Origin of the sequence: Pseudomonas sp. FDAARGOS_380 (assembly GCF_002591235.1) — a bacterium.
In the GTDB taxonomy this organism is placed as follows: domain Bacteria; phylum Pseudomonadota; class Gammaproteobacteria; order Pseudomonadales; family Pseudomonadaceae; genus Aquipseudomonas; species Aquipseudomonas salmasensis.
This window is the reverse complement of record NZ_CP023969.1, coordinates 5,028,749-5,144,091: the sequence shown is the minus strand read 5'-3', so window position 1 is coordinate 5,144,091 and position 115,343 is coordinate 5,028,749. Positions and strand designations below refer to the sequence as shown.

Here is a 115,343-nt window from a genome sequence, read left to right as displayed (position 1 = left end):
GATTTTTAGCGAGCTCACTATACCGCAATTCTACTTCTGTCTTCTGTTCATTGATTTCTATGACTTGACGCTCGCCAGCATTGTTCTGAAATAAGACCCAGACGCTGACTGCAACCAATGGATAGTATAAGCAGTCCACCCAAAGCCAAGAGCTAGGTTTGTGGAACCGGAGGCCAATACATGCTGCTAGCAACATTACAGAACATGCAAATACTGATAGTGGAAACAATTTTTTCTCGGCTTACAGAGGTTTATGGTGCAGGCATTATGCCATGATTTGCAGGGTTTGGAATACGTCGCGAACGGTTTATATCCGGATTTTAGAGGGTGCGAGATGAAATGAGACGTCGGAGTATACGGGGTGAACATTAGTTTTCAGATCTTGTTTTCAGTGTGACAAGAGTAGGTGTCGATTAATTAACCAAAAGGACATATAGTTAACTTTCGCTATGCGCCGGCAGGATCAATAAATACCAAAAAAGTTTAAGCTGGAAACGTTGGCGGTACTCTTGGGTGTTGGAGTGACATCAAAAGTCTAGACTTTGTCAGTTAAAGGCTATAAGGGTCCCCGCAACATTTGACTAGGCTCTAGTTCGATAGTTTTAGCCTGAAATAAACGAATTGCGCACCGGTTTTCCCCCATCAATATAGGGGGCGCGAGCGTTCGTGAATAGCGATTTCCTACGGGCTCCAATGTGACAGTGGCTCGAATAGGTGCGACTCGGTAGGCTGGATGAGCTATTAGTATTTGGTAAGTCCTAGGTTGTTCGGAAGAGGACATGAGTAATGAGTCGATATCCTTAAACGGAGTCGTCGATTCTGTCTCTTTAACAGATATCCTTACATTGATACGCGAGATACTCGTGCTCTGCATGATTTTGCCAGTGGGCATCGATCCTTGTCTCCATCGACAGCTGGAGCGTAATGCCGGGTGCTTGGTCACGGAAAACGCCTAACAAGCGATTGTCCAGTATTGAAGTGGTACTCAAACTTTCTGGTCTTGGGTCTCGATAGGCTGGTTGGACCCAGAGCCTCCCTCTTCAATTGGCCGACAAGTGGGTTGCCAACGAGGGCACTCTGGTTGAGATGCAGAGGGAGAGCCTTACCTGAATTTACAATTGTTCGTGACAAAGACGAATTTTAGCATTTAAATGTCGTGTTGAGATTGTTGGGTATAAGCGCAACGAATCATGCTTTGCCGTGCTTGGCTAATTGCTTGATTCCTAGTGCTAGTCAAATATTTATCTTGTGGTTTCCATAGAGCTTGCAGTCGTGATCTCGTCTAGCTCAATTAGTCTGTTATTCGGGACGGTTAGCTCAGTAACTGACGTCCATTTTTCATTTTCTACCAGTTTGGCAAGTGCGAATAATTTATCCTTGAACCCGACGAAAATTCTTCGTGTTTCTTCGTAAACCTCTATGAACAGATTTCGCTGGGTTTGGTCTGCTTCTGTTTTTATTGCAGTTGGTTCGGTTCGAATGCCGGTGAGTATTATCATTAGCTCGTCAATCCTTCCTTTGTCAGTAAGGCCGGAAGTGTCAATGACACCGTTCTCATAAACGTCATTGACGTTCTCTGTTTTAAAATTGAGGGTATTTTTCACATACCATTCAATCTCAGCGATCACTCCAGCGCATAGCACCATAATTCTATTCGTCAGATATTCTTCAACTGCTTGTGCTGAAACTAGCTTATTAGAAGGTTTTGGAAATACAGTTGCAGCACCTGCGGCCTTTCCGCGGTAGGTGTCAACGCAAACGCCTCCGATCTTGAATCCTACCTCTCGGGCCATCAGCCAGTGTCCTAGCTCATGATGAATGACTCGCCTCACGTCTTGTTGCTCGCTCAGCTTTGGCAGTGCCATAAACAGTCCTTAATTCATCGAATGTCGTATTACAGTCAGGATTCTTCGACTGTGAGGGCTTTGAGATCGTGTACCTTTGGGGGCATATAGTTGCTCCGCCGGATCAAATCTCCTTTGACTCGGCGAAAGCATTTGCCAGGCGCTACCAGCGCTGGGCGAGGGCAGGGCGAAGGTTCGACAAGGCAGATGGCAGCTCCTGATGACAGACCATACCGAGGTATGTCGCTGCCCGGGTGGCACCTACATACAGGAATCGCTCGAACAGAGTAGGTTTTGCTTCGACGAGCTCATCCAGCCCTATGAAGAACACGGCTTCGAATTCTAGCCCCTTGATGTGCTGGACATCAAACACCCGGATATCGGACTGGCTACCCAAAGACTGGCCATCGACACAAGGAACCGCGAGCAGACTCCTGCTCCCTAGTTTTTTGGTGAGCGCTTCGGCAACGGGTTTCACGTGCGCCTCGGATGCGACCAGGACGGCAATCGTAGGAACCGGCTCATTTTTGGAGCGGATCTGATCTTCGATCTCAAAGATCCTCTCGGCGATCCAGGTGACGACATCTTCACCCTGGAGGTTTTCCCCTAGCACCGGCGGTACGCCTTCGTGAGAGGAATGCTCCGGCAGGCTGCCTACTGCTTCAGTGTCTCCATCCATGTGTTCGAGCAGTTTGATGGCAAAGCTGTTCAATAGGCGACTCTGCCGATATACCGTGTTGATTCGCTGAGGCTTGAGGCGAGGGGAAATCCACCCAAGCTGATCGAGGTGTTTGAGGCCAACCCCTGTGATCCGTTGGTTGAAATCTCCGCAGGCGAAGAACGATTCAATAGCAGGGTCAGTCAGGCTCTCCATGCAAGCAAGCTGGAGGAGCGAGAAGTCCGTGGCTTCGTCTACTAGGACTTGCTGCAGGAATTGGCTCGAGATCCTGGCAAGCTCGGTGAAGCGAGGTTCGTCTATATGCCGCTTCACGAAATCTTGGCGGATGAGGTCGCGAGCGGATCGAAGCATGAGAAGGAGAATTGCGTCGAGTTCAGTCTCATCAATGTGAGAAGCGTGCTCTGGTCGCTGATAGCTATACCTATCAAGCGTCACGCTGTCGCGACGGAATGCTCTGTAGCTTGCAGGGACGTCAAGTACGTAGCGTCTCCATGCATTCCTGAAGCGCCTTAGTGCGTTTTGGAAGCACATCTCTCGCCCAAGCGTTTTAAGCCATTCATCGGAGGGGACTCGATCCCCAAGCCAGTCTCGTATTTGAGCTGCACGGCTTGCCTTACCTAGATTGCCATTGCGATAGCGAGTACGCGCATAGGTCTGGAGAAACGTTTGGTAAGCCGCGAATGCTTTGAGCTCTGCTGTGTGCGTGGGCGTGCCTGTTCCTTCCTCTCCGTTATCATCATCAAGCTCGGTACCATCTTCGTCTTCATCATCGTTTTGACCGAGGACTTCGAGAAAGGTGGCCATCTCCCCGAAGACAGCATTGTTCCGGTTATGGAGGAGGTTACCTTGCTGTTGTATCAGCTTATCTGAGGTTGCACGACTGGCTTTGAGCATAGGGTCAATCCGCGCCTCGAGATTGTTCCACTCGGCATAGGCGCTCTGCAGTCCTTCCGGCTGAAGTCCATCGACCGTGGCAAACAGCTTGTGCACAACTGCGTCTACTAGGTTAGGAGCCGAATCCCTCAGCAGAATTGCTCCTTCCTTCAGGGAGGAGAGGAGGCGGCTTTGGTGTAGTGACTTGAAATCGGCGAACCACTGGCGCGGATCATCGTTGATGTCCATCGGGGCGAATTGGTGATCCTCCTTGAGAATGCATGTGCCACCGTTGCCCGTCTTGAGGATGCCAAGTGTCGACCTTGCCAGCTCATGTCGGCGCTTGCTCCAGGTCTTGATGTGCTCGTCAGAAGCCGGGACATTCTCACGGTTGAAGGCCTCTTTGACGTAATGCTTTAAGAGGTCTGAAGGCGTGAACATCATCCAGCGCGAGCGCTTAGACTGAGGGCCCAGCAGGAGGCGTTCGTCCTGGCTAAGGGCTTCCCAATCCAGCTTCTGGCCGAGGCGTTTGATCAAGGTGGTTGTCTTGCCTGTCCCGGGAGGGCCCAGGATGATTAGTTGGTGGTCTACTGAGAGGCGAAAGATTTCGTCTTGGAATTTGTCGAGAATCGCTTGGTCTCGAAGGGCCATAGCATTTCGGATTTCGTGACGCACACCTTCCCGGATCTTCTCGGTTTCAGACTTGCCGCCAAGCATGGCGAAGAAGGCATTGCTGTCATCCGGCAGGATAACTTTACGAAGAGAAGGAATCGTCTGAGGTGCTAAACGTTCTTGTCGCCAAATGCTGTCGATTGAGTCCCAGAGCTCAGCACTCTTCTGAGGCTTCAGATCGAGTTTGCCCAAGACCCGATAGCTGACTTTTTTACCCGCGATTTCTAGATCAACGTCCTCACCAGCGCCATGAGCAGCCAAGCGACCGAACGGTGAGCGGTAGCCTGCTAGCTTGCCGTGATTAAGAACAAATCCTCCAGTCGTACGACAGATGTAGTAGGTCTCCACTTGGCCTTTGTCATTCTCAACTACTATACGTGAGACAGCTGGCTCTCGAACGAGGCTAGCAAGCGATTTGGTCACGTCGTCAGAGATGGATGCAATCTGCTCGACGGCCGCCGCGCCAGTGAAGGTATTAACGACTGCCAAGGCATCAAAGGCCTCGCGACTTCCAGTGGCGAGCTGCTTTGAAGCAATTTGTTCGATTTGGTGGAACGAATCTAATGCGTCGTTGGCAATTTCCAAGGCATCACTGGAACTCATTGAAGCTCTCCCTGTTTCGAATGGGCGTGACCTGAGCGGCAAGGCATGCGAGTGAGCAGCTTCCTATGCTCAAGATAACGATGTCTGTCGGTTAACTCATATCCTAAATCGTCGCGGCATTGGTTGCTAGCATATTGCCATGAATGGATGCATCCATGCAGTGAGAGTCATCCAATGAAGTGGTGGCAACTCTGCTGAGGTTGACTGCTTGGTATCATCGGTCGATGTGCTGTTGGAATGCGTGATGGTTGTGAAGCGGGGTAGCGGGGCTCTGAGCTCCCGAGCAGCATCTTTTTGCCTTTACAGTATGCGGCGCTAGTGGCTCGACCAGGTCTCTAAGTTGGTATTTGTTATGCGTCATCGTCATTGACGAGCACGCGGGCGAGGGATCGGTTCATTTTCGATCAGGCGGACAGAGCTCAACATAATCACAACGAGCCTTTCGAGGCCCGGAGTGCCGCAGAAAGCTGAATAACCAGCTTCTTGGCGTCGGTTGTCACGGGGCAGGCCATGGCTACTTCTACTGTTTCTTTCCAACGACCACTGTGGTTGTCGTTCCTGGACGGATTTTCAGGATTTCAGAGGCGCCAGAAGGACGCTTCAAATCTATAAACTGAAGTGATTTGATAGCGCTGGACAGCGGTTTGGGAGCAGCAGCGTTTAACTTTTTCGAGAAGGGGCGGATGGACCTCAGACTGGGGGATCCTTTTCAAACCATCCAAAACATACCCTCAGATATGCCCCCAATGTAGCGATCCTCTGGAAATGGATGGATCTCCATGCCTATGAAAAGCCAGGAATGATCAAATGATCAGCCTACCCGACGAAACCTAAAGACTATCCGGATCCCCAAAAAACATCTGAATCCGCGACCTCAACCACCGCTCCCCCGGATCATTATCCTGCGACCCCCGCCACGCCATATGCAGCTCAAACGAGCGCACCGGCAACGGCGGATCCTCGGCACGCAAACCACCCGCCGAGGTCAGCGCTTCCGCCGCATAATCCGGCACCGTTGCCAAAATGTCCGTACCCGCCAGCAATGTACCCAGGCCGTTGAACTGCGGCACCGCGAGTACAACGTGGCGCTTGCGGCCGAGTTTTTCCAGCTCTTCATCGATAAACCCGCTCAAGTCACCGGCAAAGGACACGAGCGCGTGGGGCCGTGAGCAGAAGTCGTCCAGGCTCAGCGAGCCCGGTACGCTGTCGGCGCGCAGCAGTTTGGGCAGGCTGCGGCGCAGTACCTTGCGTTTGGCGTTGGCGGGCAGGTCGGCGGTGTAGCTGACGCCGATGGAGATTTCTCCGGAGGCGAGCAGGCCGGGCATCAGGATGTAGTTGACGCGGCGTACCACCAGCACGATGCCGGGGGCTTCGGAGCGCAGGCGTTTGAGCAGTTGCGGGAGCAGGGCGAATTCCACGTCGTCGGACAGGCCAATGCGAAACACTGCGGTGCTGGTGGCCGGGTCGAATTCGGCGGCGCGGCTGACGGCGGTGGAGATCGAGTCCAGGGCCGGGGAGAGCAGGGCGAAGATTTCCACGGCGCGGGCCGAGGGTTCCATGCTGCGCCCGGTGCGCACGAACAGGGGGTCATCGAACAATCCGCGCAGGCGTGACAGTGCCGCGCTGATGGCCGGCTGGCCGAGGAACAATTTCTCGGCGGCGCGGGTCACACTGCGCTCATGCATCAAGGTTTCGAATACGATCAAGAGGTTAAGGTCGACACGACGCAGGTCGTTACGGTTCATCTTGTGTCCTGGAAGAGTCAGCAAACTTGATGTGAGCGGTCACGTAGCAACCCCTGAGGTTCGATTCAGAAGGATGACCGGCATGAATCTTACGGGGAAAGGCTGGTACTCTGCACCGGCTAATTGATTTTTCCTACGACAGTTGAGGGGTGTTCCTCCTTCGCGGAATCAATGACAGGCATGTCGACTATTAATGGTGACCGGTGGTCTTACCCCCAAAGCCCAGATAAAGTTCATGGCATTAGAGGTTACTTTGACGAGGTTTGCGATGTCCCGCACGATCCGTTTTCACAAGTTTGGTCCGGCCGAGGTGCTCAAATGCGAAGAGCATGCAGCCGCGCAGCCCGCACCGGGCGAAGTGCAGGTGCGTGTCGACGCGATCGGTATCAGCTGGTACGACATTCTGTGGCGCCAGAACCTGGCGTCTTCCCATGCACGCCTGCCTTCTGGCCTGGGCCATGAAATGGCCGGTGTCGTAGTTGCCCTCGGCGACGGCGTGGATGACTTGGCAGTGGGCGATAAGGTGGCCAGTTTTCCGGCCGAGAGCCCCAATGATTACCCGGTGTATGGCGAGCAGATCGTCTTGCCCCGTTCGGCCCTGACCCGCTACCCGGATGTCTTGAGCCCGATTGAAGCCAGCGTGCATTACACGCCGCTGCTGATTGCGTACTTTGCCTACATGGACCTGGCGCGGGTCAAACCCGGCCAGTTTGCCCTGGTGACGGACGCCAGCCACTGTGCCGGCCCTTCGTTTGTGCAGCTGGGCAAGGCCCTGGGTGTGCGGGTGATTGCCGCCACCAAAGACAGTGCTGAACGCGAATACCTGCTGTCTCTCGGGGCAGAAAAAGTCATTGTGACCGAAGAACAAGACCTGCTGATGCAGATCAACAAGTTCACCGACAACCGTGGCGTCGACGTGGTGTTCGATGGCCTGGGTGGCCCGCAGATGTCGCTGCTCGGTGACGTCCTGGCGCCGCGTGGCAGCCTGGTGCTGTATGGCCTGCAAGGTGGCAATCAGACGCCATTCCCGGCCTGTGCGGCGTTCCAGAAGAACATCCAGTTCTTTGTGCACTGTATCGGCAACTTCACCGGCAAGCCGGAGCTGGGCATTATCCAGGATCAGGTGGCGTTGCAGCGTGCGTTGCGCGATATCAACCAGCTGACGGCCGACCGGGTGCTTGTCCCACTGAAAACCACGGTATTTCCGTTCAGTCAGTTCGTCGAAGCGCACCGATACATGGATGAATGCCCGTGTCGCGAACGGGTGGCGTTGCAGGTTGAAGCTGTTTGAGCTGTAGGAGTATTCGCAAATGAATGCTCTGGCGCCTGAGCTGATGAGGCAAATGCGCCATTTGACAGGGCTTAACCCGCACCGGGGTTGAGCCGCCGCAGGGGCGTTGCGCCCCGCAAACAATACCGTTATTGCCGTGCGCCGCCCTGAAATCCAGTGCGGCGCTTGTGTGTGGGCGTCATTTAAGTTGGGCAGGCAGGTCATCTGAGCTGCTTTTTGACGCCGTTCTGTATCTGTTAATCATTATTTGAGTGCCGATAATTGAGTCTTCATTGTCATCTCAAGGATTGAGCCATGATTGATTACACGGCAGTTGCGTCACGCACCTTCAGAACTAACGAGGCTCGGATTGTTTCTCCCGCAAAGTGCAAAACGAATACCCTGTTGCCTTGCGCGCAGCGAAGGTGGGCAGGTGATTAATATTCGTCGGACGCTTCTCTAATTTCTTAGTTAAAACAGTGTAGGACGTTGTCGGAACATTCTTAAGGCTAACAGCTAGTTCGCTGGAGCCCGCGCAGGCGCTGGATTCTCCGGCGGGGCGGCCATGGGCGCCCTCAATGCTCTCACCTGCGCTTTTGTTGCAAGGTGCTAATGTTGACTCAAACTTGTGCTGCGCAATGGAAGACAAGCCTACAGATGTAATAGGTCGAGCAACGCTGTTTGGTAGTTGCTTGAAACTGATATTTCAACTCAGGTAGTAGAACGATGAGCACTATTCATGAACAAGCCATGAGCTATGTTTACCAGCAAGTTCTGCAACGTTTAATCGGGCACTTTACGCGCGCCGAACGAACGTCACTTCAATTGCTCGTTCACCGAATCGTGGTGGCCGCAGGCGGCATGGAACAAGTGGGCAATTACAAAGTACTGATCGCCCATGGTGGCGGCGAAGTGAGCAGCTACACCCTCGCGTTGCTGCGTGCGGCGCAACTGACCATTGCTGGCCGCTCGCCCAAGACGTTTCAGATACGGGTGGCAACATTGCGGCATGCCGGTATGACTCAGGCAACGCTCGACTCCCTGAATCAAGGCTACGCAGCGCTGTTCTTCCATGACGACCCACGGGTAGAGCTGTTGATGGTGGAAAACCATGAGGTGCTGCCGTTCAACCATCAGCGCCCGGCATCCAGTGCCGCTCGGGAAATCAGCCAGCGTAACAAGCTGATGATCGGGCACCTGACGTCCGGGGATATCCGCGCCGCCCTGTGCGACGACACGCTCCTGGCCCTGGGCGATTTCTATCAGCGGGTCGCTACCTGGAACGGCGGCGTGCATGCCCTGGTCAGCGGTGATTCAGCACGCAAGCAAAGCCAATACATCGCGTGGCTGAAAAAAAGCGCGCTGGCCACTGGCCTTACCTTTGCGCCCGCTAAGCCATCGTCGCTCAATGCATGGTTTGCACGCATGGAGGAGTGGAGTGTGGGTTGCTATCGCGACCTCTATGGCGAGCACTATGCGGGCAACGAAAGTCCGGGCCGGGGCGGGCATCGTCATTTGGCCTATATCGGCATCGCCGACCTGCTCAAAGACGCCGACGTCGGGCATGCGCCACTGCTCACTGGGTTTCTCGCCCACAAGCGGGACCCGTTTGAGTTCCATTTCAGCCATCCTGCCTATCCCAACCCATTGCTCATGGCGCATTTGCACGGCGTGCAGGCCCAGTGCCTGCGTGAGCTTTCCTACGAACATGGCGTCGCGGGGTTTGTTCGACGTGCGGCAGACTTCCTGCACCGCAGGCAAGTGCCGGTCGCGCTGATCAAAGAAGCGTCCGGGCGAGAAGGGCAGTTGCTGTCCACCGCCTACATCCAGGAGTTCTCGGGTCTGGACGACAACCAGCTGACCTGCCTGTTATTTGCACCCTTTGTTCAGCATGGCGAGCGGTTGGAGAGTTTCTTGCGTCAATGCCATCCCGGCATGCTGGTGGCGCTCCCCGAACTCCACAAGGCACTACAGGGCAAACCCGCAGCGGACATCCTGCACCAGTGGCTGGTGGATACCAGTGGGTTGCCGCTGCCGCTGTTGCAGCACCTGTATCGTAAGCGCCCGCTGTTGGAAGGACGCGGCACGCGGGCGCGCAAACGAGCTTTCGCGCGGCCCCAGGCGCGCGTCGCCCAAGTGTCGGGGCGTTAGCAACGTGTGTCCGCCAATGAGCGCCGGTGAGCAACGATGAACCTTCGGGGGGAGCGGCAAGTAGACTTTGCCTATCAGGCGGTGTACCGCTACATGATCAACCTGATCAACGAAGTCAGCCGAGAAACGCCGGTGAAACTGCCGTCCCTGCGGCAGTTATCGACGCGCATGAATGTGTCGATCTCGACGATTCAGTACGCCTATTCGTTGCTGGAAAAGGAAGGCCGAGTGTACTCGGTGGCCAAATCCGGCTACTTCGCCTGGCCCGTGGTTGCAAACGCGCCCCTTATGGCCGGTACTGATCTGCTCGAGCGTTTGTACACGGCTGCACGGCGCCCGGCGATGGTGGTACTCAGTGGTGATGAACCGGCGCTGTTGGGGTCGCTCGATGGCGCACTGCTGGCGCTGGAGCGCCAACTGGTACGCCGGTATCCCCATCACCTTCAACCCTCGCAACCCTGCGGTGTGTGGGAGTTGCGCGCCGCCTTGGCCGCCCGTTATACCTCGTCGCCCACCCGTTGCTGGCAAGCGGATGAAGTGTATGTGGGGGCCGACCTTCAAGGCGTACTGGACATCCTCATTGATGCCCTGGGCCTCAAAGGCACCGTGGTGGTGGTTGAATCGCCCTGCGATTACCTGGTGTTGCGCCTGCTACAGGCCGCTGGCGTGCGGGTTATTGAATGGCCCTGGCGTGCCGACGGCCGACCGGACCTGGCCGCATTGGAGCACTTGCTGCGCCATGAGCCGGTGCACCTTGTGCTGCTCTCATCCGTGGTCAGCATGCCCTCGGGTAACACCATGACCGAACCCGAGCGGCTGCACGTAGCGCGACTGCTCGACCAGCACGGCTGCTGGTTGCTGGAGAACGATACCTTCGGTGACCTGAGCTTTGCGCCGCCCGGGCCGGCCTTGCGCAGCCTGGTCAACCCAGAGCGGCTGATCGTGTTTTCTTCGTTCGAAAAGGTGTTGGGCCCGGAAGCCCCCTTTGGCTACTTGCTGGCGCGGCAGATGAGCAGTGAATTGCAGCGCCAATTCTTGCTGCGTTCATTTCGACTGTCCGCTATCCGACAACGCGCCATTGCCCGGCTTTATGAAAGTGGGCGGTTTGACCAGCACCTGCAGACGCTGCGTCAGCGCCTTCACGAGCAGGCCCACGCCATGAGTCACCGCTTGGATGTGCGTCTGCAAGGGCGGGTGCATTACCGCATGCCCGTGGCCGGGGCGAGTTTCTGGTTGCAGTCGACGGCGCCGGTGGACATGCGCCTGGTGTTTCAGCGCATGCTCGCCCAGCAGGTGGTGATTGCCCCGGGCGAGCTGTTCAGCCTCAGTGGTTTGCATCACCAGCATATGCGCTTGAGCCATACCTTTAGTGGCCATCCCAACCTCGACATCGCCCTGGATACGCTGGCACAGTCACTACGGCAGGCGCAGACTGGGTAGGAGCGAGCTTGCTCGCGAAAAACGTCAACGATAACGCGCGCTGCCTGAATAAACGCGGCGCCGGTGAGTTTTTCGCGAGCAAGCTCGCTCCTACAACTATCCAATGTGGGATATAGGTATCTACACAACTTTGTGGGCTGTAGCAGCAAACGGTAACCACGATGCGAAGCGAGTCGCTCTTGATCTGCTTGTGATCTTGATCTCAGGCGCCCCGTTAAACCACGCTGGCCGGAATTCGACAGGGATTTGGGGGGTAAACCGGCAGGGATGCCGGTTTAGCCGCCCCGCGCCATGGATGGCGCGTGGCGGCGGCCCCCCAAATCACTGGCGGATTACGGGCACACCGAGCCTAAGCGAGGTGCCGAGTGGTGGGGCAAGAGCGTTTTGCTTACTTTTGCGCTGTTCAAAAGTGAGCCGCCGTCAGGGCGGAACCCTAAGTGGCCGTTACCGCAGCAATGGATATATACACGGTCCAACTGTGTTGACTGTCAGGCCGTCTTCGCAGGCAAGCCAGCTCCCACATTTAGATCTCGGCGCGTCAGTTATATCAGCGCCGTCTGCAGGGCCGTCACGGGAGCAAGCTCCCTCGCCACAGGTCCAGCGTCGATACCTATGCTGCGATAGGGGCCTGACAGCCGATCAGGCTGTCAGGCCGAGTACATATCCTCACCTCAATTATCCGAAATTTCTCTTCAGGCTGTCGGATCGATACCGTCGCGCAGTAGTCCAAGTCCCAGTAAACTGTCATTTTTTCCGAATCCTTCTTTTCGAGGTTTATGCATGACTATCAGTCCTTTTGCGGGCAAACCGGCGCCAGCCCAGTTGCTGGTGGATATCCCGCGACTGGTCACGGCCTACTACACCGGCCAGCCTGATGCAGCGATCTCCACTCAGCGCGTGGCTTTTGGTACCTCCGGGCACCGTGGCAGTTCGTTCGAACTGAGTTTCAACGAGTGGCATGTGCTGGCTATCAGCCAGGCCATCTGCCTGTACCGCGAAGCGCAGGGCATTACTGGCCCATTGTTTGTCGGCCTGGATACCCATGCATTGTCGACGCCAGCCGGTGCCAGTGCGTTGGAAGTCCTGGCGGCCAACGGCGTGCACGTGATGCTGGCCGAGGGCGACGAGTACACGCCGACGCCGGCGATTTCCCACGCCATCATCTGCTACAACCGTGGCCGTACCAGCGGCCTGGCGGACGGCATTGTGATTACACCGTCCCACAACCCGCCGCAAAGTGGCGGCTACAAGTACAACCCGCCTAACGGTGGCCCGGCCGACACCCACGTCACCAAGTGGATCGAAGCCAAGGCTAACGAACTGCTCGCCAACAAGTTGGCCGGGGTCAAGCGCATCACTCACGCCCAGGCGCTCAAGGCAGACACCACCCATCGCCATGACTACCTCAACAGCTATGTGGCCGACCTGATCAATGTGATCGACATGGACGCGATCCGCAGCGCTGACCTGCGCTTGGGCGTGGATCCATTGGGCGGAGCAGGGGTGCGCTACTGGTCGGCGATTGCCGAGCATTACCGCTTGAACCTCGACGTGGTGAATACCGAGGTCGACGCAACCTTCCGCTTCATGAGCGTCGACTGGGATGGCCAGATTCGCATGGACCCGTCCTCCAGCTACGCCATGCAAAGCCTGATCGGGCTCAAGGAACGCTTCGACGTTGCCTTTGCCTGTGACCCGGACCACGACCGCCACGGCATCGTCACGCCTTCCGGTGGTTTGCTGGCGCCGAACAACTACCTGGCGGTGTCCATCGACTACCTGTTCCAGAACCGCCCGGACTGGCGTGCCGACGCGGCCGTGGGCAAGACTGTGGTCAGCAGCGGCCTGATCGACCGCGTCGCGGCGCGCATCGGTCGTCGCCTGTACGAAGTGCCGGTGGGCTTCAAGTGGTTTGCCGATGGCTTGTTCGAAGGTTCGTTGGGGTTCGGCGGCGAAGAAAGCGCCGGTGCCTCGTTCCTGCGCAAAGACGGCAGCGTGTGGAGCACCGACAAGGACGGCCTGATCCCGGCCTTGCTGGCCGCGGAAATGACCTCGCGCAAAGGCCAGGACCCGAGCCAGATCTACCGTGGCTTGACCGATGCCCTGGGTGAGCCGTTCGCCATTCGCGTGGATGCCAAGGCCACTCCAGCGCAAAAAGCCCTGCTGGGTAAACTGTCACCGGAGCAGGTCACGTCCACGCAATTGGCTGGGGAGAGCATCCAGCAGATCCTCAGCCATGCGCCGGGCAACAACCAGGCGATTGGCGGTTTGAAAGTCATGACCGAAAACGGCTGGTTTGCCGCACGGCCTTCGGGCACTGAGGACATCTACAAGATCTACGCCGAGAGCTTCATTGGCGAAGAACACCTCAAGCAACTGGTGGAAGAAGCGCAGGTGTTGGTAGACGGCGCGATCAGCCAATAACTGACACTGTATGTAGGAGCGAGCTTGCTCGCGAAAAACGTCAACGATAACGCGTGCTTCCTGAGTGAACGCGGTGCCGGTGAGTTCTTCGCGAGCAAGCTCGCTCCTACATGATCAGGCCAGATCCACCAGCACGATTTCGCTGTCCTCGATTGCGGTCACCCGCAACACTTGTTCATCCTCAACCGCCACACCGTCTCGTGCCTGTGCCCGCACACCATTGACGTCAATCACGCCCGTGGCTGGCACCAGGTAGGCACGGCGACCGCTGTCCAGCCGGTACTCCGCGCTTTCCCCGGCCTTCAGGTTCGCCGCCACCAAGCGTGCATCCGCACGAATCCGCAAGCTTTCACTGTCGCCAGCCTTGCCGCTGGCCAGCGTTACAAAGCCCTCGCGGTTGCCTTGCGGAAACGGTTTGGCGCCCCAGGACGGCGGCAAGCCCGCTTCATTGGGGATGATCCAGATCTGGAAGATCTTGGTCGGCGTGGCCTCCAGGTTGTACTCGCTGTGGGCAATGCCAGTGCCTGCACTCATTACCTGTACATCTCCGGCTTCAGTGCGGCCTCTGTTACCCAGGTTGTCGGCATGGCTGATGGCGCCTTCGCGCACATAGGTGATGATTTCCATGTCGCGGTGCGGGTGCTGGGGAAAGCCGCTGCCCGGGGCGATGATGTCGTCGTTCCACACCCGCAGGTTGCCCCAGTGCATGCGCTTGGGGTCGTGGTATTCGGCAAAGGAAAAGTGGTGATGAGCGTCAAGCCAGCCATGGTGGGCGCCGCCCAGGCTGGTGAAAGGTCGAAGTTCAAGCATGATCGTCTCCTGTTGATGGGCCCATCATCCAGCAGCGCATGATCGAGAAAAAGCGTAAAAACTGCCGAATTATTATCTATTTGTTCGATGGTTTACCCCGGTGTTCACTTTCACTTCATCGCCTAACTGCATGACAGCAAAGCATTTGGCTGGAACTGGGCGGCGTTTCCGGCGACCATGGTGGCCTGGTCAAAACAAGCTCACCGCAGGAGTCCGCGTGTCGCAACAACAGCCTGATCTACCCCCCGAACTGCGCCCCTTGGCTGAAATGCCGCTGTTGAAGCGGCTTGCCGCTCGCCTGTTCGGCCATGGGCTCACCCGTTTGCGTGCGCAGCATCGGTTTTCCTGGTTGCATGGCCAGGCCGACGGCTTTCGCAGTGGGCATGAGGCGGGCGTTGAATACGGTTATCGCGAGGGCAAGGCCGATGGCATTGAAGAGGGCCGCCAGGTCCTGCTGATTCGTGACTTTCGCCCCGATGAGCACCGTGCGCCAGGCGTAGATGACAGCCTGTTCGACGATTGGCGATTGCCGCTCACCGCAGAGGTGAAGAAACGCATGAAGGCCGATGTCGCGCGCCTGCTGCCAGCCCACGCGCAGCCAAGTGCGGCGCAATGGAAGATGATCTTCAGCGACACGCCCTCGACCTCGGTGATTGCGGGCGCAGGCGCCGGCAAGTCGACGTCCTTGGTGCTGCGCATCCTGCTGCTCTGCCATTACCTGGGCTTTGAGCTAAGTTCGATGACGGTGGTGACGTTCACTCGCGAGTCGCGCAAGGACTTCATCAGCAAGCTCATGGAGATTCTCAGCCTGTGGGGCCAACCCCTTGGCAGCAAAGAAGCCCAAGCGGTGGTGCGCACCTTTCATTCGCGCATCCTGCCGATGGTGCGCAGCCTGCCGGGCTTTGAGCGGCTGCAGGCCTTTGAGAACCTCAGTGGTGGTTTCGAAGACGCCGACACCAATGCCTTTGACCTGCGTATCAGTGACGCCCAGCGCCAGCAGATGAACGCCTGTTATCACCGCTTGTATGGCCGCCATCAGCGTTTTCGTGAGTTGATTGCGCCCTTGGCTCGCCATGGCCTGCAGCTCAAGGAGCTGGAGCGCGATCATCCGGACGTGCAAAAGCGCATGGCCGTGACTGAATTGGCGGCCAAGCGCGATGAAGAACTCTGTGATGTGATTGAAGACCTGTGGTTTCGCGCCGGCGCCTGGCCGATCAAAGGCATCGAACCCAGCCGTCAGACCTTTGAAATCAACGGCGCGCAATTTCATTGCCACGGCTATATCCCGGAGCTGGATGCCTGGGTGGTGCTGGGGTTCGATGGGCGCGAAAACCCGCAGATCAGTCGGCCGAATTCGAAACTCTCGGTGCGTGCAGAATGGGCGGTGAAGCGCACGTTGTTTCAAGCTTTCTGCAATAAGCCGCTGATATGGCTGGATAATTACGAATCTTCCAGGCGCCTTTTGAGCAGCCTGGGTGGCGATGCCACCGCCGGGCCGGGCTTTGATTACAAGGTCAAAGGCGAACTCGCTTCGGCGCCCCTGTTGGACAGTTTTGTCATGGCGGCCGGGTTTATCGAGAACCTCGGTTTGGATGTGCCTACGGCGGTTGGCCAGATGAGCTTTGCCAAGGACGACCCGGACCGGCTGTTCTTCGAGGCCTTGAGCATTTTCTGGAAGGCCCTGGAAGATCACCTGCTGGAACAGTCGCCGCCGATCATGACCTACAACCGGATGTTCTCGCTGTTTGGCGAAAACACCCCGGAGAACCTCAAGCTGCTGAGTGATCCGCTGTTGCGACCGATGTCGCACCTGATGATCGATGAATTCCAGGACGTGTCGCCGCAGATCGTGTCCTGGATCCGCGCCAGCCTGTGGGAAATCCGCAGCCGCGGGCCGGCCATGCATGTCGGGCGTGGGGCGCAACGCTCATCGTTGCTGTGCGTGGGGGATGACTGGCAATCGATCTATGGCTGGCGCGGCAGTTCGCCCAAGTACTTCATGGAGTTCAACAAGGAGTTTGTTTCGCCCAGCACTACCCGCGTGATGCTGGGGGAAAACTACCGCAGCCACCAGCACATCATCGACGCTGCTGAACATATCGTACGCAGTGCACCGGCCATTCCGGGCAAGAAGGCCAAGGCCAGTGGCGAGCCCAAGGCATTGGTGCCCGTCACGGTGTTGGAGCGTGACGACGCGGCACTGGGGCAGCGGTTGTTGGAGCATTATCAGCGGGGCGATTCGATCCTGATGCTTTATCGAAAAAGTAGCGATAAGTTATTGATTCAAGAGCATATTCAGTCTGTAGTTAATGTGGATTCTAGCTTGGCGCCTCAGGCGCGCAGGCTTAAACAGCTGACTTATCACAGTGCCAAGGGCTTGCAGGCGGATGCGGTGTTTTTGCTGGGTGATTGTCAGCATGTCACCAGTTCGCCGTACAAGAACCAGGTGTATCGCATGGCGGGTTTGGGCAAGGATGGGGACAGCGAGCCTTATGACAATGCGCAGAGAGACGAAGTGTTGCGCCTGGCCTACGTGGGGATTACCCGGGCGGTCAGCCATTGTTATTGGTATGTGGAGAAGCCGGAAGGCCAGGGTGTGAATGTGCCGAGGGCGTCTGAGCGGGTGGATGGCAGGAAGGTGTTTTTTGATGATCAGCGTTCAGTGAAGGGGGCTGGCTGACCTGCGATGGCGGCCTGCCAGCCGGAGTCCATCCACCTGACACCCCACGATCGAAAATGTGGGAGCTGGCTTGCCTGCGATGACGGCCTACCAGCCGATACCTATCTACCTGAAACCCCACGATCAAAAATGTGGGAGCGGGCTTGCTCGCGAAGGCGGCCTGGCAGTCAACACAGTGGATTGTGTGCATATCCATTGCTGCGGTAACGGCCACTTAGGGTTCCGCCCTGACGGCGGCTCACTTTTGAAAAGCGCAAAAGTAAGCAAAACGCTCTTGCCCCACCACTCGGCACCTCGCTTAGGCTCGGTGTGCCCGAACACAGTCTTGAATCCGTGGGCCGCCGCCACGCGCCATCCATGGCGCGGGGCGGCTAACCCGGCGTCCTGCCGGGTTACCCACGAATTCAAGCCTGCGTTCGGCCAGCGTGGTTTAACGGGGCGCCTGAGATCAAGATCACAAGCAGATCAAGATCAAGAGCGGCTCGCTTCGCATCGTGGTTACCGTTGGAGTGGGCCGCTACGGCCTGTTGCCCTGCCTCACGCCCGCAACGAAACCGGCGGCACAAAACTCTCCAATTCATCCTCCACGGCCTCGATGATGCGCTCCACATCAGCCGCGTTCATCACCGTGGCGCACGGGATCCCCGCGATGGCGATCAATGTCTCGCCGCTGGCCCGGTCGAACAGGCGGGCGATCATGCTGCCGGGGGCGTCCATGCTGCCCTCGAAGCCCATCGGGTGAAAATGCCAGCGCATCAGCTGGCAGGCGTTGGGGAATGTCACTTTGTTCATGTTGCCCACCTTGTTCATTGAGCGCTTCCTTTAGCTCGCGGCAGGGGCCAGGACCTTCACTGGTCATGACAGATAAGGGCTTAAAAATAGCATTCGTTCGCAACGGCAAGGTGACTTTTTTGGGCCCGTTCAGCGGTTGTTTCGCCTAATTTTGATATGGATCATGTCCTACAGAGGAATAGGCAAAAGGCCATTAGTCAGGCGCTCGATTTGACTCTTGAAGAGGCGGGTAAACTTCGGCAGTCTCAAGTATTTTTTCCGCGGTAGAGCCCGATATGCCCGACATCGCTCCAGACGATGAGTATCAGAATTCCCAAGCTACCGGCGCGCTGGTGCTGCGCCATCACTTGTGCTGGCGCCATCGCGATCTGGATGGAGTGATGGCCTACTATCACCCCGACATCCAGTACCACGATTTCTTCCAGAACCGTGTGATGGGCTATGCCCAGTTGCGCGAGTACTTGCAGGCCAGCATGCCCCGTGAGGCAGACGAGGCGATTGAACACACTGATCGCATCCGCGCCGATGGCGATACGGCGTTTATCCAGTACCGCATTACCTTGCGTGGCGGCCAGGGCCTGGTGTCGTTTCGCACCAGTGAGGCCATTACCGTGCGCGACGGGTTGATCTGGCGGGTGAATGAATATGCGTCCCTGGTGCATGAGCAACCGACCCAGGCGCTGCGCCCGACGGTCATCCGCCTGGGTCTGTCGCCCCAGCAGTTGGGTTATATGGCCAATGACCTGCAACAATATTTCGAGCGTCAGCAACCGTACCTGGACCCGGAGCTGGATCTGCAGCGGGTCGCCAAGGCCTGTGGCTACAGTCGCAACCAGATGTCCTACCTGCTGAACCAAGTGCTGGGGCAGAGCTTCTATCGCTACGTGAACCAGGCGCGACTCCAGCATTTGCTGGCCGCGCTGGACTGCGCCACACCGCCCATCAAGGTGGATGATCTGGCCTTTGCCGCCGGTTTCAATTCACTTTCGGCGTTCTACAGCGCTTTTCGCCAGCACACCGGGCAATCGCCCAAGGCGTACCTCAAACAAATTTCTCTGCGTGCACGCGCGCAAGACAGTCCCTGACGCGGCGCTCTAGGATCGACCCTATCGAACCGAGGTAGGGGAACCTGGCATGCCGGCATGGCGCAGTATCAGTTTATGGATGGACCAGCTGGACGACCCGCTGGTGGCGCGGCCGTCGCTGGAGCACGACCTGGACGTCAATGTGGCGATTATCGGCGCCGGCTACACCGGCCTGTGGACCGCCTATTACCTGAAGCGCCAGGCCCCCGAGTTGAAAATTGCAATCATCGAGGCGCAAACGGCCGGTTTCGGCGCATCCGGGCGCAATGGTGGCTGGTTGATGGGCAACCTCTTGGGGGAAGACCGTCTGCTGTCAGGGCTTGCCCCCCAGCAGCGGCGCGCTTCGTTTGACCTGCTGCACGGTATTCCCGATGAAGTGGCCCAGGTGCTGGCCCGTGAAGGCATTGACTGCGATTACCGCAAAGGTGGCGCCTTGTATTGCGCCGCACGTTACCCCGAGCAGGAAGGCAGCCTGCGCCGCTATCTGGACAAGCTGTACGCCCAGGGCCTCACCGAAGACGACTACCGCTGGCTCAGCCCGCAGCAATTGGCCGAGCAGGTCCGTATTGCCAAGCCTTATGGCGGCATCTATGCCCCTCACGTCGCGACCATCAACCCGGCGAAACTGGTGCGTGGCCTGGCGCGGGCCGTTGAGAACCTGGGTGTAGCCATCTACGAGAACAGCCCCGTCACCCATTGGCAGTCCGGCAGCCTGCGCACCGGCCAGGCCAGCGTGCGCGCCGCTTGGGTAGTGCCTGCGGTCGAGGGATACGCTAATACCTTGCCGCCTTTGGGCCGCTACCAGTTACCGGTGCAGAGTTTGATCGTCGCCACCGAACCGCTGCCGGCCAGCACCTGGGCAGACATCGGGCTCAGCCAGGGCCAGGCTTTTGGCGAGAGCAGCCGACAAGTCACCTACGGCCAGCGTACGGCCGACAATCGCCTGGTGTTCGGCGCCCGTGGCGGCTATCAATTTGCCGGAAAGTTACGGCACAACTTCGACCTGACGGACAGCGAAGTGGAGTTACGTCGTTACCTGTTTGGCGAGCTCTTCCCACAGCTGAAGAAGGCCAGGATCACCCACTCCTGGGGCGGCAACCTCGGCATGTCGCGCCGTTTTCGTCCGCACATGCTCTGTGACCCTGCCACTGGCATCGCACTGTCCGGCGGTTATGGCGGGGAGGGCGTGGGTGCCACCAACCTCGGCGGCCGCACCCTGGCCGATTTGATCCTGGGGCGCGACACCTTGCTGACTCAACAACCTTGGGTCATTCGCGAAGGCGGCCTCAAAGCACTCAAACCCTGGGAGCCGGAGCCGTGCCGCTGGCTGGGCTACAACGCGATCATTCGTAGTTTTGTCCACGAAGACCAAGTCTTGGCCAACCCCAATACCCCGCCCTGGCGCCGCAAGCTGGCAACCAGCATTGCCGGTTTCATGGAAGGTTTCATGCACTAACCCATTCCACCCACAGGGGAAGCCCCATGAGCATCACCCAATTCAAAGACACGCTGAACACCCCGCTGCCGGACTCATCACCGGTGGCGGCGCCCCTGGGCGAGCCCATCGCCGTGGCCTCCACACTGAGCGTGGAGCGCAACGACGGCGTCGAGACCGGCATTTGGGCGTGTACGCCGGGGCGCTGGCGTCGGCAGATCACGTCCCAGGAGTTCTGCCATTTCATCGAAGGGCGCTGCACCTTCACGCCCGACAACGGAGAAACCCTGCACATACAAGCCGGTGACGCACTGATGTTGCCAGCCAATAGCACCGGTATCTGGGATATCCAGGAAACCGTGCGCAAGACCTACGTCCTGATTCTGTAACGCTTTGATCCTTGATCGCCTGCCATAAAAACAGCCCTAAAACCGCCAGGAAATCGAACCATGAAAGCCATTGCCCTGTTGCCCTTGATGTTGGTGGCCTCTATCAGCCAGGCCGCCGAAACCGTGAAGATCTATAACTGGTCGGACTACATCGCGCCGGACACCACCCGGAATTTCCAGAAAGACACCGGCATCGGTTTCACCTACGACGTGTACGACAGCAACGAGACCCTCGACGGCAAGCTGATGACCGGTAAATCGGGCTACGACGTGGTGTTCCCCTCCAACCATTTCATGGCGCGGCAGATCCAGGGCGGGGCCCTGAAAAAGCTCGACAAGAGCCAGTTGCCCAACTGGAAAAACCTCAACCCGGTGCTGCTCAAGGCCTTGGAAAATAACGACCCTGGCAACGCCCACGGCTTCCCGTACCTGTGGGGCAGCACCGGCATTGGCTACAACATCGACAAGGTCAAGGCGGTGCTCGGCGACAACGCCCCGGTGGATTCCTGGGACTTGATCTTCAAACCGGAAAACATGGCCAAGCTGCAAAAATGCGGGGTCGCCATCCTCGACAACGGCCCGGAACTGCTGCCGGCCGCGCTGAATTACCTGGGCTTGCCGCACCACAGCAAAAAAGCTGAGGACTACAAAAAGGCCGAAGCCCTGCTGATGAAAGTGCGACCTTACGTGGCGTATTTCCATTCCTCGAAATACACCGCTGACCTGGCCAATGGTGATATCTGTGTCGCCGTCGGTTTCTCCGGCGACATCCTGCAGGCCGAAAGCCGCGCCAAGGAAGCCAAGAACGGCGTGAATATCGGCTACAACATTCCCAAGGAAGGCGCGGCGATCTGGTTCGACATGGTGGCTATGCCCGTCGACGCCCCCAATGAAAAAGCCGGCTATGCCTTCATGAACTACCTGCTGCGCCCCGACGTGATGGCGAGTATCACCAACTACGTGCACTACGCTAACGGCAACGCGGCGGCCGACAGCCTGGTAGACCCGGCAATCAAGGCCGATACCAAGGTGTATCCAAGCACGGAAATGATGGGCAAGTTATTTGCTCTGGAAGCCATGCCGTTGAACATCGACCGGGTGCGTACTCGGGTTTGGAACACCATTCGCACGGGGCGCTGAGTAAGAGGAAAACAGTGCTGACGTAAAGAGCGATAAGTCATCGTTACTGGGTGATATAAATAATCACGTCATAGTTACGACATTTGATGTCAATTATTTGGAGTGGAAAGTGTTATTGCCTGCGTGAGAGATTTCGACCCGCAACGCGTAACACTTTCACATACACTCACTCTCTGACAGGTGACTTATATGTCCTCAATAGAAAGCCTTCCCACCGGCGGCACGTGGACCCATCCGGAAAACAGCCCGCCGACCTTGCGCGGCACAGACCAGCGTGAGCGTCTGGAAGCCAAGCGCGGCGAGCCCTCGGTGCTCATCGGTGGTGGCGGTGCCGACCAACTGGTAGGCCGGCAAGGTGAAAATACATTCAAATATGAAAAAAGCACTGACTCCCTTAGCGATGACCCCGACACGATCCTGAACTTCAACCCCAAGGAGGATGAAATCGATGTATCCGGGGTATTAAAAGACCACAACATCTCAGCCATTAATATTCAATCTGGCCCGCCCGTGGACGTGGGGGATGTGCAACTGACCCATGAGTTTGGCGTGAGCACTTTGAATATCAAGGTCAACCCTGAAGGGCCGAACTTTTCTGTACGCGTTGATGGTGTAAATTTATTGCCGCAGCATATTAATTTCTTTCATTCGGATTAAGCCTATGGATTCTCCAGGTCATGGCCCAACGACTGAATGAACAGGGAAAACAACTCGGGCTGCGACGAGATGTCCAGCTTGGCGTACAAATGCCTGCGGTGCACTTTTACCGTGTCCGGCGAGATCTTCAGGCGTTCGGCCATGGCCTTGGAGGAGAACCCACGCAACACCAGCCGGGCGATTTCCAGCTCGCGGTCCGACAGCACACCGCTGCCGAAATGACTCAGCGCATCGCGAATCTGGCTGTCCATGGCCGGTGCCCGCTGCGTGCTTTGCTGCCAATGCTGCTGCATGAGCGGCAACACCCAGGCCGACAGCGTGTTCAACAGCCCGATTTCTTCAAAGCTGAAGCGTCGCTGCATACCCAGTGATAGCGACAGCGTGCCCGCGCCGGGCAATTGCAGGATCAATTGCACTTCGTCTTCCAGCACGTTGTCGTGGAAGTAATTGAGGAAGTACTCACTTTGGCGAAAATGGTCCGGCGCCACTTCCTCCAGGCGGTATACGCCGCTGGCATAGTGCTCGCGGCACGCCTGGTAAAACGGGTCGAGCAGGTACAGGCCGTTGAGGTACACCAGCATCGACGCCGGCTTGCTGCTGGGTTGGGCGTCGTACTCTTCCAGGGCCTGGGGTGGGCCATCCAGCGGGTAGAAAATCGCCAGGGCATTATCGAAGGGCAGGCACTGGTGCAACAACAGCACCAGTTGCTTCCAGAACCGCTCGGTGCCGATCTGAGACAAGGTGCGGCCCAACCCCGCATGCATACCCACTTCCCGGAACAGGCTCATCCAACCATCCCCACCCTAAAATGATCGGCCAAGGGTTAGGCTTCTGGCGAGTACCGTCAAGGGGAGTACGCCAATAGGGGAATTGGCCGACAGGCCCGTCAGCCGATAACGTCGCCACTACTCAACGGGAAGCATATCCCGAGCAAATATCATTTTTCGTTTCTGCCTCACACCAAAAACAACGACAGAGGATAACGATATGAGTGCTACCCCCGCGCCCGATGGCGTGCTCAAGCCCACCCTGAGCGTCTTTGATGTCGTGGCCATTACCGTTTCAGCGGTAACGCCGGCCAGTTCCGTCTTTGTAATCGCCCCGTTTGCCATCCAGCAGGCGGGCAGTGGCGTGTTCCTGGCGTTTGTGATGGCGGCGCTGCTCGCGTTGATGTTCGCCTTCTGTTACGCCGAACTCGGCCGAGCCCATAACAGCGCCGGTGGCGAGTACGTGTATGCCAAGCGTGTGTTTGGTGGCATGGCCGGTTACGCCACTTTCCTGACGGTGCTGGTGATGTTGCTGTTTATCCCCCCGGTGTTGGCCACCGGTGCGGCGACTTATCTGAATAACGCCCTGGGCACCCAGTTCGACGCGCAAACGGTCGCCCTGGTGATCGTGGTGTGCAGCTACGCCCTAGGCATCCTCAATATCAAGCTCAACGCCTGGATTACCGGCACTTGCCTGCTCTTGGAAGTGGCGGCGTTGCTGGTGATTGTGGTGATCGGCTTCGGTAACCCGGTGCAGCCGGCCAGTGTGTTGTTGCAGCCGCAGATCGTCGAAAACGGCGTGTTGCACCTGGCGCCCTGGGCTTTGGTGATCGGCGCCGTCGGCATCGGCCTGTTCTCGTTCAATGGCTACGGCCCGGCGGTGTTGCTGGCCGAAGACATGAAGTGCGGCGGCAAGGGCGTGCACAAGGCGGTACTGTGGTCGTTGGGGTTGGTGGTGGTGATCGAGTTGGTGCCTATCACTGCGCTGTTGATCGGCGCGCCGTCACTGAGCGAGATGATCAGCAGCCCCGACCCGATCGGCTACCTGTTGACCAGCCATGGCAATGAAACCTTGTCGCGGCTCGTGAGCGCCGGGATTTTCCTGTCGGTGTTCAATGCCATCGTCGCCATCGTGATCCAGATTGGCCGGGTGGTGTTCAGCAGCGGTCGCGATGCGCTGTGGACGCCGAGTATCAACAAGCTGTTCACACGTATTCACCCGCGCTGGGACTCGCCGTGGCTGGCGACGCTGTTTCTGGCGATACCCTCGGCGCTGTTGAGCTTCAGCTCCAACCTGGCCGACCTGACCTCGTTCAGCGTGTTGCTGATCATGCTGGTGTACTTGGTGGTGGCGCTGAGCGCGCTGATGAGCCGGGTGCTGTTGCGTGATCGCGAGCATCCCTATCGCATGCCGTTATGGCCGCTGCCGGCATTGCTGGCGGTGCTCGGTGCCGGTTACCTGCTGGTCACCTTGATCCTGGAGGCCTCGGTACGCGACATCATGATCATCATCGGCTTGCTGGCCCTGTCGGTTATTTTGTATTGCATCAGTGGCCGGTTGAGTCCGGCGTTTCAGAAATTGTAAGGAGTGGGTATGCGTGCACGTCAATTGGGCATCACGTTGGGGCTGGGCCTGCCCGGCGAATTGAATGCCATCACCGATGTTCCCGGGGTTCGCGTCGGCCATGCCACGCTCAAGGCGCAGGTCGACGGCAAGCAGGTGCGCACCGGTGTTACGCTGATCCAGCCGCGTGCCGGGGAAGCGCGGTATCAACCGTGTTTTGCTGGCTACCACGTGCTCAACGGCAATGGCGACGCCACGGGGCTTGAATGGATCAGCGAGGCGGGGCTGTTGACCACGCCGATGGCCATTACCAACACCCACAGTATCGGGGTGGTGCGCGACAGCCTGATCGCCTTGGAGCGCGAGCGCCTGGCGGACCCGGCGGTGTACTGGTGCATGCCGGTGGTCATGGAAACCTACGATGGCCTGCTCAACGATATCTGGGGCCAGCACGTGCGCCCGGAGCATGTGCGCCAGGCCCTGGAGCAGGCTGAAAGCGGGCCGGTGCAGGAAGGCGCGGTAGGCGGTGGCACCGGCATGATTTGTCATGAGTTCAAGGGCGGCATCGGCACCGCGTCACGGCGGTTGTCAGCGGAGCAGGGCGGCTGGACCGTCGGCGTACTGGTGCAGGCCAACCATGGCAAGCGCCAGGAGCTGCGGGTCGATGGCTACCCGGTGGGCCGTCACTTGATGGACATTGCTTCGCCCTTTGCCGAGCGAGGTACCCCCGGCATGGGCTCCATCGTGGTGATCATCGCCACGGACGCACCTTTGCTGCCCCACCAGTGCCAGCGCCTGGCGCAGCGCGCGTCCATCGGCATCGCGCGCACCGGTGGTGGCACCGAGGATTCCAGCGGTGACCTGTTCCTTGCGTTTGCCACCGGTAACCAGGATTTGCCACCAGCGGACTATGGGCGCAAGGACCTGCCGCTCAGCACCGGCTTGCAGATGGTCAACAATGATCATATTTCGCCGCTGTTCAGCGCGGCGGCAGAGGCGGTGGAGGAGGCGATCATCAACGCCATTCTGGCAGGTGAAGACATGACCACCCAGGACGGCGTCAAGGTACCGGGCCTGGCTGGCGAAACCCTCTTGGCGGCGTTGAAACAGTGTGGCTGGAGTGTCCCGGTAATGGGGGACAGCGCACTTTAATAGTGCCGATAGTGGCTCTTTAATGTTGCTAATGACACCGTGACAATATATTGGATCCATTAATCAAGTAGGCCGCTCACTTAGAGCGGCTTTACTTGTATTTAATATTTAAATAGTGCTGTGCGCCGATTCGGCCACACAAATGCAACGGCCCCCAATAAACACTGCGTGGGACTTCTGCAACTTGAACCTGCGTCACAGTTGTGCGATGGAAATAGATGTAGACGAAAGATTTCAAGTTGTGTCAGTTTTCTTACGCCTTCAAAAGAGGTGAGTGATAGGACTATCCTCGCCCGCGAGGTTCCTATCGAACAAAGACTGATGCACTTGCAAACAAGGAAGTACGTTTATGTCAAAAGTAAAAGACAAAGCTATTGTATCTGCCGCGCAAGCCAGCACTGCTTACTCGCAAATCGATAGCTTCAGCCATTTGTATGACCGTGGCGGCAACCTCACGGTCAATGGCAAACCGTCCTACACCGTGGACCAGGCAGCGACCCAGCTGCTGCGGGATGGTGCTGCGTACCGGGACTTTGATGGCAACGGCAAGATCGATCTGACCTACACCTTCCTCACCTCGGCTACCCAGAGCACCATGAACAAACATGGCATCTCGGGGTTCAGCCAATTCAACACCCAGCAGAAAGCACAGGCCGCACTGGCCATGCAATCCTGGGCGGATGTCGCCAACGTGACCTTTACCGAAAAGGCTTCCGGCGGTGACGGCCACATGACCTTCGGCAACTACAGCAGTGGCCAGGACGGCGCCGCGGCCTTCGCTTACCTGCCCGGTACCGGCGCAGGCTACGACGGCACTTCGTGGTACCTGACCAACAACAGCTACACGCCGAACAAGACCCCGGACCTGAACAACTATGGCCGGCAGACCCTGACCCACGAAATCGGCCACACCCTGGGCCTGGCTCACCCTGGCGACTACAACGCCGGGAACGGCAACCCGACCTATAACGACGCAACCTATGGACAGGACACGCGTGGTTATAGCCTCATGAGTTACTGGAGCGAGAGCAACACCAACCAGAACTTCAGCAAAGGCGGCGTCGAAGCTTACGCTTCTGGCCCGCTGATCGACGACATCGCCGCGATCCAGAAGCTCTACGGTGCCAACCTCAGCACCCGCGCCACGGACACCACCTACGGGTTCAACTCCAACACCGGGCGTGATTTCCTCAGCGCCACATCCAACGCCGACAAGCTGGTGTTCTCGGTATGGGACGGTGGCGGCAACGACACCCTGGACTTCTCCGGTTTCACCCAGAACCAGAAGATCAACCTCACGGCCACTTCGTTCTCTGATGTGGGCGGCCTGGTGGGCAACGTGTCCATCGCCAAGGGCGTCACCATCGAGAACGCGTTCGGCGGTGCGGGCAACGACCTGATCATTGGTAACCAAGTCGCCAACACCATCAAGGGCGGGGCCGGCAACGACCTCATCTACGGCGGCGGCGGTGCGGACCAGCTGTGGGGCGGCGCTGGCAGCGACACTTTCGTGTACGGTGCCAGTTCCGACTCCAAACCAGGGGCTGCGGACAAGATCTTCGACTTCACCTCCGGTTCGGACAAGATCGACCTGTCTGGCATTACCAAGGGTGCGGGCGTGACCTTCGTCAACGCCTTTACCGGGCATGCCGGCGATGCTGTACTGAGCTATGCCTCAGGTACCAACCTGGGCACTTTGGCCGTGGACTTCTCCGGGCACGGCGTGGCGGATTTCCTCGTCACCACCGTTGGCCAAGCCGCTGCCAGTGACATCGTAGCCTGATGTAAAACGCGCGGTGCTTCGGCGCCGCGCTCCAGGCTGGAGTTGGATATGCCACGTTTTTCCCCTTTGATCGCCTGTGTTGTGCAGGTGTTGTTCGTGTCGGCAGGAGCCCACGCAATGGCTAGCAGTCTTGTATTACCCACCGCCGCGCAGCTTGCCGGGCAATGGGAGTTGAAGCAGCAGGATCAGGTGTGCGCGCTGAAGTTAGTGGAGCAAGCCAATGCTCTGGAAGGCGATATCGCCTGTGCCGAGCAATGGCTGGGCGACAAGCCGCTGACGTGGTCGCCCACGCCGGATGGCATCTGGTTGTTTAACGCTGAAGGCTCAGGGATCACCCATTTGAATCGCCAGAAAGAGGGCGACTATCAAGCCCGCACTAAAGCTGGCGAAGTTGTAACGTTGCAACGAAAACCTTAATTAAAAGTTATAAGCATATAACTCGATTTGTTAGGCGGCCGTACCCTACTTGGTAGGGGTGACCCTTTTGCGTAATTCGCTGCAAGGAAAAACAATTAATATGGCGAAGTCCCATGGGGTTGCGCCCTTATTCAGGGCGCTGGGTGAGTACAAGAGTATTTTGATCAGCGTTGGCTGTTTCACGGCATTGATTAACCTATTAATGCTGGTGCCCTCGATTTACATGCTGCAAGTGTATGACCGTGTGCTGTCCTCCCAGAATGAAACCACTCTGGTGATGTTGACGCTGATGGTCGTGGGCTTCTTTGCGTTTATCGGCCTGCTGGAAGTGGTGCGCAGCTTTATCGTGATCCGCATCGGCAGCCAATTGGAACGAAGTTTCAACTTGCGCGTGTACAAAGCCGCGTTCGAGCGCAACCTGCAGCGCGGCCAGGGGCATGCCGGGCAATCCTTGGGCGACCTGACCGCTCTGCGCCAATTCATCACGGGGCCGGCGCTGTTCGCGTTTTTCGATGCGCCGTGGTTCCCCATCTACCTGTTCGTGATTTTCCTCTTCAACGTGTGGCTCGGCGTACTGGCCACTGCGGGCGCGGTGTTGTTGATTGGCCTGGCGTGCCTTAACGAATACCTGACCAAAAAGCCATTGGGTGAGGCCAGCGGTTATTCGCAGCAGTCCACCCAACTGGCCACCAGCCATTTGCACAACGCCGAAACCATCCAGGCCATGGGCATGCTCGGCGCGCTGCGCCAACGCTGGTTTGGCGTGCATTCGAAGTTCCTGGGCTTGCAGAACCAGGCCAGCGACACCGGTTCGATCATCACCTCCTTAAGCAAATCCCTGCGCCTGTGCCTGCAATCCTTGGTGCTGGGCCTGGGCGCCTACCTGGTGATCAAGGGCGACATGACCGCCGGCATGATGATCGCAGGCTCCATCTTGATGGGCCGGGTACTCAGCCCCATCGACCAATTGATTGCGGTGTGGAAACAATGGAGCTCGGCCAAGCTGGCCTACCAGCGCCTCGACGAACTGCTGCGTGAATTCCCGCCAGAGGCCGAGCACATGGCTTTGCCTGCGCCCAACGGCCAGGTCAGTTTCGAACAGGTCAGCGCCGGCCCACCGGGGCGGCGCATGGCGACCCTGCACCAGGTCAGCTTCAACCTGGCGGCCGGTGAGGTGCTGGGCGTGCTCGGCGCGTCGGGTTCCGGCAAGTCCACCCTGGCTCGCGTTCTGGTGGGTGTGTGGCCGACCCTGGCCGGTACCGTACGCCTGGACGGCGCGGATATTCACCGCTGGAACCGCGACGACCTCGGCCCGCATATCGGTTATTTGCCCCAGGACATCGAGCTGTTCAGCGGCAGCATTGCCGACAACATCGCGCGCTTTCGCGAAGCCGACCCGGAACGGGTGGTCAAGGCCGCGCAACAGGCCGGCGTGCATGAACTGATCCTGCGCCTGCCCCAAGGCTACGACACGTTGCTGGGCGACAACGGTGGTGGTTTGTCCGGTGGGCAGAAACAACGCGTGGCCCTGGCCCGCGCCCTGTACGGCGGGCCGCGTCTGATCGTGCTGGACGAACCCAACTCCAACCTCGACACCGTCGGCGAAGCAGCGTTGGCCAGTGCCATCGTGCAGATGAAAGCCCAGGGCAGCAGTGTGGTGCTGGTCACCCACCGTTCTTCGGCGTTGGCCCAGGCCGACAAGCTGTTGGTACTCAACGACGGGCATCTGCAAGCCTTCGGGCCCAGCCAAGACGTGCTGCGCGCGTTGTCCGGCCAGCAGGAAGCGCCGAAGGAGAAACCCGGCGTGAGTTTCAGTCGTCAGTATCAAGCCGGAAGGAATCCAGGCGCATGAGCAGCCTTACTGTTGAACCTCGTAGCAAAGAACGTGATGCCGGCTTTTTCGTAAAAATGGGCTGGGTGATGACCATTGTCGGTGCCGGTGGTTTTTTCCTCTGGGCCAGCCTCGCACCGTTGGACCAGGGCATCCCGGTCCAAGGCACCGTGGTGGTGTCTGGCAAGCGCAAGGCCGTACAAACCTTCAGCCCCGGCGTGGTCAGCCGGATCCTGGTGAAGGAGGGCGAACTGGTCAAACAAGGCCAGCCGCTGTTTCGTCTCGACCAGACCCAGAACCAGGCCGATGTGCAATCGCTGCAAGCCCAGTACCGCATGGCCTGGGCCAGCGTGGCGCGTTGGCAGAGCGAACGTGACAACCTTTCCAGCATCACCTTTCCCGCTGAGCTGAGCGCCAATCCCGACCCAGCCCTGATGCTGGTGCTCGAAGGCCAGCGCCAACTGTTCAGCAGCCGCCGCGACGCGTTTGCCCGTGAACAAGCCGGGATTCGCGCCAGCATCGAAGGCGCCACGTCACAGTTGAGCGGCATGCGCCGTGCGCGCAGTGACCTGACCGCCCAGGCCCAATCCCTGCGCGCGCAACTGAGCAACCTGCAACCCTTGGCCGACAACGGCTACATCCCGCGCAACCGGCTGATGGACTACCAGCGCCAGTTGTCTCAGGTGCAGCAGGGCCTGGCGCAAAACGCCGGTGAAAGCGGCCGGATAGAGCAGGGCATTGTCGAGTCGCGGCTCAAATTGCAGCAGCACAGCGAGGAATATCAAAAAGAGGTGCGCAGCCAATTGGCCGACGCGCAACTGCGCAGCCTGACCCTGGAGCAGCAACTGACCTCCGCCGGCTTCAACCTGCAACACAGCGAGATCAACGCGCCGGCCGATGGCATCGCCGTTAACCTGAGCGTGCACACCGAAGGCGCCGTGGTGCGCGCCGGTGAAACCTTGCTGGAGATCGTGCCCCAGGGCACACGCCTGGAAGTGGAAGGGCACCTGCCGGTGCATTTGGTGGACAAGGTCGGCACGCACTTGCCGGTCGACATCCTCTTCACCGCCTTCAACCAAAGCCGCACGCCACGGGTACCGGGCGAAGTCAGCCTGATCTCCGCCGACCAGATGCTCGATGAAAAGACCGGTGCGCCGTATTACGTGCTGCGCACCAGCGTCAGCGAGGCGGCGATGGAAAAACTCAACGGCCTGGTGATCAAACCCGGCATGCCCGCCGAGATGTTCGTGCGCACCGGCGAGCGTTCCTTGCTCAACTACCTGTTCAAGCCGCTGCTGGACCGCGCCGGCTCCGCGTTGACCGAGGAATGAGCATGAAGCCAGTGTTCATTTCGCTGTTGTTGGTGTGTGGCAGTGCCCAGGCAGCCATGGGGCCCTTTGATGTGTACGAGCAGGCGCTGCGCAACGACCCGGTGTTCCTTGGCGCCATCAAGGAGCGCGACGCCGGCCTGGAAAACCGCACCATTGGCCGCGCCGGCTTGCTGCCGCGGCTGTCCTACAACTACAACAAGGGCCGCAATAATTCCGAAGCGCACCTGCCTGACGGACGCGGTGGCAGCTATCGCGACGACCGCAACTACAACAGCTACGGTTCGACCTTCAGCCTGCAACAGCCACTGTTCGACTACGAAGCCTATGCCAACTACCGCAAGGGCGTGGCCCAGGCGCTGTTCGCCGATGAAAGCTTTCGCGACAAGAGCCAGGCGTTGCTGGTGCGGGTGTTGAGCTATTACACCCAGGCACTGTTTGCCCAGGACCAGATCGACATCGCCAGGGCCAAGAAGAAGGCCTTCGAACAACAATTCCAGCAGAACCGCCATCTGTTCGAGCAAGGCGAGGGCACCCGCACCGATATCCTTGAAGCCGAGTCGCGCTACGAGTTGGCCACCGCCGAAGAGATCCAGGCCCTGGATGAGCAGGACGCCTCGCTTCGGGAACTGGGCGCGTTGATCGGCGTGCAAAGCGTCAACATCAACGACCTGGCACCGCTGAACCAGAGCTTTGCCGCGTTCACCCTGACCCCAGCCAACTACGACACCTGGCATGAATTGGCGCTGACCAACAACCCGGTGCTGGCTTCGCAACGCCAGTCCCTGGAAGTGGCGCGCTATGAAGTGGAACGCAACCGCGCCGGGCATCTGCCGCGCATCACCGCGTATGCCACCTCGCGCAAGCAGGAGTCCGACAGCGGCAACACCTATAACCAGCGCTATGACACCAACACCATCGGCGTCGAAGTGAGCATGCCGCTGTATGCCGGTGGCGGTATCTCGGCCTCCACCCGCCAGGCCAGCCGCGCCATGGAGCAGGCGGAGTACGAGCTGGAAGGCAAGACCCGCGAAACCCTGATCGAACTGCGTCGCCAGTTCAGTGCGTGCCTGTCAGGCGTGAGCAAGTTGCGCGCCTATCAGAAAGCCCTGGCATCCGCCGAGGCGCTGGTGGTGTCGACCAAGCAAAGCATTCTCGGCGGCGAGCGCGTCAACCTCGACGCGCTGAACGCCGAACAGCAGCTGTACAGCACCCGCCGCGACCTGGCCCAGGCGCGTTATGACTACTTGATGGCCTGGACCAAATTGCACTACTACGCGGGCAACTTGCGCGACACCGACTTGGCCAAAGTGGACGAAGCCTTCGGCCCGGATGGAAAACTGTAGGAGCGAGCTTGCTCGCGAAAAACGTCAACGATAACGCGGGCAACCTGGATGCACGCGGAGTCTGTGAGTGCTTCGCGAGCAAGCTCGCTCCTACAGGGGGAATAACAATAATAGGGAGTGTGCACATGATCACCGATTCACCGCGTTTCAAACCCTTCACCGCTGGTTCCTTGCTGCTGCTGTCCGTTGCGGCACAGGCGCAATACACCGAGACCGGCCAGCCGGGTAACCCTGCCAGCTGGCGCTCGGCCGAGTACCAGAGCGACTGGGGCCTGGGCCGCATGAAAGCCGATGAAGCCTACGCAGCCGGGATCAGCGGCCAAGGCGTGAAAATCGGCGCACTGGACTCAGGGTTCGATGCCAATCACCCCGAAGCCGCCAAAGACCGTTTCCACCCGGTCACCGCCACTGGCACCTATGTCGATGGCAGCGCCTTCAGTACCACGGGCGCGCTCAACCCGAACAATGACTCCCACGGCACCCACGTCACCGGCACCATGGGCGCCGCTCGCGACGGCGTGGGCATGCATGGGGTTGCGTACAACGCGCAAGTCTATGTGGGCAACACCAACGCCAACGACAGCTTCCTGTTCGGCCCCACGCCAGACCCCAAATACTTCAAGACCGTGTACACCGCCCTGGTGGACTCCGGCGTGCGCGCCATCAACAACAGCTGGGGCAGCCAGCCCAAGGACGTCAGCTACCAGACCCTGGACAACATGCATGCGGCGTACGCCCAGCATTACAACCGGGGCACCTGGCTGGACGCGGCTGCGGACGTGGCCAAGGCCGGTGTGATCAACGTGTTCAGCGCCGGCAACAGCGGCTATGCCAACGCCAGCGTGCGCTCGGCCTTGCCGTATTTCCAGCCGGAACTGGAAGGCCACTGGCTGGCCGTATCCGGGCTGGATAAAGCCAATAACCAGAAATACAACAAGTGCGGCGTCGCCAAGTACTGGTGTATTTCTACCCCCGGCGCGCTGATCAACAGCACCATTCCCGACGGCGGGTATGGGGTGAAGTCCGGCACCTCGATGTCGGCGCCCCATGCCACTGGCGCGTTGGCGCTGGTGATGGAACGTTATCCCTACATGACCAACGAGCAAGCCTTGCAGGTGCTGCTGACCACCGCCACCCAGCTCGACGGCTCGATCACCCAGGCGCCTAACGCCATCGTCGGCTGGGGCGTGCCTGACCTGGGCCGGGCGATGCACGGCCCAGGGCAATTGCTCGGGCCCATAGAGGTCAACCTGGCCGCCGGTCAGGGTGACGTGTGGAGCAACGGCATCTCCGACCAGGCGCTACTTCAGCGCCAGGCCGAGGACCGCGCCGAGCACACGGCCTGGCAGCAAACCCTGATCGACAAGGGCTGGCAAAACGGCGTGGGCGCCACTGCCAGCCAGCAGGACCAGACCGATTACGCCATCGGCAACGCCCGCGACCAGGCCGCCGCCAACCGCGTGTACGAAGGCAGCCTGATCAAGGCCGGTGCCGGCAGCCTGGTGCTCAGCGGCGACAGCACCTATCGCGGCGCAACCCTGGTCAACGGCGGTCTGTTGGCCGTCAATGGCTCGCTGACGTCGGCAGTGACGGTCAATGACAGCGGCACCCTGGGTGGTTCCGGACGTATCGCCGCGTTGTCGGTAAACAGTGGCGGCCGTGTGGCGCCGGGCAATTCGGTGGGTACCTTGCAAGTGGCGGGGGATGTAAACCTCGGCGCCGGCTCGACCTATGCCGTGGAACTGACGCCAACCAGCAGCGACCGCATTGTCGCCGGTGGCCAGGCGATTCTGGGCGGCGGCACCGTCACGCTGGCGCTGGAAAACAGCCCCACCTTGCTCAGCCAGAGCGAGGCCCAAAGTCTGATCGGCCGGCAGTACTCGATTCTCGAGGCGGCGGGCGGCATTCAGGGCCAGTTCGGGCAAGTGCTGCCCAACTACCTGTTCCTCGGTGGCACCCTCGACTACGCCGCCAATGCCGTGCAACTGAACGTGGGGCGCAACGACGCCAGCTTCGCCAGCGTCGGCGCCACCCGCAACCAGCGCAACGTCGCAGCCGCCGCCGAGCAATTGGGCGCCGGCAACCCGGTGTATGAAAGCCTGCTGCAGTCGCAATCGGTTGCCGTGGCCCAGCAGGGCTTGCAGCAACTGTCCGGGGAAATCTACCCGGCTGTGGGTGCGATGCTGATCAACGACAGCCTGCAACTGCGCAATGCCGTGGGCGAGCGCCTGCGCCATGTGCCAGTGACCGGTGAAAGCAACCTGTGGTTCAAGGCGCTGGGCGCCTGGGGCAAGACCGATAGCCGCACTGAAACGGCGGGTTCCACCACCTCCATCGGTGGCCTGTTGGCGGGCGTGGATGGCGCGCTGGATGAGCAGACCCGCGTGGGTGTGGTTGCCGGCTACAGCGACAGCTCCTTGAACATGGGCAGCGGTACCCATTCATCGGCGTCCATCGACAGCTACCACTTTGGCGCGTACGCCGGGCGCGAGCTGGGTGACTGGCGCCTGAGCGTCGGCGGTGCCTACAGCTGGCATCGCGGCGATGTGAAGCGCGACCTGCAATGGGGTGATGTCAGCGGCAAGCAAAAAACCAAGCTGGACGCGACCACGGCGCAAGTCTTCACCGAAGCCGCGTACCGCATCCGCCTGCAAGCGGTAGCCCTGGAGCCGTTCGCCAATCTTGCTTACGTGCATCTGAACAGCGAGTCCTTCCGCGAGAAAGGCGATGCCGCGGCCCTGGAGCGCGGCAGCGACCGGCGTGATGCGGTGCTCAGCACCCTTGGCGTACGGGCCTTGAAAACCCTGGCTCTCAATGACCACCAGCAACTGGACCTGTCCGGTTCGTTGGGCTGGCAACACAGCCTGACGGCGGTGGAGTCCGAAGAGCACCTGGCGTTTGTTGCAGGCGGGCCTTCATTTGCGGTGCGCAGTGCGCCATTGCTGCGCGATGCCGCGTTGGTGGGCGTGCAGGCCAGCCTGGCGCTGAATGCATCGACGCGGGTCAACCTGGATTACAACGGCCAACTGGGTGGGCGCGCGAAAACCCAGGGCGTGGGTTTGAGCCTGAACTGGCAGTTCTGAAGACACTGCGAACCTGATCGTTCCCACGCTCCGCGTGGTAACGCCTCTTGTGACGCTCCGCGTCACGCTTTGGGACGCAGAGCGTCCGGGACCGCATTCCCACGCGGAGCGTGGGAACGATCAGCGGCGGTGTTCTGGAGAAAGTGATTTACACACGTGCAATAAGAAAACTAAGGAAGGTCACCGTGAAAAAACGCAAGTCAGGGTTAACTACCGCCATCCACACAGGCCCGGGCTATCCGCTCAAGGCGCTGAGCTGCGTGCCATACGGCGCGTTGCTGTGTTGCCTGGCAAGCCTGGGGACTGCCCAGGCCGCACCCTATGTGGAAACCGGCAAACTGGGCGACGCCGCCAGCTGGCGCAGCAATGAGTTCAAGGCCGACTGGGGCCTGGGCGCCGTGCACGCCGACACCGCCTATGCGGCCGGCTACACCGGCAAGGGCGTCAAGCTGGGGATCTTCGACCAGCCGGTGTACGCCCAGCACCCGGAGTTCGCCAGCCCTAACAAAGTGGTGACGATTGTCACCGAGGGCATTCGCCAATACACCGACCCGTATATCCCGGTGAAGGCCGGCGACGCGTTCCGCTACGACGGCACGCCGTCCAAGGACTCCAACGGCAAGCTGGGTAACCACGGCACCCACGTCGGCGGCATTGCGGCCGGTAACCGCGATGGCGGGCCGATGCATGGCGTGGCGTTCAACGCACAGCTCCTCACCGCCGAAAACGGTGACCCGGGGCCGGAAGACGGGATTATCCTTGGCAACGACGGCGCCGTGTACAAGGCCGGTTGGGATGGGTTGGTCGCCAGTGGCGCGCGCATCATCAACAACAGCTGGGGTATCGGCATCGGTGATCAGTACGCCAAGGGCGGTCGTGATCCGGCGTTCCCCAACTTCACCGTCAACGAGGCCCAGGCGCAGTTCAATACCATCCGGCCGATCCTCGGCACCCTCGCAGGTGGCGCGTACCAAGGCGCCATCGACGCGGCCCGCAGCGGCGTGCTGACCATCTTTGCCGCAGGCAATGACTACAACCTCAACAACCCGGATGCGATTTCCGGCCTTGCGTATTTTGTGCCAGAGATCGCGCCTAACTGGCTGTCCGTCGCGGCCCTCCAGCAGAACCCGAATACCGCCAGCCCCGATCCTTACGTGATCAGTACCTTCTCCTCGCGTTGTGGCTATGCGGCGAGCTTTTGCGTGTCGGCACCCGGCACCAAGATCTACAGTTCGATCATCAACGGCAACAGCCTGGAAAACCTTACTACCGACTGGGCCAACAAAAATGGCACCTCCATGGCCGCACCTCACGTGGCGGGCGCCGCAGCGGTGCTGATGGAGCGCTTCCAATACATGAGCGGCGACCAGATCTCCACCGTGCTCAAGACCACCGCCACCGACCTCGGCGCGCCGGGCATCGACTCGCTGTACGGCTGGGGCATGATCAACCTGGGCAAGGCGGTTAACGGCCCCGGGATGTTTATCACCGCCGAGGATATTCCAGCCGAGTTCCGTATCGACGGTGCCTACGGCAGCGGCCAGTTCGTCGCGGATTTGCCGGGTGTCGGCGCGGTGGTGGATGCCGGCAAACCCACCCAGCGTGTGTGCGACGACCTGCACTGCGGCCGGGATGTGTGGAGCAACGACATCTCGGGCCACGGCGGCTTGACCAAGCAGGGCATCGGTACCTTGGTGCTCACCGGCACCAACACCTACAGCGGGCCGACGCGGGTCAACCAGGGTTTGCTGGCGATCAACGGTTCGGTCACCTCCGACGTTACCGTGAGCCAGAGCGGCGTGGTCGGTGGTTCGGGGCGTATCGGTTCGCTGAGGGCGAACGGCGGCGGCACCGTGGCGCCGGGCAATTCCATCGGCACCTTGAACGTGGCGGGCAACGTCAACTTTGAACCGGGCTCGACCTACGCGGTAGAACTGTCGCCCACCAGCAGCGATCGCATCGTCGCCGGCGGCACCGCCACCCTCAACGGCGGCACTGTGACGCTGGCCCTGGAAAACAGCCCGACCTTGTTGAGCGCGACCCAGGCCCAAAGCCTGATCGGCCGTCAGTACAACATCCTGCAAGCGGCAGGCGGCGTCACCGGCAGCTTCGCGGCAGTGGTGCCCAACTACCTGTTTGTCGGCGGCACCTTGAACTACGCCGCCAACGGTGTGCAGTTGGATGTGGCACGCACCAACAGCTTCGCCAGCGTGGCCGCCACGCCGAACCAGCGCGCCGTGGCCGCCGCCGCCGAGCAATTGGGCGCGGGCAATGGCGTGTATGAAAGCTTGCTGCTGGCACCCACGGCCGCCTCGGCCCAGGGCGCGTTCCAGCAACTGAGCGGCGAGGTTTACCCGGCGCTGGAAACCGCGCTGGTCAATGACAGCCGCTACGTGCGCGAAGCCGTGGGCGAGCGCCTGCGCAACGGTGAAATGGGCGCTGCCAGCCAAGCCATCGACAGCCGTGGCAACGTGTGGGTCAAGGCACTCGGCGCATGGGGCAAGACCGACAGCCGCAACGACACGGCGGGCTACACCACCTCCATCGGCGGCATGCTCGCCGGTGTGGACGGTGCCCTCGATGACGCCACGCGCATTGGCCTGGTGGCCGGCTACAGCGACACGTCGCTGAACATGGGCAGCGGCACCCACAGCCGCGCTTCGGTCGACAGCTACCATTTCGGCGCCTATGCCGGGCATGAAATCGGCGCCTGGCGCCTGAGTGGCGGCGCGACCTACAGCTGGCACCGCGCCGATGTCAAACGCGACCTGCAATACGGCGACGTCAGCGGCAAGCAAAAGGCCAAGGTCGATGCCCACAGCACCCAGGTGTTCACGGAAGCTGCGTACCGCATCAACCTGCAACCGCTGGCCCTGGAGCCGTTCGCCAACCTGGCCTACGTGCACCTGGCAACTGACAGCTTCAAAGAGAAGGGCGACGCCGCCGCGCTGAGAAGTGGCGACGACAGCCGTGACCTGGTGCTCAGCACCCTGGGTATGCGCGCCTTGAAGACCTTCAATATCAACGACCATCAGCAACTGGAAGTCTCCGGCACCCTGGGCTGGCAGCACAACCTGAGCAGCACCGATTCGGAGCAGCACCTGGCGTTTGCCTCGGGCGGCCCTTCGTTCACCGTAGAAAGTGCGCCGATGGTGCGCGATGCCGCGTTGGTCGGGGCCCGGGTCAGCCTGGCATTGAGCAAGGATGCGCGGGTGAACTTCGACTACAACGGCCTGCTGGCCAGTAAAGAGAAGGTGCACGGCGTTGGCTTGAGCCTGGATTGGGCGTTCTAAAGCTTTAAAAATCACTGTAGGAGCGAGCTTGCTCGCGAAGATCATCAACGATGACGCGTTCCACCTGAAGGAACGCGGCGCACTTGAGTTTTTCGCGAGCAAGCTCGCTCCTACAGGGGGGTAACGGATAACAGGTGTTTTGGCTTTCTCTACAAATCCAACAACAGAGAGGCACTACCAATGGGTATCTTTGACTATAAAAACCTCGGTACCGAGGACTCCAAGGCGCTGTTCGCCGATGCGATGGCGATCACGCTGTATTCCTACCACAACCTGGATAACGGCTTTGCCGTCGGCTACCAGAACAACGGCCTCGGCCTGGGCTTGCCCGCCACCCTGGTCAGCGCGCTGATTGGCGGCAGCAACGCCCAAGGGGTCATCCCTGGCATCCCCTGGAACCCCGACTCGGAAAAGGCCGCCCTTGAGGCGGTGCAAGCAGCCGGCTGGACGCCTATCAGCGCCAGTACCTTAGGCTATAACGGCAAGGTCGATGCGCGCGGCACCTTCTTTGGCGAAAAATTCGGCTACGGCACGGCGCAGGCCGAGGTGTTGGGCAAGTACGATGACGCCGGCAAGCTGCTGGAACTCGGCATCAGTTTTCGCGGCACTTCGGGGCCTCGGGAAAGCGTGATCACCGACTCCATCGGCGATGTGATCAGCGACCTGCTCGCCGCCTTCGGGCCCAAGGATTACGCCAAGAACTACGCAGGGGAAGCCTTTGGCGGCTTGCTCAAGAACGTGGCGGATTACGCCACTGCCCAGGGCCTGGGCGGCAACGACGTCGTGGTCAGCGGCCACAGCCTGGGAGGCCTGGCGGTCAACAGCATGGCCGACTTGAGCGACAGCACCTGGTCGGGGTTTTATAAGAACTCCAACTACGTGGCCTACGCGTCGCCTACCCAGAGCGCCGGCGACAAGGTGCTTAACGTCGGCTATGAAAACGACCCGGTGTTCCGTGCCCTGGATGGCTCGTCATTCAACCTGTCGTCTCTGGGCGTGCACGATAAACCCCACGAATCGAGCACCGACAACATCGTCAGCTTCAACGACCACTACGCCTCATCCCTGTGGAACGTGCTGCCGTTTTCCATCCTCAACCTGCCCACCTGGGTTTCGCACTTGCCCACCGGTTACGGCGACGGCATGACCCGCATCCTCGACTCGGGCTTCTACGAACAGATGACCCGCGACTCCACGGTGATCGTCGCCAACCTGTCCGACCCGGCACGGGCCACCACCTGGGTGCAAGACCTCAACCGCAATGCCGAGGCGCACAAGGGCAATACCTTCATCATCGGCAGTGACGGTGACGACCTGATCAAGGGCGGCAGGGGCGTTGACTTTATCGAAGGCGGCAAGGGCAATGACACGATCCGCGACAGCAGCGGGCACAACACGTTTTTGTTCAGCGGGCAGTTTGGCAATGACCGGGTGATTGGCTACCAGGCGACGGACAAGCTGGTGTTCAACGACGTGGCGGGCAGCACCGATTACCGCGATCACGCCAAGGTGGTGGGCGGGGATACCGTCATTAGCTTTGGTACGGATTCGGTGACGCTGGTGGGTGTGAGCAGTCTGTCGGGGGAGGGGATAGTGATCAGCTGATGCATTCGGTGTGGGAGCAGGCAAGCCAGCTCCCACATTTGATGGGTTTTGCTAGATGATCATTTTTCCTTACGCACCGTGGCCACATCATCGGCCTTGATACGAATACGCTTGCCGGCAATATCGGTGAACTCGTAGAAGCCGTCGGCCGTCTTGGCGTTGGGCGTGTCCTTGGTCAAATATTGCGTGCCATTTTGCAAGGTCACTACGGTTTGCGTGGAGCAACCGGCCAATACCAGAAAAGTGAGTGCAACCAGTGGCAGACCCAAATTCTTCATGTTCATAACCCTTACCTTTAACCCTGAAAAGTCCCGCAGCGTCTGGCTGCACGGCCATAAATATTACTTGATCAACCCCCTCATCAGATTGTTTTTTTGCAAAAAGTTGCAGGCGCCATTTATCTATTACTGATTGCAACAACCGCTTTGCCCCGGCACTCTGTATGCATAACCAGTATTTGATTGCTCTGCGCCATGGCCAACCCCCTCGAAGACCCCTTGTATTACCTGCATAACTTCCGCCAAGTGCTGGTGTGGTTGGGGCAACGCTATGCCGATTTGCTCGATGCGCACGAACAGCATTTCATTCAGCAATTTGACAGGTTGCCCCAGGCGTCCCAGGCGTTGTTGGTGCGGATGGTAATGCGCAAGGGCGTGCATTTTCGTGCCGCCAAGCTCCATTACCTGGAAATCGGTTGCCCTCATGCGGCGGCGGGGCCTTTGCGTGAGTTGGGATGGGTGGAGGATCAAAGCCCGCTGCCGTTTGCCACGCTGTTTGCGCTGCTGCAAAAAAGTGAACTGCTCGGCGCCTTCAGGCCCTGGATCGATCAACCCAAGGGCAACAAGGCCGATTGGCTTGAACCCTTGGCCGCACAATTTACCGAACCGCGCAGCTTTGCCCAGTGGTGTCCCGACGTGGACGATGTGCTCTATAGCCTGACGGTGATGGAGTTGTGTGATCGCCTGCGCCTGATGTTCTTCGGCAACCTGCACCAGGACTGGTCGGAGTTCGTGCTGGCGGACCTGGGCATCTACACCTATGAAAAAGTCGAGTTCTGCGCCGAGTCTCGCGGTTTACGCAGCCGTGACGACGTGCACGGGTTTGTGTTCCTGCACCAGTGCCAGCAAGCCTTTGAAGCCGGTGAGGCAGTGGATACGGTGTTGGCGCAGGTCGCCACGCTGTGTACCGACAACCCCTGGCTGGAAAAGCGCCGCGCCAAGCTGCTGTTCCAGATCGGCCAGTATTGTGAACGTTGCGCCGAGCTGGCACTGGCCGAACAGATCTACCGCACTTGCACCCATCCCGGAGCGCGGGCGCGGCTGATCCGCGTACTGGAGCGCCAGGAGGATTATGCCCAAGCCATGGCCTTGGCGAGCGAGGCGCAACAGGCCCCGCACAACGCAGCGGAACAACAACACCTGCTGCGCGTCGTGCCGCGCCTGCGGCGCAAACTTGGCGGGCCGGCGCTGCCCAGGGCCAAGCCCCAAGCGATTGCGCGCCTGGACCTGGCGTTGGTGCAGGAGCCGCTGCTGTCGGTGGAGTCCTGTGTGCTGGCGCACCTGAGTGAACCGGATGCGCCGGTGCATTACGTCGAGAATGGCCTGATCAATTCGCTGTTTGGCTTGTTGTGCTGGGAGGCGATTTTTGCGCCGCTGCCGGGGGCGTTCTTCCACCCGTTCCAGCGCGGGCCGGCGGACTTGCACAGCGAGGACTTTTATCAGCGTCGTGAAGCCTTGTTTGCCGCGTGTTTTGCACAACTGGAGGACGGTCGCTACAAGGCCAGCATCCGCCACCGCTACGTGGAAAAATGGGGCATTCAGTCGCCGTTCGTGTTCTGGAACCTGCTCAGCGACGAGTTGCTGGAGCAAGCCCTGGCCTGCCTGCCCGCCGAGCACTTGCGTCATTGGTTTACGCGCCTGTTGCAGGATATCCGTGCCAACCGGGCCGGGATGCCGGACCTCATCCAGTTCTGGCCGGCGCAAAACACCTATCGCATGATCGAGGTCAAGGGCCCCGGCGATCGCCTGCAAGACAACCAGTTGCGCTGGCTGGCGTTCTGCGGTGAATACCAGATGCCGGTCACCGTTTGCTACGTGCGCTGGGCGGAGCAACCCGCTTGAGTTACAGCGTGGCCGTACGGGCGCTGTGTGAGTTCACCGCCAAGGTCGGCGACCTCGACCTGCGCTTTACGCCGTCGCCCAGCGCCCAGGAAGGCATTGTCGGCCATCGTACGGTGGCGTCCCGGCGCAGCGCGCATTATCAGCATGAGGTTGCCCTGGAGGGCGACTACCAGCAGCTCAAGGTGCGGGGCAGGGCGGACGGCTACGACCCGGACGCCAACCGCCTGGAAGAAGTCAAAACCTACCGTGGCGATCTCGCTGCTCAGCCCGCCAACCACCGGCAACTGCACTGGGCCCAGGTCAAGATGTATGGCTGGCTGATGTGCCAGAAGCTCGGGCTCGATCATATCGACCTTGCGCTGGTGTACTTCGATATCGTCGGCGAAGGCGAAACCGTGCTGAACCAGCGATTCGATGCGCCAGACCTCGAGCAGTTCTTCAATCAACAATGCGCGCTGTTCCTGGACTGGGCCCGGCAAGAGATGCAGCATCGCGACGCACGCAACGCCGCTGCGCAGAGCCTGGCGTTTCCCCATGCCGACTTCCGTACCGGGCAGCGCGACCTGGCCGAGTCGGTCTACAAAGCGGTGACTACGGGCCGGTGCCTGATGGCCCAGGCGCCCACTGGCATTGGCAAGACCATCGGCACTATTTTCCCGCTGCTCAAGGCCCTGGCGCCGCAGCAACTGGACAAGCTGTTCTTCCTTACCGCCAAGACGCCCGGGCGCAAGCTGGCCCTGGATGCCGCGCAGGTGCTGTACGACAGCAGCCCCGAGCTGTCACTGCGCGTGCTTGAACTGGTGGCTCGGGACAAGGCCTGCGAACACCTGGACAAAGCCTGCCACGGTGATTCCTGCCCGTTGGCCAAGGGCTTTTACGATCGCCTGCCTGCCGCCCGCCAGGCCGCGGCCCAAGTGCGCCTGCTCGATCAACGCAGCCTGCGCAACGTGGCGCTGGCCCATCAGGTCTGCCCGTACTACCTGAGCCAGGAAATGGCGCGCTGGAGCGACCTGATCGTCGCCGACTACAACTATTATTTCGACTTTGGCGCCATGCTGTTCGGCCTGGCCCAGCTCAACCAATGGCGCGTCGCAGTGCTGGTGGACGAGGCGCACAACCTGGTCGAACGGGCGCGCTCGATGTACAGCGCCAGCCTGGACCAGTACAGCCTCAAGACCTTGCGCGATAGCGCGCCCGAGATACTGAAGAAACCCTTGCAGCGCTTGAACCGCGAGTGGAATGCGTTGCACAAGGACCAACTCGCGCCGTATCAGGCATACGCGGCAAAACCGGAGAAACTGCTCCAGGCTCTGAGCCTGTGCACCAGCGCCATGGGCGACTACTTCAACGACCACCCCGAAGCCCTCAGTGGCGACCTGCAAGCCTTCTACTTCGACGCGCTGCAATGGGCCAAAGTGGCCGAGCTGTTCAACCAGCACTTTATCTTCGATATCACTAAACGCCAGTTCAGCGCCAAGCGCAGCAGCTCGACCCTGAGCCTGCGCAATGTGGTGCCGGCCGAGTTCATCCGGCCCAGGTTGACCGCCGCACGCAGCAGCGTGCTGTTTTCCGCGACCCTGAGCCCGCGCCATTATTACGCCGACTTGCTGGGCCTACCGGCGGATACTGCCTGGGTTGATGTGGCGTCACCGTTCAAGGCCGAGCAATTGCAGGTCAGCATCGTTGACCGCATCTCTACGCGGTTTGTGCATCGCCAGGCGTCGCTGGAACCCATTGTGGAACTGCTCGCCCGGCAATTCGCCGTGCAACCGGGTAACTACCTGGCGTTTTTCTCAAGCTTCGATTACTTGCAACAGGTGGCTCAGTTAATGGCCGAACGGCACCCGCAGATTGAGTTGTGGTTGCAGGCGCGGGGCATGGCCGAGGCCGAGCGCCAAGCTTTTTTGGACCAGTTCACCCACCACAGCCAAGGCATTGGCTTTGCGGTGTTGGGCGGTGCGTTTGGGGAAGGTATCGACCTGCCCGGTGCGCGCCTGATCGGTGCCTTTATCGCCACCCTGGGCTTGCCGCAGCTCAACCCGGTGAATGAACAGATCAAGGCACGTATGGGCGCTGTCTTCGGCGCGGGGTATGACTACACCTACCTGTATCCCGGCATTCAGAAAGTTGTGCAGGCAGCGGGGAGGGTGATCCGCAGCCAGCAGGATCGCGGGGTGGTGATGCTGATCGACGACCGCTTCGGCGAGTCGCGGGTACGCCAGTTGCTCCCCCGTTGGTGGGCGATCAACCCCCTGTAGGAGCGAGCTTGCTCGCGAAAAACGTCAACGATAACGCAGCTTTCTGAATAAACGCGGCGCCGGTGAGTTTTCGCGAGCAAGCTCGCTCCTACAGGTGTGTGTTAGACCACTTCCAGGTAGGAGCTTTGTATCTCCCGCGCCAGCTCACGCACGGTGTCGATGAATTCTGTCAGCCGAGTGTGCAGCCCATCTTCCAGAATCTCATCAATCCCCGTGTACCGCAGCCGCGCCTCGAACTCCGCCGCCAGGCGTTGCGCCGTGCGCCCATAACTGCCGGGCAGGTCCGCCAGAATATGGCTCAATTCCTCGATACAGGCATGCAGCGAACGTGGTACATCGCTGCGCAACAGCAACAATTCGGATACCGAGCGTGCATTCAAGGCATTCGGATACAGCTCGGTATACGCCTCGAACGACGACAACGCGCGCAGCAGGGCGCTCCACTGGTAATAACCGCGTGCCGACAGGTCGCTGACTTCTTCGGACTCTTCGCCGAACATTTCATAGCGTGCATCCAGCAGGCGCAGGGTGTTATCGGCGCGCTCGACAAAGGTGCCCAGGCGAATGAAGCGGTAGGCGTCATTGCGCATGATGGTGCCCGAGGTTGCGCCACGAAACAGGTGTGAGCGTTGTTTGACCCAATCACAGAAGTGGCTGATGCCATGCCGTGCCAGGCCACCGGCGGCGATGCTGCGCATTTCCAGCCAGGTGGCGTTGAGGTTTTCCCACATATCGGCGGTAATGCGCCCGCGTACCGCATGGGCATTGCCTCGGGCGGCGCGCAGGCAGTTGTAGATGCTCGCGGGGTTTTCCGCGTCGAGGGCAAAGAAGTGCAACATGCGCTCGGCATCCAGGGTCTGGTGACGTTCCAGGTAGTTGTCCAGGGTGCCGCTGCTGAGCAACGACATCGCCAATTCGTCCAAGCCATCGCTGCGCCCGGCTTGGGGCATCAACGATAGCGAATAGCTGACTTCCAGCATGCGTGCCAGGTTCTCGGCGCGCTCCAGGTAGCGCGACATCCAATACAGATCTGCAGCCGTTCTACTCAGCATACTCAGCCCTCCACCACCCAGGTGTCCTTGGTTCCGCCGCCTTGCGACGAGTTGACGACCAGCGAACCTTCCTTCAGCGCCACGCGGGTCAAGCCACCGGGCACCAGGCGGGTTTCCTTGCCCGAGAGCACGAAGGGCCGCAGGTCGATGTGCCGGGGCGCGATGCCGTTTTCGACAAAGGTCGGGCAGGTGGACAGGCTCAGGGTCGGTTGGGCGATATACGCATGGGGACGCGCCTTGATGCGCTGGCGGAAGTCTTCGATCTCGGCGGCCGTCGACGCCGGGCCCACCAGCATGCCGTAGCCGCCGGAGCCCTGGGTTTCCTTGACCACCAACTGCTCGAGGTTGGCCAGCACATGGGAGAGTTCATCGGGCTTGCGGCATTGGAAGGTCGGCACGTTTTGCAGGATCGGTTCCTCGTCCAGGTAGAAGCGGATCATCGCCGGTACGTAGGGGTAGATAGACTTGTCGTCAGCCACCCCGGTGCCGATAGCGTTGGCCAGCACCACATTGCCGGCGCAGTAAGCCGCCACCAGCCCGGGCACGCCGAGCATCGACTCGGGGTTGAACGCCAGGGGGTCGAGGAAAGCGTCGTCGATGCGCCGGTAGATCACGTCCACGGCCTTGGGGCCGTCGGTGGTGCGCATGAACACCTTGAGGTCCTGCACGAACAGGTCGGCGCCTTCCACCAGTTCCACGCCCATTTCCCGGGCAAGGAACGCGTGTTCGAAGAAGGCGCTGTTGAAGCGCCCAGGGGTCAGGACGACCACGTTGGGATTGTCCAGGCGGCTGGAACTCTTCAAGGTCTTGAGCAGCAGGTTAGGGTAATGATCCACCGGCGCAATGCGCTGCTTGGCGAACACTTCCGGGAACAGGCGCATCATCATCTTGCGGTCTTCGAGCATGTAGCTCACGCCGCTGGGGGTGCGCAGGTTGTCTTCCAGCACGTAGTAGGTACCGTCGCCGTCTCGCACCAGGTCCACGCCGGAGATGTGCGAATAGATGCCGCGGTGCAGGTCAAGACCGACCATGGCCTTCTGATAGCCCTCATTGCCCAGCACCTGGTCAGCGGGAATGATCCCGGCCTTGATAATGCGCTGGTCGTGGTAGATGTCGGCGAGGAACATGTTAAGTGCATTGACCCGCTGGATGCAGCCGCGCTCGATCAGGCTCCATTCACTGGCGGGGATGCTGCGGGGAATGATGTCGAAGGGAATCAAGCGTTCGGTGTCTTGCTCGTCGCCATACAGGGTGAAGGTGATCCCGGCGCGATGGAACAGTAAGTCTGCTTCACGGCGACGCTGGGCCAGCAGTTCCGGCGGCGTATTGGCCAGCCAGCGAGAGAAGTCCTGATAGTGCGCACGGCATACGCCGTTTGCGTCATTCATTTCATCAAAGAAAGATCGAGCCATTCCAGTACCTTGTCAGTGCCCAGTGTGGCTTTGGGTGGCACTGCCGCTTAAAAAAACGCATGTTTTTATGAGCCCGTGGCTGAAGGTGCCAACAGACCTGGTCCTTACTTTCTTATGGGGGCGGCTCTGGGTCGGGGGGTAACGCATGCTCCTGTTTTCGGGGTGGTGAATGGATAAAGCAATGCCTGTGCCGGAATGCCAATAATTCTCTGTAGGAGGGAGCTTGCTCGCGAAAAACTCACCGGCGCCGCGTTTATTCAGAAAACCCGCGTTATCGTTGACGTTTTTCGCGAGCAAGCTCGCTCCTACAGAGGGCGGTGGTTGCACTGAATTGGTGCGCGAACCTACTTGAACTTCACCAGGCCCCGATTCTTCTAAGGAGTTTCGTCACCTTGTGGAGCACCGTCGTGTCCAGAATCATCTCCCCCCACACTCCGGAAGCGGCCCTGAACGACCACAGCGAACACAACGCAAAGATTTTCGGCTCGCCCAAGGACCGCCTCGACTTTTACCGGCGCGAGATCCAGTACGAAACCAGCATCCTGGCCAACCGCACCGACGCCTACTTGACGGCGCAATCCTTCCTGGTGATTGCCTTTGTTTCCGGCATGGGTAACCTCAACCCGGAATGGGGCAAATTATTCACGCTGGTGGTGCCGATCTTCCTGGTTTCGCTGGGCATTCTCAGTTCGCTGAATGCCTGGCCCGGTATCCGTGCTGCCTATGAAATCATCGACCACTGGCACTACAAGCAAAGCGAATTGCTGCGCAGCGAGCCGGTGATGGGCATGGCCTACGATGAATCGCCGCTGTTTTCCGAGGTGGAGTCGAGCCACAAGGGCTATCGCAAATCGTTGTTGTTTTCCATGCGTGCGCCATGGCTGTTCATGGTGTTCTGGCTGGTGTTGGGCATCTATGCGTTTTATATCCAGGTGGACAACCCACTGCGCTGAGCAAGCGAACGGAACTTCAGCCGTGGCCATGACGCCTTACCTCTATGCAGTACAGATTTTTCACCGGCCTGCCAAGAGGTGCCTCATGACCCAACCTAACGATCCCCAGACTAGCAATCGCAACGACCCTGCGATCGACGGCGGCGAGCCCGCCCCTCGCACCGCCGCCGATGCGCCCAAGGACCCGACGCCTGCGAGCGACCCAAAGGCCAAGGAAAACGACTACAGTCCAGACTTCAAGCCTGAACGCGAGCACAAGCCTGAAACCGATGCCGATATCGATACCCAAGGCGGTTAGAGGAGACGCACATGTCAAAAGAACTGGAAGAAGAACCCAACGACCCGGGCAACGAAGACCCGGGTTCGCTGATGGACGATGCCCAAGTGCCGCTGAGCGACCCGGATGAAGAAGTGGCAGACGTCGGCAACACTGAAAATCAGGACTGATCCGGCGGCGGGCCCGAGGGGTTACTGAGCTTGAAGTAGACGTCTTCCTCGGCCCCGCCGTCCAGCGACACCTCCTGGCCCACCACGCGGTTATCGATCAGCGTCTGCGCCTGATCGCGGCTGATATTGACCACCGTGCTGCGCTTGCCGGTAATCACATACACCACATCCACCCCATGCTCGGCCAAGGCTGCCAGGTAGTCGGCATGGGGCAGGTCTTCGCCCAGTTCATATTGACGTTGCTCGCGTGTGGTCACGCCGCCTGCCTGTGCCAGGTATTGCTGCGAATATCCCAGGCGTTGGCGTTCCTCAAGCAAGCGTTGGGCGATCTTTTTCATTGGCTGACTCGTACTGTGGGTCCTGACTGTTTGAAACCCCGGCGCGGGGCAGGATTCAATTTTTTTGCGCAGCCTGACGCTCATACCACGCCAGCATCGGCTGAGTACTCAGGCCATGGACCAGGATGCTCAACGCGATGACCGACAGCGTCAGGTTGACCGCCACCTCGCTGCTGGTGCCCACCAGCCCATGGTTGAGCGCATAGAACAGGTAGTAAATGCTGCCGATACCACGAATGCCGAACCAACTGACCAGGCTGCGTTGCCGCCGGTCAAGCAGGCGGCCCCACGGCATGGCGAACACGCTGGCGGGGCGAATCACACAGAATAGCAGCGGCGCTACCGCCAACGCGCGCCACTCCCAGTGGCTGACCAGCACGATGCCCAAAACTGTTACCAGGAACACCTCCATGGCCCGCTCCACCAGGCTGCCGAAGGCCAGCATATCGCCCATCATCACGCCTGCTGCGATCTGGGTGTCTTTCAGGTGGCTGACGTCGCCATGCAAGGCTTGTTCGGGCTCGATTTCAAGGTGGCCCACCACCGGTTGCGCCAGGTGCTCGGCGGGTGTCTGGGCGTTGCCGGTGGACTTCACTTCGGCCTGACGCAACCCCAGGCCCGCCGCGAATACCGACAGGAAGCCATAGCCGCCCACGGCTTCGGCGCTCACATAGGCGAGGGCGATCAAGGCCAGTGTCAGGTAATCATTGGGCGAGAGGGTGCTGTCGGCATTGATCAGGCGCAGGCGCAGCGTTACACGGCCGATACCTCGGCCCATCCAGTAGCCGATCAATAGCCCGACCGGCACCGCCCGCACCAGGTTTTTCAGCACCCAACCGCCGACCCAGTCGCCATCAAAACCGCCGTGTTGCATGAACAGCAGGCCGAAGATCACAAACGGAAAGGCGCTGCCGTCGTTCAGGCCTGCTTCGCCCGACAAGCCGAAACGCAGCGCATCGTAGTCCTGGGCATTGTTGACCTGAACCAGGCCCGCCAGCACCGGGTCGGTCGGCGCCAAAATCGCGCCCACCAGCAATGACACGCCCCACGACAGATCCAGCAGGTAATGCAGCAACAGCCCGGTGCCGAGGATGGTCAGCAGCATGACGGGGCCGGCCAGGCCGAAGGCGATGCGCCAGGTGCGATGCCTGAGCGGCAGGCGCAGTTTCAAACCGCTGACAAACAGCGAAAACAGCACCGCCACTTCGGTCAGGTGCTCCATCCAGCGCGCCGAGCCCTTGATGTCCAGGTGCAGCAGGTCCACGCCCAACGGGCCGATGGCGATACCCAGTAACAGACACACCGCCGAGGTGGTGACTGGCATCCAGCGCAGGTAGGAGGAGGTGAGGGCGAGAGTCAGCAGCACCGCGCCCAATACGGCCAACCATAGAATGAAAGTCATTGTGCGTGCACCCGGCCGTGGTTCATTCAGGTTGGAGGGCCGTGGCCAAGTGCGGGTTCAAACAATCAACGGCTTGAAGTGGCTTCTGTGGGAGCGGGCTTGCTCGCGAATGCGGCGTGTCAGTCACTGAATATTCAACTGAACCACCGCTATCGCAGGCAAGCCAGCTCCCACACTGGTTATGTATTGCCCACAGAATCAGCGCCCGGCGCAGATCCCCTGTGGGAGCGGACTTGCCCGCGAATGCGTTATACCCGTCAACATAGTCGGTGACTGACACCCTGTATTCGCGAGCAAGCCCGCTCCCACATAGGACTGTGTTTGGCCATGACACGCCCTTGGCATGGCCCCTCAGCGATCCGCCAGCGGCGGCAAGCGCCGTTTCACCGGGGTTTTCTTCACAATCGCCGTGTTGGTTTCGGCATAGCCATTGATCCGGTCCAGCAGGCTGTCCAACTGGTCCATGGTGCGCACATGCAGGCGGGCGATGAAGCAGTCCTCGCCAGTGACCTTGTCGCATTCGGTGAACTCGGGGATCGCCTGGATCTGGCGCTCCACTTCCTGCAATTTGCCGGGCAGGGGGCGGATGCGCACGATGGCTTGCAACAGGTAGCCGAAGTGCTTGGGGTCGATGTCGACGGTGTAGTGGGTCAGCACGCCGCGTTCCTCCAGGCGGCGCAGGCGTTCGCTGACGCTGGGCGAGGACAGCCCGGTGATGCCTGCCAGGGCTTTGAGGGACAGCCGCGAGTCGTCCATCAAGGCGGCGATGAGTTGCTGGTCGATGGTGTCGATCATGGCCTGTGCCTAATAAGAAAAGGTGAATTCGGGGTTTTGCCTTTTTTAGACGCTGTAGCCGTCGCGGACAGATTGCCATACTGGTGCTTCACTTGAGGAGCTTCAATCATGGATTCATCCATCCGTCGCGGGTCGTGGGAAATGGTCGCCGCCATGCTGATCTCGGGCAGCATTGGCTGGTTTGTGCTGGTGTCTGGCGTGTCGGTGATCGAGGTGGTGTTCTGGCGCTGCGTGATCGGCGCGCTGACACTGTTACTGGTGTGCGCCTGGCTGGGTTACCTGCGTGTAGACATGCTCAGTTGGGCAAAACTGGGGCTGGCCGTGCTCAGCGGCGTGGCCATTGTCGGCAACTGGCTGCTGCTGTTCGAATCCTATTCCCGGGCATCCATCGCTATCAGCACCGCGGTGTACAACGTGCAGCCGTTTATGTTGGTGGTGCTGGCGGCGGTGTTTCTTGGTGAAAAAATCACCGTGCAGAAACTGGCGTGGTTGAGCGTGGCGTTCCTGGGCATGTTGGCGATTGTCACCGCCCATGGCGAGCAAACCGGTGGCGGTGATTATCTGGTAGGCATCGCGCTGGCCCTGGGGGCGGCATTTTTGTATGCGATCGCTGCGCTGATCATCAAGCGCCTCAAGGAAATACCGCCACATTTGATGGCATTGATTCAGGTGGCCACTGGCGCTGTATTGTTGGCGCCGCTGGTGCCGTGGGATGGCCTGCCTGCGTCCACAAATGCCTGGGCTGCGCTGCTGACCTTGGGGGTGGTGCACACGGGTTTGATGTATGTGCTGCTGTATGGCGCGATCCAGAAATTGCCGACGGCCATTACCGGCGCACTGTCGTTCATCTACCCGATTGCGGCGATCTTTGTGGATTGGATTGCGTTCGGGCATCGCCTGGGGTGGCTGCAATGGCTGGGTGTGGCGGCGATTCTGCTGGCAGCGGCGGGGTTGCAGCGGGGCTGGTGGTGGCCCCGCAACCTCGGTAGGAGCGAGCTTGCTCGCGAAGAAGGTTAACGATGACGCAGCGCATCGGGGTGAAACGCGGCGTCAGATGAGGGTCAGTGCGTGCCTTGGTAGATAAGGTTTTCCGGGTTGAAATGCTCCACCGCACTGCCAGGCTGCGGCAGGCCGAGGATATGCCCCTTGATCTTGCCCACCACGTGCATTTCGCAGGGTTTGCAGTCGAACTTCAGGGTCAGCACTTCGTCGCCGTGGATCAACTGCATCGGCGCCACCTTAGTCTTCACCCCGGTCACCCCCTTGGCCTGTTTAGGGCACAGGTTGAACGAGAAACGCAGGCAGTGCTTGGTGATCATCACCGGCACTTCGCCGGTTTCTTCGTGGGCTTCGAAGGCCGCGTCGATCAGCTTTACGCCGTGACGATGGTAGAAGTCCCGGGCCTTCTGGTTGTAGACGTTGGCCAGGAACGACAGGTGCGCCTCGGGGTAAACCGGCGGCGGCGAGGTTTCAGCCTTGCGCCCGCCCCGAGGGTGCGCGGCGACGCGTGCGGCAGTCAGCGCTTCGATCACTTCACGGCGCAAGGCCTTGAGCTGCGAGTTGGGGATGAAGAACGCCTGCGGCGCATCCAGCTCGATGCGGGTGGCATGGTATTCGGTGGTGCCGAGTTGGCCGAGCAGGTCGCGCAGGGTGTCCAGCGCCTGTTCCGGCTTGTTGGCCACGCCAAACGGGCCGGGCAGGGTGACACTGGCGCTGATGCCTTCTTCGCTGGTCGCGGTGATTTGCAGCTGCTCTTCACGCAGGCGCGCGACCCATGACAAGCCGATACGGCGCTCGGCCGAGGTCTTGAGCAGGGCCTGTTGCCAGTTGTGGTCCAGGTTGCGATTGAGCGGGTGATGGGGGCGCAGTTGATGCAGGCCGGCCGGCATTTCGTTGGGCTCGACGCGGTAGCGGTAGCGCTTCTCACCGTCTTCCTCGAACTCACCCTTGGGCTCGGCGATATTGGCACGAAAGCCCACCACTTCACGCTTGATCAGCACATTCAGGCCGTCGCCGTTGGACAGCGGCTCATGGGTGACCACCTGCAAGTCGCGCTTGCCGGCTTTTTCCACGGTGCCCACGGGCAGGCCGGTGAAGGTCGGGGTGTCAAAGGCGCCGATGTCGATCTTGCGGTCGCTGACAAAGTAATCGGTGCTGCCACGGTGGAAGGTTTTTTCCGGGTCGGGCAGGAAGAAGTGCGCGGTACGGCCGCTGGAAGCGCGTGCCAGGTCCGGGCGGTCTTCGAGGATCTCGTCGAGGCGCTGGCGGTAGTAGGCGGTGATGTTCTTCACATAACCCATGTCCTTGTAGCGGCCTTCGATCTTGAACGAGCGCACGCCTGCTTCGACCAGGGCGCGCAGGTTGGCGCTCTGGTTGTTGTCTTTCATCGACAGCAGGTGCTTTTCAAAGGCTACAACGCGGCCTTGGTCATCTTTCAAGGTGTACGGCAGGCGGCAGGCCTGGGAGCAGTCGCCACGGTTGGCGCTGCGGCCATTTTGCGCGTGGGAGATATTGCACTGGCCGGAGAACGCTACACATAGGGCGCCGTGGATAAAGAACTCGATGGCGGCATCGGTCTCGTCGGCAATGGCGCGGATCTCTTGCAGGTTCAACTCGCGGGCCAATACCAACTGCGAGAACCCGGCCTGGTCGAGAAACCTGGCCCGGCCCAGGGTGCGGATGTCGGTCTGGGTGCTGGCGTGCAGCTCGATCGGTGGAATATCCAGCTCCATCACGCCCAGGTCTTGCACGATCAGCGCATCGACACCGGCATCGTAGAGCTGATGGATCAGCTTGCGTGCGGGCTCCAGCTCGTTGTCATGCAAGATGGTGTTGATGGTGGTGAAGACGCGCGCGTGGTAACGGCGGGCGAATTCCACCAGTTGAGCGATATCGCTCACCTCGTTACACGCATTATGGCGGGCGCCGAAGCTCGGCCCGCCGATATAAACGGCGTCGGCGCCGTGCAAGATAGCCTCGCGCGCAATGGCGACATCGCGGGCAGGGCTGAGCAATTCCAGGTGATGCTTGGGCAAGGACATAGTTTTTTTAGTCAGGCTTGTCACGGTTGAGGCGCGCATTGTAGCCGTGAAATGCCTGGGCGGCATCTACCGCAGGGCTGTCGGGCCACAGCGGCGATCCAAATGTGGGAGCTGGCTTGCCTGCGACGGCCATAGGTATCTACACAACGGTGCAGTTCGCCGCAGCCGCCGGTAACCACGATGCGAAGCGAGTCGCTCTTGATCTTGATCTGCTTTTGATCTCAGGCGCCCCGTTAAACCACGCTGGCCGGAATTCGACAGGGATTTGGGGGGTAAACCGGCAGGGATGCCGGTTTAGCCGCCCCGCGCCATGGATGGCGCGTGGCGGCGGCCCCCCAAATCACTGGCGGATTACGGGCACACCGAGCCTAAGCGAGGTGCCGAGTGGTGGGGCAAGAGCGTTTTGCTTACTTTTGCGCTTTTCAAAAGTGAGCCGCCGTCAGGGCGGAACCCTAAGTGGCCGTTACCTAAATAACGGATATGTACGCGCTCTGATCTAATATCCCAGTTGACTGCCAGGCCGTCTTCGCAGGCAAGCCAGCTCCCACATTTGGACTGCGGTGCGTCAGGTAGATAAGCATCGGCTCTCAGACCGTCGCGGGAGCAAGCTCCCTCACCACAGGTCCAGCGTCGCCAACGTTGTGTAGATACCTATGCTGCGTTGGCGATGGAACATTCACCACCGCTACCGCAGGCAAGCCCACCTTTTTGACCGCGTTCGACATTCCGATCAGATCGGCGCTAACGGCGCCACAGATTCAAGCCTTGGCAGCCATCGCCGTCACTTCCACGCGCATACCTTCCACCGCTAAGGCGGCAACGCCCACTGCTGCCCGCACTGGCCAGGGCTTGGCGAAAAAGCGCTTGTAGACCTCGTTGAACGCGGCACGGTCGGCCATGTCGGTGAGGTAAATAGTCAAGTGCATAACCCGGTCCATGGAGCTGCCGGCTTTTTCCAGCGCGACTTTCAGCGCTTGCAGGGTGCACTCGCTTTGCTGGGTGATATCGCCCAGCTCCAGGCTGCCATCGGCGCGGGTGGGAATCTGGGTGGAGACCAGGATGCCGTTGAAGCCGATCACGTCAGAGGAGATGGAATCGGCGTCCGGATCAGGGGTATAGGACAGGTCGTGGTTGGCCATGGGCACCTCGTGTTGGCAGGAACAGAAAGGTGCCATGGTCGGTGAAATTCACCCCTGGGGCAAACCCTGGCTCATCTCCAGCGTCGGAACAGCACGCTGGCGTTCACGCCGCCAAAGCCGAAGCCATTGGACAGCGCATATTCAATCGCCATGGGCCGCGCCTCACCACGCACCATGTCCAGGCCGTCGGCGAGGGTGTCCGGGTTTTCCAGGTTGAGTGTTATTGGCGCGATCTGGTCACGCAGGGCAAGCACGGTGAAAACCGCTTCGATGCCCCCCGCAGCACCGAGCAAGTGGCCGGTGGCGGATTTCGTCGAGCTGATCGCCGGGCTGCCGCCGGTACCAAATACCGTCTTGATCGCCGCCAGCTCGCCTTTGTCGCCCACAGGTGTGGAGGTTGCGTGGGCATTCAGGTACTGCACCTGCGACGCCTCGATACCCGCCTGGCGCAACGCTTGGGTCATTGCCCGGCGCGCACCGTCGCCGTCTTCAGGCCCTGCGGTCATGTGATAGGCGTCTGCGCTGGTGCCATAGCCCACCAGTTCAGCAATCGGCTGTGCGCCCCGCGCCAGGGCATGCTCCAGTTCTTCAATTACCAGAATGCCGGCGCCTTCGCCCATCACAAAGCCGTCGCGCGCCTGATCGAAGGGCCGCGAAGCACGCTGCGGGCTGTCATTGAAATCGCTGGACAACGCTCGCGCCGCGGCGAAGCCGGCCAGGCTGACGCGATGAATCGCCGCTTCGGCACCGCCGCATACCGCCACGTCGACTTCGCCGGCGCGGATCATTCGCGCTGCGTCGCCGATGGCCTGAACCCCGGCCGCACAGGCGGTCACCGGCGCGCCCAGAGGGCCTTTCAAGCCATAGTTGATCGACACATGCCCGGCAGCCATGTTGCTCAGAAACGATGGAATGGTGAAGGGCGACAAACGACGCGGGCCCTTGCTGTCGGTGGTGCGCACCGCATCGGCAATGGCCGGGAAACCACCGACACCGGAAGCGATGATGGTCGCCGTGCGTTCCTGCTCATCGAGCGTTTTGGGGTCCCACTTGGCCTGTTTCAGAGCTTCATCTGCTGCCGCTAGGGCGAACAGGATAAAGCGGTCCATTTTGCGCTGTTCCTTGGCGGCCAGCAGTCGATCAGGATCAAACCCGGCTTCGGGGTCTTGCAGCACGCTTTGCACCTGGCCGCCGATGCTGACCGCCAGATCACCGATCAATTCTTGCGGCAAACGACGGATGCCCGACTGCCCGTCCAGCAAGCGCTGCCAAGTGGATTCCACGCTCGACCCCAGCGGCGTCAGCGCGCCCATGCCTGTCACGACGATACGTTTACTCATGCTCAATCGACTCCTGTTGCTTGAAGGATACACAGCGTATGGACGTCACTATCATCATGAAAGTAACATGGCATCCTTCAAGTTTGTACTCGCACCCAGGAATACTTATGCAGCGCAAATCCCTCATCAGTGCCGAATGCCCCATCGCCCGTAGCCTTGAACGGGTAGGGGAGTGGTGGAGCATGTTGATCATGCGCGACGCCTTGCACGGCTTGCGCCGTTTTGACGAGTTCTCGCGCAGCCTGGGCATCGCGCCCAACATGCTGACGCGCCGCCTTAATGGCTTGGTGGACGCGGGAATGCTGGAGCGCTGCGCCTACAGCGAGCGACCGCCACGGTACGAATACGTGCCGACGGCCAGGGGCGAAGATTTTCGAATGGTGCTGATGGCTTTGGTGGCGTGGGGCAACCGGCATTACGCCGAGGAGGGCATCAGTGTCGAGGTGGTGGAACGCGAGACGGGCCGCCCGGTGCAGCCGATGATGGCGACGGCGCAAGGTGCGTGGGTGGCGATGGATCAGTGCGTGGTACAGCCCGGCCCGGCCGCCAGCGCAGGGATGCGCCAACGGCTGAACCGTGAGTGAGTGATTACTCTTTTACATCCATGAACTCTTCAGCCCACGCCACATAGCTCTCCGGCAAGGTGTAGGTGTGGGTCAATTCGGTTGCGCTGAGGTTCGAAGTGCTGTGGGTCAGCTGACGCTGGGCACGCAGGCTGTCGTAGGTGGCCTTGATCGCGGCGAAGTAGGCGCCATGGCCGGCCACCACGATGCGTACGCCCAGGCTGGCCAGGCGCTCGCTGTCGTGCAGTTGCGGGTTGCCGTAGGTCACCAGCATCAGGGGAACACTGAGGTTCTCTGCGATCTGCTCCAGGTGGTCGAAGTCCTTGACGCCGACCATGCAGATGCCGTCAGCACCGGCCTTTTCATAGGCCTTGGTACGCGCAATCACGTCGCTGGTGGGCAGCACGCCGGCGTTGGTGCGGGCAATGATCGACAGCGCCGGGTCGACACGTGCTTCCAGGGCAGCCTTGACCTTGCCGATGCCTTCTTCCACGGAAATCAGGTCGGTGGATTTACGCCCGAATTGCGCGGGCAAGAGCGTGTCTTCGATGGTCAGCGCCGCGACGCCGGCGCGTTCCAGTTCTTCGACGGTGCGCATCACGTTCAGGGCGTTGCCGTAGCCGTGGTCGGCGTCGGCAATGAACGGCAACTGGGCCACACGGCCGATACGGGTGGCTTGCTCGACGAACTCACTCAGGGTAATCAACGCAAAATCGGGGGCCGCCAGCACCTGCAGGGAGGCGACCGAGCCGCCCAGGATTCCCACTTCAAACCCCAGGTCGGCCGCGATGCGGGCAGACATGGGGTCGAATACGGAGGCGGTTTCAACGCAGATGGGCGTTGCCAGCAGGTCACGGAAGTTACGGCGTAGCGCTGAGTGAGAAATCTTGGGCATGGTCTTTCCTGGCTTTGGTCATCGTCAAGTGACGATCAATGTCTATTCGTGGTGCCGGGAGATTACCACGCAGATGCCCCTGTGATTATGACGTTTGAGCGGGGCAGGCTAACGAGCGACGACGCTGTATGTCTGGCCCAGGTCGCGGGCCCAGCCGTCGAGCACCGCCTTGACGTTGTCGACGGTCACCACTTGCCGGTCGTTGTCCAGGGGCGTGCCGGTGCCTTTGCGGACTATGGCGGCCACGACATCACCGGTCGAACCGTCTTCCAGGGACAGCTCCGTGGCGATCTCACTGTCCTGGTCGCGGATGCCGGCGGCGGTGCTCACGCCTGCTGCGACCAGGGTGATCGGCAGCCATTCATAGAACCGCAGGCCTTGGGTGCTGGTGGCAATGCGGGTGATGGCGGGCCGTACCGTCAGGGTGTCGGGGCCTGGCTTTGCGGCCAGGTACACGACTTTGCCCAGTTCCGAGCGCAGTACCAGGTCGTAGTAACCCGTCACGTGGGCGAGGGTGCTTTGGGGGATGCGAGCGCTGGGGGCAACGGCCGGGTAGAACTGGCTGGGCGCCAGGTAGACCTGCTTGTAGCGACCGCGCTTCAAGGCCGGGCTGATCCAACTCAAGATGGCCTCGCCCGAAGGGCTTTGTTGTGCTTGGAGCAGGCTGTAATCGTGTAGAAACCCGGTGTATCGCTCCGGTTCCACCGTTTTGCTGCTGCAGGCCGTGAGGCCCAGGGCGGCCGCCATCAAGAGCGACAGTGAGCACATGCGGGTCATCAATGGGTGGCCTGTTCGTTCAAGGTGTCGTGGGAAGACTCGATGTGCAACTGGCCATGGGTCATGATCCAGTGGACAAGCTCGGCGACGGGAATGGAATGGGCGTACTCGACCCAGCGCCCGGCGTCCGGGCTGTAGTGTTCGAAGTAGCGACGCAGCACGATACGGTCCAGGTCCGCGTTCAGCCCCAGGCACGACTCCTGAAACAACATCGGGCTATCCTGAGCGGGGGACGAGGTGCGCTGGCTCAGTACCAGTGGCCGTACGTCGCCCGCGGCCTGCTCGGTGTACCTGCTGCTCGAAACTTTCATAGGCATCTCCTTGAATGGAAGGCGTGCAGAATGCCGGACAGGTTTTGCCCAAAGATGTCCGGGTTGTGTCCGTGGCGAAGGAATGTTGCTCGATTGAAATAAATGACCAAGGCGCCGGAATGGTTTTAGATGTCTTTCTTTTTTTGGCTTGGGAACCTGTGAACGTGAGCAGACTGCTGATCGTCGATGACGACGTGGAAGTGCTGGCATTGCTGAAGAAGTTTTTCGTCCAGCACGCCTATGAAGCCGACGTGGCCGCCGACGGCGAGGCCATGTGGGCGGCCATCGCGCAGCAGCGGCCAGACACGATCATCCTCGACCTCATGTTGCCCGGCGAAGGCGGCCTCAGCCTCTGCCAGAAGGTACGGGCGCAGTTCGGCATTCCTATCATCATGCTCACGGCCATGGGCGAGCTGAGCGACCGCATTGTTGGCCTGGAACTGGGCGCTGACGACTACCTGACCAAACCCTTCGCCCCGCGCGAATTGCTGGCCCGCCTGCGTGCCGTGCAACGGCGTGCGGGGCAGGCAGTCAGTGCGGCCGACGAGCGTTCACGCCCGGTGATTGCCTTTGCCGGTTGGCACCTGGATATCACCTGTCGCGAACTGCGTTCGCCCGAGGGCGTCATGATCCCGCTGTCCGGTGGCGAGTTCGACCTGCTGGTCGTGTTTCTCGAGCACCCCCAGCGCATCCTCACCCGCGACCAATTGATCGACCTGACCCACGGCCAGGGCCACGACGCCTTTGACCGCAGTATCGATGTGCAGGTCAGCCGGCTGCGCCGCAAGATCGAGCCCGATTGCAAGCGCCCGGACCTGATCCGCACCGTGCGCAATGGCGGCTATCTGTTTACCGCCCCGGTGACCCGCTCATGATCCGCCGCCTGTTGCGCCGCGACACCCTGAATCGGCGGATCGCCCTGACCATTCTCGCCGCGATGCTCGCCTCACTGGCCCTCAACGCCTTGTTCGTGCAGGTGGCCGGGGTGTGGGCGCGTCCGCCCATCGACCGTACGGGGTTGCTTGAGCAGATGGCCGCGACACTGAAAGTGATCGAGGCCGCGCCTGCGCCGTTGCGCTCGCAGCTGGCGACAGCGGCCAGCGATACCCGCCTGCATGTGGCATGGCATACCGACCCTGCTGATTTCGGCCTGCCCAGCGGCGGCAACGTGCTACAAGCCGGCGAAGTCCCCGGGATACAGGCGTTGTTTGGCACCGGGCGCACCATTCAGGTGTACAGCCCGGACGATTGGCCGCGTGGCAGCCCCGACGCGCATTATGTGGCGCTGGTGCAGCTACTTGATGGCAGCTGGTTGTCCTTCATCCCGCCCGAACGCAGTTGGGGCCTGAGCGCCCCCACGCGGATTGCGGTGATCATCATCCTGGGGTTGATCGCCACCTTGCTGGTCGCCTGGGTCGCCACCCGGCAATTGGCTAAGCCGTTGCAGCGTTTCGCCAGCGCTGCCCGACGCTTCGGTGGCGATCTGCGCGCCCCGCCCATCGACATCGAAGGCCCCGACGAGATACGCCAGGCCACCATCGCCTTCAACGCCATGCAGGCGCAGATCCAGCACTTCATCGGCGAGCGCACCCATATGCTGGCGGCCATTTCCCATGACTTGCGCGCGCCTTTGACGCGGATGCGCCTGCGCTGCGAGTTCATGGAAGACCTGGACCATCAACACAAGCTGATTCGCGATGTCGAGGAAATGCAGTCGATGATCAACGCTGCGCTGGCGTTCTTCCGCGACGATACGGTGCTAGAGCACAGCACGGCATTCGATCTGTCTGAACTGCTGCAAACCATCATCGACGACTATCGCGACCAGCAACTGGTGGTCGACTTCCGAGGGCCGCCCCATCTGGTCTATCACGGCCGGCCACTGGGGCTTAAACGGGTGGTGGTCAACCTGCTGGAAAATGCTGCCAAGTACGCCCGGCACCCCAGCATTGCACTGAGTATTAATGACCAGAGCGTGTGCATCGAGGTCTGCGACGAGGGCCCGGGGATTCCCGAAGCGGACCTGGAGCGTGTATTCGACCCGTTCTTTCGCCTTGAGACCTCACGCAACCGCAATACCGGTGGGGTGGGGCTTGGGCTCTCGGCGGCACGGGCGATTGTGCGCGAGCAGGGCGGTGAACTGAGCCTGAGCAATCGACGTGGTTCGGGGTTGGTGGCCCGGGTTGAATTGCCGTGCTAGCGTGATGCGATATGCGCATTATTATTGAATTAGGTTATGCGTTATAAGTATTTTACATCCCGCCTTCAACACCGCAAAAATACCCCACACAACAAATGACCTTATAAAACCGAGACCGTGCGCGCGGATCGACTTGAATGCCCCACACGGCATCTGGAGACGAACGTGCGTTACCTCAAAACCCTGGCGGCCGGGTTGGCCGCCTCTTTGCTGTGCCTGACGGCGCAGGCGCAAACCCTGGTGGTCGGCGACCAGAGCTACAACGCCCAGGCCGTGATGGAAGCGGCGGGGGTGCTCGATGACCTGCCCTACACGCTGGACTGGAAGCAGTTCACGGCCGGGTCGCCGGTGGCCGAAGCGCTCAACGTCGGCAGCCTGGACCTGGGCCTGCTCGGGGATGCCCCGGTGCTGTTTTTGGGCGCTTTGGGCGCACCGATCAAGGTGATTGCCGTCAGCCGGCAAAATCTCGACGGCGTGGCCATCCTGGTGAAAAAGGACTCGTCGATCCACAGCCTGGCCGACCTTGCGGGCAAGCGCGCCGCGATCTGGAAGGGTTCTTGGAGCCAGCAACTGTTGCTGACCGCACTGGACAAGGCCGGGGTGGCGCGGGATTCGCTGCAATGGCGCTACCTCAGCGCCCTGGATGCCTCCCACGCGCTGGAAGGCGGTGCGGTTGACGTGATCGCCACCTGGGAGCCCTACGTCACGCAACAGGAACGCCAAGGTGCGCGGGTGCTGGCAACCGCTGAAGACTTGATCCCGGCCCAGAGTTTCATTGCCGCCAACGCCAGTGCTGTGGAGGCCAAGCGTGAACCCATCAGCGACTTTCTCCAGCGCCTGAAAAAAGCCCGCGACTGGGCCCGCCAAAGCCCGGCCAACGCCAACGCGTATGCCGATGCCTGGGCCAAGCGCACCCGCGCGGATGCCGACATTGCCCGCGTCTGGTTTGCCCGCGCGCGCACCTCCGTCGAGCCGCTGACGCCCCAGGCGCCCATCGAGGCGCAAAAGACCGTGGACTTTTTTGCCGGCCTGGGCCTGGTCAAGTCTTACTCGGCCGCCACGTTGTTCGACCCTTCATTCGCGGCCGCCTTGCAGCCCGCCGTCGCCACCACCCAGCCCTGAACGCTTGAAGGACTACTGCGCAATGACTAAACGACAGCTCAAACTTGGCGCCCTGACCATGGGCTGCGGTGGGCCGGGCCGCCATAACCTGTGGCTTGACCCGCAATTGCCGGCCGATGCCAGCGTCAACGTCGACTGGTACATCCAGATAGCACGCCAGGCCGAGGCGGCATGGTTCGACCTGATGTTTATCGTCGACAGCCAGTTCATCACCGAAGGTTCGCCGTCCCATTACCTCAATCGCCTGGAGCCGCTGACCTTGCTGTCGGCACTGGCCGTGAGCACGCGGCATATCGGCCTGGTCGGTACACTGACCACCTCGTATAACTCGCCGTATAACGTCGCCCGGCGCCTGGCCTCCCTGGACCTGATCAGCAAAGGCCGCGCCGGCTGGAACGTGGTGACCAGTGGCGATGCCGGTACCGCTGGCAATTACAGCCGCGACGAACATTACGACTACGCCACCCGCTATGGTCGCGCCGCCGAACACGTTCAGGTGGTACAGGGGTTGTGGAACTCCTACGAAGACGATGCGTTTGTGCGCAACCGTGCCACTGGGCAGTTTCTCGACCCGAGCAAGCTGCACAGCCTGAATCACCAGGGCGAACATTTCTCGGTGGTGGGCCCGCTGAATATCCAGCGCTCGCCCCAAGGCCAGCCGGTGATTTTCCAGGCCGGTGACTCCGAACAAGGCCGCGAGCTGGGCGCCGCCACCGCCGATGTGATCTTCACCCACGCGGCCAGTCTCGAGCAGGGCCAGGCGTTTTACCGGGATATCAAGGGCAGGGCGGTACAACGGGGGCGTGATCCTGAGCAGTTACTGATCATGCCCGGTGCGGAAATCTATGTGGGCGACACCGATGCCCATGCCCGGGAAATCGAACAGCACTACCATCAGGTGGACCATAGTTTTGCGTTGGCACTCAAGGAGTTCGGGCGCAATTTTGGCTGGCATGATTTCAGCCAATACGACCTGGACGCGCCGTTCCCGCAAGAGAGCCTGGAGGCCGCGCGCAGCAGTTTTTTCACCGCAGCCAAACGCATCGCCGACCAGGCCCGGGAAAAGGGCTTTACCCTACGCCAGGCCGTCGAATTTGGCCGGCAATTGCGCCCAGGCGCGTTCGTCGGCAGCGCCGCCACGGTGGCGCAGAAGATGGCGGATTGGTTCGAGGCCCGGGCCGTGGATGGGTTCAATATCTACATCGGGCACCCTGGGCAATTTGATCGTTTTACTCAGGAGGTGATTCCGCTGCTGCAAGAGCGCGGTGTTTATCGTACGGCCTACGAGGGCTCGACCTTGCGTGAAAGCCTGGGCTTGGCGATTCCGAGGTTCCAGCGCTACCCCTCATAGTAAGGGCTGGTTTTGCGGGGTTGCGTTAACTGCCCCATTTCGCATAACTGCTGTGCCGTCACAGGCATTAATCGGCCAGCGCGCAATGCCTATAGTCCACTCACCACATACCGCGCGTTCATACGCGCTGCGCGATCCAGCCCAAGACTGAGGTGAGCCTGATGAACCGTGAATTCGACCCCGCACTGACGGATATCAACCAAGTCGACGCCGAGTACTTCGAGTACAGCAAGGCGGCGAACCCCATCAGTGCCAATCTGATTTCCCGCATTCCCTACCACAGCTTTCCCGCCTCGCTGTATGACAGTGGCCCCTCGCGCGTGGTACCGCTGGACCTCAGCGAGGCCTTGGGCTGCGAAGGCCCTGCGACAGGTCCCGGGTTATGCGCGAACTTCATGCGCCTTAACCGTGGCGACACGCTGACGCAGCAACCCAACGCCACCTCCCAGGTGTTCTACGTGATCGCCGGGGAGGGCAGCGTGATTCAGGGCGAGTATGAGATTCAATGGTCCAAGGGCTGCTTTATTGCCCTGCCGGGGTTACAGCAGGCGCACTTCAGTGCCCGCGAGGATGCGCGTCTTTACTATGTGCACGATGAGCCGTTGCTGCGTTACCTGGGGGTGACACCCAGTGCCGACCGCTTTGCACCAACCCTGTACCCGGCAGCACTGGCCAACGCGAAGTTGCGTGAAGCAGCCGATGACCCCAGGGCCCAGGACCGCAGCCGCATCAGTATCCTGTTGGGTAACCGCCACTTTCCGCAGACGCGCACGGTGACCCACGTATTGTGGGCCATGTACGGGATTCTGCCGGCAGGATCGGTGCAGAAACCCCATCGGCATCAGTCGATTGCACTGGACTTCATTATCGATTGCCCCAAGGGCTGTTATTCCTTGGTGGGCACTGAGCTTGAGGCGGACGGGCAAATCCGTAACCCGCAACGGGTCGACTGGTCACCCGGCCTGGCGTTTGTCACGCCACCGGGTTATTGGCATGCGCATTTTAATGAATCAGATAGCGAGGCGTTCCTGATCCCGATTCAGGATGCCGGGCTGCAAACTTACTTGCGCGCGTTGGATATTCGCTTCAGTTGAGTCACTTCCAGTCCGGTGTCTCGCCCAGTCGTTCAACGATAAAGTCGATAAAACATCGGACCTTGGACGACACAATGCGCTTGGGGGGGTAGACAAACCACACCGCAAACGCCCGCTCCACGCCTTGGATGTGCCACTCCGGTAGCCACACTACCAAGTCGCCGGCCTCGACACTTCGCGCCACCAGCCAGTCGGGCAACAGCGCAAAGCCCAGGCCTTGGCGCACGGCGATCAGTTGCGCGTCCAGGTCATTGATTCGAATAACGCTGTCATGCAGCAGCGGGAACGCGCGGCCGGCGGATACAAAACTGATATCGCCCGTAATAGCCGTGCCCAACACCGCAGGCACACCGGCCAGGTCCGTGGGCGTGGACGGAGGAGGGTGCTGCATGCCAAACGCCGGGCTGACCACCAAGCGGTAATGGCCGTCGCTGAGCTTGCGTGCCTTGAGCGTCGAATCGGCCAGCTCGCCAATGCGGATGGCTAAATCGACGCCGGCATGAATCAAGTTGACCTGGGTGTTATCCAGCACCAGTTCCACGCTGATTTGCGGGTAACGCACCAGAAAGTCATTCAACGCCGGCAGGATGTGATGGCGAGCAAACGCCGGTGGCAGGTTGAGTTTCAGCACGCCCCGAGGATGCTGGTTCAGCGCAGACGTGGCGGCCTTGGCGTGTTCCAGTTCATCCAGCACCCTGCGTGCGTGTATCAGGAAGGTCTGGCCGCCTTCGGTCAGATGCAGCGTGCGTGTGGAGCGGTTGAACAGCGCGATGCCCAAGTCCTGCTCAAGGTCCTTCACGTAGCGCGAGACCGTTGAGGCCTTGATGCCCAAGCGCTCGGCGGCGCGGGAGAAGTTGTTGCCTTCGGCGGCTTCGATAAAGGCGGTGAGGGCGGTGAAGTAGTCCAAGGGCAGCCTCAGGGCAGGGCGGTGAGAGGTGCAGGTTGTTGAGTTTTGGCGGGGGCTGTCAACTCGAACAGGCAGCGCGCTTTGCTGACACAAGATTGATCTCGATCAGGTGACCCCGCTGGCCCGCTCTATAACCTTGGGCGCTTATCGATGGCCAGGGACGGCTCAACGAGCAGCTCTGGTCGCACATTCTCAAGGAAGAGTCAGCCATGCGATCACTGAAGATCCTGTTGTTATCATCGGCATTCAACGGTTTAACCCAACGGGCCTGGCTGGATCTGCGCCAAGCGGGTCACGACCCCAGCGTTGTGGTGTTCACCGATCAAGCCACCGTGTGCCAGCAGGTGGAGGCGTCCGGCGCCGACCTGGTGATCTGCCCGTTTCTGAAGGACCGTGTGCCGCACCAACTGTGGAGCCACCCCCAGCGCCCGGTGGTGATCATCCATCCGGGCATCGTCGGTGACCGTGGCGCCAGTGCGCTGGATTGGGCCATCACCCAGCAGGCCAGCCGTTGGGGCGTCACCGCCTTGCAAGCGGTGGAGGAAATGGACGCAGGGCCGATATGGTCCACGTGTGAATTCGACATGCCCGACCAGGTGCGCAAATCCGAGCTGTACAACGGCCTGGTGAGCGACGCCGCGATGGTTTGCATCCGTGACGTCGTGGCGAAATTCGCCAAGGGCTTCGTGCCGACACCGCTCGATTACACCCAACCCAGTGTCATCGGACGCTTGCAGCCGAACATGACCCAGGCTGACCGCACCTTCAGTTGGTTCGATTGCGCAGCCTTTATCAAGCGCAGCATCGACGCTGCCGATGGCCAGCCCGGCGTGCTGGCGAGCCTGTTGGGCGGTCAGTATTACGTCTACGACGCGCACTTGGACGCCCGCCAGGGCACCCCGGGAGAAATCCTCGCGGTACAGGACGACGCCGTGTTGGTGGCGGCTGGAGATCACAGCCTGTGGATCGGCTCGCTCAAGCCCAAAGGCCCAGAGACCTTCAAGCTGCCAGCACGGCATGTTCTGGCGCAACGGCTGGCCGGCGTTCCAGTGCTGGACAGTTCAATCGCCCGCCAGGCGTTCAACGAGCGGGTCTATCAACCGATTCGCTACCAAGAGTTCGGCCACATCGGCGAACTGACGTTCGAGTTCTACAACGGCGCCATGAGCACCGAACAATGCCAGCGGCTGGTGGCTGCGTTACGCTGGGCCAAGGCGCGAGACACCCACGTGTTGCTGATCAAGGGCGGGCGCGGCAGCTTTTCCAATGGCGTTCACCTCAACGTCATCCAGGCCGCCGACGTGCCGGGGCTGGAAGCCTGGGCCAACATTCAAGCCATCGACGATGTATGCCTGGAGCTGCTCACCGCCAGGCAACTGGTGATCAGCGGCCTGACCGGCAGCGCAGGCGCAGGCGGCGTCATGCTGGCGCTGGCCGCCGACATTGTAATGGCCCGCGAAGGTGTGGTGCTCAACCCGCACTACAAAACCATGGGGCTCTACGGTTCCGAATACTGGACCTATAGCCTGCCACGGGCCGTGGGCAGTGAAATCGCGCATAAACTCACTGAAGAATGCTTGCCCATCAGTGCCATTCAGGCCCAGCAATACGGCATGGTCCAGGCCATCGGCCCGCGTTGCCCACAGGCATTTGGCTTGTGGCTTTTGCAACAGGCCGACAGTGCATTGACCGATGATAAGTACCTTTACGCACGCACACGCAAAGCCACGCTGGAGACTCAGCAAGTTGAACGCTGTCGCGAGCAGGAACTGGCACAGATGCGTTTGGATATGGTGGACAACCGCCAGCAGTTTGCCGAGAAGTGTCGCAACTTCGTGTTTAAACGCAAAACCTGCCAGACCCCGCAGCGGTTGATTGCGCCGTGGGCGTTGAAGTACGAGGCTGGCGTGCCGCAAAGCCGGATGCTGAATGACTGACTGTCAACGCGGGGAGGGCGCGGCGGCCAGCCCAGCCTCGCATTGGGCAATAGGGTTGCCCATAATGGAGGCCCACTCGCCCAACCGCACAGACCCCGAGGCCCCATGGAACTGCACAACCTGAACGATAACGCAGCGCTCGTATGACTCGGGCGCTGTTTATTTCGTTGGATGGGCCCAAGGGCACCGGCAAAACCACGCTGTTGGAGGCCGTTACGACAGCATTGAGGGCCGACAATAAAAAGGTCGTCCGACTGTGCGAGCGCAAGAGCGATCCCTATCGAGCGCAAACGATGGCGCTGGTTAACAAATTCGCCAGAGACCCCAGTCGGGATCTGGAACTTGAGGTGTGTGAGCGCTTCGCTGACAGCCGCAGCTGGATTACCCAGCACGTACTGGCCGCACAGCCACCTGACAGCATCATCCTGATGGATCGCTGGTACCCGTCTGATGCCGCGTTTCGTCGATTGATACCCTTTGCAGAGATTCTTGAGCTGAACATTGATCGACAGGTGCAAGTGCCGGATCTTCATGTGGGGGTTGTCACCGCGGCACAAATATCCTGGGCGCGGGCGGCAGCACGACGGCGCGGGCTGAGCAGTACGGTGATGTCTAAGCTGGCGGAGCAAGTTGTGTGTACTGAGGCGTTTGAGCGAGCGGCTTTGGGGCAGGGGTGGGTGATGTGTCGCAATGAAGGGACGATTGAAGAGGCGATGAGACGGGTGGTTTCGCAGATATATAAAGTCCTTTGATCTACTTTGATCTGGACCAAGTGAGGTTCATCAATTTGAACTAATCACTAAGCCTGTCCACCTAACGCTTTGCACGTTGCCTCAAGCCCAGGTTTTCCTGGGCTACCCAATGACACACGAAGGTTTGGTTAATCATGAAGAGCGAACAGGTAGAAGGCGTTGTTGAAAAGGTTGCTGGCAAAGCGCAGAGCGCAGTCGGGAAGCTTTTTGGTGATTCGAAGTTGGAAGCTGAGGGCGCTGGACGCCAGGCTGCCGGTCAGCTGACGCAAACTTATGGCGACGCACTGGACAGCGTTTCTACATTCGTTAAAGAGAAGCCGGTTGCTGCACTGGCAATCGGAGCGGTTGCTCTATTGGTGCTGAAGAAATTGCTTAGTCGCTGAACATCAGTAGCTTCTATAAGATTTGCCTCGTACTCCTTGGAGTTCCGCGCCGGGAGGTACGAGGGGGGTAAGCCGTAACCCTTAAACCAAAGCCCTTATATTTTTCATGTCCCAGAAAAGCCAATGCCTCGACAAGTCGGGGCATTGGCTTTTTTATGAGCGAGTGCTCGGTTTGTATCGTTTTGTATCTGCGCTTTGGGTAGATACACAGCGATTCCTTTAAGTCGGTTGATGACACATACGGGATACCTGCGGGGCTTTAAATGAACCCATCGAGAAGGCGCAAACCTTCTCCAATGGATGACTCATTTAACTCGCGGCTTTCCCTGCGCGTTTCGCGACGTTGTCGACCAATGACTTATAGGAAATTCAAAATGCCTGCAGCTACGTTCGGTTTCACCTGGCGCCATTGTCTGGCTTCTTCCGTAAGAATGGGCGTTTTGGGGTTGGCCCTGATAGGCGGCAGCGGTGGTGCCTGGGCTGCTGGCCCGGCCGCCGATGCGTCAGTTGCCAGCTCGGCCTCGACCCATCCCGAATCGATTAGACCTTATCGAATTCACGTCGATGAAGCTCAATTGACCGATCTGAAAAAGCGCATTGCGGCGACCCGCTGGCCGGACAAAGAAACCGTCAATGACGTGTCCCAAGGCGTGCAGTTGGCCCAGGTCCAGGCGCTGGTGAAGTATTGGGGCAGCGGCTATGACTGGCGCAAGGCCGAAGCGAAGCTCAATGCGCTGCCTGAATTCATCACGACAATTGACGGCGTCGATATTCAATTCATCCATGTTCGCTCGCCAAACCCCAACGCGATGCCGCTGCTTCTGACACACGGATGGCCTGGCTCACAGTTTGAGTTCCTGAAGACGATCGGCCCGCTGACGGATCCCGTTGCTTACGGCGGTAAGGTTGAAGATTCGTTCGACGTGATCATTCCATCGATTCCGGGACACGGCTTTTCCGGTAAGCCAACTGAATTGGGTTGGGGGCCGGATCGAGTCGCGAAGGCTTGGGATGTGCTCATCAAGCGTCTGGGTTATACCCACTATGTTTCCCAGGGCGGAGATCACGGTTCGGTCATATCGGATGCATTGGGCCGCCTGAATCCGCCGGGGCTGTTGGGCATTCACTTGAACATGCCGGCCACCATCCCGCCCGAATTGGTCAAGCCGATCAATAGTGGTGATCCGGCCCCTGACGAGCTCACTGAGCCTGAACGCAAGGCGTTTGATTCCTTGAGCACCTTCTTCGGCCGCAATGCAGCATACGGCGCGATGATGGTGACGCGCCCGCAGACTATCGGTTACCTGCTGGCCGATTCGCCTACCGGAACTGCGGCGTGGATGTACGAAAAAATCGCAGCGTGGACGGACAGTGATGGCCAGCCTGAACGGGTATTGACCCGTGACGAGATGCTGGACGATATCAGCCTGTACTGGCTGACGAACGCAGGCGCATCGTCATCGCGTTTCTACTGGGAAAACAACAACAACAATTTCAGCGCTGCCGCGCAGAACACCGCAAGCATCAAGGTGCCGGTGGCGATCACGGTCTTCCCGCACGAGATCTATCAGGCGCCAAAAAGCTGGGCGCAGCGCGCTTACCCATCACTTTCCTACTACAGCCAGGTTAACAAGGGCGGCCACTTCGCCTCCTGGGAGCAACCTCAATTGTTCAGCGAAGAATTGCGGGAGGCCTTCCGGCCGCTGCGCGCCAAGCTGAGCGTAACCAAGACAGCCCAGTAGCTCACACGCAGTCCAGTCAACACACCGGGCCGCTATTCGGCGGCTCGCTACGGAGAAACACCATGGAGATGACCTTGCTGAACAATCAAAATAAATCCAGCCGCCTGCGGGGTCTTGCCCCATCGCTGTTGGCAGCAGCGGTGCTGCAATTCGCAGCGGTGGCTGTCGGTTTTTCCCAAGCCAGCGCGGCTGATGTACCCGCGTCCACCATTGGGGCTATCACCCCGGGAGCTCACACCTCTTTCGGTGCTCTTAAGCATGTGAAAGCGGGGCTGCTGGACGTTTCTTACGCGGAACTCGGCCCAGCCGATGGCCCTGTGGTCATTTTGTTGCACGGCTGGCCCTACGATATCAACGCATACGCTGATGTTGCTCCTGCTTTGGCGGACAAGGGATATCGAGTGTTGATCCCTTCTGCGCGTGGTTATGGCGATACGCATTTTCTCTCGGCCAAGACAGTTCGCAATGGTCAACCTGCTGCGCTGGCGACCGACCTGATCGACTTCATGGACGCGCTGAAAATCAAGACGGCGGTGCTGGGTGGGTTTGACTGGGGCGCCCGCACTGCAGATATCGTTGCCGCACTGTGGCCGGAAAGAGTGAAAGCCCTGGTCGCTGTGAGCGGTTACCTGATAGGCAGCCAAGAGGCGGGCAAGGCGCCATTGCCGCCAGCCGCCGAACTGCAGTGGTGGTACCAGTTCTACTTCGCGACCGAGCGCGGGCGCCTGGGCTACGAGAAAAACACCCATGACTTCGCCAAGCTCATCTGGAAGCTGGCGTCGCCACAGTGGAATTTCGACGACGCCACTTATGAGCGCAGCGCGGCGTCCTTGCAAAACCCTGATCATGTGGCCGTGTCGATTTTCAACTATCGCTGGCGCCTGGGGTTGGTCAAGGGCGAGGCCAGATACGACGCGCTGGAGAAGAAACTCGCGGCATTTCCATCCATCAGCGTGCCCACCATCACCCTGGAAGGTGATGCCAACGGCGCACCGCACCCACCTGCCGAAGCGTACGCCAAGCGCTTCACTGGCAAGTATGAGTACCGATTGATCACCGGTGGTGTAGGTCACAACTTGCCGCAGGAAGCGCCGAAAGCCTTCGCCCAGGCGGTGATCGACGCCGACCATCTTTGAAAACCGGCTGAGAGGATGGCGATGATGAAGCTGAAATTTCTGGCCGCGATGTCGGCTGCCATTGCAATCGCAGCGTTGGCCGCTACCGGTGTCGCCTCGGGCGACGCCAATACTGGCAACGCCTCACCGATCTATGGCGTGAAATTGCCGGAAAACTACCGTCTATGGCCGCTGATTGCGCCTGCGCAGGAAGCGGCCCCCCTGAACGAACTGCGAGCCGTGCTGGGCAATGACTTGGCCATCAAGGCTTATCAGGATTCAACGCTGCCATTCCCCGACGGCACGGTGCTGGTAAAGCTGGCCTGGAAACATGTGCAGTCCCCGGAATTCGAGCCGGCGTCCATCCCGGGGCCGGCCACGACCGTGCAGGTGATGGTCAAAGACTCGAAAAAATATGCAGCAACCGGTGGTTGGGGATTCGGGCGGTTTATCAACGGTAAACCGGCCGATGAAGCCCAACACGCAACCTGCTTCGCCTGTCACCAGGCGCGAGTGCGTAATCACGACTTTGTCTTCACGCGCTTCGCTCCCTGATTCCCTTCAAACCTGGAGTTAACAATGAAAAAAGTATTAACCGCACTGGCCGTCACCGTCAGCCTGAGCATGGCGACACACGCCTGGTCGCAAACTGAAAAACCCACGATTGTGCTCGTACATGGCGCCTTTGCCGATGCGTCGAGTTGGAATGGCGTGGTGAAGATTCTCGAGAAGGACGGTTACCCGGTGGTTGCCGCTGCCAACCCATTGCGCGGTGTAAAAAGCGATGGTTCGGCAATCTCGGCATTGCTGACGAGCATTCATTCGCCGGTGGTGTTGGTCGGCCATTCCTATGGCGGCAACGTTATCAGTGATGCGGCCAACGATCATGCAAACGTCAAAGCCCTGGTTTACGTCAGTGCGTTTGCACCTGAGGCCGGGGAAACCGTCGCCGGGCTGGCCGGCAAATTCCCGGGCAGCACGCTGGGCCCAACGCTGGCTGCGCCTGTACCGCTGGCCGATGGGGGCAAGGACTTGTACATCCAGCAGGACAAGTTTCACAACCAGTTCGCCGCTGACGTCCCCGCGAAAGAGGCGGCATTGATGGCCGCCACCCAACGCCCGGTAACGGAAGCGGCGCTCAATGAAGCGTCCGGCAGCCCTGCCTGGAAGCATATTCCGTCCTGGTACATCTACGGCGACAAGGACAAGAACATTCCCCCGCAAGCCATGGCATTCATGGCCAAGCGCGCCGCTGCCAAAGCCGTGGAAGTGGTCAAGGGCGCTTCCCATGTCGTGATGGTTTCGAACCCGGAACCGGTTGCCCGCCTCATCGAAAAAGCCGCCACGGCGAAATGACACGCCAAGGGCGAAGCGGCGTTTTCAGCGCTCTACGCCGGCTCGGTGTTGATCAACAGAATTTCGCCAGAGCTGCTGGCGCCGTTCGGCGGGGTAAAACAGTCCGGTGTCGGCGGGAGAGGGTGGTCGCGCAACCCAGGCTGCAGGAATAAAAGCTAATGGCCCACAGCGCGCTGCCTGTGGGCCATTGATTTTCAAAGGTTACGCGGCTGGGGCTTTCGCCTCCTGCAGCAGTTGCTGAATCATCTTTTCCTGAGTCTCGTAGCGACCTTCTCCAAAGTGGGTGAAACGCACTTGCCCTTTAGCGTCGATCAGGTAGTGCGCGGGCCAGTACTGGTTATCGAAGTTGCGCCAGATCGCGTAGTTGTTATCGATGGCTACCGGGTAAGTGATGCCGAGCTTTTTCACCTCATCCCTGACATTGCTGATGATGCGTTCAAAACCGTATTCCGGGGTGTGGACGCCGATTACCACCAAGCCATCCTTCTCGTACTTCTGCGCCCAGTCCTTCACGTACGGCAGGGTGTGCTGGCAATTGATGCAGTCGTAGGTCCAGAAATCGACGAGCACCACTTTGCCTCTGAGCGACTCACTGGTCAGTGCGGGCGAATTGAGCCATTCCACCGCGCCGGACAGCGACGGCATCGGGCCTTGGGCGTTGTCGAGGGTGGGTTCGGCCTTGGCCTTGCTTACCAGGTACTCGACGACTTTGGGGACGCTTTGCAGCACGCCTTTTTCCAGCACGCTGACGCCTTCGGACGACGCCCCGGCCAACAGCGTCTTGTCGGCACCGGTAGAAATCATCAGCGCTGCGGCCAGGACCGCAAAACCGGTGCCGCGCCGCAGCCAACCAGTGACCGGAATCGAGGCCTTCAGGCGATTGACTAAACCATGTCCGGCGAAAATCAGCGTACCCAACGACAGTGCACTGCCCAGGCCGTAGGCCACCAGCAGCAGGCTGGTTTGCGCATTGGCGCCTTGCAGCATGGCGCCGGTAAGGATCACCCCGAGGATAGGCCCGGCGCACGGCGCCCAGAGCAGGCCGGTGGCGACGCCGATCATCAGCGAACCCAACGGCCCGGACATTTTGCGCGTTTGGGGGTCGAGGCGATTGCCCAATAACACGAACGGGCTGGCCAGCCAGCCACTGATTCGCGCCGAGATCAGCGACAAGGCAAACAGCGCCATCACCACCAGTGCCACATGACGCCCGGCGTTGTTGGCCTGAATCACCCATTCACTGCTGACCACGGCCAGGCTGGAAATCAGCGCGAAGGTCAGGACCATGCCGCCAAGGGTGAGCAGGATCGAGGAGCGTGTGCGGTCGATACCGGCGAACAGAAATGGCACGACCGGCAGGATACAAGGGCTGAGGACGGTCAATAAGCCGCCCAGGAATGCGATGAGGAACATAAGGGTCTCCTGATGAAATGTGGGCGGGGCTCAGTTATCGCTATGGCACTCGGCAAATTTGCGGTAGTTCAGGATCTCGGTCTTGCCCTGCGAATTCAGGTAGGTCAGTTGGGCATCGACAATGCCGCAGGCAGCCCCGGCATCCTGTGTCAATGCCACCACTTTCTGGATGTCCAGGTGCGTGCCGTAGGTGTAGGCCTGCGGCGTGACGTCGGCTTCGGCGCGGGCCGAGAAGGTGCAGATATTCAGGACGGCAAACAGGCAAGTGGCATAGAGGGTATTGGTGTTCATGGTCGTTTCCTCAAGGCTTCAATGGTTGGGTCGTTCAGTTGAGCCGAGGCGCTTGGGTTGGCCTCGATGTGGCTCATTAGAAGCGCGCGAGGTATCTCGTCTGTGTCAAAAACAGGCGCGGATAAATCGGTTCGTATCAGGACTCCGTCCCGATACACAGCCATACAAAACCCCGGAAATTGTTGTTTTTGCCTCTGCATGTATCCTTCGCCACAGCAGATACACTGCAATACAAACCGCCGCGGGCGAACGGGCTCAGCCTCTATAGACTGAGCCGCAATTCCCATTGACAGAGGCTTGGCCCATGGAACACGTTGATCACATCCTCATCGTGGACGATGACCGTGAGATTCGAGAGATGGTAGGCAACTACCTGAAGAAGAACGGCCTGCGCACCACCGTGGTTGCGGATGGCCGCCAGATGCGCTCGTTTCTCGAGGCCACGCCGGTAGACCTGATCGTGCTGGACATCATGATGCCCGGCGACGATGGCCTGGTGCTCTGCCGCGACATTCGCGCCGGCAAACACAAGGCCACGCCGGTGCTGATGCTGACCGCCCGCAACGACGAAACCGATCGCATCATCGGCTTGGAAATGGGCGCCGACGATTACCTGGTCAAGCCGTTCGCCGCCCGTGAATTGCTGGCGCGCATCAACGCTGTGCTGCGCCGTACGCGCATGCTGCCGCCCAACCTGGTCGTTACCGAAACCGGGAGGTTGCTGGGGTTCGGGCGCTGGCGCCTGGACACCTCCGCCCGCCATCTGCTTGATGAAGACGGCACCATGGTCGCCCTCAGCGGCGCTGAATATCGCCTGCTGCGGGTGTTCCTCGACCATCCGCAACGGGTACTCAATCGCGACCAGTTGCTCAACCTGACCCAGGGCCGTGACGCCGACCTGTTCGACCGTTCCATTGATCTGCTGGTCAGCCGCCTGCGCCAACGCCTGCTTGACGATGCCCGCGAGCCGGCTTACATCAAAACCGTACGCAGCGAGGGGTATGTCTTCTCGCTGCCGGTGCAAGTGCTTGGAGCACCGGCATGAAGCCTTCGCTGCATTGGCCTCGTACCCTCATCTCCCGGCTGTCGCTGATCTTTCTGGTAGGGCTGACCCTGGCGCAGGCCTTGTCTTTCGGCGTGCAGTATTACGAGCGTTACGAAACCGCGAAAAACACCATGCTCGGTAACCTGCAAACCGATGTGTCGACGTCCATTGCCATCCTTGACCGCTTGCCCGCCGAGGAGCGCATGAGCTGGTTGAAACGGCTGGATCGACGCAATTACCGCTATTTGCTCGACGAAGGCTCGCCAGGCGTCGCTCTGCGTGACACGCCGATTGCAGTGACCTCGATCAAGGAGGCCATCGGCAAGGATTACCCGATGACCGTGACAGACATTCCCGGGCCTATCAAACATTTCCAGGTCCATCTGAAACTGGCCGACGGCAGCCCGGTGACCATCGACGTGCGCCCCTCGATGGTGCCGTTGTCGCCGTGGCTGCCGGTGGTTTTGCTGGGCCAGTTGGCCTTGATGATTCTATGCGCGTGGCTGGCCGTGCGCATTGCCATACGCCCGCTGACTCGCCTGGCCCAGGCCGTGGAAAACCTCGATCCCAATACTCACCCGGTGCATCTGGATGAACAAGGCCCGACCGAAGTCGCACACGCGGCCATCGCCTTCAATGCCATGCAGGCGCGCATTGCGGCCTATCTGAAAGAACGCATGCAACTGTTGGCGGCGATTTCCCACGACCTGCAAACCCCAATCACGCGCATGAAGCTGCGTGCCGAATTGATGGACGACTGCGGCGACAAAGACAAATTGTGGAATGACCTCGGCGAGATGGAACACCTGGTGCGTGAAGGCGTTGCCTATGCCCGCAGCGTGCATGGCGCCACCGAGGAAAGCCGCCGTACCGATCTTGATTCATTCCTCGACAGCCTCGTGTTCGACTACCAGGACATGGGCAAGGACGTGCAGCTGAGCGGCAAAAGCAACGCAGTGATTCACACGCGGCCCCACGCGCTGCGCCGAGTGCTGGTAAACCTCACGGATAACGCGCTCAAATTTGCCGGTGCAGCGCAGCTGCGGGTCGAGCCGAAGGAGGGCGACAGCCTCTCGGTGACCGTGATGGATCGTGGCCCCGGCATCGCCGAAGAGGAGCTGGCCCGGGTGATTGAGCCATTTTACCGCGTGGAAAATTCGCGCAACCGCAGCAGCGGCGGCACAGGCCTGGGCCTGGCTATCGCCCAGCAACTGGCACAAGCCCTCGGCGGCACCCTGACCTTGAGAAATCGCGAAGGCGGCGGACTGTGTGCTGAACTTAGATTACCGACGCGCTTATCGTAGGAGGAGCGAATCACGCAGGAGTGGGTCAGTGCAGCAGCGGTCGCGCCGCTGCGCTGAGCTTTTGCCGGTCCTCTTCGAGTACAAGCGTCGTGTTTGCGTGCTTGAGCAGCCGTTCTGCGTGCCGGGTACAGACGCCCCTGAACATCGCCGGGTTTATCTGTGCCAGGCTTACAAGGGCCTTCATCATGCGCAGGTCGACTTCCACTAGACCCGCGCCATCTCTGGCAATCGGTGCGAAGAAGTCATCGAACAGGTCATCTACTGTCAAGCCGCGCAGGTAAACGTGCTGGCAATCAGCGTCGGTTTTCGCGGTGGGTTCTTTGGGTGTACCCCAGCATGTCAAGCTTCTGACGCCGCGCCCAATCACGTCAATGGCGGTGCCGGGGTCATTGACGGCCGGCGATAAGGCGCGGGAGGCGATCTCTGACAACACTGACAAGCCGAACCGGGGGTCGTGTTCGAACGTTCGACGCACTCCCATAGCCAGGGTTGCGATGATTTTTTCGTTGCTCGACGCCAGTTCCTCACCGCGTGCGTTGCTCAAGCTGACGGTTCTTGCGAGCGGCATGCCTACATGCACGAAGCTTCCCGGCAGAACATCCATAAATATCTGTATCTCATCGGCTTTGGCGATCGCGCCTAACGCCTGAACGTCAATGTGCTGGACGTACCCCGTGTGCTGGCTTGTGATGATCAGCGCCGAACTGGGGATGACTGACTCGCAAGGGTAGGGGGATGCCCCCAAATGCGGCCATTGGACTCGATGGTTAATGGCATCAATGGCTGCCTGCTCGACACGGTCAATGGTTTCTCCCACCCGCCCAAGCTTGGACAAATGATCGATCCAGCGCAGCAGCGTGTAGACAATCAAAATGACCACCGCGATGGTTACCGCAAATAGCAAAACCCTCCCTTGTGTACCGTAGGCGCCGGTACTCAAAGCAATGATCCCAACCAGGCTGAACAGAAATGAGCCGATAAAGGTGGCCAGGGCATTTTGTGTCGTGGTGTCTTCCATCACCAGGGTTGTGGCACGGGGCGTCACGCCGCTGCTCGCCGCACCGTAGGCGCTGACCATGGTGCTTAAAGAAAAGGTCGTCACCGCGAGCATGCTTGAGGCAATGATGCCCAATATCTTATCGACGGCGTCGGCACCGATGCGCGCGGGCAACGACTCGGGAATGTAGTCCTTGAAGACAACGGCGAGTAACGCGGTCGCAATACCCAGCAAGGAAAACAGACTCGCCCTGAACCACAGCCGTTTGGTCAATTGGTGTAGCACCCAGCGCCAGCGTGCGAGCATTTTTTATACCTTCTGCAAATAACACGACGGAACCCACCGCAAGGATTCAGGGAAACGAAGGCGGTGAGTAGATTATCCTTAATGGAGTCTTTGGTCTGGCCGAGGGTTCATCCAGCGTCTTTGGTTACCGCACACGGAATGACTTGCTTGAACATATCTGACATAGCACATGATTTAACATAATATACATTATGCGTACCTCCATATACGGAGCTGGGGGGCTCTGGAGGCTGCTTTTCACCAAGTGATCAGCGTTAAGGTGTTGCTACTAGCAACACCCGTTCAGGACGATGACTCCTGGGCTTGGCCATCTGCCTCGATACGAATCTTGGCGCGTGCAACAACGGCCATCGCTTCGGCAATGAAAGCCGCGTCACCGGTGTCGTGTACATCAGCCAAAAATACAGATATGGCCTCTGAATCAACCAGCGCGTCTGCTGGGTCATAATCATGAATGGGCTCTGTCATCTGATCACCTGGAGAAAATAATGAACCCGAAACCCAAGGCTAATGGGACTGGCGATTTAATCATACCGCTGACTGACGATCTCCTGTCGGTCGTCAAGTTGGCCAACGGCGACAAACTCGACCTGGAAGTGAAACCTAACGGCACGATAATCCTGACGCCAGTTCGCGCGTAAGATCTATTCAGCCATCCACGCGCTTGATGGTTGAAGCCCATAAACGACGTAACTTGTTGCCGATTACACGTGATTTTACAGGGTGCTAATTTCTCATCCTTGAGAGATAGCGTTCACATTTGGAAGATAACGAGCAAGGAGTTGAGCTACCCTCCTCTTTTTTAATAACCAGTGCGCATAACTATACTAAATGACTATTTAGTATAGTTATATGCGGGCTGCTTATCGCCTCTACTGGAACCCGGGCCTGGTTCTTCTTAGGCTCCTACATCTTAAACCGATCAACCGACTGCGACAGCTGCCCTGCCAGGCTGGATAGCTCATCGGTGGTCGACGCTGTGCCCGCAATCACCCGACTGTTACTTTCCGACATCCCCGCAATCCTCTCCACCTGATGGGCTATCTCATTACTGGCCAGGCTCTGCTCGCTAATAGTGCGGGAAATATCATTGACCAATTCAGTGGTACTCAGCGTAGCCTGGAGGATCTCGCGAATGGCGCGTTCCACTTCGGCAGTCACTGCCATGCCCTTGTCCACTTGAGCAACGCCCTCCTCCATGCTGATCACCGCTGCTCGGGTGTTCTGCTGGATACTCCCCACCATGCTGGCGATTTCCTGGGTGGAGGCGCTGGTGCGTCCGGCCAGGCTGCGCACTTCGTCGGCCACGACCGCAAAGCCGCGGCCTTGTTCACCGGCGCGGGCGGCTTCGATGGCGGCGTTCAGGGCCAGCAGGTTGGTCTGGTCGGCAATCCCCTTGATCACCTGGATGATGCTGTAGATCGCTTCGGACTCCTTGTCCAGCGTGCGAATCACTTGGGCTGACTGTTGGGCTGAACGGGCGATGCCGTCCATGTCGCTGACCACCTGGTGAATGACGCGGCCGCCGTCCTTGGCCAGGGTTTCAGCCTGGCTGGCCATGTCCAGGGCACGCTGGGCGTGACGGGTGATTTCTTCAATGCTGGCGGTCATTTCGCTTGCGGCGGCGGCCATGGTGCTGGCGGCGACGCTTTGTTGCTGGCTGCTGCCTGCCACTTCATGGCAGCCCTGGCTGAGGCGTTCGCTCATGCCATTCACGCCATGGGCATTGCTGCGAACCACTTCGATCATGCCGCGCAAATCCCGCTGCATCGTCGCCAGGCTGCGAATCAGCGCACTGGCTTCGTCCTGGTTCTTGGGTTCGACAATCGGCTCGCTCAGGTTGCCATGAGCAATGCTCTGGGCAATACGGCTGGCGGTGCGCAACGGCCCCATGATGCTCAGGGTCACCCAACGTCCTTGTGCCAGCAGCAATAGCAGGCTGGCGCCCAATACGATGGCCAAGGTCAAGTTGGCGTTACTGATGGTTTGCCGGGTACCGGTGCTGGTGAGTTGGGTATTGTTTTCGATCAGTTCGCTCAACGCCGCCATTTGTTCTTCCAACTGGCTGAACGCGGCATTGAAGGTCTGCAGTTCCCCACGAGCGGCCTCTGGATTGTCCAGGGCCAGTGCGACGATGCGCTCGCCGGCACTGATGTAGGTGTCCAGGCTGGGTTTGATTTTTTCCAGGCTGGCCTTGATCGAGGCGTCCAGCGGCAGCTTGAGGTTTTCCGCCAGCACCTCGCGGAAGTGCTCGGCATGCTCCTTGATCGAGCTGTTGACCTCGGCCGGCGTACTGGTGCTTTTGCCCAGCCCGACCAACATGGCAGACAGCACATCCGCACGCAGGGCGTCGTGCATCATGTCGGCTTCCATGTGGTTGCGCAGTACCGTCATGCTGACGTCGTTGTCCTGCACGGCATCGGCCATCCGGGTATTACCCAGGTAACCGGCCAGGCTCATGATCAAGGCGGTGAGCAACCCCGTCGCAATCAACAGCACCAAGCGTAATTTGATCGTCATAGTGGTACCCCGTGCCAGGCCTGCCGGTTGGGAACCCAACCGTTTGAGTGTCGCTGCTAGCTGTATCGGCAGCTGTTGCTTGTTAGTGAAGCCTAAGTTTGCGGATCTGCGCGGTTCCCTTAAGCTGAGCGTCCGTTGCTCTACCTGGATCTGCCAAATGCCTCAACGTATCGCCCGTCTGGCCTTGTTGCTGGGCTTGATCACCGCCGTCGGCCCCTTTGCCATCGACATCTATCTGCCTGCATTGCCCACCCTGGGCGCTAGCCTCCAGGCCTCGCCGGCGGCGGTGCAGATGAGTTTGACGGTGTTCTTCATGATTATCGGTGTGTGCCAGTTGTTCTACGGCCCCCTCAGCGATGTGTTCGGGCGTAAACCACCGATTTACGCGGGTCTGGTGATCTTTGCCATTGGCAGCGTCGGCTGTGCGCTGGCCCCGACTATCGAAGTGTTGATCGGCTTTCGTGCGGTGCAGGCGTTCGGTGCCTGTGCGGGGATGGTGATCCCCCGGGCGATCGTCCGCGACCTGTACACCGGCCATGAAGCGGCGCGTCTTATGGCTTTGTTGATGCTGGTGATGAGTGTTTCACCGATCCTCGCGCCACTGGCTGGCAGCCTGGTGATTTCGATCTGGAGCTGGCGCGAAGTGTTTGCCGTGTTGGCGGTGGTGGCCGTGCTGTGTCTTCTGATGACCGCCGTACAACTGCCAGAAACCCACCCGGCCGAGCGCCGCCTGGGCAAGACCCTGGGCCAGGCGTTCGGCAGTTATGGCGCCCTGCTCCGCGACCCGGTTTTCACGGGCTTGTCGGTGGTGTGCGGGTTTGGCCTGGCTACCTTCTTTGTGTTCATCGGTAGCGCGCCTTTCGTGTACATCGAGTTTTTTGGCCTGACACCAACCCAGTTCAGCCTGTGCTTTGCCCTCAACGCAGCTTCGTTTTTCGCCATGAGCCAACTGACCGCACGCCTCAGCGCCCGCTTTGGCCTGGCGCCGTTGATTCGCTGGTCGGTGGTGGGCGTGGCGGCGGTCATGAGCTTGCTGGCGGCGACTACGCTGTGGGGCGACAGCCTGGCCCTGATGATGGGGCTGTTGTTTATTGGTTTTGGCTTTCTTGGCCTGCTATTGCCGGCGGCCGGGGTGTTGTCGTTAGAGGATCACGGTGCAGTGGCCGGTTCTGCGTCTGCACTGCTGGGCGCGATCCAGATGGTCACGGCGGCTGTGGCGATGACCTTGGTGGGCGTGTTTGCCGATCATACCCCGGCGCCAATGTTGATCGGTATCGCGCTATGTGCGCTCGCCGCGATGCTGACCACCTGGTGGACGCTGCGGCGCTTACCGGCTCATTTGGCTTCAAGCGCCCCGCCCTCCTCCTGAGTATGGTTGTAGCAGCCAACGGTAACCACGATGCGAAGCGAGTCGCTCTTGATCTTGCCGTTGCTCTGCTTTTGATCTTGATCTCAGGCGCCCCGTTAAACCACGCTGGCCGAACGCAGGCTTGAATTCGTGGGTAACCCGGCAGGACGCCGGGTTAGCCGTCCTGGGCCAAGGATGGCCCATGACGGCGGCCCACGGATTCAAGCCGGAGTGAGGGCACACCGAGCCCAGGCGAGGTGCCGAGTGGTGGGGCAAGAGCGTTTTGCTTACTTTTGCGCTTTTCAAAAGTGAGCCGCCGTCAGGGCGGAACCCTAAGTAGCCGTTACCGCAGCAATGGATATATACCCAATCCAACTGTGTCGCCTGCCAGGCCGCCTTCGCGAGCAAGCCCGCTCCCACAGTTGGATCGCGGGGTGTCAGATAGGCGTCGGCTGGCAGGCCGTCATCGCAGGCAAGCCAGCTCCCACATGTCCCCGCCGCCTACAAATCAAACCGATCCACCGCCCGCCGCCGCTCATTGTCGTCACGCACGTCATAGCTGGCAGTGGTCTGGATATTGGTGTGGTGCGCCAGTTTCTGCGCAATCGACAAATCATGCTCCTCGATCACCCGCGTGATAAACGAACGACGGAAATCATGGGGCATGATCTTGACCCCCACCTGATCACCACGCTGGCGCGCGATGTAGTAAATCGCATGCTTGGTAATGCGTTCCCGGGTGATATGACTGCCACGCCGAATGCGGTTGAACAGGAAGCTATCGTCCTGCTCACCTTCCTTGAGCTGCTCGCGACGAAACGCCAGCCAGGCCTGAAGTTTGTCAAACGCCCAGTCCGGCGCGTACTTGACGAGTTCTTTGTTGCCCTTGCCGATCACGCGCAAGCTGCGCTCGTCAAAGTTGATCTGCGCCAAGTCCAGGTTGACCGACTCCGACTTGCGCATGCCCGAGCCATATAACAGGCCGATCACTGCGGCATCCCGCAGGCCCTGGGGCCGAGGGTCGGCGGCGCAGACGTCGAGCATCTCGCGGATCAAGGTGCGGCGCAGGTTGCGGCCCTGACCCAGGCGCGTACCGGGTGTGGCCTTGACCGAGCGCATCTTCAACAGGTGGTCCTGGCTGATCAAGCTCATGCGCCACGCTTCATTCATCACCCCGCGCACCGCATTCACATACAGCGACGAGGTGTTCGGCGCAAAGCCGTCCTCGCGCAAGGCAGCCACCAGTGCGATAACGTGTTCGGGCTGCAGCAGGTGCCAGTCAATCTCTTCGAGGTTGAGGTCTTCGAAACCCAGGCGGTCGGCGGCATCCTGCAACACGTAGCGCATGGTCAGTTGGCTGGAAGGCGCCAGGCGGGTGAGATAAAGGGTCAGCGGGTTGCAAATGGACTCGGTCAAGGTAGATCAGCCTTTGGATTAAATACATCGACCAACTATTTGATTAATCGATGTATTTAGTGGATTGGCGAAGGCCGAGTCTAACCCAGGAGCGGCCCTGGCACAAAATCACGGGGCTGTATCGTCGTCCTCGCTGGCTGCCTGGGGCTGGGCCTGGGACTGGCTCCAGTCGGCGTCCTGTTGCTGCATCAGCGCGAACCACTGCTGGCGCATAAAGGCGAGGTAACTGTCCGGCGCCTTGGCAAAGTCCTTCTCGTCGCCGTAGCAACCCGGCAGTGGCAGTTCGGTGCCCTGCTCCTTGTACTGGCTGACCAACGCTTGCTGCGCCACGACGCTGCAGTCAGTGGGCAGTGGCATGCCACGCAAGGCGCCCGCGTCCTCGTCCCACCAACTGGCGCCCACGCGGTCGAGGCCACGCAGACGATACTTCTCGGACTTGCCGACATGCATGATCAGCTTGAATTCGTTGGGGCTGACGTCACTGGTGCAAGCGCGTGAATAGCCGACGGTAGCCTGGGTATTGCCGTCGCCCAGCAGGTCGGTGACCTTGGTGGCGGCTCGGTCAAAGCGCAGCCCGGCGTCGAATTCGCAGTGCTGCACATCGTCGTACAGCATCCACACGCGCTTGGGGCGCTCGCCACTCAGCACGTACTGCGCCGCGTAGACAAAGGCCGATTGGGTACCATCGTCATCGCGCTCACCGACTTGCTCGGCAAGTACCAGCAGGTTTTTGCCCTGGCGGTCATCCCAGGTATACGCGGCGACTTGCTTGCCGCGCACTTCCACCCCTTCCGGCACCTGCGCCAGAGGCGTCAGCGCAACGCCCTGCTCGGCCCGCACGCTGGTGACACAGGCCACCGTCATCAACAATCCCATCAGCACGGGCCGCAATGGGCCGCGCAAAAGCTGCACGCTATTCATCCGAGTACCCTGGCAAGAGAGGGCTTACTTTACCGGCACTTGAGCGCCAATGCAGAGAAGATTGTTGAAGGGCGCGCATTGGCCTGATCGCCTCGCTCAAATTGAACCAAGCGCCCTGCACGAAGCTCCGATATCGCCCTGTGAGGCTTACCTGTAACGCCTTGATTACTTAGCTGAACCCTAGCTGTCTGCCTGTCAAATAAACGAGTTTTTCATCCGCCTTTCATATTCGTTGCACATTTTTGCGCTTAACCTTGTAGGCAACACTTAAGAGCAATCCGTGGATTATCGACTAACCTTTTGAAAACGCATCATCTTTGGCCCAGTTTTGTAACTTGCGGGCTGTAGTTTTGCCCAATGAACGCTGCTGTTTTCACGCTTGAAGTCGCTTTAGCCCGAGGTCATGAATCTTTGAAACCCTACCCTATTCATTGCGTGTCGATCGTTATCCCGGTCTACAACGAACAAGAAAGCCTGCCTGAGTTGCTGCGTCGCACCACGGCAGCCTGCAAACAACTGGCTTACGAATACGAAATCATCCTGGTGGATGACGGTAGCCGCGACAATTCGGCCCAACTGCTCGAAGACGCCGCCGCCGAAGACGGTAGCAACGTGGTGGCGGTGATCCTTAACCGCAACTACGGCCAGCACGCGGCGATCATGGCCGGCTTCGAACAGTGCCGTGGCGAAGTGGTGATTACCCTCGACGCCGACCTGCAAAACCCGCCGGAAGAAATCCCGCGCCTGGTCGAGCAAGCCGCCCTGGGTTACGACGTGGTCGCCACCGTGCGCAATAACCGCCAAGACTCGGCCTTCCGCCGCTGGCCGTCGCGCTTGATCAACCTCGCCGTGCAGCGCTCTACCGGCGTGGCCATGACCGACTACGGCTGCATGTTGCGCGCCTACCGCCGCACCATCGTCGACGCCATGCTCGCCTGCCGTGAGCGCAGCACGTTCATTCCTATCCTGGCCAACGGCTTTGCCCGCCACACCACGGAAATCCTGGTGCACCACGCCGAACGTGAGCACGGCGAATCCAAATACAGCGCCATGCGCCTGATCAGCCTGATGTTCGACCTGCTGACGTGCATGACCACCACGCCCTTGCGCCTGCTGTCCATCGTCGGTTTCAGCCTCGCGGCGCTCGGCGTGCTGTTTGCCTTTGCCCTGATTGTCATGCGCCTGGCGTTCGGCGCCGACTGGGCCGGTGATGGCCTGTTCGTGCTGTTTGCGGTGCTGTTTGTGTTCACCGGTGGCCAGTTCATCGGCATGGGCCTGCTGGGCGAATACCTTGGCCGCATGTACAGCGATGTACGCGCCCGCCCACGCTTCTTTATTGAAAAAGTGCTGCGCAACCAACCGGCAGCACCGGCTCCAGTCGTCGTGGTTGACGGCCTGGTGTCTTCCCATACTTCTACTTCTTCGGATCAGGTCCAGTCATGAGTTCAAAAGCTGTTGTATTCGCCTACCACGATATTGGCTGCGCAGGCATTGAAGCGCTGCTCAGCGCCGGTTACGACATTGCCGCCGTGTTCACCCATGCCGATGACCCCAAGGAAAACAACTTCTACGGTTCCGTCGCCCAACTCTGCGCACGCAACGGCATCCCGGTACATGCTCCGGAAGACGCCAACCACCCGCTGTGGATCGAACGCATTGCCAAGCTGAACCCGGAGTACATCTTCTCGTTCTACTACCGCAACCTGCTGAGCGAACCGCTGTTGGCCACCGCTCGCAAAGGCGCGTTCAACCTGCACGGCTCGTTGCTGCCTAAATACCGTGGCCGCGCCCCGGCCAACTGGGTGCTGGTCAACGGCGAAACCGAAACCGGCGTGACCCTGCATCGCATGGTCAAGCGTGCCGATGCCGGCGCCATCCTCGCCCAGCAAAAAGTCACCATCGAGCGCAGCGATACCGGCCTGAGCCTGCACGCCAAGCTGCGTGATGCAGCCGCTGTCCTGCTGCGCGATGCCCTGCCACAGCTGGCCCAGGGCAAGCTGAGCGAAACCGCCCAGGACGAGAGTAAAGCCACCTACTTCGGTCGTCGCACCGCCGCCGATGGCAAGCTGGACTGGAAACAGCCCGCCGAGCAACTGTTCAACCTGGTGCGCGCAGTGACCCAGCCGTATCCGGGCGCCTTCTGCGCCGTGGGCGAGCACAAGCTGATCGTGTGGCAAGCCGATGTGGTCAAGGGCAACGAAGGTCTGGCGCCTGGCCGTGTAATCAGCGTCAACCCGCTGCGCATTGCCTGTGGTGAAGATTCCCTGGTGGTCAAGTTCGGCCAGCGCAACGAAAACGGCCTGTACCTGGCGGGCCCGTCCCTGGCCGATGAACTGGGCCTGGTGGATGGCTCCGTACTGCGCGGCGCCGAGTCAGGCCGCAAGCCACGCCGCACTCGCGTGCTGATTCTGGGCGTCAACGGTTTTATCGGTAACCACCTGTCCGAGCGCCTGCTGCGTGACGACCGCTACGAAGTCTATGGCCTGGACATCGGCTCCGACGCCATCGAGCGCCTGCGCAGCCACCCGAACTTCCATTATGTGGAAGGCGACATCAGCATCCACACCGAGTGGATCGAATACCACATCAAGAAATGCGACGTGGTGCTGCCGCTGGTGGCCATCGCCACGCCGATCGAATACACCCGTAACCCGCTGCGTGTGTTCGAACTGGATTTTGAAGAAAACCTCAAGCTGGTGCGCTACTGCGTCAAGTACAACAAGCGCGTGATTTTCCCGTCGACCTCCGAAGTCTATGGCATGTGCCAAGACCAGTACTTCGACGAAGACACCTCCAACCTGGTGGTGGGCCCGGTCAACAAGCAGCGCTGGATCTACTCCGTCTCCAAGCAACTGCTGGACCGCGTGATCTGGGCCTACGGCGACAAGGGCCTGAAGTTCACCCTGTTCCGTCCGTTCAACTGGATGGGCCCGCGCCTGGACCGCCTGGACTCGGCGCGCATCGGCAGCTCCCGCGCCATTACCCAGCTGATCCTGAACCTGGTGGAAGGCACGCCGATCCGTCTGTTCGACGGTGGTGAGCAGAAGCGTTGCTTCACCGACATTGCCGACGGCATCGAAGCCCTGGCGCGCATCATTGATAACGACAATGGCGTGTGCGACGGCCAGATCATCAACATCGGCAACCCCGAAAACGAAGCCAGCATCCGCCAGTTGGGCGAAGAGCTGCTGCGTCAGTTCGAGGCTCACCCGCTGCGCCACAACTTCCCGCCGTTCGCTGGGTTCCGCGACGTCGAGAGCAAGGCGTTCTACGGCACCGGCTACCAGGACGTGGCGCACCGCAAGCCAAGCATCGAAAACGCCAAGCGCCTGCTGAACTGGGAGCCGAGCGTGCAGATGAGCGAAACCATCGGCAACACGCTCGATTTCTTCCTGCGTGAAGCCATGCTTGAAATTGCGGACAAAAAGTAATGCAGGCAGGTCTTCGCATCGACGTCGACACCTACCGCGGCACCCGTGAAGGTGTGCCACGGTTGCTCGACTCCCTGGCCGAAGCCGGGGTCAAAGCGACGTTCTTCTTCAGTGTCGGGCCGGACAACATGGGGCGCCACTTGTGGCGCCTGATCCGCCCGCAGTTTTTGTGGAAGATGCTGCGTTCCAACGCTGCCGGCCTGTATGGCTGGGATATCTTGCTGGCCGGTACCGCCTGGCCAGGCAAGCCGATTGGCCGCGACCTGGGGCATTTGATGCGCCAGGCCAAGGCCGCCGGGCATGAAGTCGGCCTGCACGCCTGGGACCACCATGGCTGGCAGGCCAACACCGGGCGCTGGAGCGAGGCACAGCTGGTCGAGCAGATTCGACGCGGCGTAGACACCTTGAGCGACATCCTCGGCGAGCGCGTCGACTGTTCAGCGGCCGCCGGCTGGCGTGCCGATGAGCGCGTGGTGCAAGCCAAGCAAAGCTTCAACTTTCGCTACAACAGCGATTGCCGGGGCACCAGCCTGTTTCGACCAACCCTGGCCGATGGCAGCGCGGGCACCCCACAAATTCCGGTAGACCTGCCGACCTTCGACGAAGTCGTCGGGCCGGTGGTGGCTGCCAACGATTTCAACAGTTTCATTCTCGACCGGTTCAGCGCGTCAAAGCTGAACGTCTATACGATCCACGCAGAAGTAGAAGGGATTCTGATGGCCAATGATTTTCGCCAGTTGCTCGCCCAGGCCGGGCAGCGCGGCATTGATTTCAAACCCTTGGGCGAGCTGTTGCCTGCGGATGCGACCACCCTGCCCCAGCAACAGCTGGTGCGCGGCGCCTTGAGCGGCCGCGAGGGTTGGCTGGGAGTGCAGCAGGCATGATCCGCCGCTGGGCGTTGCCCCTGCTCCTGCTGGCGTTCGCCGTGTTCTACCTGCTGCCGTTGGCCACCCATGGTCTGTGGATTCCCGATGAAACCCGCTATGCGCAAATCAGCCAGGAAATGCTGCTGACCGGCAAGTGGGCTGCGCCGCACTTCATGGGCATTCGCTACTTCGAGAAGCCCGCCGCAGGCTATTGGATGATTGCGCTGGGCCAGGCGATCTTCGGGCAGAACCTGTTTGGCGTACGGTTTGCCTCGGCCTTGAGCACCGGTTTGAGCATTCTGCTGGTGTATCTGGTGTCTCGCCGGTTGTGGAACGACCCGCAAAAGAGCCTGGTCAGCACGCTGCTCTACATGAGCTTCGTCAGCGTGGCCGCGCTGGGCGGCTATGCCAACCTGGACCCGCAGTTCACCTTCTGGGTCAACCTGACGGGCGTGGCCTTGTGGTTTTGTTTCGACAGCACCACGCGGCGTGCGCGCTTGTGGTCCTGGGCCTTGCTGGGCCTGGCGTGCGGCATGGGCTTCATGACCAAAGGCTTCCTGGCCTGGTTGCTGCCGGTGCTGGTCGCCCTGCCCTACGCCGTCTGGCAAAAACGTTTTGGTGAGTTGTGCAAGTTTGGCCCTGTTGCCGTGGTGGTAGCGATTGCTGTCAGCCTGCCGTGGGCGTTAGCTGTGCACCTGCAAGAGCCGGACTACTGGCATTTCTTTTTCTGGCACGAGCACATTCAACGCTTTGCCGGTGAAGACGCCCAGCACGCCGAACCCTTCTGGTATTACCTGCCGCTGCTGGTCGCGTTCGCGCTGCCGTGGGTCGCCGTTCTGCCGTCCGCGTTCAACCAGGCCTGGCTGCAACGGCGCGTGCCGAAAACCGCGTTCCTGCTGCTGTGGTTGTTGATGCCCCTGGCCTTTTTCAGCCTGGCCAAAGGCAAGCTGCCCTCCTACATCATGCCGTGCATGTTGCCCTTGGCCTTGCTGATGGGCTCGGCCTTGAGTGACAAACTGGCTCAAGGTCGCGGCCGCGTGCTACGCATCAATGGTTGGTTGAACCTGGCGATCGGTGTGCTGGTATTGCTGGCCCTCAGCTGGTTCCAGTTGAAGAAGCCGGTATACGAACCGGGTGAAGAGACCCTCAGCTTGGTGCTGGTGTTCATCTTCTTGTTCGGTTGGATCGTGGTCAATCTGCTGCAAGCGGCACGCCCCTTGAAGTTGTGGGCGGCGCCCTTGATCGGCAGTGGCTTACTGGTGCTGCTGGTGCCTGCGGCGTTGCCCCATTCGGTGGTTTACAACAAGACCCCGGACCAATTCATCATCGATCACATCGACGAGTTGCAGCCCAGCGTTGCCCTGCTGAGCAACGACCTGGGCGCCGCCTCGGCGTTGTCCTGGCGCCTCAAACGCCCCGATATCACGCTGTACAACACCTCGGGTGAGGTCAAGTACGGCGTGGCTTACGAGGACACGGCGCCGCGTCTGGTCGACCGTAACCGCATCCAGTCATGGATGGCCGAAACCCGTCGTACCGGCGCGGTGGGCGTGGTGATGCGCGTCAATAGCACCGGTGAAAAGGAAGAGCTCGCCCTGCTGCCCACCGACGGCAAGCGTTATGCGCAGGGCAAGATCGTGATCCTGATTTTCCCGCAGGTCGCGCCATGATCACCCTGCTGCTACTGCTCACGGCCTGCCTGCTCACGTGCATGGGCCAGGTCTCGCAAAAGTTTGCTGTGGAAAGCTGGCGCGGCGTGCCGGATGGCTGGACCTTGAAACTGCGCTCGCCGTGGTTGTGGTCGGCGCTGGTGTGCCTGGGCCTGGGCTTGCTGGTGTGGCTGCTGGTGTTGCAGCGTCTGGAAGTGGGCATTGCCTACCCCATGCTCAGCCTGAATTTTGTGCTGGTCACGCTGATGGCGCGCTTTGTGTTCCACGAACCCATTGATGGCCGTCACTGGCTGGGTGTGGGGCTGGTGATTGCTGGCGTGGTCTTGCTGGGGCGTCAGGTATGAGCCGCGTGCGGGGTTTCGCCCTGGCCTTGGGCAGTGTCGGCCTGGTGAGTGGTGCCCAACTGGGCATGCGCTGGAGCATGACGCGCCTGCCCCTCCCCTCTGAATGGCTGGCCGCCTTCACGGATAACAGCGTCGACCTGGGTGCCCTTGGCGTGGTGATCCTGGCGATCATCGCCTATGCGCTGTCGATGCTGTGCTGGCTCGGCGCACTGAAGCACTTACCCCTGGGCCGCGCTTATTCGCTGCTCAGCATCAGCTACGCGCTGGTGTATTTGCTGGCCGCCAGCCTGCCGGTGTTCAACGAAGATTTTTCGCTTTCAAAAACCCTGGGGGTGGCCTTGGTCATCCTCGGCGTACTGGTTATCAACTCTCGTCGTGCTAGCACCTCAAGTCCCAGGAATACCCCATGAAAATCAGTGTATTTGGTAGTGGTTACGTTGGTCTGGTTCAGGCCACTGTATTAGCCGAAGTCGGTCACGATGTCATTTGCATGGACGTTGACAAGCACAAGGTCGAATCGCTGCAGAAAGGTCACGTGACCATCTTCGAGCCGGGCCTGGCAGCCATGGTCAAGGACAACCTGGAAAGCGGGCGCCTGCGCTTTACCCACGACGAAAAACTCGCCGTCGAACACGGCGAAGTGCTGTTTATTGCTGTGGGCACGCCGTCGGATGAAGACGGTTCGGCCGACCTGAAATACGTACTGTCGGTGGGTGATGCGGTTGCCCGCCACCGCGTGGCACCGGTGATCCTGGTGGAGAAATCCACGGTACCGGTCGGCACCGGCGACACATTGCGCGACCACATCCTCAATAACCTGCGCGCCGCCGGCCGTGAGCTGCAGTTCGATATCGTCTCCAACCCGGAATTCCTCAAGGAAGGCTCCGCCGTTGCAGACTGCCGCCGCCCGGACCGGATCATCATCGGCTGTGAGCGTGAAGAAGTACGTGACGTGATGCGCGACCTGTACGCGCCGTTCAACCGCAACCACGACCGCATCATCTTCATGGACCTGCGCAGCGCCGAACTGACCAAATACGCCGCCAACTGCATGCTGGCCACCAAGATCAGCTTCATCAACCAGATCGCCGAGCTGGCCGAACACCTGGGCGCCGACATTGAGTCGGTGCGCCTGGGCATTGGTGCCGACTCGCGCATCGGCTACCACTTTATCTACCCCGGCTGCGGTTATGGCGGCTCGTGCTTCCCCAAAGACATGCGCGCCCTGATTCACAGTGCCAAGCAGGCCAACTGCTCCAGCGACCTGCTCGAAGCCGTGGAAGCCATCAACCAGCGCCAGAAGAGCAAGCTGTTCGAGCGCATCAACGCGTTCTTCCAGGGCAACCTCAAGGGCAAGACGTTCGCTCTGTGGGGCCTGGCCTTCAAGCCCAACACCGATGACATGCGTGACGCCCCCAGCCGTGTGCTGATGGAAGCGCTGTGGGCCGCTGGCGCCAATGTGCGTGCGTTCGACCCGGAAGCCATGCAGGAAACCCAACGTATCTACGGGGACGACCCGCGCCTGATGCTGATGGGCACCCCGGAATCCACCTTGGGCGGCGCCGATGCGTTGATCGTGTGCACCGAGTGGCAGCAATTCAAGGCACCGGACTTTGACCTGATTCACCAGCGCCTGAAAACCCCGGTGATCTTCGACGGCCGTAACCTGTACGACGGCGAACGCCTGGCGCGCAAAGGCTTCAAGTACTTCCCCATCGGCCGCGGCGACTCCTGCGAGTTGCCGATCCCCCAGCAAAACTGGGTGGAACAGGCCAAGGACGCTTGCTAGGTGAACATCGCCTTACCGTCCGCGCAGCGTGCAACGATCCGTCACCAGTCCCTGGGGCTTGGGCTCTTGGCGCTGGTGCTGTTTATCGCCGGCAACTGGCACCAGGCGATCATCGGCTTCGATTCGCGCTTCGTGGTGTTTGCCCAGGAAATGCTGCGCCATGGGCCAAGCTTCTTCCCCACCACCTATGGCCAGCCGTATGCCGATTACCTGGCGACGTCGACCCTGCTGACGTGGCTGCTGTCGTTGCCCTTGGGCCAGGTCACCAGCCTGACGGCGTGGCTGCCCACGGCGGTGGCGTCGACGCTGATCGTGGTGCTGGTCTATCGCCTCACCGCGCCCTACTCGCCGCGTTGGGGCCTGCTGAGCATTGCGATGCTGCTGCTCAGCAGTACCTTCATCAGCGAAACCCGGGCAGTCTCCCTGGATCAGATGCTCGCCGCCGTGGCGTTGGCGGTGTTCTACCTGGGCTATGCCCATGACCATTTCGCCGCTGCAAAGCGCCTGCATTGGGTGTTTTTGCTGCTGCTGTTGGGGTTTGCCATTCGTGGGCCGATTGGCCTGGTGATCCCTACGGGCGTGTTGTGCAGCTACTACCTGATCAACCGCCAGTGGCGCCAGCTGTTCAGCTTCGGGCTGCTGGCACTGGCGCTGCTGGCGGCGTGCGTCGGCCTGTTGCTGCTGCTGGCCAAGCTCAGCGGTGGCGAAGACTTCATGCATGACGTGATTCGCATGCAGTTCCTGGGGCGCATGGATGGCAGTGAAGGCTCCGGCGGCGTGCTGTATTACTTCACCAGCTCTTTGGGCAATTACGCCCTGGCCTATCCACTGGCATTGTTAGTGCTGCTGGCGGTGCTGATGGGCGGTCGACGCGCGCCGGACCCGGCCTTGAAGCTGGTGCTCTACTGCGCAGCAGCGGGTGTGCTGGTGATGCTGGGGCTGTCGGTGCCCCAAGCCAAGAAAGCGCGTTATATCCTGCCGATGTTGCCGATGGCTGCGATCATTGCCGCTTACCCCTTCCAGGCCACGCAAGGGCGGCTGTTTGCCTGGCTGCGCGCCTTGATGCTGGGCATCTGGACGCTGTTGCCAACGCTGCTGGTCATTGGCCTGGTGGTGGCGCGGCGGCGTTACCCGGAGCCGCTGGCCGACCTGGTGCTGATCTTCGTCGTGCTGGGTGTGCTGCAGGTGCTGGCCCTACTGGCATTGTTCCGCTCGCGGCTGCGCACCTACGGGCCCGCCCTGGCCGCCGTGCTCGCCCTGTGGAGCACCTACATCATGGTGGTCGAACCCCTGGAACGTCAGGTGTACGACACCCGCACCTTCAGCCTCGCCGTCAAGGCGCACGTTCAGCAGCAACCGGCGCCGCTGGTGTTGCATGCACTGGGCAAAGACGCGAAAGCCATCAAGTTCATGGTCAACTTCGATTGCGACAAGGTGCCGTTGTTTACTCAGCTGCCCGCCGAATTGAAACCCGTCCAGGCGCCGGCATGGATAGTGATGAGCCAGGCCGACTTCCAGGCGCTGGACGATCCGCGCCTGCGCTCAATCACGCCGACGCTCACGGCAGCGTTCGACAAAAACCCCTATGTGTTGCTGCATTTGGCAAAAACCTCGACGCCCTGAGTGCTTTTCCGGCTGCATTGTAAGAAAGAACGCCCACTCCTCCACGAGTGGGCGGCTTTCATCATAGGTACCAAGAAAGTGCCTACATTTGTTTGCGTAATGGCTGGTGCACTTTCCCTTCCGGTGCTCGGAGCCCAACTGTAGACTCGCTGCCACGTGCACTCACTATCTACCACCCGACCGTCAGGACCAACCTGTAGCGCTTGGGTCAGGGCACTTCACAACAACAAGGACGTTGTAGGCTGCCCGCGCGCGATGGCTTACTTCATTGAGAGGACAATGCCGTGCGAGATGACCTGTTAACCGTACCTTTACCCAGGCTGGATCGTTTGATGGCGTTGCGTGACGCACTGGTGGCGTTGAAGGGGCCGCTGGCCGACGATCCCAGGCTGCGCGAAGACCTGCAAGAGCGCCTGTTCAATGAAGAAACCCACAGTCGCGTGCTGGGCAAGATCAACCCAACGACGGCCACAGCCACCGGGCCGATCACCTACGGCGACGCCTTTTAACTGCATTTGTTTTGCATTTAACCTTCATTAATATGCAGTAGCGCCCCTGGATCAAGCGCGGCACACTGCACAGGTTCCTTCCCCCAATGTTGGAACCTTCAAAGGGCTGATCCGGGAAACCAGGCAGGCCTTTTTTTTTCGCCCGCCGTTTATGGACCGTCTTTCAATGCTCGCTCGCTGGTTACCCGCTGCAATCAACACCCGTCCCGCCGAATGGAGCCGTGCAGCCATCGGCATGGCCCTGGGCACGCTATTGAGTGTCTGGGCTTGTGCCCAAGTATTCGGCATGGAGGTGGCCCTGCACCTGCTCGGCCCTCTGGGTGCCTCGGCGGTGCTGTTGTTTGCCGTGTCATCGGGCGCGCTGGCCCAACCCTGGTCGATCATCGGCAGTTACCTGTGCGCAGGCGTCGTGGCGCTGCTGGTCGCCCGCGTCCTGGGGCGCACCTTGGGCAGCGCGTGCCTGGCGGCGGGTATGACAGTGGTCCTCATCTGCTGGCTACGCTGCCTGCACCCGCCGGCCGGCGGCTTGGCCATGACCCTGGTGCTGGCCGATCCGGCATCTGTCGCCCTTGGCTGGTACGAACTGGCGCCGGTGATGCTCGGCGCTGGCGCCCTGCTCGCCTGTGCGCTGGCCTATAACAACGCCACGCGCACGCGTTACCCCAAGGGGCTTGCCGAGCCTGCACCGGTTATCCTGGGCACTGCCACCGCCGTCAGCGAGCCGAGCATCACGGCAGCCGACCTCAAGCTGGCGCTGGCCGAGATGGAGCAGTTCTACGACGTCGAACCGACAGAGCTGGAGCAACTGATCCACGCCGCCGAGGGCCATGCCCGGCGTCGCAGTATCGGCGAGGTTCTGGCCAGCCGGGTGGTTTGACCGGCACTGCATAAATGCAACAACGACCTGCAGGATTCCGGGTTGTACGGGGCAAATTTGCACTGGTACGATCACAAGAGAGTTCACCCGCGAACATCTTGATAAAGACAATAAAAGCAGGGAGTTAGAGATGACTGCTCAGGTTTCATCCCAAGCAAGCCACGCCGAGGTCCAGCAGGACGCTGTCTTGGCACAGGTGCGTAACCATATCGGCCACCTCACCCTCAATCGTCCCGCCGGCCTGAATGCCATCACCCTGGACATGGTCCGCCAGTTAACCGCGCACTTGCAGGCCTGGGCCGTCGACCCCGAGGTCTACGCCGTGGTACTGCGCGGCGCCGGCGAGAAAGCATTTTGCGCTGGCGGCGACATCCGTTCGCTGTACGACAGCTTCAAGCAAGGCGACACCCTCCACCAGGATTTCTTCGTCGAGGAATATGCCCTCGACTTGGCCATTCACCACTACCGTAAACCCGTAATGGCATTGATGGACGGCTTCGTCCTCGGCGGTGGCATGGGCCTGGTGCAAGGCGCAGACCTGCGGGTAGTTACCGAACGCAGCCGCCTGGCGATGCCGGAAGTGGCCATCGGGTACTTCCCGGATGTGGGCGGCAGCTATTTTCTCTCGCGTATTGCTGGCGAGCTGGGCACCTACCTTGGGGTGACCGGGGTGCAGATTCGCGCGGCGGATGCCTTGTATTGTGGGTTGGCAGACTGGTACATCGACAGCGCCAAGCTGGTTGAGCTGGACCAGAAACTCGACGGCCTGCAATGGCACGACTCGCCGCTCAAGGACTTGCAAGGCGCACTCGCCAAGCTCGCCGTACAGCAACTGCCCGACGCCCCGTTGGCGGCCTTGCGCCCGGCCATTGACCATTTCTTCGGGTTGCCGGACGTGCCCAGCATCGTCGAGCAACTGCAACAAGTCACCGTGGCTGATAACCATGACTGGGCGTTGACCACCGCCAACCTCATGCAGACCCGCTCGCCCCTGGCCATGGCCGTGACCCTGGAGATGCTGCGCCGTGGCCGCCACTTGCCACTGGAACAGTGCTTTGCCCTCGAACTGCACCTGGACCGCCAGTGGTTCGAGCGCGGCGACCTGATCGAAGGGGTTCGCGCCCTGATCATCGACAAGGACAAGACTCCGAAGTGGAACCCGCCCACCCTCCATGCGCTGGATGCCAGCCATGTCGAGAGCTTCTTCCGCGACTTCGTGCAGATTGGGAAATAAGCCATGCAAGATCTTGAATACACTGAAGAACAAGTGATGATCCGCGACATGGCGCGTGATTTTGCCCGTGGCGAAATCGCGCCCCATGCCCAAGCCTGGGAGAAAGCCGGCTGGATCGACGACGCCCTAGTGGCGAAGATGGGCGAGCTGGGCCTGCTGGGCATGGTGGTACCGGAAGAATGGGGCGGCACCTATGTCAATTACGTCGCCTACGCCCTGGCCGTGGAGGAAATCTCCGCCGGTGACGCTGCGACGGGCGCGCTGATGAGTATCCATAATTCAGTGGGTTGCGGGCCGATCCTCAACTACGGCACAACCGAACAGAAAAACACCTGGCTGGCCGAACTTGCCAGCGGCCAGGCCATCGGTTGCTTCTGCCTGACCGAACCCCAGGCCGGTTCCGAAGCCCATAACCTGCGCACCCGTGCCGAGTTGCGTGACGGGCAGTGGGTCATCAATGGCGCCAAGCAGTTCGTCAGCAATGGCAAGCGCGCCAAGCTGGCCATCGTGTTCGCCGTGACCGACCCGGAACTGGGCAAGAAAGGCATTTCGGCGTTCCTGGTGCCCACCGATACCTCAGGTTTCGTGGTCGACCGCACCGAGCACAAGATGGGCATCCGTGCGTCAGACACCTGCGCCGTCACGCTCAACCAATGCAAGGTTCCTGAAGCCAACCTGCTGGGTGAGCGCGGCAAAGGCCTGGCCATCGCCCTCTCCAACCTGGAAGGCGGACGCATCGGCATCGCCGCCCAGGCCCTGGGCATTGCCCGCGCCGCGTTTGAAGCCGCGCTGGCCTACGCCCGTGATCGGGTGCAGTTCGACAAAGCGATCATCGAACACCAGAGCGTGGCCAACCTGCTGGCCGACATGCAAACCCAACTCAACGCTGCGCGCCTGCTGATCCTCCACGCCGCACGCCTGCGCACCGCCGGCAAACCCTGCTTGTCCGAAGCCTCCCAGGCCAAGCTGTTCGCCTCGGAAATGGCCGAACGGGTCTGCTCCAAGGCAATGCAGATCCATGGTGGGTATGGGTACCTGGAAGATTACCCGGTGGAGCGCTACTACCGGGATGCACGGATCACGCAGATTTATGAAGGCACCAGCGAGATACAGCGGCTGGTGATTGCCAGGGAGTTGAAAAACTACCAGCTCTGACGGACACCACACCATCGCCTTCTGTAGGAGCGAGCTTGCTCGCGAAAAACGTCAGCGATAACGCGTGCTTGCTGACTGACCGCGGCGTCTGTGAGCTTTTCGCGAGCAAGCTCGCTCCTACAAAAATGCCTTGACCGTCTGGCATTATGGCTTGCCTGCGATGCAGACACCTCGGTACATCAGGGTACCGATCAACGGTAACCACGATGCGAAGCGAGCCGCTCTTGCTCTTGCTCTTGCTCTGCTTTTGATCTTGATCTTGATCTTAGGCGCCCCGTCAAACCACGCTGGCCGGAATTCGACAGGGATTTGGGGGGTAAACCGGCAGGGATGCCGGTTTAGCCGCCCCGCGCCATGGATGGCGCGTGGCGGCGGCCCCCCAAATCACTGACGAATTACGGGCACACCGAGCCTAAGCGAGGTGCCGAGTGGTGGGGCAAGAGCGTTTTGCTTACTTTGCCGCTTTTGCAAAGTGAGCCGCCGTCAGGGCGGAACCCTAAGCGGCCGTTACCGCAGCAATGGATATGTACACAATCCAACTGCGTTGACTGCTAGGCCGCCTTCGCGAGCAAGCCCGCTCCCACAGTTGGATCGTTGGGGTGTCAGGTAGGTGTCGGCTGGCAGGCCACACACCCATCAGGCTTACTTATCCTTGAATTCCGGCGCCCGCTTGGCCACAAACGCGGCCATGCCTTCCTTCTGGTCCTGGGTCGCAAACGCCGCATGAAACACCCGACGCTCAAAACGCACGCCTTCAGACAGGCTGACTTCAAACGTACGGTTCACACTTTCCTTGACCATCATGCTGATCGGCACGGATTTACCGGCGATCAGGGTAGCTACTTTCAGCGCCTCGTCCAGCAGCTCATCGGCGGGCACGATGCGCGCCACAATCCCGCAGCGCTCGGCCTCTACCGCGTCGATAAAACGCCCGGTCAGGCACATCTCCATGGCCTTGGCTTTGCCCACCGCACGGGTCAGGCGCTGGGTGCCGCCCATGCCCGGCAGCACGCCCAGGTTGATTTCCGGCTGGCCGAACTTGGCGGTGTCGCCGGCAAGGATAAAGTCACACATCAGGGCCAGCTCGCAGCCGCCGCCCAGAGCGAAACCATTCACGGCGGCAATGATCGGTTTGCGGCGGTTGGCCACACGGTCGCTGTCGCTGAACAGGTCGTCCATATAGATCTGCGGGTAGGTCAGCTCGGCCATTTCCTTGATGTCGGCACCGGCCGCGAAGGCTTTTTTCGAGCCGGTCAGCACGATGCAACCAATTTCCGGGTTGGCTTCCAGGCTGTCCAGCGCCTGGTTCAGCTCGCTGACCAGTTGTGCATTCAAGGCATTCAGTGCGCTGGGGCGGTTAAGCGTGATCAGCCCGACACGGCCCTGAACGTCAAGCAGGATGGTTTCGTAACTCATGTCTCGGCTCCTTAAAGATTGCGTGAGATGACCATGCGTTGAATATCGCTGGTGCCTTCGTAAATCTGGCAGACCCGCACATCACGGTAGATCCGCTCCAGGGGGAAGTCGTTCAGGTAACCGTAACCGCCCAGGGTTTGCAAGGCGGCCGAGCAGACTTTCTCGGCCATTTCCGAGGCAAACAGCTTGGCCATGGACGCCTCCACCAGCGCTGGTTTGCCGCTGTCACGCAGGGCAGCGGCGTAATGCACCATCTGCCGGGCGACGGCGATCTGGGTGGCCATGTCGGCCAGGCGAAAGGCGACGGCTTGGTGTTCGATCAGCGGCTTGCCAAAGCTTTCACGTTCGCGGGCATAGTCCCGGGCCGCTTCGAAGGCGGCGCGGGCCATGCCCACCGACTGGGACGCGATGCCCACGCGGCCGCCTTCCAGGTTGGCCAGGGCAATTTTATAACCTTCGCCCTCCTCGCCCAGGCGGTTGGCCACCGGCACTTTCACGTCTTCAAACAGTATCTGGCAAGTGTCCGAGGCATGTTGCCCCAGCTTGTCTTCCACCCGCGCCACGGTGTAACCGGGCGAATTGGTGGGCACGATAAACGCGCTGATTCCGCGCTTGCCCGCAGCCGGGTCGGTGACCGCAAACACAATCACGATCCCGGCGTTTTGCCCGGAGGTGATGAACTGTTTGCAGCCGTTGAGTACATAGTGGTCGCCTTCAAGGCGCGCCCGGGTTTTCAGGCTGCTGGCATCGGAGCCGGCCTGGGGTTCGGTCAGCGCGAAGGCGCCGAGCATAGCGCCGCTGGCCAAGGGCGTGAGGAACTGCTCTTTCTGCTGGTCATTGCCAAATTTGAGGATCGGCACGCAACCCACCGAGTTGTGCACACTCATAATCGTGGAGCAGGCGCCGTCGCCCGCGGCGATTTCTTCCAGGGCCATGGCGTAGGCCAGGTAGCCGGTGTCGCAACCGCCCCACTGTTCTGGCACCAGCATGCCGAAAAAGCCCAGTTCGGCCATTTCCGCGATGGCCTCCTTGGGAAAGCGATGCTCGCGGTCCCACTCGGCGGCGAAGGGTTTCAAACGTTCCTGGGCAAATTGCCGGGCGGCGTCGCTGATTTGCAGTTGTTCGTCATTGGGCAACATAGGTCATCCTCAATACAGGCATTCAACGGCCATCGCCGTGGCTTCACCGCCGCCAATGCAAATGGCGGCGACGCCACGCTTGAGCCCCTTCTGGCGCAGGGCCGCGAGCAATGTCACCAGGATACGTGCGCCAGAGGCACCAATGGGGTGGCCCAGTGCGCAGGCACCGCCGTGCACGTTGACCTTGTCGTGGGGAATCTCCAGCTTGCTCATGGTCACCAGGCTGACCACGGCGAAGGCCTCGTTGATTTCGAACAGGTCCACTTCGTCGAGGCTCCAGCCGGTCTTGCTCATCAGCTTGCGGATCGCTCCCACCGGCGCCACCGGAAACAGCCCAGGCTCATCGGCAAACGCGGCATGCCCGTGGATCACCGCCAAAGGCTTGAGGCCGCGCTTGAGCGCCTCGGACTCACGCATCAACAACAACGCCGCGGCGCCATCGGAAATCGAGCTGGAGTTGGCCGCTGTCACTGTACCGCCGTCGCGGAACGCCGGTTTCAGGCTGGCAATCTTGTCCAGCTTGGCTTTCGGCGGTTGCTCATCGTGCAGGATGGTTTTTTGTTCCTTGCCCACGGTGACCTGCACCGGGACGATTTCGCTGGCAAAGCTGCCGTGGGTGATGGCCTCCTGTGCGCGGGTCAGGGAGGCAATGGCGAACGCGTCCTGGGCTTCACGGGTAAAACCGTTGTGCTCGGCGCAGTCCTCGGCAAAGGTGCCCATCAGGCGGCCCTTGTCGTAGGCGTCTTCGAGGCCGTCGAGGAACATATGGTCAAGCACCTTGCCGTGGCCCATGCGGTAACCGCTGCGCGCGCGGTCCAACAGGTACGGGGCGTTGGACATGCTTTCCATGCCGCCGGCGATTACCACATCGACGCTGCCAGCGCGCAGCGAATCGTGGGCCAGAATCGTCGCTTCCATGCCGGATCCGCACATTTTGTTGAGGGTGGTGCAGCGCGTGCCCTTGTCCAACCCGGCGCCCAGGGCGGCCTGGCGGGCAGGCGCTTGCCCAAGCCCGGCGGGCAGTACACAGCCAAACAGGACTTCGTCGACGGCATCGGTGGCGATACCGGCACGCTCGACCGCCGCACGAATGGCGGCAGCGCCCAATTGCGGCGCGGTCAGGCTTTTAAGGTCGCCCTGGAACCCGCCCATGGGCGTGCGCACGGCGCTGACAATCACAATAGGGTCGTTCATAGCCATTGCTCCTTATTTGGCCGCCATGCGCAAGGCACCGTCGAGACGGATCACCTCGCCATTGAGCATGCTGTTTTCAATAATGTGGCGTACCAGCGCGGCATATTCGGCGGGTTTGCCCAGGCGTGGTGGGAACGGCACACCGGCAGCCAGGGACTCACGCACCTCTGGGGTCATGCCGGCCATCATTGGCGTTTCGAAAATGCCCGGTGCGATGGTCATCACGCGGATGCCAAAGCGCGCCAGTTCCCGTGCGGCAGGCAAGGTGAGGCTGGCAATCGCGCCCTTGGAGGCGGCATACGCAGCCTGGCCAATCTGCCCATCGAAGGCCGCCACCGAGGCGGTATTGATGATCACGCCGCGTTCGCCGTCGGCATTCGACTCGGTTTCAGCGATCGCCGCAGCGGCCAGGCGCAGCAGGTTGAAGCTGCCGATCAGGTTGACGTTGATCACCTGGGCAAAGTTTGCCAGGCCATGCGGGCCATTCTTTCCGAGGATCTTCTCGCCACGCACCACACCCGCGCAGTTGACCAGGCCATGCAAGCCACCAAATGCGTCTACCGCTGCCTTCACCGCTGCTTCTGCAGCGGCTTCCTGGCTGATGTCCGCCACGGCACTGCGGGCGTTGTCGCCCAGTTGCTGGGCCTTGGCGGCCACGGCGTCGGCGTTCAAGTCCACCAGCATCACCTTGGCACCCGCGGCAATCAGCATTTCAGCGGAGGCCGCGCCGAGGCCCGACGCGCCGCCGCTGACCAGGAATACCTTGTTTTCAATCTGCATCGTTGTTTCCTTTTAAAGAGATCAAGCCACGGCCGCCTGGGCCTTGGCTATTTCCTGATTGCGCAAAATAAAGCGTTGCAGCTTGCCGCTCGGGGTCTTGGGCAAGTCGCTGACAAATTCGATTTCCCGTGGGTACGCATGGGCGGCCAGGCGCTGGCGCACATGCAGGCGCAGCTCTTCGGCCAACTCGGGGGTGGCGCGGTATTGCTCGCTGATCACCACAAAGGCTTTGACCAGCTCGGTGCGCTCCGGGCAAGGCTTGCCGACCACCGCAGCCTCGACCACCGCAGGGTGTTCGACCAACGCGCTTTCCACATCGAAGGGGCCCACGCGATAGCCGGATGTAGTGATCACGTCGTCGCTGCGCCCCACGAAGCTGATGCTGCCGTCCGGGTTCAGCTCCACGGTGTCGCCGCTGAGGTAGTACTTGCCAACAAACGCCTTGGTCTTCACGCCGTCGTATCCGGCGAACCAGCACATCGGCGATTGCTCACGGTCGATGGCCAGAATGCCAGGCTGGCCGGCCGGCAGCTCCTGGTGGTTGTCATCCAGCACCACGATGCGATGCCCAGGCGAGGCAAAACCCGCCGAACCCACGTGCACCGGATGCGCCAGGCCGTGGTGGTTGCACAGCACCATACCCAGTTCGGTCTGGCCGTAATGGTCGTGGATGGTCACGCCCAGGTTGTCGGCGAACCAGCGAATCACCTCCGGGTTCAACGGCTCGCCGGCGCTGCTGACGATGCGCAGCTTGCCCTTGATCGAACGCGCGAACTGTTCGCCACCGGCAATCAGCAGGCGATACGCCGTGGGCGAACCGGTCAGGTTGGTGATTGCGTATTTATTGATCACCCGGCAGGTGCTTTCCAGGGTGAACGGGCCATCGTAGAAGGTGATCGGGTGCCCCATGGACAACGGCCCGGTCACGCCGAAATAGATGCCATAGGCCCAGCCAGGGTCTGCGACGTTCCAGAACGCGTCTTCGGGGCGCAAGTCCACGGCATCGCGCATGTAGCCCTGGAACGCAACGATGGCCTTGAGCGGCACCGACAACGCCTTGGACGGGCCAGTGGTGCCCGAGGTGAACATCAGCAGGAACGGCTCCTCTGCGCCCAGCAGCACCGGCTCGCAGTAAGAAGAGTAATGGGGCAGTTCGGCCCAGAAGCTGTAATCGCCACGCACGATGCCTTCGCCCTTGGCCCCGGCCACCGTGACGATGGTCGGGCAGTCGGCGACTTCAGCCAGCTTTGCGCGGTTCACTGCATCGGTGACCACCAACGCTGCACCGGAACTGTTCAAGCGGTGTTCAATCGCCTTGGGACCGAACGCGGTAAACAGTGGCTGATAGACCGCGCCGATGCGCCAGGTCGCCAACACCACCACCAGCAATTCGGCGGTACGCGGTAACAGGCCCGCCACCTTGTCACCGCGCTTGACGCCCCGGGCCAGCAGGAAGTTGGCAAAACGCGCGGCCTGCTCCTGCAGTTCAGTAAAGGTCGAGGTGGCGCTACGCCCGTCCTTGCCTTCCCAGAACAACGCGATACGCCCCGGCAGTGCGTGACGGTCACAACACTCCACACAGGCGTTGAGCGCTTGCAGATTGCCGGCCAGCGCGGCGTCGACGGTGTGCTGGTAATCAAACTCGGTGGTGGCAGCCAAATACTCACGCATCGCTTTCTATCCTTCTGTGTTTTTATTTTCAGGACATTTTCAACTTGATAAAACCGCTGAAATAGTCGCTCCAGAGCGGCGCAGCGGCAATGGTCAAAGCTTTCAACTTGGCTGACTGGTTTGGCCATGGCTATCTGTAGGAGCGAGCTTGCTCGCGAAAAACTCACAGGCGCCGCGTTTAATCAGAATGCGCGCGTTATCGTTGCCGTTTTTCGCGAGCAAGCTCGCTCCTACAAAGAGTCATTGAGTCGACTGATCAGACGGTCGATCCAAGTGATTGGACGCTCCGGGTGCCAGCTTCTACCCTGATGATCTGCGCCGCCACAGAAGCCCGCCATGATCGTTCGCCCCAAACCCAACGTACTGGGTATCCTGTTCTCCCTCAAAGGCTCCATTGCCAAGCGCATTGCCTGGCGCAGTCTGCTGGTCACGCTGTTGGCCTCGGTCATCGTGCTGGTGGAAACCCTGCACCCCGCCTATTTTTCCAAGGTCAACGCTACGCCCTTCACCTTGTTGGGCTTGTCGCTGTCGATCTTCATGAGTTTTCGTAACAACGCCTGTTATGACCGTTGGTGGGAGGGCCGCAAGCAACTGGGGCAAATGGTCATTGACGTGCGTTCGCTGATTCGCGAGACCCAGGTGCTGGGGGACACCGCCGAGCGTGCTGGCCTGCTGCGCGGCCTATGCGGTTTTGCGCATGGTTTGGTCGCGCATTTGCGTCATGAAGATCAAGCCCGGGCGATACACCCTTGGATCACCGTGCCAGCCAGCCACCCCAACCTGTCGGACAGCGTGCTGCAAACGGTCGGTGCGCGCTTTTCGGTCCTGGCCCAACAGGGTGTGATCAGCGAATGGCGCTACACCCAGCTGGAAAGCCGGTTGGTCAGCCTGAGCCAGGTGCAGGCGGCGTGTGAGCGGATCAAGACCACGCCACTGCCCTTCCCCTACACCCTGCTGTTGCACCGCACCATCTACCTGTTCTGCATCCTGCTGCCGTTCGCCATGGCCGAGCCACTGGGCTGGTTGACGCCGGTGTTCACTGCGATCGTCAGCTACACCTTCTTTGGCCTGGACGCTATTGGCGACGAATTGGAGGACCCTTTTGGCTTCGACGAAAACGACTTGCCGTGTGACGCCATCCTGCGGACATTGGAGCGTGAGATTCTCGCAGCCCTGGGTGAAGTCAACCTGCCGCCTGCGTTGGAACCAGCGGACTACGTGCTGACCTGACGCAAGTTTGACACTCGCCGTGCGCTGACCGAAGCTGTCCACTTTTAGCTGCCCAAGCTTTCGGACGCCTGCATGTCAAAGTCACGCCGTTACTCCATCATCGGCCTGTGCGCCCTGTTGCTGATCGTACTGATCATCTGGTTTTTCTCCCGCACCCCGACAGTGGCCGTACCCCCGGCCATCGCCCATGGCTATTCCAAGGCCTTGAAGCAAGCGCATAACGGCGAGCCCGGCGCCGCACGTGTGTTGTACCAACAGTTGGGCCGGCCGGACCTGTCGCCCGAACGCCGCGCCGCCTTGCATGCTGAATTGCCCAATTACCCCAGCCCCCAGGCGCTTAAGCTGGCCGATAAAGACCTGGCCAATGAATCGGCGCTGGTGCGCGAAGCCGCGATTCACAGCATCGTCGGCCTGGTGCCCACCGGCCAACGCACCCTGCTGCTCGGCCCGGTGCTGGACGACCCCGAACAACCGGTGCGCTTTGCCGCCGCCAATGCCTTGCTCGGCCTGTCGCCCGACACCCTGGGCCTGTACTTTGGCCCGCTGCAGCAGGTGCTCGACGAATTCGTGAAAACCCTCAAGGCCCAACCCGAAACCGCCGAAGGATGGATTCAATTGGCGCGCCTGTACATCCACAGTGCCCTGCTGCCGGAGGCGCAAAACGCCCTGGAGCAGGCAATGCGTTTACAGCCGGACAACCTGCAAGCGGTGGTATCGCAAATCGAACTGCTGGATAAACAAGGTAAGACCGACGACTCGCGCCAACTGTTGGCCCGGCAACTGGCGGCGCATCCGGAATCGGCCTACCTGCAACATGCATTGGGCATGTGGCTGCTGCACCATGGCGAGCGCCCCTACGCCCTGCTCGGCCTGTCCAAGGCGGTGGAGCTTGAACCGGACAATCCGGATTATCGCTACGACCTGGCCACCACCCTGCACGCCCAGGACGAAGTAGAGGCGGCCCAGCGCCAGTTGGAAGAAATCGTCCAGCGTGATCCCGCCAACCGCAAAGCCCGCGTGTTGCTGGTCAATTACTGGAAAGAGACCGGGCAGTTGCAGAACGTCCAGGTGCTGCTCGCCCAACTGGAGCAACAAAACCCCGATGATCCGGCGCTACAGCAGGGCCTGTAGGAGCGAGCTTGCTCGCGAAGATCGTTAACGATAACGCGGGCTGCCTGGTTCACAGCGGCGCCATCCGGCTCTTCGCGAGCAAGCTCGCTCCTCCCTTCGTACAATTCATCCAAAACGTTGAACCGCTACGTGCCACTACGGTCAAGTGAATATGGCGCGTCCTAGCGGGCGTGCACCTCTACTTGTACGTGACCTGAGGGCACTTCTTGAGTACATCCAATCAGCTGTTGAGTGAAAAGGCGGCCACCGGCATCGAAGGTCTTGATGACATTCTTGCCGGCGGGCTATCGCGTAGCCACGTGTTTTTGCTTGAGGGCGAACCCGGCACCGGTAAAACCACCGTGGCCCTGCACTTCCTGCAGGCCGGCGCGCAGAACGGCGAACGTTGCTTGTATATCACCCTGTCCGAAACCGAGCACGAATTGCGCCAGGGCGCTAAATCCCATGGCTGGGACCTGGATGACCATATTCATATCTTCGAACTGACCCCACCCGAAAGCCTGCTCAACGCCGAACACCAGCAAAGCCTGCTGTACTCCTCCGACCTGGAGCTGGGCGAAGCCACCCGCCAGATCTTTGAAGTGGTGGAACGGGTCAAGCCAACCCGCGTGGTGGTCGACAGCCTGTCGGAGATCCGCCTGTTGGCGCAAAGCTCGTTGCGCTATCGCCGGCAGATCCTGGCGATCAAGCACTATTTCGTGCGCTATGACGCTACCGTATTACTGCTCGATGACCTGACCACCGAATCCCTGGATAAGACCGTGCACAGCGTGGCCCACGGGGTGATTCGCCTGGAGGAACTGACGCCCAACTACGGTGCCGAGCGTCGTCGCATCCGGGTGGTGAAATACCGTGGCCAGAAATACCGTGGCGGCTTTCACGACTTCACCATCATGGGCGACGGCATTCACGTATTCCCGCGCCTGGTAGCGGCCGAGCATCGCGGCGGTTACAACCGTCAAACCTTAAGCAGCGGGATCGAGGAATTGGACTCTCTGCTCGGCGGGGGAATCGAGACCGGCTCCAGCAGCCTGATTCTCGGCCCGGCCGGTACCGGCAAGTCGCTGATCTCGATGATCTTCGCCGCTGCTGCCGTGGCCCGTGGCGAAAAGGCTGCGCTGTTTATCTTCGATGAAGAGCTGGGCCTGCTGTTCGAGCGTATGAAGAACATGGGCATCGACCTCGCCGCGTTGCGAGACACCGGCAACCTGCTGATCGAGCAGGTCGACGCCGCCGAACTCTCCCCCGGCGAATTTTCGCACCGGGTGCGCCGCTGCGTGGATGAGCGCGGTATCAAGACGGTGGTCATCGACAGTATCAACGGTTACCAGGCGGCCATGCCCGAAGAGAACGCGCTGATCCTGCATATGCATGAGCTGCTGCTGTACCTCAACCGCCGTGGTGCCGCGACCTTCATGACGGTGGCCCAGCACGGCCTGGTCGGCGACATGCAGACGCCAGTCGACATCACCTACCTGGCTGACACCGTGATCCTCCTGCGTTATTTCGAGGCGCTGGGCAAAGTTCGCCGGGCCATTTCGATCATCAAGAAAAGAACCGGCTCCCATGAGTCGACTATCCGCGAATACCGCATCGGCAGCCGCGGCATGACGGTGGGTGTGCCCCTGGATAACTTCCAGGGTGTGCTGCGCGGCATTCCGACCTATATGGGCGCCGGCTCCCCCCTGCTCAAGGATGAGGGCTAGTGCCGGCCCTTTCTCCTGTCTCCGAGCGCGCCATCGTGCTGGCGCCCATGGGCCGCGATGGCTCATTGGCCCTGATGATGCTAAACGAAGCCGGCTACAGCGGGATCGTCGCCAATAGCCTGGCCGCCCTGTGCGAAGAGCTGACCCAAGGCGCCGGCCTGCTCATCATTGCGGCTGAAGCGCTACGGGGCGTCGACCTTGAGCCATTACTTGAGCTGTTGCATCAGCAGCCGGCCTGGTCCGACCTGCCGATCGTGCTGATGACCCAGCATGGCGGCAAAGAGCAGAACGGCTCGACCCGGCTGAGCGGCTTGCTGGGTAACGTCACGTTTCTGGAGCGGCCATTCCATCCCATCACCCTGATCAGCCTGGTCAGCGCCGCCCTGCGCGGTCGCCGGCGCCAATACGAGGCGCGGGACCGCTTGATTGACTTGAGCGAGAGCGAGCTGCGGCTGCAGCGCACCCTGGAAACCCTCGAGCAGCAAGTGGAAGAACGCACCGCCCAACTGCGCCACAACGAAGAAGCCCTGCGCCAGTCGCAGAAAATGGAAGCCGTTGGCCAGTTGACCGGCGGTATCGCCCATGACTTCAACAACATGCTTACCGGCATTATCGGGAGCCTGGAACTGCTGCGCCGACGTGTGGCGCGAGGCAAACTGGATGACCTGGACGGCCTGATCGACCTGGGCGTGACCTCCGCGAACCGCGCGGCCAGCCTTACCCACCGACTGTTGGCGTTCTCCCGTCGACAATCGCTGGACTCCAAACCCGTGCAGATCAACCAGTTGGTCGCGGCCATGGGCGAATTGTTGCAACGCAGCATCAACGAAAGCATCAGCCTGGACATGCGCTTGAGCGACGCCTTGTGGACGGCCGAAGCCGACCCGAACCAGCTCGAAAGCGCCCTGCTCAACCTGGTGATCAACGCGCGCGACGCCATGCCCACCGGTGGCACGCTCAGGGTGGAAACCACCAACCGCCACCTCGACAGCGTCTTCACCGCCGCCTACGGCACCCTGACACCGGGCGATTACGTAGAGCTGAGTGTCAGCGACAACGGTTGCGGCATACCGCAGCACCTGATGGGTCGCGTGTTCGATCCGTTTTTCACCACCAAACCCATCGGCCAGGGCACAGGGCTGGGGTTGTCGATGATCTACGGCTTCGCTCGCCAGTCTCGCGGGCATGTGACCATCCACAGCGAAGTCAACAAAGGCACGACGGTCAGCTTGTTCCTGCCGCGTTTTATCGGCGAGCCCCAAGCTCAGGAGCCGCTCAATCCGACATTGCTGCCGTTTGCCAACGCAGGGGAAACGGTGTTGATCGTCGAGGATGACCCCGCTGTACGAGTATTGGTCAGCGCCGTGCTCAAAGAGCTGGGTTATAGGTTTATCGAGGCTGGGGACGCGAATACGGCAGTGCCGATCATTGAATCCGAGCAGCGCATTGACCTGATGATCAGCGATGTCGGGTTACCTGGTATGAATGGCCGGCAACTGGCGGAAATCGGCCGGCAAATTCGCCCTGAACTCAAGGTGTTGTTCATTACAGGGTATGCCGAGCATGCGGCGGTGCGTGGTGGTTTCCTGGACCCGGGGATGCAGTTGATCACCAAGCCTTTCACCTTTGACTTACTCACAGCGAAGGTCCGAGAAATGATCCGCGCATAAATACGAAACCTCTGTACGGCTCCGTACCCTGGCTGCGGTGTAACAAATGGTCATTCATTTATAAATAAAAGATGGAATCGACGCCTGTTTTTTTCCAACGAAACGTTAACGCGCTACGTATGAAAAAACACTTCAATCGGCATCGACCAGGAAACTCCATCAATGATCACAGCCGCTTTCGCTGCTCCTCAATCCCCTCCTGTAGGACTCACCCCCTCGGAGGACATAGCAGTCGCGCCGCCAGCCCCAATAGCTCTCACCCAGCCCCCAACAACAAGTACAGCGCCGCTGACAGAGGACACTCCAGCGGCCAACGCGGACAGCGAGTTGGCCACGCTGTTTGCGCAAACGGTGAAAAAGCACATATCCAGCAATCAAGACCCACGCAAAGTAATCGTTGAGAATATCCCTGCGACCTCAACCTACGGAAAATGGCGAACACATCTTCACAACATTCTCCAAAGCCCCGAGATGAAGCGGTGGGCAGCCGAGAAAAATATTGTGCTATCAAAGCGAACCATGATCGATGTCAATAACGGTACTCTCCTCGTCCCGGGAGCGTTTGGCTTTGGAACCGTTGATTTAAGTGACTTTGCTGGCCGCGATGTGCTCATGAACGCCGCTAAAACACTCGCCCCCTTTGGCGGCTTTATTTCGGTCGGAACAGAGACCTCAGCGAGCATGTCAGAAATTGCCAGGTTTCACGGCAAACCTATCCCTATCAATGATTCCCTCCCCCTGGCTGAGCAAACAGCAAGCATCACGGCGTACGCCGAAGGATTATTGCAAACCTCCTTCACGTATGCAGAGGCGCATAGCCCTTTCAAAGAAGACTTGATTCTCCAAAAGTCGCAACTGGGGGACTTGAACAATCGAAGCGCCTTGAGTGCACAACTCGTTGGACATTTGGTTGCAAAGCTTGAAACAGCATCCAATAGCACGAATACCTTCAGCTCTGACGTACAACGCCGCGCCCCTTTTACCGACGCCCAACTAGAGGTTTTCAAACAAATCGCGTTCCCCGTGGATCCCGAGTCATCCTATGCTCGCGAACACAACCTGAGCCCCAACGACACTGTCAGCCTCCACCAATACATGGTTGATAACGGTATAACAATTGCGACGAACTATGATGAATTGATGAGGCTGGCAAAAGCCCTGCGCCGAGCGCCGCCGGTCAAGCCAGCCCTGGGGGATCTGGGCGGAGCGCTTTCATCGCCTACGTTGTTGAGCACTGAGGATCAGCGCAAGCTTCACGCCATAATTCGTCATGTATTGAAAGACGAATTGGACGACAACTTGTTGGCGCATTGGACCCGTAACTTGACCAACGTCAATGACGATCCTCACAGCATGCTCGCCGATATTCTCAAGACAACTCGGGCGCGATGGATGGGGTTTTCTGCCGAGGCCAATCTGGGTGAACTGGCTTCGCCTAACTCGCTGGAGGAGTGGATGCTTGCGGCGCTGTCGCTCTCACTGGAACAGGACCCGCACCGGTTTTCGCCCACCTCGGCGAGAACCACAGCCGCTGGATACAACTTCGCCGACGCAGAACTCTCGGGCAAGAGCGCGTCCTTTATAAGAAACGCGATGGCTGATCACCTGATCAAGATGAAAAAAGCCACGCCTCGGACCGCTGCACTCGCCGTGGCCGTGCTGTTATCTCGCAAGGCGCCACATCTCTTGGTCAAAGATATACCTGAGCAAGTGACGTTCGGCTCCCACACATGGGTGAGTTTCACCACGGCAGTGGCGCGACTTGAAGCCCAGGCGCCTGGCTCAACCAGCAAGATGACGTTTGCTCAGGTCATGAGCCGGGCTGACGAGTTGCCGCTTACTCAAGAAGAACGGCTCGTTGAGCACCATGCCCAAAACGAGGCACTGAAAGACTGGGGCGTCGCTCAGGGAATCATCGGCGCAAAGCACGACGATGCCTATACAGAGGCGCAGATGGAGGAAGTGCGCAGCGCATATAAAGAGCAAGTGACAGAGTTGAGCGCAGCCTCCACAACCTTTGCAACGCAGATGCCAGAATTTCACAAGAATGTCCTGGAAAAGCTGCAGTCGTATTTGCCGCACTTATCCTTGGCAGATCTTCAAGAAAAATGCATAACACGCGACAGTGCCGGGTATGACTTTCCTGGGCCTTACTCGATATTGGATTTATTCCTTACGAATCGGCTCGGGCCTAGCGATTCACAATGGCGGTCAAGCAATAGCAAAATAAGCCTACCTGCTATTCGTGCCAAATTGAGCACGGAGCCCTCGTTATTAGCAGATCTAAAGGTTGAGTTTGAACGGGAATTTTCCGCTTATGTCGATAGCTACGAGGCGGCCATCGCTGCGCAAACCAAGCACTTGATCGCCTCATTGCCCATTGCTGATCGTGAGATGATTGAGTACGGCCAACTTACTGTTGCTCAACAATTCACCGTTCATCGACCCCATACGACAGGGGTATTAACTAGCGTACCCAGGAATGAATCAAAGATTTTTTTACGCAGCACCCTCAACGGAAAAACACAGACTTATGAAATAGACTGGCAAAAAAACACTGTCTTGAAACGGGATGACATGAATGATTTTGAAGTGGGTCCCGTGCCCAGCAAGAGAGCTCCCATACCCAAAGGAATGGAACTTGGAGACTCCTTTGAACTCCTGGCGCCAGTGAGCCCTCCTGATGGGTATACAGAAGAATTACTCGACCAGAAAAACGCCGCGCACCCGCCAAAAAGTTACTTTAGCGAGAGGACACGCTACATCGCTGGCGCCAAATTAAAACTTGTCGACGCTCAGTCGTATAAAAAGATGGCTCAAGGCATGACAACGTTCGAGACCGAAGCGTCTATCAACAAGAAAGTAGGCGAATTCTTCCTCAACCTTGTTCCTTTTTACTCGGCCATCGATAACTTTTCCAAAGGCAATATCGGCGCCGGCATCACCGACTTGGCCCTTGATGCCCTGGGCTTTTTTGTCGCCCTCGGCGCTGCCGCGAAAGGCGTAAAAGCGCTGAAAACTGGCGCATCCGCGTTTCGGCACCTCACACGTGGGGCAAAAATCCTGACGAATGCCGTCGTCAGCTCGCTCAACCCACTGGACGGTGCAGGCGCGTTGCTGAAGACCCTGGGGACCGGCGGAAAACAATTTGCATCACTCGGCGCCAGAAAATTCACCGAATGGGCCATGTCCGGGGCTGACAAATACGATGTGATAAAAAAGATCTTCGGCAACTTCGATGCCGGAGCGATAGGTACCGCCAAGATTAATGGAGAAATTGCAGAGGTCGCAGCGGTGACATGGAACGGCCACTGGTATGCCTTGGACCCTGTCACCCTTAAACCTCATGGCCTGCCGCTAAAGGACTTCCTGCCCTCCCCCCGAATAGAGGTGGATGATTTTAAAAAATGGGCGACCGCCACGTCTTCACCCTCAGTGCGCACCATCAGCGATGATGTGATCAAACAATGGCATAAAACTGTTAATGCTCATCGGGGCAAGACAGACTTTGACGATGGTTACCGCATTGGCGACGCGAACAATGTTCCGGGCTTGTCAAAAGCAAAAAAGCCGGCTGACTTTATGTCATTAGTCAATAACGGCAACTTCACAGCTGAGCAAGTAGGAATCATTGTCAGAAAATACGATGACTATGCCTACGAGTTTGGCAGGCGTGGTGCTGCCCGCTTTACAGACAATATAGAACCGCGCTTCGGGACTGTATTTCCCATACCGCAATCTTCTTATATAGGCATGACACACCAGTTATCTGAAGGCCAATGCGCTGCTATCTCGCGCTTAATGGCGACGGCCATGGAGGAAGGAAAGGACATCACCTTCATTAAAAACCTGTACACGGCGGCGGCGTTTCCCTCGGACCCTGCGTGCAGACGTTTCATCGAAAAGCTGAATAAGCTTCAGCAAAGAATTCAACCCCAAAGCGCCTTCTATGCCGGAAAAACCGCGGAGCTACTGTCCATAGAGGACATGGTAAAAAAACTGGACGGTTTTACGCCTCCAAAATCGATCATGATTGACACCCCGGGGCATGCAGTGGCCGCCGGTGTTACGATCGAAGATGGCAATAAAGTTTTTTGGTTTAATGACCCTAATTATGGTCTGGCAAAATTCGAGAACTCAAACTTGATGCACGCCGGACTGGACAAACACTTTCGCGACAAAAAACTTGACGTGCCCTATAAAACTCACGGCATCGATCGAAACACATTAGAGTTCAATATTTTTGAACACGACAACGAGTGGCGAAAAAAGAACGACATATTCGACTCCGAGTTTGTCGAACTGTATGACACCCCCTTGATCCCCTCGGGCCAGCCACGTGTGCTTTCCAGCCGAGAGCTGCAATTGAACTGGGAGAAACTGCACGCAAACCCAGACAATCAAGGGCTGATCTGTTACGAGGCATCTATGCGTGTAGGGGAAGCTGAAAAAACCCTTTCGCCTGAAGTATACGATACCGTCAAAGCTGCCACAGGCCGCAGCGGTGGTACCAACTACACACCCCGTTATCTCGAACTCATGGGTATCAAGCCCGACGGCATAAAAAAAACCTTCAACCCCGCTGAGATTACCGAGTCCGGGTTTCTCAACTTCAAGTATGCCAATGAGGGGGGCGAGTTTGGCCATACTGTCTATATACAAAAAACCAATAACAACGAATTGATCC

Annotated in this window: 91 protein-coding genes and 2 pseudogenes (2 of these 93 running past the window's edge); 60 read left to right on the top strand and 33 right to left on the bottom strand. The window is 59.9% G+C overall.

Features of this window, described 5'->3' with window-relative positions; genetic code table 11:
* The 4 genes from CRN80_RS24160 to CRN80_RS24145 all read right to left on the bottom strand — a co-directional run.
* Positions 1 to 196 carry the 5' portion of a hypothetical protein gene (locus CRN80_RS24160; protein WP_098951562.1) on the bottom strand. Its footprint begins 806 nt before the window's first position, so 196 of the gene's 1,002 nt are visible here — the first part of the coding sequence; it begins with the start codon at positions 194 to 196; its stop codon lies beyond the left edge, outside the window.
* Between the two features lie 1,045 nt (positions 197 to 1,241).
* On the bottom strand, positions 1,242 to 1,865 hold the full coding sequence (locus CRN80_RS24155) for a hypothetical protein (protein WP_098951560.1): 624 nt from the start codon (positions 1,863 to 1,865) through the stop codon (positions 1,242 to 1,244).
* A gap of 142 nt (positions 1,866 to 2,007) precedes the next feature.
* A complete protein-coding gene (locus CRN80_RS24150; RefSeq protein ID WP_098951559.1) occupies positions 2,008 to 4,671 on the bottom strand; it encodes an ATP-binding domain-containing protein in 2,664 nt (887 codons plus the stop codon).
* Between the two features lie 830 nt (positions 4,672 to 5,501).
* Positions 5,502 to 6,416: a LysR family transcriptional regulator gene (locus CRN80_RS24145; protein ID WP_014718389.1), complete on the bottom strand. Its 915-nt coding sequence runs from the start codon at positions 6,414 to 6,416 to the stop codon at positions 5,502 to 5,504.
* Positions 6,417 to 6,684: 268 nt separating this feature from the next.
* Between CRN80_RS24145 and CRN80_RS24140 the strand changes: the two genes are divergently transcribed.
* The 4 genes from CRN80_RS24140 (at position 6,685) to pgm (ending at position 13,701) form a co-directional block, all read left to right on the top strand.
* Entirely contained in the window at positions 6,685 to 7,707 is a 1,023-nt protein-coding gene (locus CRN80_RS24140) for a zinc-dependent alcohol dehydrogenase family protein (protein ID WP_032891964.1), read from the top strand.
* Positions 7,708 to 8,412: 705 nt separating this feature from the next.
* The gene (locus tag CRN80_RS24135; protein ID WP_169918352.1) at positions 8,413 to 9,837 is read left to right on the top strand and encodes a hypothetical protein; all 1,425 of its coding nucleotides are present in this window, start codon (positions 8,413 to 8,415) and stop codon (positions 9,835 to 9,837) included.
* 36 nt (positions 9,838 to 9,873) lie between these two features.
* The gene (locus tag CRN80_RS24130) at positions 9,874 to 11,277 is read left to right on the top strand and encodes a PLP-dependent aminotransferase family protein (protein WP_098951556.1); all 1,404 of its coding nucleotides are present in this window, start codon (positions 9,874 to 9,876) and stop codon (positions 11,275 to 11,277) included.
* Between the two features lie 780 nt (positions 11,278 to 12,057).
* On the top strand, positions 12,058 to 13,701 hold the full coding sequence (gene pgm, locus CRN80_RS24120) for a phosphoglucomutase (alpha-D-glucose-1,6-bisphosphate-dependent) (protein ID WP_044273695.1): 1,644 nt from the start codon (positions 12,058 to 12,060) through the stop codon (positions 13,699 to 13,701).
* 114 nt (positions 13,702 to 13,815) lie between these two features.
* On the opposite strand, the gene CRN80_RS24115 is transcribed toward pgm, so the two are convergent.
* Positions 13,816 to 14,511 carry a pirin family protein gene (locus CRN80_RS24115; protein ID WP_098951554.1) on the bottom strand — a complete coding sequence of 232 codons (696 nt, stop codon included), beginning with the start codon at positions 14,509 to 14,511 and terminating at the stop codon, positions 13,816 to 13,818.
* 217 nt (positions 14,512 to 14,728) lie between these two features.
* Between CRN80_RS24115 and CRN80_RS24110 the strand changes: the two genes are divergently transcribed.
* Positions 14,729 to 17,191, top strand: a complete 2,463-nt coding sequence (locus CRN80_RS24110; protein ID WP_098951552.1) for a UvrD-helicase domain-containing protein — start codon at positions 14,729 to 14,731, stop codon at positions 17,189 to 17,191.
* A 537-nt stretch (positions 17,192 to 17,728) separates the two neighbouring features.
* On the opposite strand, the gene CRN80_RS24100 is transcribed toward CRN80_RS24110, so the two are convergent.
* Positions 17,729 to 18,001 (bottom strand): DUF1652 domain-containing protein, encoded by a 273-nt coding sequence (locus CRN80_RS24100; protein ID WP_014718395.1) that lies wholly within the window; start codon positions 17,999 to 18,001, stop codon positions 17,729 to 17,731.
* Between the two features lie 257 nt (positions 18,002 to 18,258).
* Here CRN80_RS24100 and CRN80_RS24095 point away from each other — a divergent pair, with 257 nt between their 5' ends.
* The 5 genes from CRN80_RS24095 (at position 18,259) to CRN80_RS24075 (ending at position 22,689) form a co-directional block, all read left to right on the top strand.
* Positions 18,259 to 19,068 (top strand): AraC family transcriptional regulator, encoded by an 810-nt coding sequence (locus tag CRN80_RS24095; protein WP_098951549.1) that lies wholly within the window; start codon positions 18,259 to 18,261, stop codon positions 19,066 to 19,068.
* A gap of 49 nt (positions 19,069 to 19,117) precedes the next feature.
* Positions 19,118 to 20,524 carry an FAD-binding oxidoreductase gene (locus CRN80_RS24090; protein WP_098951548.1) on the top strand — a complete coding sequence of 469 codons (1,407 nt, stop codon included), beginning with the start codon at positions 19,118 to 19,120 and terminating at the stop codon, positions 20,522 to 20,524.
* Positions 20,525 to 20,550: 26 nt separating this feature from the next.
* Positions 20,551 to 20,892 (top strand): cupin domain-containing protein, encoded by a 342-nt coding sequence (locus tag CRN80_RS24085; RefSeq protein WP_098951546.1) that lies wholly within the window; start codon positions 20,551 to 20,553, stop codon positions 20,890 to 20,892.
* A gap of 60 nt (positions 20,893 to 20,952) precedes the next feature.
* On the top strand, positions 20,953 to 22,032 hold the full coding sequence (locus tag CRN80_RS24080; RefSeq protein WP_098951544.1) for a polyamine ABC transporter substrate-binding protein: 1,080 nt from the start codon (positions 20,953 to 20,955) through the stop codon (positions 22,030 to 22,032).
* A gap of 189 nt (positions 22,033 to 22,221) precedes the next feature.
* Positions 22,222 to 22,689 (top strand): M10 family metallopeptidase C-terminal domain-containing protein, encoded by a 468-nt coding sequence (locus CRN80_RS24075; RefSeq protein WP_098951542.1) that lies wholly within the window; start codon positions 22,222 to 22,224, stop codon positions 22,687 to 22,689.
* A 2-nt stretch (positions 22,690 to 22,691) separates the two neighbouring features.
* On the opposite strand, the gene CRN80_RS24070 is transcribed toward CRN80_RS24075, so the two are convergent.
* On the bottom strand, positions 22,692 to 23,477 hold the full coding sequence (locus CRN80_RS24070; RefSeq protein ID WP_098951540.1) for a helix-turn-helix transcriptional regulator: 786 nt from the start codon (positions 23,475 to 23,477) through the stop codon (positions 22,692 to 22,694).
* A 199-nt stretch (positions 23,478 to 23,676) separates the two neighbouring features.
* Between CRN80_RS24070 and CRN80_RS24065 the strand changes: the two genes are divergently transcribed.
* The 10 genes from CRN80_RS24065 (at position 23,677) to CRN80_RS24020 (ending at position 40,858) form a co-directional block, all read left to right on the top strand.
* On the top strand, positions 23,677 to 25,041 hold the full coding sequence (locus CRN80_RS24065; RefSeq protein ID WP_032897426.1) for an APC family permease: 1,365 nt from the start codon (positions 23,677 to 23,679) through the stop codon (positions 25,039 to 25,041).
* Between the two features lie 9 nt (positions 25,042 to 25,050).
* Positions 25,051 to 26,172, top strand: coding sequence for a P1 family peptidase (locus CRN80_RS24060; RefSeq protein ID WP_098951538.1), 1,122 nt, complete (start codon positions 25,051 to 25,053; stop codon positions 26,170 to 26,172).
* Between the two features lie 349 nt (positions 26,173 to 26,521).
* The gene (locus CRN80_RS24055) at positions 26,522 to 27,955 is read left to right on the top strand and encodes a serralysin family metalloprotease (RefSeq protein ID WP_003191149.1); all 1,434 of its coding nucleotides are present in this window, start codon (positions 26,522 to 26,524) and stop codon (positions 27,953 to 27,955) included.
* A 48-nt stretch (positions 27,956 to 28,003) separates the two neighbouring features.
* Positions 28,004 to 28,372, top strand: a complete 369-nt coding sequence (locus CRN80_RS24050; RefSeq protein ID WP_032897419.1) for a protease inhibitor Inh/omp19 family protein — start codon at positions 28,004 to 28,006, stop codon at positions 28,370 to 28,372.
* A 100-nt stretch (positions 28,373 to 28,472) separates the two neighbouring features.
* Positions 28,473 to 30,224, top strand: coding sequence for a type I secretion system permease/ATPase (locus tag CRN80_RS24045; protein WP_098951536.1), 1,752 nt, complete (start codon positions 28,473 to 28,475; stop codon positions 30,222 to 30,224).
* Positions 30,221 to 31,534 (top strand): HlyD family type I secretion periplasmic adaptor subunit, encoded by a 1,314-nt coding sequence (locus CRN80_RS24040; protein ID WP_098951535.1) that lies wholly within the window; start codon positions 30,221 to 30,223, stop codon positions 31,532 to 31,534. The genes CRN80_RS24045 and CRN80_RS24040 overlap by 4 nt, the downstream gene beginning before the upstream one ends.
* Before the next feature lie 2 nt (positions 31,535 to 31,536).
* Positions 31,537 to 32,877, top strand: coding sequence for a TolC family outer membrane protein (locus CRN80_RS24035; protein WP_032897411.1), 1,341 nt, complete (start codon positions 31,537 to 31,539; stop codon positions 32,875 to 32,877).
* 125 nt (positions 32,878 to 33,002) lie between these two features.
* Entirely contained in the window at positions 33,003 to 35,960 is a 2,958-nt protein-coding gene (locus CRN80_RS24030) for an autotransporter serine protease (RefSeq protein ID WP_098951533.1), read from the top strand.
* Positions 35,961 to 36,145: 185 nt separating this feature from the next.
* The gene (locus CRN80_RS24025; RefSeq protein ID WP_098951531.1) at positions 36,146 to 39,253 is read left to right on the top strand and encodes an autotransporter domain-containing protein; all 3,108 of its coding nucleotides are present in this window, start codon (positions 36,146 to 36,148) and stop codon (positions 39,251 to 39,253) included.
* Positions 39,254 to 39,433: 180 nt separating this feature from the next.
* Positions 39,434 to 40,858, top strand: a complete 1,425-nt coding sequence (locus CRN80_RS24020) for a lipase (protein ID WP_098951530.1) — start codon at positions 39,434 to 39,436, stop codon at positions 40,856 to 40,858.
* A 59-nt stretch (positions 40,859 to 40,917) separates the two neighbouring features.
* Here CRN80_RS24020 and CRN80_RS24015 read toward each other — a convergent pair whose 3' ends face one another.
* Positions 40,918 to 41,142 carry a YgdI/YgdR family lipoprotein gene (locus CRN80_RS24015; protein ID WP_003191162.1) on the bottom strand — a complete coding sequence of 75 codons (225 nt, stop codon included), beginning with the start codon at positions 41,140 to 41,142 and terminating at the stop codon, positions 40,918 to 40,920.
* Between the two features lie 189 nt (positions 41,143 to 41,331).
* On the opposite strand from CRN80_RS24015, the gene CRN80_RS24010 reads away from it, so the two are divergent.
* Positions 41,332 to 42,978: a VRR-NUC domain-containing protein gene (locus CRN80_RS24010; RefSeq protein ID WP_098951528.1), complete on the top strand. Its 1,647-nt coding sequence runs from the start codon at positions 41,332 to 41,334 to the stop codon at positions 42,976 to 42,978.
* The gene (locus CRN80_RS24005) at positions 42,975 to 45,236 is read left to right on the top strand and encodes an ATP-dependent DNA helicase (RefSeq protein WP_098951526.1); all 2,262 of its coding nucleotides are present in this window, start codon (positions 42,975 to 42,977) and stop codon (positions 45,234 to 45,236) included. The genes CRN80_RS24010 and CRN80_RS24005 overlap by 4 nt, the downstream gene beginning before the upstream one ends.
* A gap of 101 nt (positions 45,237 to 45,337) precedes the next feature.
* On the opposite strand, the gene CRN80_RS24000 is transcribed toward CRN80_RS24005, so the two are convergent.
* Positions 45,338 to 46,288 (bottom strand): alpha-E domain-containing protein, encoded by a 951-nt coding sequence (locus CRN80_RS24000; protein ID WP_044273752.1) that lies wholly within the window; start codon positions 46,286 to 46,288, stop codon positions 45,338 to 45,340.
* 2 nt (positions 46,289 to 46,290) lie between these two features.
* A complete protein-coding gene (locus CRN80_RS23995; RefSeq protein WP_098951525.1) occupies positions 46,291 to 47,700 on the bottom strand; it encodes a circularly permuted type 2 ATP-grasp protein in 1,410 nt (469 codons plus the stop codon).
* Positions 47,701 to 48,107: 407 nt separating this feature from the next.
* Here CRN80_RS23995 and CRN80_RS23990 point away from each other — a divergent pair, with 407 nt between their 5' ends.
* The 3 genes from CRN80_RS23990 to CRN80_RS31295 all read left to right on the top strand — a co-directional run bounded on the left by CRN80_RS23990 (position 48,108) and on the right by CRN80_RS31295 (position 49,100).
* On the top strand, positions 48,108 to 48,653 hold the full coding sequence (locus CRN80_RS23990) for a hypothetical protein (protein ID WP_014718415.1): 546 nt from the start codon (positions 48,108 to 48,110) through the stop codon (positions 48,651 to 48,653).
* Between the two features lie 85 nt (positions 48,654 to 48,738).
* The gene (locus CRN80_RS23985) at positions 48,739 to 48,951 is read left to right on the top strand and encodes a hypothetical protein (RefSeq protein WP_032897391.1); all 213 of its coding nucleotides are present in this window, start codon (positions 48,739 to 48,741) and stop codon (positions 48,949 to 48,951) included.
* A gap of 11 nt (positions 48,952 to 48,962) precedes the next feature.
* Positions 48,963 to 49,100, top strand: coding sequence for a hypothetical protein (locus tag CRN80_RS31295; RefSeq protein ID WP_169918350.1), 138 nt, complete (start codon positions 48,963 to 48,965; stop codon positions 49,098 to 49,100).
* Here the strand turns inward: CRN80_RS31295 and CRN80_RS23980 are convergent.
* The 3 genes from CRN80_RS23980 to CRN80_RS23970 form a co-directional block, all read right to left on the bottom strand.
* Positions 49,091 to 49,438, bottom strand: a complete 348-nt coding sequence (locus CRN80_RS23980; RefSeq protein WP_032897389.1) for a helix-turn-helix domain-containing protein — start codon at positions 49,436 to 49,438, stop codon at positions 49,091 to 49,093. The genes CRN80_RS31295 and CRN80_RS23980 overlap by 10 nt on opposite strands.
* Before the next feature lie 55 nt (positions 49,439 to 49,493).
* Positions 49,494 to 50,840 carry a sodium:proton antiporter gene (locus tag CRN80_RS23975; protein WP_098951523.1) on the bottom strand — a complete coding sequence of 449 codons (1,347 nt, stop codon included), beginning with the start codon at positions 50,838 to 50,840 and terminating at the stop codon, positions 49,494 to 49,496.
* Between the two features lie 351 nt (positions 50,841 to 51,191).
* Entirely contained in the window at positions 51,192 to 51,635 is a 444-nt protein-coding gene (locus CRN80_RS23970; RefSeq protein ID WP_098951521.1) for an Lrp/AsnC family transcriptional regulator, read from the bottom strand.
* A 108-nt stretch (positions 51,636 to 51,743) separates the two neighbouring features.
* Between CRN80_RS23970 and CRN80_RS23965 the strand changes: the two genes are divergently transcribed.
* On the top strand, positions 51,744 to 52,652 hold the full coding sequence (locus CRN80_RS23965; protein WP_098951519.1) for a DMT family transporter: 909 nt from the start codon (positions 51,744 to 51,746) through the stop codon (positions 52,650 to 52,652).
* A gap of 44 nt (positions 52,653 to 52,696) precedes the next feature.
* On the opposite strand, the gene CRN80_RS23960 is transcribed toward CRN80_RS23965, so the two are convergent.
* The 3 genes from CRN80_RS23960 to fabF all read right to left on the bottom strand — a co-directional run bounded on the left by CRN80_RS23960 (position 52,697) and on the right by fabF (position 57,155).
* A complete protein-coding gene (locus CRN80_RS23960; RefSeq protein ID WP_019820074.1) occupies positions 52,697 to 54,676 on the bottom strand; it encodes a U32 family peptidase in 1,980 nt (659 codons plus the stop codon).
* A gap of 758 nt (positions 54,677 to 55,434) precedes the next feature.
* Positions 55,435 to 55,815, bottom strand: a complete 381-nt coding sequence (locus CRN80_RS23955; RefSeq protein WP_003191178.1) for a RidA family protein — start codon at positions 55,813 to 55,815, stop codon at positions 55,435 to 55,437.
* Positions 55,816 to 55,886: 71 nt separating this feature from the next.
* A complete protein-coding gene (gene fabF / locus CRN80_RS23950) occupies positions 55,887 to 57,155 on the bottom strand; it encodes a beta-ketoacyl-ACP synthase II (RefSeq protein WP_098951517.1) in 1,269 nt (422 codons plus the stop codon).
* 107 nt (positions 57,156 to 57,262) lie between these two features.
* On the opposite strand from fabF, the gene CRN80_RS23945 reads away from it, so the two are divergent.
* The gene (locus CRN80_RS23945) at positions 57,263 to 57,739 is read left to right on the top strand and encodes a helix-turn-helix domain-containing protein (protein ID WP_098951515.1); all 477 of its coding nucleotides are present in this window, start codon (positions 57,263 to 57,265) and stop codon (positions 57,737 to 57,739) included.
* Positions 57,740 to 57,743: 4 nt separating this feature from the next.
* Here the strand turns inward: CRN80_RS23945 and CRN80_RS23940 are convergent, their stop codons facing one another.
* The 3 genes from CRN80_RS23940 to CRN80_RS23930 form a co-directional block, all read right to left on the bottom strand.
* Positions 57,744 to 58,613, bottom strand: coding sequence for an oxaloacetate decarboxylase (locus tag CRN80_RS23940; protein WP_003191182.1), 870 nt, complete (start codon positions 58,611 to 58,613; stop codon positions 57,744 to 57,746).
* A 108-nt stretch (positions 58,614 to 58,721) separates the two neighbouring features.
* Positions 58,722 to 59,390, bottom strand: coding sequence for a DUF3313 domain-containing protein (locus CRN80_RS23935; RefSeq protein ID WP_098951514.1), 669 nt, complete (start codon positions 59,388 to 59,390; stop codon positions 58,722 to 58,724).
* Positions 59,390 to 59,701: a hypothetical protein gene (locus CRN80_RS23930; RefSeq protein WP_032897365.1), complete on the bottom strand. Its 312-nt coding sequence runs from the start codon at positions 59,699 to 59,701 to the stop codon at positions 59,390 to 59,392. Before CRN80_RS23930 ends, CRN80_RS23935 begins: the two co-directional genes overlap by 1 nt.
* A gap of 119 nt (positions 59,702 to 59,820) precedes the next feature.
* Between CRN80_RS23930 and CRN80_RS23925 the strand changes: the two genes are divergently transcribed.
* The 5 genes from CRN80_RS23925 to CRN80_RS23905 all read left to right on the top strand — a co-directional run bounded on the left by CRN80_RS23925 (position 59,821) and on the right by CRN80_RS23905 (position 65,468).
* A complete protein-coding gene (locus tag CRN80_RS23925; RefSeq protein WP_098951512.1) occupies positions 59,821 to 60,576 on the top strand; it encodes a response regulator in 756 nt (251 codons plus the stop codon).
* Complete coding sequence (locus CRN80_RS23920; protein WP_098951511.1) at positions 60,573 to 61,901, top strand: ATP-binding protein; 1,329 nt, start codon at positions 60,573 to 60,575, stop codon at positions 61,899 to 61,901. The genes CRN80_RS23925 and CRN80_RS23920 overlap by 4 nt, the downstream gene beginning before the upstream one ends.
* A gap of 165 nt (positions 61,902 to 62,066) precedes the next feature.
* Positions 62,067 to 63,023 (top strand): ABC transporter substrate-binding protein, encoded by a 957-nt coding sequence (locus tag CRN80_RS23915; RefSeq protein WP_098951509.1) that lies wholly within the window; start codon positions 62,067 to 62,069, stop codon positions 63,021 to 63,023.
* A 22-nt stretch (positions 63,024 to 63,045) separates the two neighbouring features.
* Complete coding sequence (locus tag CRN80_RS23910; protein WP_098951507.1) at positions 63,046 to 64,374, top strand: LLM class flavin-dependent oxidoreductase; 1,329 nt, start codon at positions 63,046 to 63,048, stop codon at positions 64,372 to 64,374.
* A 161-nt stretch (positions 64,375 to 64,535) separates the two neighbouring features.
* A complete protein-coding gene (locus CRN80_RS23905; RefSeq protein ID WP_032897354.1) occupies positions 64,536 to 65,468 on the top strand; it encodes a cupin in 933 nt (310 codons plus the stop codon).
* Between the two features lies 1 nt (position 65,469).
* Here the strand turns inward: CRN80_RS23905 and CRN80_RS23900 are convergent, their stop codons facing one another.
* The gene (locus CRN80_RS23900) at positions 65,470 to 66,375 is read right to left on the bottom strand and encodes a LysR family transcriptional regulator (RefSeq protein ID WP_098951506.1); all 906 of its coding nucleotides are present in this window, start codon (positions 66,373 to 66,375) and stop codon (positions 65,470 to 65,472) included.
* Between the two features lie 209 nt (positions 66,376 to 66,584).
* Between CRN80_RS23900 and CRN80_RS23895 the strand changes: the two genes are divergently transcribed.
* The 7 genes from CRN80_RS23895 to CRN80_RS23865 all read left to right on the top strand — a co-directional run bounded on the left by CRN80_RS23895 (position 66,585) and on the right by CRN80_RS23865 (position 73,660).
* Positions 66,585 to 68,312 (top strand): hydrogenase maturation protein, encoded by a 1,728-nt coding sequence (locus CRN80_RS23895; protein ID WP_098951504.1) that lies wholly within the window; start codon positions 66,585 to 66,587, stop codon positions 68,310 to 68,312.
* Between the two features lie 143 nt (positions 68,313 to 68,455).
* On the top strand, positions 68,456 to 69,064 hold the full coding sequence (locus CRN80_RS23890; RefSeq protein WP_098951502.1) for a dTMP kinase: 609 nt from the start codon (positions 68,456 to 68,458) through the stop codon (positions 69,062 to 69,064).
* Between the two features lie 134 nt (positions 69,065 to 69,198).
* Positions 69,199 to 69,447, top strand: coding sequence for a CsbD family protein (locus CRN80_RS23885; protein ID WP_032897344.1), 249 nt, complete (start codon positions 69,199 to 69,201; stop codon positions 69,445 to 69,447).
* A 374-nt stretch (positions 69,448 to 69,821) separates the two neighbouring features.
* Positions 69,822 to 71,189, top strand: coding sequence for an epoxide hydrolase family protein (locus CRN80_RS23880; RefSeq protein WP_098951500.1), 1,368 nt, complete (start codon positions 69,822 to 69,824; stop codon positions 71,187 to 71,189).
* 62 nt (positions 71,190 to 71,251) lie between these two features.
* Positions 71,252 to 72,325: an alpha/beta fold hydrolase gene (locus CRN80_RS23875; RefSeq protein ID WP_032897340.1), complete on the top strand. Its 1,074-nt coding sequence runs from the start codon at positions 71,252 to 71,254 to the stop codon at positions 72,323 to 72,325.
* 24 nt (positions 72,326 to 72,349) lie between these two features.
* Positions 72,350 to 72,859: a cytochrome P460 family protein gene (locus CRN80_RS23870; RefSeq protein WP_098951498.1), complete on the top strand. Its 510-nt coding sequence runs from the start codon at positions 72,350 to 72,352 to the stop codon at positions 72,857 to 72,859.
* Positions 72,860 to 72,883: 24 nt separating this feature from the next.
* Positions 72,884 to 73,660: an alpha/beta fold hydrolase gene (locus CRN80_RS23865; protein WP_098951497.1), complete on the top strand. Its 777-nt coding sequence runs from the start codon at positions 72,884 to 72,886 to the stop codon at positions 73,658 to 73,660.
* A 201-nt stretch (positions 73,661 to 73,861) separates the two neighbouring features.
* On the opposite strand, the gene CRN80_RS23860 is transcribed toward CRN80_RS23865, so the two are convergent.
* Both CRN80_RS23860 and CRN80_RS23855 read right to left on the bottom strand, forming a co-directional pair.
* Positions 73,862 to 75,073 (bottom strand): cytochrome c biogenesis protein DipZ, encoded by a 1,212-nt coding sequence (locus CRN80_RS23860; protein WP_098951495.1) that lies wholly within the window; start codon positions 75,071 to 75,073, stop codon positions 73,862 to 73,864.
* Between the two features lie 30 nt (positions 75,074 to 75,103).
* Complete coding sequence (locus tag CRN80_RS23855) at positions 75,104 to 75,364, bottom strand: DUF2790 domain-containing protein (RefSeq protein WP_098951493.1); 261 nt, start codon at positions 75,362 to 75,364, stop codon at positions 75,104 to 75,106.
* Between the two features lie 304 nt (positions 75,365 to 75,668).
* On the opposite strand from CRN80_RS23855, the gene CRN80_RS23845 reads away from it, so the two are divergent.
* Both CRN80_RS23845 and CRN80_RS23840 read left to right on the top strand, forming a co-directional pair.
* A complete protein-coding gene (locus tag CRN80_RS23845) occupies positions 75,669 to 76,409 on the top strand; it encodes a response regulator (RefSeq protein ID WP_032897330.1) in 741 nt (246 codons plus the stop codon).
* On the top strand, positions 76,406 to 77,713 hold the full coding sequence (locus CRN80_RS23840) for an ATP-binding protein (RefSeq protein WP_098951490.1): 1,308 nt from the start codon (positions 76,406 to 76,408) through the stop codon (positions 77,711 to 77,713). Before CRN80_RS23845 ends, CRN80_RS23840 begins: the two co-directional genes overlap by 4 nt.
* A gap of 25 nt (positions 77,714 to 77,738) precedes the next feature.
* Here CRN80_RS23840 and CRN80_RS23835 read toward each other — a convergent pair whose 3' ends face one another.
* Entirely contained in the window at positions 77,739 to 79,016 is a 1,278-nt protein-coding gene (locus tag CRN80_RS23835) for a DUF2254 domain-containing protein (RefSeq protein WP_098951488.1), read from the bottom strand.
* Positions 79,017 to 79,298: 282 nt separating this feature from the next.
* Complete coding sequence (locus CRN80_RS23830) at positions 79,299 to 79,484, bottom strand: hypothetical protein (protein WP_032897323.1); 186 nt, start codon at positions 79,482 to 79,484, stop codon at positions 79,299 to 79,301.
* A gap of 20 nt (positions 79,485 to 79,504) precedes the next feature.
* Between CRN80_RS23830 and CRN80_RS31290 the strand changes: the two genes are divergently transcribed.
* Positions 79,505 to 79,657 carry a hypothetical protein gene (locus CRN80_RS31290; protein ID WP_169918349.1) on the top strand — a complete coding sequence of 51 codons (153 nt, stop codon included), beginning with the start codon at positions 79,505 to 79,507 and terminating at the stop codon, positions 79,655 to 79,657.
* 265 nt (positions 79,658 to 79,922) lie between these two features.
* Here the strand turns inward: CRN80_RS31290 and CRN80_RS32180 are convergent.
* Both CRN80_RS32180 and CRN80_RS32175 read right to left on the bottom strand, forming a co-directional pair.
* Positions 79,923 to 80,519: pseudogene (locus CRN80_RS32180) on the bottom strand (methyl-accepting chemotaxis protein); the annotation flags it as partial.
* A 309-nt stretch (positions 80,520 to 80,828) separates the two neighbouring features.
* Positions 80,829 to 81,476: pseudogene (locus tag CRN80_RS32175) on the bottom strand (methyl-accepting chemotaxis protein); the annotation flags it as partial.
* A gap of 217 nt (positions 81,477 to 81,693) precedes the next feature.
* Here CRN80_RS32175 and CRN80_RS23820 point away from each other — a divergent pair.
* Complete coding sequence (locus CRN80_RS23820) at positions 81,694 to 82,905, top strand: multidrug effflux MFS transporter (protein ID WP_098951487.1); 1,212 nt, start codon at positions 81,694 to 81,696, stop codon at positions 82,903 to 82,905.
* Between the two features lie 480 nt (positions 82,906 to 83,385).
* On the opposite strand, the gene xerC is transcribed toward CRN80_RS23820, so the two are convergent.
* Positions 83,386 to 84,300: a tyrosine recombinase XerC gene (gene xerC / locus CRN80_RS23810; RefSeq protein ID WP_098951485.1), complete on the bottom strand. Its 915-nt coding sequence runs from the start codon at positions 84,298 to 84,300 to the stop codon at positions 83,386 to 83,388.
* 108 nt (positions 84,301 to 84,408) lie between these two features.
* Positions 84,409 to 85,221, bottom strand: a complete 813-nt coding sequence (locus tag CRN80_RS23805; RefSeq protein WP_098951484.1) for a M949_RS01915 family surface polysaccharide biosynthesis protein — start codon at positions 85,219 to 85,221, stop codon at positions 84,409 to 84,411.
* Between the two features lie 411 nt (positions 85,222 to 85,632).
* Here CRN80_RS23805 and arnC point away from each other — a divergent pair, with 411 nt between their 5' ends.
* From arnC to CRN80_RS23745, 12 genes are all read left to right on the top strand, one after another.
* Positions 85,633 to 86,664, top strand: a complete 1,032-nt coding sequence (gene arnC / locus CRN80_RS23800; RefSeq protein ID WP_098951482.1) for an undecaprenyl-phosphate 4-deoxy-4-formamido-L-arabinose transferase — start codon at positions 85,633 to 85,635, stop codon at positions 86,662 to 86,664.
* The gene (gene arnA / locus CRN80_RS23795) at positions 86,661 to 88,652 is read left to right on the top strand and encodes a bifunctional UDP-4-amino-4-deoxy-L-arabinose formyltransferase/UDP-glucuronic acid oxidase ArnA (protein WP_098951481.1); all 1,992 of its coding nucleotides are present in this window, start codon (positions 86,661 to 86,663) and stop codon (positions 88,650 to 88,652) included. Before arnC ends, arnA begins: the two co-directional genes overlap by 4 nt.
* Entirely contained in the window at positions 88,652 to 89,536 is an 885-nt protein-coding gene (arnD, locus tag CRN80_RS23790; protein WP_098951479.1) for a 4-deoxy-4-formamido-L-arabinose-phosphoundecaprenol deformylase, read from the top strand. Before arnA ends, arnD begins: the two co-directional genes overlap by 1 nt.
* A complete protein-coding gene (arnT, locus tag CRN80_RS23785) occupies positions 89,533 to 91,188 on the top strand; it encodes a lipid IV(A) 4-amino-4-deoxy-L-arabinosyltransferase (protein ID WP_098951477.1) in 1,656 nt (551 codons plus the stop codon). Before arnD ends, arnT begins: the two co-directional genes overlap by 4 nt.
* Positions 91,185 to 91,532: a 4-amino-4-deoxy-L-arabinose-phosphoundecaprenol flippase subunit ArnE gene (gene arnE / locus CRN80_RS23780; protein ID WP_098951475.1), complete on the top strand. Its 348-nt coding sequence runs from the start codon at positions 91,185 to 91,187 to the stop codon at positions 91,530 to 91,532. The genes arnT and arnE overlap by 4 nt, the downstream gene beginning before the upstream one ends.
* Positions 91,529 to 91,942, top strand: a complete 414-nt coding sequence (gene arnF, locus CRN80_RS23775; RefSeq protein ID WP_098951474.1) for a 4-amino-4-deoxy-L-arabinose-phosphoundecaprenol flippase subunit ArnF — start codon at positions 91,529 to 91,531, stop codon at positions 91,940 to 91,942. Before arnE ends, arnF begins: the two co-directional genes overlap by 4 nt.
* The gene (locus CRN80_RS23770) at positions 91,939 to 93,321 is read left to right on the top strand and encodes a UDP-glucose/GDP-mannose dehydrogenase family protein (protein ID WP_034135652.1); all 1,383 of its coding nucleotides are present in this window, start codon (positions 91,939 to 91,941) and stop codon (positions 93,319 to 93,321) included. Before arnF ends, CRN80_RS23770 begins: the two co-directional genes overlap by 4 nt.
* The gene (locus CRN80_RS23765) at positions 93,322 to 94,944 is read left to right on the top strand and encodes a glycosyltransferase family 39 protein (RefSeq protein WP_098951472.1); all 1,623 of its coding nucleotides are present in this window, start codon (positions 93,322 to 93,324) and stop codon (positions 94,942 to 94,944) included.
* A gap of 332 nt (positions 94,945 to 95,276) precedes the next feature.
* On the top strand, positions 95,277 to 95,453 hold the full coding sequence (locus CRN80_RS23760) for a hypothetical protein (protein WP_078467354.1): 177 nt from the start codon (positions 95,277 to 95,279) through the stop codon (positions 95,451 to 95,453).
* A 166-nt stretch (positions 95,454 to 95,619) separates the two neighbouring features.
* Positions 95,620 to 96,330, top strand: coding sequence for an HPP family protein (locus CRN80_RS23755; protein ID WP_003191232.1), 711 nt, complete (start codon positions 95,620 to 95,622; stop codon positions 96,328 to 96,330).
* A gap of 130 nt (positions 96,331 to 96,460) precedes the next feature.
* On the top strand, positions 96,461 to 97,564 hold the full coding sequence (locus CRN80_RS23750) for an enoyl-CoA hydratase/isomerase family protein (RefSeq protein ID WP_098951470.1): 1,104 nt from the start codon (positions 96,461 to 96,463) through the stop codon (positions 97,562 to 97,564).
* A 3-nt stretch (positions 97,565 to 97,567) separates the two neighbouring features.
* Positions 97,568 to 98,719 carry an acyl-CoA dehydrogenase family protein gene (locus tag CRN80_RS23745; RefSeq protein ID WP_098951468.1) on the top strand — a complete coding sequence of 384 codons (1,152 nt, stop codon included), beginning with the start codon at positions 97,568 to 97,570 and terminating at the stop codon, positions 98,717 to 98,719.
* Positions 98,720 to 99,361: 642 nt separating this feature from the next.
* On the opposite strand, the gene CRN80_RS23735 is transcribed toward CRN80_RS23745, so the two are convergent.
* The 5 genes from CRN80_RS23735 to CRN80_RS23715 are packed head-to-tail and all read right to left on the bottom strand — an operon-like array spanning position 99,362 to position 104,919.
* Positions 99,362 to 100,135, bottom strand: a complete 774-nt coding sequence (locus CRN80_RS23735) for an enoyl-CoA hydratase (RefSeq protein ID WP_098951467.1) — start codon at positions 100,133 to 100,135, stop codon at positions 99,362 to 99,364.
* Between the two features lie 11 nt (positions 100,136 to 100,146).
* Positions 100,147 to 101,274, bottom strand: a complete 1,128-nt coding sequence (locus tag CRN80_RS23730; RefSeq protein ID WP_098951465.1) for an acyl-CoA dehydrogenase — start codon at positions 101,272 to 101,274, stop codon at positions 100,147 to 100,149.
* 9 nt (positions 101,275 to 101,283) lie between these two features.
* Positions 101,284 to 102,468, bottom strand: coding sequence for an acetyl-CoA C-acyltransferase (locus CRN80_RS23725; protein ID WP_047710882.1), 1,185 nt, complete (start codon positions 102,466 to 102,468; stop codon positions 101,284 to 101,286).
* A 12-nt stretch (positions 102,469 to 102,480) separates the two neighbouring features.
* Entirely contained in the window at positions 102,481 to 103,248 is a 768-nt protein-coding gene (locus CRN80_RS23720; protein WP_032897284.1) for an SDR family NAD(P)-dependent oxidoreductase, read from the bottom strand.
* A 21-nt stretch (positions 103,249 to 103,269) separates the two neighbouring features.
* The gene (locus CRN80_RS23715) at positions 103,270 to 104,919 is read right to left on the bottom strand and encodes an AMP-binding protein (protein ID WP_098951464.1); all 1,650 of its coding nucleotides are present in this window, start codon (positions 104,917 to 104,919) and stop codon (positions 103,270 to 103,272) included.
* Positions 104,920 to 105,255: 336 nt separating this feature from the next.
* Between CRN80_RS23715 and CRN80_RS23710 the strand changes: the two genes are divergently transcribed.
* From CRN80_RS23710 to CRN80_RS23690, 5 genes are all read left to right on the top strand, one after another.
* Positions 105,256 to 106,149, top strand: a complete 894-nt coding sequence (locus CRN80_RS23710; protein ID WP_098951462.1) for a bestrophin family protein — start codon at positions 105,256 to 105,258, stop codon at positions 106,147 to 106,149.
* Between the two features lie 72 nt (positions 106,150 to 106,221).
* Positions 106,222 to 107,280 carry a tetratricopeptide repeat protein gene (locus CRN80_RS23705; RefSeq protein WP_098951460.1) on the top strand — a complete coding sequence of 353 codons (1,059 nt, stop codon included), beginning with the start codon at positions 106,222 to 106,224 and terminating at the stop codon, positions 107,278 to 107,280.
* A gap of 206 nt (positions 107,281 to 107,486) precedes the next feature.
* Positions 107,487 to 108,986, top strand: a complete 1,500-nt coding sequence (locus CRN80_RS23700) for an ATPase domain-containing protein (RefSeq protein WP_032897276.1) — start codon at positions 107,487 to 107,489, stop codon at positions 108,984 to 108,986.
* Positions 108,986 to 110,656 carry an ATP-binding protein gene (locus tag CRN80_RS23695; protein ID WP_098951458.1) on the top strand — a complete coding sequence of 557 codons (1,671 nt, stop codon included), beginning with the start codon at positions 108,986 to 108,988 and terminating at the stop codon, positions 110,654 to 110,656. Before CRN80_RS23700 ends, CRN80_RS23695 begins: the two co-directional genes overlap by 1 nt.
* A 162-nt stretch (positions 110,657 to 110,818) precedes the next feature.
* A protein-coding gene (locus CRN80_RS23690; protein WP_098951456.1) for a hypothetical protein crosses the window boundary here: on the top strand, positions 110,819 to 115,343 show its 5' portion. Its footprint extends 215 nt past the window's final position; 4,525 of the gene's 4,740 nt are visible here — the first part of the coding sequence; its start codon is at positions 110,819 to 110,821; its stop codon lies beyond the right edge, outside the window.

Coding starts and splice junctions, on each gene's coding strand:
- CRN80_RS23755 (WP_003191232.1), top strand. CDS start 95,620: ATGCTCGCTCGCTGGTTACCCGCTGCAATCAACACCCGTCCCGCCGAA.
- CRN80_RS23725 (WP_047710882.1), bottom strand. CDS start 102,468: ATGAACGACCCTATTGTGATTGTCAGCGCCGTGCGCACGCCCATGGGC.
- CRN80_RS24130 (WP_098951556.1), top strand. CDS start 9,874: ATGAACCTTCGGGGGGAGCGGCAAGTAGACTTTGCCTATCAGGCGGTG.
- arnT (WP_098951477.1), top strand. CDS start 89,533: ATGATCCGCCGCTGGGCGTTGCCCCTGCTCCTGCTGGCGTTCGCCGTG.
- CRN80_RS23805 (WP_098951484.1), bottom strand. CDS start 85,221: ATGAATAGCGTGCAGCTTTTGCGCGGCCCATTGCGGCCCGTGCTGATG.
- CRN80_RS23925 (WP_098951512.1), top strand. CDS start 59,821: ATGGTTTTAGATGTCTTTCTTTTTTTGGCTTGGGAACCTGTGAACGTG.
- CRN80_RS23975 (WP_098951523.1), bottom strand. CDS start 50,840: ATGACTTTCATTCTATGGTTGGCCGTATTGGGCGCGGTGCTGCTGACT.
- CRN80_RS23960 (WP_019820074.1), bottom strand. CDS start 54,676: ATGTCCTTGCCCAAGCATCACCTGGAATTGCTCAGCCCTGCCCGCGAT.
- pgm (WP_044273695.1), top strand. CDS start 12,058: ATGACTATCAGTCCTTTTGCGGGCAAACCGGCGCCAGCCCAGTTGCTG.
- CRN80_RS24085 (WP_098951546.1), top strand. CDS start 20,551: ATGAGCATCACCCAATTCAAAGACACGCTGAACACCCCGCTGCCGGAC.
- CRN80_RS23760 (WP_078467354.1), top strand. CDS start 95,277: ATGGCGTTGCGTGACGCACTGGTGGCGTTGAAGGGGCCGCTGGCCGAC.
- arnE (WP_098951475.1), top strand. CDS start 91,185: ATGATCACCCTGCTGCTACTGCTCACGGCCTGCCTGCTCACGTGCATG.
- CRN80_RS24095 (WP_098951549.1), top strand. CDS start 18,259: ATGCCCGACATCGCTCCAGACGATGAGTATCAGAATTCCCAAGCTACC.
- CRN80_RS23860 (WP_098951495.1), bottom strand. CDS start 75,073: ATGTTCCTCATCGCATTCCTGGGCGGCTTATTGACCGTCCTCAGCCCT.
- CRN80_RS23995 (WP_098951525.1), bottom strand. CDS start 47,700: ATGGCTCGATCTTTCTTTGATGAAATGAATGACGCAAACGGCGTATGC.
- CRN80_RS23715 (WP_098951464.1), bottom strand. CDS start 104,919: ATGCGTGAGTATTTGGCTGCCACCACCGAGTTTGATTACCAGCACACC.
- CRN80_RS24050 (WP_032897419.1), top strand. CDS start 28,004: ATGCCACGTTTTTCCCCTTTGATCGCCTGTGTTGTGCAGGTGTTGTTC.
- CRN80_RS23750 (WP_098951470.1), top strand. CDS start 96,461: ATGACTGCTCAGGTTTCATCCCAAGCAAGCCACGCCGAGGTCCAGCAG.
- CRN80_RS23940 (WP_003191182.1), bottom strand. CDS start 58,613: ATGCCCAAGATTTCTCACTCAGCGCTACGCCGTAACTTCCGTGACCTG.
- CRN80_RS23735 (WP_098951467.1), bottom strand. CDS start 100,135: ATGAGTTACGAAACCATCCTGCTTGACGTTCAGGGCCGTGTCGGGCTG.
- CRN80_RS24045 (WP_098951536.1), top strand. CDS start 28,473: ATGGCGAAGTCCCATGGGGTTGCGCCCTTATTCAGGGCGCTGGGTGAG.
- CRN80_RS23895 (WP_098951504.1), top strand. CDS start 66,585: ATGCGATCACTGAAGATCCTGTTGTTATCATCGGCATTCAACGGTTTA.
- CRN80_RS24065 (WP_032897426.1), top strand. CDS start 23,677: ATGAGTGCTACCCCCGCGCCCGATGGCGTGCTCAAGCCCACCCTGAGC.
- CRN80_RS24115 (WP_098951554.1), bottom strand. CDS start 14,511: ATGCTTGAACTTCGACCTTTCACCAGCCTGGGCGGCGCCCACCATGGC.
- CRN80_RS31290 (WP_169918349.1), top strand. CDS start 79,505: ATGAACCCGAAACCCAAGGCTAATGGGACTGGCGATTTAATCATACCG.
- CRN80_RS23935 (WP_098951514.1), bottom strand. CDS start 59,390: ATGACCCGCATGTGCTCACTGTCGCTCTTGATGGCGGCCGCCCTGGGC.
- CRN80_RS23890 (WP_098951502.1), top strand. CDS start 68,456: ATGACTCGGGCGCTGTTTATTTCGTTGGATGGGCCCAAGGGCACCGGC.
- CRN80_RS23945 (WP_098951515.1), top strand. CDS start 57,263: ATGCAGCGCAAATCCCTCATCAGTGCCGAATGCCCCATCGCCCGTAGC.
- CRN80_RS23830 (WP_032897323.1), bottom strand. CDS start 79,484: ATGACAGAGCCCATTCATGATTATGACCCAGCAGACGCGCTGGTTGAT.
- CRN80_RS24030 (WP_098951533.1), top strand. CDS start 33,003: ATGATCACCGATTCACCGCGTTTCAAACCCTTCACCGCTGGTTCCTTG.
- CRN80_RS23710 (WP_098951462.1), top strand. CDS start 105,256: ATGATCGTTCGCCCCAAACCCAACGTACTGGGTATCCTGTTCTCCCTC.
- CRN80_RS23885 (WP_032897344.1), top strand. CDS start 69,199: ATGAAGAGCGAACAGGTAGAAGGCGTTGTTGAAAAGGTTGCTGGCAAA.
- CRN80_RS24145 (WP_014718389.1), bottom strand. CDS start 6,416: ATGAACCGTAACGACCTGCGTCGTGTCGACCTTAACCTCTTGATCGTA.
- CRN80_RS23730 (WP_098951465.1), bottom strand. CDS start 101,274: ATGTTGCCCAATGACGAACAACTGCAAATCAGCGACGCCGCCCGGCAA.
- CRN80_RS23980 (WP_032897389.1), bottom strand. CDS start 49,438: ATGAAAAAGATCGCCCAACGCTTGCTTGAGGAACGCCAACGCCTGGGA.
- CRN80_RS23955 (WP_003191178.1), bottom strand. CDS start 55,815: ATGGCCAACCACGACCTGTCCTATACCCCTGATCCGGACGCCGATTCC.
- CRN80_RS24135 (WP_169918352.1), top strand. CDS start 8,413: ATGAGCACTATTCATGAACAAGCCATGAGCTATGTTTACCAGCAAGTT.
- fabF (WP_098951517.1), bottom strand. CDS start 57,155: ATGAGTAAACGTATCGTCGTGACAGGCATGGGCGCGCTGACGCCGCTG.
- CRN80_RS23930 (WP_032897365.1), bottom strand. CDS start 59,701: ATGAAAGTTTCGAGCAGCAGGTACACCGAGCAGGCCGCGGGCGACGTA.
- CRN80_RS24075 (WP_098951542.1), top strand. CDS start 22,222: ATGTCCTCAATAGAAAGCCTTCCCACCGGCGGCACGTGGACCCATCCG.
- CRN80_RS24055 (WP_003191149.1), top strand. CDS start 26,522: ATGTCAAAAGTAAAAGACAAAGCTATTGTATCTGCCGCGCAAGCCAGC.
- CRN80_RS23920 (WP_098951511.1), top strand. CDS start 60,573: ATGATCCGCCGCCTGTTGCGCCGCGACACCCTGAATCGGCGGATCGCC.
- CRN80_RS23910 (WP_098951507.1), top strand. CDS start 63,046: ATGACTAAACGACAGCTCAAACTTGGCGCCCTGACCATGGGCTGCGGT.
- CRN80_RS24020 (WP_098951530.1), top strand. CDS start 39,434: ATGGGTATCTTTGACTATAAAAACCTCGGTACCGAGGACTCCAAGGCG.
- CRN80_RS24040 (WP_098951535.1), top strand. CDS start 30,221: ATGAGCAGCCTTACTGTTGAACCTCGTAGCAAAGAACGTGATGCCGGC.
- CRN80_RS23875 (WP_032897340.1), top strand. CDS start 71,252: ATGGAGATGACCTTGCTGAACAATCAAAATAAATCCAGCCGCCTGCGG.
- CRN80_RS24080 (WP_098951544.1), top strand. CDS start 20,953: ATGAAAGCCATTGCCCTGTTGCCCTTGATGTTGGTGGCCTCTATCAGC.
- CRN80_RS23965 (WP_098951519.1), top strand. CDS start 51,744: ATGGATTCATCCATCCGTCGCGGGTCGTGGGAAATGGTCGCCGCCATG.
- CRN80_RS23745 (WP_098951468.1), top strand. CDS start 97,568: ATGCAAGATCTTGAATACACTGAAGAACAAGTGATGATCCGCGACATG.
- CRN80_RS24070 (WP_098951540.1), bottom strand. CDS start 23,477: ATGAGCCTGTTCCGGGAAGTGGGTATGCATGCGGGGTTGGGCCGCACC.
- CRN80_RS24000 (WP_044273752.1), bottom strand. CDS start 46,288: ATGCTGAGTAGAACGGCTGCAGATCTGTATTGGATGTCGCGCTACCTG.
- CRN80_RS23835 (WP_098951488.1), bottom strand. CDS start 79,016: ATGCTCGCACGCTGGCGCTGGGTGCTACACCAATTGACCAAACGGCTG.
- CRN80_RS23880 (WP_098951500.1), top strand. CDS start 69,822: ATGCCTGCAGCTACGTTCGGTTTCACCTGGCGCCATTGTCTGGCTTCT.
- CRN80_RS23820 (WP_098951487.1), top strand. CDS start 81,694: ATGCCTCAACGTATCGCCCGTCTGGCCTTGTTGCTGGGCTTGATCACC.
- CRN80_RS23985 (WP_032897391.1), top strand. CDS start 48,739: ATGACCCAACCTAACGATCCCCAGACTAGCAATCGCAACGACCCTGCG.
- CRN80_RS24150 (WP_098951559.1), bottom strand. CDS start 4,671: ATGAGTTCCAGTGATGCCTTGGAAATTGCCAACGACGCATTAGATTCG.
- CRN80_RS23855 (WP_098951493.1), bottom strand. CDS start 75,364: ATGAACACCAATACCCTCTATGCCACTTGCCTGTTTGCCGTCCTGAAT.
- CRN80_RS23870 (WP_098951498.1), top strand. CDS start 72,350: ATGAAGCTGAAATTTCTGGCCGCGATGTCGGCTGCCATTGCAATCGCA.
- CRN80_RS23845 (WP_032897330.1), top strand. CDS start 75,669: ATGGAACACGTTGATCACATCCTCATCGTGGACGATGACCGTGAGATT.
- CRN80_RS31295 (WP_169918350.1), top strand. CDS start 48,963: ATGTCAAAAGAACTGGAAGAAGAACCCAACGACCCGGGCAACGAAGAC.
- CRN80_RS23720 (WP_032897284.1), bottom strand. CDS start 103,248: ATGCAGATTGAAAACAAGGTATTCCTGGTCAGCGGCGGCGCGTCGGGC.
- CRN80_RS24015 (WP_003191162.1), bottom strand. CDS start 41,142: ATGAACATGAAGAATTTGGGTCTGCCACTGGTTGCACTCACTTTTCTG.
- arnF (WP_098951474.1), top strand. CDS start 91,529: ATGAGCCGCGTGCGGGGTTTCGCCCTGGCCTTGGGCAGTGTCGGCCTG.
- CRN80_RS23970 (WP_098951521.1), bottom strand. CDS start 51,635: ATGATCGACACCATCGACCAGCAACTCATCGCCGCCTTGATGGACGAC.
- CRN80_RS23840 (WP_098951490.1), top strand. CDS start 76,406: ATGAAGCCTTCGCTGCATTGGCCTCGTACCCTCATCTCCCGGCTGTCG.
- CRN80_RS24090 (WP_098951548.1), top strand. CDS start 19,118: ATGCCGGCATGGCGCAGTATCAGTTTATGGATGGACCAGCTGGACGAC.
- CRN80_RS24100 (WP_014718395.1), bottom strand. CDS start 18,001: ATGAACAAGGTGGGCAACATGAACAAAGTGACATTCCCCAACGCCTGC.
- CRN80_RS23865 (WP_098951497.1), top strand. CDS start 72,884: ATGAAAAAAGTATTAACCGCACTGGCCGTCACCGTCAGCCTGAGCATG.
- CRN80_RS23705 (WP_098951460.1), top strand. CDS start 106,222: ATGTCAAAGTCACGCCGTTACTCCATCATCGGCCTGTGCGCCCTGTTG.
- CRN80_RS24035 (WP_032897411.1), top strand. CDS start 31,537: ATGAAGCCAGTGTTCATTTCGCTGTTGTTGGTGTGTGGCAGTGCCCAG.
- arnA (WP_098951481.1), top strand. CDS start 86,661: ATGAGTTCAAAAGCTGTTGTATTCGCCTACCACGATATTGGCTGCGCA.
- CRN80_RS24010 (WP_098951528.1), top strand. CDS start 41,332: ATGGCCAACCCCCTCGAAGACCCCTTGTATTACCTGCATAACTTCCGC.
- CRN80_RS24060 (WP_098951538.1), top strand. CDS start 25,051: ATGCGTGCACGTCAATTGGGCATCACGTTGGGGCTGGGCCTGCCCGGC.
- CRN80_RS23905 (WP_032897354.1), top strand. CDS start 64,536: ATGAACCGTGAATTCGACCCCGCACTGACGGATATCAACCAAGTCGAC.
- CRN80_RS24155 (WP_098951560.1), bottom strand. CDS start 1,865: ATGGCACTGCCAAAGCTGAGCGAGCAACAAGACGTGAGGCGAGTCATT.
- arnD (WP_098951479.1), top strand. CDS start 88,652: ATGCAGGCAGGTCTTCGCATCGACGTCGACACCTACCGCGGCACCCGT.
- CRN80_RS23770 (WP_034135652.1), top strand. CDS start 91,939: ATGAAAATCAGTGTATTTGGTAGTGGTTACGTTGGTCTGGTTCAGGCC.
- CRN80_RS24140 (WP_032891964.1), top strand. CDS start 6,685: ATGTCCCGCACGATCCGTTTTCACAAGTTTGGTCCGGCCGAGGTGCTC.